The 114847-nt window shown below is 71.1% G+C and carries 98 protein-coding genes, 1 tRNA gene and 2 pseudogenes (2 of these 101 only partly in view); 63 read left to right on the forward strand and 38 right to left on the reverse strand.

The features are described from left to right. Nucleotides 1-4, forward strand: a pseudogene (locus ACZ6A9_RS10595) (acyl-CoA dehydrogenase); its annotated part reaches 134 nt to the left of the window's first position; the annotation flags it as partial. A gap of 74 nt (nt 5-78) precedes the next feature. Here the strand turns inward: ACZ6A9_RS10595 and ACZ6A9_RS10600 are convergent. Continuing rightward, nucleotides 79-1974 carry an NAD-binding protein gene (locus ACZ6A9_RS10600; RefSeq protein WP_468982932.1) on the reverse strand — a complete coding sequence of 632 codons (1896 nt, stop codon included), beginning with the start codon at nt 1972-1974 and terminating at the stop codon, nt 79-81. Nucleotides 1975-2285: 311 nt separating this feature from the next. Here ACZ6A9_RS10600 and ACZ6A9_RS10605 point away from each other — a divergent pair, with 311 nt between their 5' ends. Further along, the gene (locus ACZ6A9_RS10605; RefSeq protein ID WP_468982937.1) at nt 2286-3212 is read left to right on the forward strand and encodes a permease; all 927 of its coding nucleotides are present in this window, start codon (nt 2286-2288) and stop codon (nt 3210-3212) included. Continuing rightward, entirely contained in the window at nt 3209-3928 is a 720-nt protein-coding gene (locus ACZ6A9_RS10610; protein WP_468982188.1) for a TIGR03943 family putative permease subunit, read from the forward strand. Before ACZ6A9_RS10605 ends, ACZ6A9_RS10610 begins: the two co-directional genes overlap by 4 nt. A 61-nt stretch (nt 3929-3989) precedes the next feature. Here the strand turns inward: ACZ6A9_RS10610 and ACZ6A9_RS10615 are convergent, their stop codons facing one another. Beyond that, nucleotides 3990-4277, reverse strand: coding sequence for a zinc-ribbon domain-containing protein (locus ACZ6A9_RS10615; protein ID WP_468982191.1), 288 nt, complete (start codon nt 4275-4277; stop codon nt 3990-3992). A gap of 138 nt (nt 4278-4415) precedes the next feature. On the opposite strand from ACZ6A9_RS10615, the gene ACZ6A9_RS10620 reads away from it, so the two are divergent. From ACZ6A9_RS10620 to ACZ6A9_RS10645, 6 genes are all read left to right on the forward strand, one after another. Beyond that, nucleotides 4416-6041, forward strand: a complete 1626-nt coding sequence (locus ACZ6A9_RS10620) for a PH domain-containing protein (RefSeq protein WP_468982194.1) — start codon at nt 4416-4418, stop codon at nt 6039-6041. 322 nt (nt 6042-6363) lie between these two features. Beyond that, nucleotides 6364-6513, forward strand: coding sequence for a hypothetical protein (locus tag ACZ6A9_RS10625; RefSeq protein WP_468982197.1), 150 nt, complete (start codon nt 6364-6366; stop codon nt 6511-6513). Beyond that, a complete protein-coding gene (locus ACZ6A9_RS10630; protein WP_468982202.1) occupies nt 6510-6761 on the forward strand; it encodes a hypothetical protein in 252 nt (83 codons plus the stop codon). The genes ACZ6A9_RS10625 and ACZ6A9_RS10630 overlap by 4 nt, the downstream gene beginning before the upstream one ends. 105 nt (nt 6762-6866) lie before the next feature. Further along, on the forward strand, nt 6867-7154 hold the full coding sequence (locus tag ACZ6A9_RS10635) for a DUF3040 domain-containing protein (protein WP_468982204.1): 288 nt from the start codon (nt 6867-6869) through the stop codon (nt 7152-7154). An 87-nt stretch (nt 7155-7241) separates the two neighbouring features. Continuing rightward, nucleotides 7242-8753: a potassium/proton antiporter gene (locus ACZ6A9_RS10640; RefSeq protein ID WP_468982207.1), complete on the forward strand. Its 1512-nt coding sequence runs from the start codon at nt 7242-7244 to the stop codon at nt 8751-8753. A 476-nt stretch (nt 8754-9229) separates the two neighbouring features. Further along, entirely contained in the window at nt 9230-10471 is a 1242-nt protein-coding gene (locus ACZ6A9_RS10645; protein ID WP_468982212.1) for a cation:proton antiporter, read from the forward strand. Between the two features lie 23 nt (nt 10472-10494). Here the strand turns inward: ACZ6A9_RS10645 and ACZ6A9_RS10650 are convergent, their stop codons facing one another. Continuing rightward, nucleotides 10495-10965, reverse strand: coding sequence for a cation:proton antiporter regulatory subunit (locus ACZ6A9_RS10650; protein ID WP_468982942.1), 471 nt, complete (start codon nt 10963-10965; stop codon nt 10495-10497). A gap of 177 nt (nt 10966-11142) precedes the next feature. On the opposite strand from ACZ6A9_RS10650, the gene ACZ6A9_RS10655 reads away from it, so the two are divergent. Then, nucleotides 11143-11952, forward strand: coding sequence for a YwqG family protein (locus tag ACZ6A9_RS10655; protein WP_468982216.1), 810 nt, complete (start codon nt 11143-11145; stop codon nt 11950-11952). 24 nt (nt 11953-11976) lie between these two features. Here ACZ6A9_RS10655 and ACZ6A9_RS10660 read toward each other — a convergent pair whose 3' ends face one another. Continuing rightward, on the reverse strand, nt 11977-13080 hold the full coding sequence (locus ACZ6A9_RS10660; RefSeq protein ID WP_468982947.1) for a hypothetical protein: 1104 nt from the start codon (nt 13078-13080) through the stop codon (nt 11977-11979). Nucleotides 13081-13576: 496 nt separating this feature from the next. Here ACZ6A9_RS10660 and ACZ6A9_RS10665 point away from each other — a divergent pair, with 496 nt between their 5' ends. From ACZ6A9_RS10665 to pglW, 6 genes are all read left to right on the forward strand, one after another. After that, nucleotides 13577-14917 carry a DUF4241 domain-containing protein gene (locus ACZ6A9_RS10665; protein WP_468982218.1) on the forward strand — a complete coding sequence of 447 codons (1341 nt, stop codon included), beginning with the start codon at nt 13577-13579 and terminating at the stop codon, nt 14915-14917. 723 nt (nt 14918-15640) lie between these two features. Next, on the forward strand, nt 15641-16429 hold the full coding sequence (locus tag ACZ6A9_RS10670) for a hypothetical protein (RefSeq protein WP_468982221.1): 789 nt from the start codon (nt 15641-15643) through the stop codon (nt 16427-16429). Continuing rightward, nucleotides 16426-17748: a 7-cyano-7-deazaguanine synthase gene (locus tag ACZ6A9_RS10675; RefSeq protein ID WP_468982225.1), complete on the forward strand. Its 1323-nt coding sequence runs from the start codon at nt 16426-16428 to the stop codon at nt 17746-17748. Before ACZ6A9_RS10670 ends, ACZ6A9_RS10675 begins: the two co-directional genes overlap by 4 nt. Before the next feature lie 153 nt (nt 17749-17901). Next, nucleotides 17902-18315 carry an effector-associated constant component EACC1 gene (locus ACZ6A9_RS10680; protein ID WP_468982227.1) on the forward strand — a complete coding sequence of 138 codons (414 nt, stop codon included), beginning with the start codon at nt 17902-17904 and terminating at the stop codon, nt 18313-18315. Next, nucleotides 18315-20522, forward strand: coding sequence for a caspase family protein (locus ACZ6A9_RS10685; protein WP_468982229.1), 2208 nt, complete (start codon nt 18315-18317; stop codon nt 20520-20522). The genes ACZ6A9_RS10680 and ACZ6A9_RS10685 overlap by 1 nt, the downstream gene beginning before the upstream one ends. 203 nt (nt 20523-20725) lie before the next feature. Further along, complete coding sequence (gene pglW / locus ACZ6A9_RS10690; protein WP_468982231.1) at nt 20726-25168, forward strand: BREX system serine/threonine kinase PglW; 4443 nt, start codon at nt 20726-20728, stop codon at nt 25166-25168. Nucleotides 25169-25214: 46 nt separating this feature from the next. Here the strand turns inward: pglW and ACZ6A9_RS10695 are convergent, their stop codons facing one another. The 3 genes from ACZ6A9_RS10695 to ACZ6A9_RS10705 are packed head-to-tail and all read right to left on the reverse strand — an operon-like array spanning nt 25215 to nt 28572. After that, nucleotides 25215-26669 (reverse strand): hypothetical protein, encoded by a 1455-nt coding sequence (locus ACZ6A9_RS10695; protein ID WP_468982234.1) that lies wholly within the window; start codon nt 26667-26669, stop codon nt 25215-25217. Beyond that, the gene (locus ACZ6A9_RS10700) at nt 26666-28066 is read right to left on the reverse strand and encodes a KGGVGR-motif variant AAA ATPase (RefSeq protein WP_468982236.1); all 1401 of its coding nucleotides are present in this window, start codon (nt 28064-28066) and stop codon (nt 26666-26668) included. The genes ACZ6A9_RS10695 and ACZ6A9_RS10700 overlap by 4 nt, the downstream gene beginning before the upstream one ends. Continuing rightward, nucleotides 28063-28572 (reverse strand): hypothetical protein, encoded by a 510-nt coding sequence (locus tag ACZ6A9_RS10705; RefSeq protein WP_468982238.1) that lies wholly within the window; start codon nt 28570-28572, stop codon nt 28063-28065. Before ACZ6A9_RS10705 ends, ACZ6A9_RS10700 begins: the two co-directional genes overlap by 4 nt. 163 nt (nt 28573-28735) lie before the next feature. Here ACZ6A9_RS10705 and pglX point away from each other — a divergent pair, with 163 nt between their 5' ends. Then, nucleotides 28736-32488 (forward strand): BREX-2 system adenine-specific DNA-methyltransferase PglX, encoded by a 3753-nt coding sequence (gene pglX / locus ACZ6A9_RS10710; RefSeq protein WP_468982241.1) that lies wholly within the window; start codon nt 28736-28738, stop codon nt 32486-32488. Nucleotides 32489-32539: 51 nt separating this feature from the next. Here the strand turns inward: pglX and ACZ6A9_RS10715 are convergent, their stop codons facing one another. After that, nucleotides 32540-32731, reverse strand: coding sequence for a DUF397 domain-containing protein (locus tag ACZ6A9_RS10715; RefSeq protein WP_468982243.1), 192 nt, complete (start codon nt 32729-32731; stop codon nt 32540-32542). Then, nucleotides 32728-33615, reverse strand: coding sequence for a helix-turn-helix domain-containing protein (locus ACZ6A9_RS10720; RefSeq protein ID WP_468982246.1), 888 nt, complete (start codon nt 33613-33615; stop codon nt 32728-32730). The genes ACZ6A9_RS10715 and ACZ6A9_RS10720 overlap by 4 nt, the downstream gene beginning before the upstream one ends. Before the next feature lie 153 nt (nt 33616-33768). On the opposite strand from ACZ6A9_RS10720, the gene ACZ6A9_RS10725 reads away from it, so the two are divergent. From ACZ6A9_RS10725 to ACZ6A9_RS10745, 5 genes are all read left to right on the forward strand, one after another. Next, complete coding sequence (locus ACZ6A9_RS10725) at nt 33769-34224, forward strand: ATP-binding protein (protein ID WP_468982248.1); 456 nt, start codon at nt 33769-33771, stop codon at nt 34222-34224. 174 nt (nt 34225-34398) lie between these two features. After that, nucleotides 34399-38373: a BREX-2 system ATPase PglY family protein gene (locus ACZ6A9_RS10730; RefSeq protein WP_468982251.1), complete on the forward strand. Its 3975-nt coding sequence runs from the start codon at nt 34399-34401 to the stop codon at nt 38371-38373. Next, on the forward strand, nt 38373-41201 hold the full coding sequence (gene pglZ, locus ACZ6A9_RS10735) for a BREX-2 system phosphatase PglZ (RefSeq protein WP_468982254.1): 2829 nt from the start codon (nt 38373-38375) through the stop codon (nt 41199-41201). Before ACZ6A9_RS10730 ends, pglZ begins: the two co-directional genes overlap by 1 nt. Then, nucleotides 41198-42529 (forward strand): BREX system ATP-binding protein BrxD, encoded by a 1332-nt coding sequence (gene brxD / locus ACZ6A9_RS10740; protein WP_468982256.1) that lies wholly within the window; start codon nt 41198-41200, stop codon nt 42527-42529. The genes pglZ and brxD overlap by 4 nt, the downstream gene beginning before the upstream one ends. Continuing rightward, complete coding sequence (locus tag ACZ6A9_RS10745; RefSeq protein ID WP_468982258.1) at nt 42526-44649, forward strand: DEAD/DEAH box helicase; 2124 nt, start codon at nt 42526-42528, stop codon at nt 44647-44649. Before brxD ends, ACZ6A9_RS10745 begins: the two co-directional genes overlap by 4 nt. 50 nt (nt 44650-44699) lie before the next feature. Here the strand turns inward: ACZ6A9_RS10745 and ACZ6A9_RS10750 are convergent, their stop codons facing one another. After that, a complete protein-coding gene (locus tag ACZ6A9_RS10750; RefSeq protein WP_468982263.1) occupies nt 44700-45869 on the reverse strand; it encodes a serine hydrolase domain-containing protein in 1170 nt (389 codons plus the stop codon). A gap of 254 nt (nt 45870-46123) precedes the next feature. On the opposite strand from ACZ6A9_RS10750, the gene ACZ6A9_RS10755 reads away from it, so the two are divergent. Beyond that, the gene (locus ACZ6A9_RS10755; protein ID WP_468982266.1) at nt 46124-46687 is read left to right on the forward strand and encodes an HD domain-containing protein; all 564 of its coding nucleotides are present in this window, start codon (nt 46124-46126) and stop codon (nt 46685-46687) included. Here the strand turns inward: ACZ6A9_RS10755 and ACZ6A9_RS10760 are convergent. Together ACZ6A9_RS10760 and ACZ6A9_RS10765 are read right to left on the reverse strand one after the other, a co-directional pair. Further along, complete coding sequence (locus ACZ6A9_RS10760) at nt 46675-47142, reverse strand: NUDIX hydrolase (RefSeq protein ID WP_362099882.1); 468 nt, start codon at nt 47140-47142, stop codon at nt 46675-46677. The two genes, ACZ6A9_RS10755 and ACZ6A9_RS10760, sit on opposite strands and share 13 nt — an antisense overlap. Next, entirely contained in the window at nt 47129-47902 is a 774-nt protein-coding gene (locus ACZ6A9_RS10765; RefSeq protein ID WP_362099885.1) for an XRE family transcriptional regulator, read from the reverse strand. Before ACZ6A9_RS10765 ends, ACZ6A9_RS10760 begins: the two co-directional genes overlap by 14 nt. Before the next feature lie 98 nt (nt 47903-48000). Between ACZ6A9_RS10765 and ACZ6A9_RS10770 the strand changes: the two genes are divergently transcribed. The 6 genes from ACZ6A9_RS10770 (at nt 48001) to ACZ6A9_RS10795 (ending at nt 53049) form a co-directional block, all read left to right on the forward strand. Continuing rightward, complete coding sequence (locus ACZ6A9_RS10770; RefSeq protein WP_364905083.1) at nt 48001-48726, forward strand: HAD family hydrolase; 726 nt, start codon at nt 48001-48003, stop codon at nt 48724-48726. Nucleotides 48727-48798: 72 nt separating this feature from the next. Continuing rightward, a complete protein-coding gene (locus ACZ6A9_RS10775; RefSeq protein WP_364905080.1) occupies nt 48799-49701 on the forward strand; it encodes a radical SAM protein in 903 nt (300 codons plus the stop codon). Nucleotides 49702-49762: 61 nt separating this feature from the next. Next, nucleotides 49763-50335: a hypothetical protein gene (locus ACZ6A9_RS10780; RefSeq protein ID WP_468982270.1), complete on the forward strand. Its 573-nt coding sequence runs from the start codon at nt 49763-49765 to the stop codon at nt 50333-50335. Beyond that, a complete protein-coding gene (locus ACZ6A9_RS10785) occupies nt 50253-50915 on the forward strand; it encodes a class I SAM-dependent methyltransferase (protein ID WP_468982273.1) in 663 nt (220 codons plus the stop codon). Before ACZ6A9_RS10780 ends, ACZ6A9_RS10785 begins: the two co-directional genes overlap by 83 nt. Before the next feature lie 11 nt (nt 50916-50926). Beyond that, entirely contained in the window at nt 50927-51514 is a 588-nt protein-coding gene (locus ACZ6A9_RS10790) for a class IV adenylate cyclase (RefSeq protein ID WP_362099900.1), read from the forward strand. 581 nt (nt 51515-52095) lie between these two features. After that, the gene (locus ACZ6A9_RS10795) at nt 52096-53049 is read left to right on the forward strand and encodes an FAD-dependent oxidoreductase (protein ID WP_468982277.1); all 954 of its coding nucleotides are present in this window, start codon (nt 52096-52098) and stop codon (nt 53047-53049) included. 48 nt (nt 53050-53097) lie between these two features. Here the strand turns inward: ACZ6A9_RS10795 and ACZ6A9_RS10800 are convergent, their stop codons facing one another. Then, nucleotides 53098-53802 (reverse strand): nucleotidyltransferase domain-containing protein, encoded by a 705-nt coding sequence (locus ACZ6A9_RS10800; RefSeq protein ID WP_390675254.1) that lies wholly within the window; start codon nt 53800-53802, stop codon nt 53098-53100. 189 nt (nt 53803-53991) lie between these two features. On the opposite strand from ACZ6A9_RS10800, the gene ACZ6A9_RS10805 reads away from it, so the two are divergent. Together ACZ6A9_RS10805 and ACZ6A9_RS10810 are read left to right on the forward strand one after the other, a co-directional pair. Continuing rightward, a complete protein-coding gene (locus ACZ6A9_RS10805; RefSeq protein WP_362107902.1) occupies nt 53992-54345 on the forward strand; it encodes an SPDY domain-containing protein in 354 nt (117 codons plus the stop codon). 68 nt (nt 54346-54413) lie between these two features. Further along, a complete protein-coding gene (locus ACZ6A9_RS10810) occupies nt 54414-55235 on the forward strand; it encodes an SPDY domain-containing protein (RefSeq protein WP_053637949.1) in 822 nt (273 codons plus the stop codon). A gap of 255 nt (nt 55236-55490) precedes the next feature. Here the strand turns inward: ACZ6A9_RS10810 and ACZ6A9_RS10815 are convergent, their stop codons facing one another. The 6 genes from ACZ6A9_RS10815 to ACZ6A9_RS10840 form a co-directional block, all read right to left on the reverse strand. Continuing rightward, nucleotides 55491-55871: a hypothetical protein gene (locus ACZ6A9_RS10815; protein WP_053637911.1), complete on the reverse strand. Its 381-nt coding sequence runs from the start codon at nt 55869-55871 to the stop codon at nt 55491-55493. Between the two features lie 102 nt (nt 55872-55973). Continuing rightward, nucleotides 55974-57710: a relaxase/mobilization nuclease domain-containing protein gene (locus ACZ6A9_RS10820; RefSeq protein ID WP_468982284.1), complete on the reverse strand. Its 1737-nt coding sequence runs from the start codon at nt 57708-57710 to the stop codon at nt 55974-55976. Continuing rightward, on the reverse strand, nt 57707-58099 hold the full coding sequence (locus tag ACZ6A9_RS10825; protein ID WP_007492055.1) for a plasmid mobilization protein: 393 nt from the start codon (nt 58097-58099) through the stop codon (nt 57707-57709). Before ACZ6A9_RS10825 ends, ACZ6A9_RS10820 begins: the two co-directional genes overlap by 4 nt. A gap of 318 nt (nt 58100-58417) precedes the next feature. Next, the gene (locus ACZ6A9_RS10830; RefSeq protein ID WP_468982953.1) at nt 58418-59590 is read right to left on the reverse strand and encodes a hypothetical protein; all 1173 of its coding nucleotides are present in this window, start codon (nt 59588-59590) and stop codon (nt 58418-58420) included. A gap of 328 nt (nt 59591-59918) precedes the next feature. Next, complete coding sequence (locus ACZ6A9_RS10835) at nt 59919-60620, reverse strand: ATP-binding protein (protein WP_468982957.1); 702 nt, start codon at nt 60618-60620, stop codon at nt 59919-59921. Continuing rightward, nucleotides 60617-61549, reverse strand: a complete 933-nt coding sequence (locus ACZ6A9_RS10840; protein WP_468982288.1) for a hypothetical protein — start codon at nt 61547-61549, stop codon at nt 60617-60619. The genes ACZ6A9_RS10835 and ACZ6A9_RS10840 overlap by 4 nt, the downstream gene beginning before the upstream one ends. Nucleotides 61550-62059: 510 nt before the next feature. On the opposite strand from ACZ6A9_RS10840, the gene ACZ6A9_RS10845 reads away from it, so the two are divergent. Genes ACZ6A9_RS10845 through ACZ6A9_RS10855 form a run of 3 tightly spaced genes read left to right on the forward strand, consistent with a single transcriptional unit; the run spans nt 62060 to nt 64315 of the window. Next, nucleotides 62060-62317 carry a helix-turn-helix domain-containing protein gene (locus ACZ6A9_RS10845; RefSeq protein ID WP_468982291.1) on the forward strand — a complete coding sequence of 86 codons (258 nt, stop codon included), beginning with the start codon at nt 62060-62062 and terminating at the stop codon, nt 62315-62317. Nucleotides 62318-62362: 45 nt separating this feature from the next. Continuing rightward, on the forward strand, nt 62363-62743 hold the full coding sequence (locus ACZ6A9_RS10850) for a helix-turn-helix domain-containing protein (protein WP_053637906.1): 381 nt from the start codon (nt 62363-62365) through the stop codon (nt 62741-62743). A 54-nt stretch (nt 62744-62797) separates the two neighbouring features. Continuing rightward, a complete protein-coding gene (locus ACZ6A9_RS10855) occupies nt 62798-64315 on the forward strand; it encodes a LacI family DNA-binding transcriptional regulator (protein WP_468982297.1) in 1518 nt (505 codons plus the stop codon). Nucleotides 64316-64466: 151 nt separating this feature from the next. On the opposite strand, the gene ACZ6A9_RS10860 is transcribed toward ACZ6A9_RS10855, so the two are convergent. Then, the gene (locus ACZ6A9_RS10860) at nt 64467-65162 is read right to left on the reverse strand and encodes a hypothetical protein (protein WP_234341938.1); all 696 of its coding nucleotides are present in this window, start codon (nt 65160-65162) and stop codon (nt 64467-64469) included. Nucleotides 65163-65381: 219 nt separating this feature from the next. On the opposite strand from ACZ6A9_RS10860, the gene ACZ6A9_RS10865 reads away from it, so the two are divergent. Then, nucleotides 65382-65744 carry a hypothetical protein gene (locus ACZ6A9_RS10865; protein ID WP_468982301.1) on the forward strand — a complete coding sequence of 121 codons (363 nt, stop codon included), beginning with the start codon at nt 65382-65384 and terminating at the stop codon, nt 65742-65744. A gap of 163 nt (nt 65745-65907) precedes the next feature. On the opposite strand, the gene ACZ6A9_RS10870 is transcribed toward ACZ6A9_RS10865, so the two are convergent. Then, nucleotides 65908-66933: a helix-turn-helix domain-containing protein gene (locus ACZ6A9_RS10870; RefSeq protein WP_416754681.1), complete on the reverse strand. Its 1026-nt coding sequence runs from the start codon at nt 66931-66933 to the stop codon at nt 65908-65910. Nucleotides 66934-67090: 157 nt separating this feature from the next. On the opposite strand from ACZ6A9_RS10870, the gene ACZ6A9_RS10875 reads away from it, so the two are divergent. The 3 genes from ACZ6A9_RS10875 to ACZ6A9_RS10885 are packed head-to-tail and all read left to right on the forward strand — an operon-like array spanning nt 67091 to nt 69681. Then, nucleotides 67091-68098: a CBASS cGAMP-activated phospholipase gene (locus ACZ6A9_RS10875; protein WP_362105634.1), complete on the forward strand. Its 1008-nt coding sequence runs from the start codon at nt 67091-67093 to the stop codon at nt 68096-68098. Nucleotide 68099: 1 nt separating this feature from the next. Beyond that, nucleotides 68100-69236 carry a cyclic GMP-AMP synthase DncV-like nucleotidyltransferase gene (locus ACZ6A9_RS10880; protein ID WP_468982306.1) on the forward strand — a complete coding sequence of 379 codons (1137 nt, stop codon included), beginning with the start codon at nt 68100-68102 and terminating at the stop codon, nt 69234-69236. Continuing rightward, nucleotides 69208-69681, forward strand: coding sequence for a type II CBASS E2 protein (locus tag ACZ6A9_RS10885; protein ID WP_199826742.1), 474 nt, complete (start codon nt 69208-69210; stop codon nt 69679-69681). Before ACZ6A9_RS10880 ends, ACZ6A9_RS10885 begins: the two co-directional genes overlap by 29 nt. A 130-nt stretch (nt 69682-69811) precedes the next feature. Here ACZ6A9_RS10885 and ACZ6A9_RS10890 read toward each other — a convergent pair. From ACZ6A9_RS10890 to ACZ6A9_RS10900, 3 genes are all read right to left on the reverse strand, one after another. Further along, nucleotides 69812-69885 (reverse strand) — tRNA-Pro (locus ACZ6A9_RS10890). Nucleotides 69886-69933: 48 nt separating this feature from the next. Further along, the gene (locus ACZ6A9_RS10895) at nt 69934-70704 is read right to left on the reverse strand and encodes a Pr6Pr family membrane protein (RefSeq protein WP_468982310.1); all 771 of its coding nucleotides are present in this window, start codon (nt 70702-70704) and stop codon (nt 69934-69936) included. Between the two features lie 55 nt (nt 70705-70759). Next, nucleotides 70760-71707, reverse strand: coding sequence for a metallophosphoesterase (locus ACZ6A9_RS10900; RefSeq protein WP_468982312.1), 948 nt, complete (start codon nt 71705-71707; stop codon nt 70760-70762). A 105-nt stretch (nt 71708-71812) separates the two neighbouring features. Between ACZ6A9_RS10900 and ACZ6A9_RS10905 the strand changes: the two genes are divergently transcribed. After that, nucleotides 71813-72277, forward strand: a complete 465-nt coding sequence (locus ACZ6A9_RS10905) for a GatB/YqeY domain-containing protein (RefSeq protein ID WP_228968613.1) — start codon at nt 71813-71815, stop codon at nt 72275-72277. Between the two features lie 150 nt (nt 72278-72427). Here ACZ6A9_RS10905 and ACZ6A9_RS10910 read toward each other — a convergent pair whose 3' ends face one another. Beyond that, nucleotides 72428-74716 (reverse strand): transglycosylase domain-containing protein, encoded by a 2289-nt coding sequence (locus ACZ6A9_RS10910; protein WP_468982315.1) that lies wholly within the window; start codon nt 74714-74716, stop codon nt 72428-72430. A gap of 429 nt (nt 74717-75145) precedes the next feature. On the opposite strand from ACZ6A9_RS10910, the gene wblA reads away from it, so the two are divergent. Then, nucleotides 75146-75481, forward strand: coding sequence for a transcriptional regulator WblA (gene wblA, locus ACZ6A9_RS10915; RefSeq protein ID WP_468982962.1), 336 nt, complete (start codon nt 75146-75148; stop codon nt 75479-75481). A 96-nt stretch (nt 75482-75577) separates the two neighbouring features. Here the strand turns inward: wblA and bagB are convergent, their stop codons facing one another. Further along, entirely contained in the window at nt 75578-76981 is a 1404-nt protein-coding gene (gene bagB / locus ACZ6A9_RS10920) for an ATPase BagB (RefSeq protein ID WP_468982318.1), read from the reverse strand. 100 nt (nt 76982-77081) lie between these two features. Further along, nucleotides 77082-78059 (reverse strand): ATPase BagA, encoded by a 978-nt coding sequence (gene bagA, locus ACZ6A9_RS10925; protein ID WP_468982321.1) that lies wholly within the window; start codon nt 78057-78059, stop codon nt 77082-77084. Between the two features lie 172 nt (nt 78060-78231). Here bagA and ACZ6A9_RS10930 point away from each other — a divergent pair, with 172 nt between their 5' ends. The 4 genes from ACZ6A9_RS10930 (at nt 78232) to ACZ6A9_RS10945 (ending at nt 81325) form a co-directional block, all read left to right on the forward strand. Continuing rightward, nucleotides 78232-78393: a DUF4177 domain-containing protein gene (locus tag ACZ6A9_RS10930; RefSeq protein ID WP_003975360.1), complete on the forward strand. Its 162-nt coding sequence runs from the start codon at nt 78232-78234 to the stop codon at nt 78391-78393. After that, nucleotides 78390-78857, forward strand: a complete 468-nt coding sequence (locus ACZ6A9_RS10935; protein ID WP_468982325.1) for a RidA family protein — start codon at nt 78390-78392, stop codon at nt 78855-78857. The genes ACZ6A9_RS10930 and ACZ6A9_RS10935 overlap by 4 nt, the downstream gene beginning before the upstream one ends. A gap of 759 nt (nt 78858-79616) precedes the next feature. Continuing rightward, complete coding sequence (locus ACZ6A9_RS10940; RefSeq protein ID WP_468982327.1) at nt 79617-80498, forward strand: NUDIX hydrolase; 882 nt, start codon at nt 79617-79619, stop codon at nt 80496-80498. Continuing rightward, nucleotides 80495-81325 (forward strand): MBL fold metallo-hydrolase, encoded by an 831-nt coding sequence (locus tag ACZ6A9_RS10945; RefSeq protein ID WP_468982329.1) that lies wholly within the window; start codon nt 80495-80497, stop codon nt 81323-81325. The genes ACZ6A9_RS10940 and ACZ6A9_RS10945 overlap by 4 nt, the downstream gene beginning before the upstream one ends. A gap of 28 nt (nt 81326-81353) precedes the next feature. Here ACZ6A9_RS10945 and ACZ6A9_RS10950 read toward each other — a convergent pair whose 3' ends face one another. Further along, entirely contained in the window at nt 81354-82175 is an 822-nt protein-coding gene (locus ACZ6A9_RS10950) for a nucleotidyltransferase domain-containing protein (protein ID WP_468982331.1), read from the reverse strand. A 120-nt stretch (nt 82176-82295) separates the two neighbouring features. Beyond that, a complete protein-coding gene (locus ACZ6A9_RS10955) occupies nt 82296-82970 on the reverse strand; it encodes a Crp/Fnr family transcriptional regulator (RefSeq protein ID WP_004928297.1) in 675 nt (224 codons plus the stop codon). 334 nt (nt 82971-83304) lie between these two features. Here ACZ6A9_RS10955 and nth point away from each other — a divergent pair, with 334 nt between their 5' ends. The 3 genes from nth (at nt 83305) to ACZ6A9_RS10970 (ending at nt 86437) form a co-directional block, all read left to right on the forward strand. Next, on the forward strand, nt 83305-84405 hold the full coding sequence (gene nth / locus ACZ6A9_RS10960; RefSeq protein ID WP_468982333.1) for an endonuclease III: 1101 nt from the start codon (nt 83305-83307) through the stop codon (nt 84403-84405). A 91-nt stretch (nt 84406-84496) separates the two neighbouring features. Beyond that, on the forward strand, nt 84497-85192 hold the full coding sequence (locus ACZ6A9_RS10965; RefSeq protein ID WP_468982337.1) for an NUDIX hydrolase: 696 nt from the start codon (nt 84497-84499) through the stop codon (nt 85190-85192). Between the two features lie 45 nt (nt 85193-85237). After that, nucleotides 85238-86437 (forward strand): MarP family serine protease, encoded by a 1200-nt coding sequence (locus ACZ6A9_RS10970; protein ID WP_468982339.1) that lies wholly within the window; start codon nt 85238-85240, stop codon nt 86435-86437. Between the two features lie 12 nt (nt 86438-86449). On the opposite strand, the gene ACZ6A9_RS10975 is transcribed toward ACZ6A9_RS10970, so the two are convergent. From ACZ6A9_RS10975 to ACZ6A9_RS11000, 6 genes are all read right to left on the reverse strand, one after another. Then, entirely contained in the window at nt 86450-86632 is a 183-nt protein-coding gene (locus tag ACZ6A9_RS10975) for a hypothetical protein (protein ID WP_468982342.1), read from the reverse strand. 138 nt (nt 86633-86770) lie between these two features. Then, complete coding sequence (locus ACZ6A9_RS10980; protein WP_468982346.1) at nt 86771-87736, reverse strand: alpha/beta fold hydrolase; 966 nt, start codon at nt 87734-87736, stop codon at nt 86771-86773. Next, on the reverse strand, nt 87733-88221 hold the full coding sequence (locus ACZ6A9_RS10985) for a phage holin family protein (RefSeq protein WP_468982350.1): 489 nt from the start codon (nt 88219-88221) through the stop codon (nt 87733-87735). The genes ACZ6A9_RS10980 and ACZ6A9_RS10985 overlap by 4 nt, the downstream gene beginning before the upstream one ends. Nucleotides 88222-88305: 84 nt before the next feature. After that, nucleotides 88306-89742: a Na+/H+ antiporter NhaA gene (gene nhaA / locus ACZ6A9_RS10990; RefSeq protein WP_468982355.1), complete on the reverse strand. Its 1437-nt coding sequence runs from the start codon at nt 89740-89742 to the stop codon at nt 88306-88308. A gap of 184 nt (nt 89743-89926) precedes the next feature. After that, nucleotides 89927-91882 carry an acetate--CoA ligase gene (gene acs / locus ACZ6A9_RS10995; RefSeq protein ID WP_468982359.1) on the reverse strand — a complete coding sequence of 652 codons (1956 nt, stop codon included), beginning with the start codon at nt 91880-91882 and terminating at the stop codon, nt 89927-89929. 197 nt (nt 91883-92079) lie between these two features. Beyond that, nucleotides 92080-94572, reverse strand: coding sequence for a bifunctional SulP family inorganic anion transporter/carbonic anhydrase (locus ACZ6A9_RS11000; RefSeq protein WP_468982364.1), 2493 nt, complete (start codon nt 94570-94572; stop codon nt 92080-92082). A 361-nt stretch (nt 94573-94933) separates the two neighbouring features. Between ACZ6A9_RS11000 and ACZ6A9_RS11005 the strand changes: the two genes are divergently transcribed. Then, nucleotides 94934-96205 carry a polysaccharide deacetylase family protein gene (locus ACZ6A9_RS11005; RefSeq protein WP_468982368.1) on the forward strand — a complete coding sequence of 424 codons (1272 nt, stop codon included), beginning with the start codon at nt 94934-94936 and terminating at the stop codon, nt 96203-96205. 9 nt (nt 96206-96214) lie between these two features. Here the strand turns inward: ACZ6A9_RS11005 and ACZ6A9_RS11010 are convergent, their stop codons facing one another. After that, entirely contained in the window at nt 96215-97195 is a 981-nt protein-coding gene (locus ACZ6A9_RS11010) for an ATP-binding protein (RefSeq protein ID WP_468982375.1), read from the reverse strand. A 101-nt stretch (nt 97196-97296) separates the two neighbouring features. On the opposite strand from ACZ6A9_RS11010, the gene ACZ6A9_RS11015 reads away from it, so the two are divergent. Next, nucleotides 97297-98121, forward strand: a complete 825-nt coding sequence (locus ACZ6A9_RS11015) for a Fic family protein (RefSeq protein ID WP_468982381.1) — start codon at nt 97297-97299, stop codon at nt 98119-98121. A gap of 433 nt (nt 98122-98554) precedes the next feature. On the opposite strand, the gene ACZ6A9_RS11020 is transcribed toward ACZ6A9_RS11015, so the two are convergent. Continuing rightward, nucleotides 98555-99388: an HAD family hydrolase gene (locus ACZ6A9_RS11020; RefSeq protein ID WP_468982387.1), complete on the reverse strand. Its 834-nt coding sequence runs from the start codon at nt 99386-99388 to the stop codon at nt 98555-98557. Between the two features lie 577 nt (nt 99389-99965). On the opposite strand from ACZ6A9_RS11020, the gene ssd reads away from it, so the two are divergent. The 7 genes and pseudogenes from ssd to ACZ6A9_RS11055 all read left to right on the forward strand — a co-directional run. Continuing rightward, nucleotides 99966-101072: a septum site-determining protein Ssd gene (gene ssd, locus ACZ6A9_RS11025; RefSeq protein ID WP_468982394.1), complete on the forward strand. Its 1107-nt coding sequence runs from the start codon at nt 99966-99968 to the stop codon at nt 101070-101072. After that, complete coding sequence (locus tag ACZ6A9_RS11030) at nt 101069-102289, forward strand: TadA family conjugal transfer-associated ATPase (protein ID WP_468982400.1); 1221 nt, start codon at nt 101069-101071, stop codon at nt 102287-102289. Before ssd ends, ACZ6A9_RS11030 begins: the two co-directional genes overlap by 4 nt. Then, on the forward strand, nt 102286-103161 hold the full coding sequence (locus tag ACZ6A9_RS11035) for a type II secretion system F family protein (protein ID WP_468982406.1): 876 nt from the start codon (nt 102286-102288) through the stop codon (nt 103159-103161). The genes ACZ6A9_RS11030 and ACZ6A9_RS11035 overlap by 4 nt, the downstream gene beginning before the upstream one ends. Further along, entirely contained in the window at nt 103158-103961 is an 804-nt protein-coding gene (locus ACZ6A9_RS11040; protein ID WP_468982412.1) for a type II secretion system F family protein, read from the forward strand. Before ACZ6A9_RS11035 ends, ACZ6A9_RS11040 begins: the two co-directional genes overlap by 4 nt. Before the next feature lie 78 nt (nt 103962-104039). Continuing rightward, nucleotides 104040-104249 carry a DUF4244 domain-containing protein gene (locus tag ACZ6A9_RS11045; RefSeq protein WP_468982417.1) on the forward strand — a complete coding sequence of 70 codons (210 nt, stop codon included), beginning with the start codon at nt 104040-104042 and terminating at the stop codon, nt 104247-104249. Then, nucleotides 104236-104613 (forward strand): TadE family type IV pilus minor pilin, encoded by a 378-nt coding sequence (locus ACZ6A9_RS11050; protein ID WP_468982419.1) that lies wholly within the window; start codon nt 104236-104238, stop codon nt 104611-104613. Before ACZ6A9_RS11045 ends, ACZ6A9_RS11050 begins: the two co-directional genes overlap by 14 nt. After that, nucleotides 104610-105032, forward strand: a pseudogene (locus tag ACZ6A9_RS11055) (Rv3654c family TadE-like protein); the annotation flags it as partial. The gene ACZ6A9_RS11050 and the pseudogene ACZ6A9_RS11055, both read left to right, overlap by 4 nt. 185 nt (nt 105033-105217) lie before the next feature. Here the strand turns inward: ACZ6A9_RS11055 and ACZ6A9_RS11060 are convergent. After that, complete coding sequence (locus ACZ6A9_RS11060) at nt 105218-107752, reverse strand: DEAD/DEAH box helicase (protein ID WP_468982424.1); 2535 nt, start codon at nt 107750-107752, stop codon at nt 105218-105220. A gap of 79 nt (nt 107753-107831) precedes the next feature. Between ACZ6A9_RS11060 and bldG the strand changes: the two genes are divergently transcribed. The 7 genes from bldG to topA form a co-directional block, all read left to right on the forward strand. Beyond that, the gene (gene bldG, locus ACZ6A9_RS11065; RefSeq protein ID WP_003991900.1) at nt 107832-108173 is read left to right on the forward strand and encodes an anti-sigma factor antagonist BldG; all 342 of its coding nucleotides are present in this window, start codon (nt 107832-107834) and stop codon (nt 108171-108173) included. A gap of 108 nt (nt 108174-108281) precedes the next feature. Continuing rightward, complete coding sequence (locus ACZ6A9_RS11070) at nt 108282-108719, forward strand: ATP-binding protein (RefSeq protein WP_468982429.1); 438 nt, start codon at nt 108282-108284, stop codon at nt 108717-108719. Nucleotides 108720-109037: 318 nt separating this feature from the next. Further along, nucleotides 109038-111443 carry a sodium-translocating pyrophosphatase gene (locus ACZ6A9_RS11075; RefSeq protein ID WP_468982435.1) on the forward strand — a complete coding sequence of 802 codons (2406 nt, stop codon included), beginning with the start codon at nt 109038-109040 and terminating at the stop codon, nt 111441-111443. A 192-nt stretch (nt 111444-111635) separates the two neighbouring features. Further along, on the forward strand, nt 111636-112226 hold the full coding sequence (locus ACZ6A9_RS11080; RefSeq protein ID WP_468982439.1) for a small secreted protein: 591 nt from the start codon (nt 111636-111638) through the stop codon (nt 112224-112226). A 79-nt stretch (nt 112227-112305) separates the two neighbouring features. Next, nucleotides 112306-113835, forward strand: coding sequence for a DUF7059 domain-containing protein (locus tag ACZ6A9_RS11085; RefSeq protein WP_468982443.1), 1530 nt, complete (start codon nt 112306-112308; stop codon nt 113833-113835). A gap of 372 nt (nt 113836-114207) precedes the next feature. Beyond that, entirely contained in the window at nt 114208-114405 is a 198-nt protein-coding gene (locus ACZ6A9_RS11090) for a hypothetical protein (RefSeq protein WP_468982447.1), read from the forward strand. Between the two features lie 245 nt (nt 114406-114650). Next, nucleotides 114651-114847: the beginning of a type I DNA topoisomerase gene (gene topA, locus ACZ6A9_RS11095; RefSeq protein WP_468982451.1), read on the forward strand. Its footprint extends 2644 nt past the window's final position; the window shows 197 of its 2841 coding nt (coding positions 1-197); the start codon lies at nt 114651-114653; the stop codon falls past the right edge of the window.

Genomic DNA, 114847 nt, shown 5'->3' on the forward strand with positions numbered 1-114847 from the left:
GCGGTGGGGGAGGGCGGGCGCAGCGGCATCCCGCCGACGCGGGCAAGCGACACCCACCCCCGCCCGGCCACGGCCCGGTCAGCGTCCCGCCGTCCCCGCCTCCCGGCGCCGCCCCAGCAACTCCGCCAGCCCCCGCCGGGTCGCCGCCAGCACCACCCGGTCCCCGGCCTGCAGCACGTACGTGTCCGGCAGGTCCCACACCAGCCCCGCCCCCGGCACCTCCGGCCGGTAGCGCCGCTCACCGCCGGAGGCGGACGCCGTGTCGAGCGCCAGCACCCGCCACGCCCCCGGCCGGAACGCATCTCCGACCGTCCGCCCCTCCAGCTGCGGGTATCCGCCGACGATCACCGCCGCGAACAGCAGCACCCGCCGCTCCACCGGTATGGCGCCCAGGATCTGCCGCCCCATCATGGCCCCGGCGAACGCCGGTGCCGCCAGGTGCGACACGCTCCGGCTCCGCGTCAGCGCGCCCGGGTGAGCCGTCCGCAGCGTCCGGTACACCACCTTGGCGAAGTCGTCGTCGTACAGCCGCAGCACCGCCCGCAGGTCCGGCCGTACCGACCGCGCGTAGAGCACCGCCTCCAGGTTGGTCGTGTCCTCGCTGGTCAGTGCGAGCAGCGCGTCCGCGCGGTGGATCTTCGCGGACTCCAGTACGCCTTCCTGGGTGACGTCCCCGACCACCACCGGCACGCGCAGCCGCCGTGCGGCGGCCATGCCCCGCGCCTCCGGATCCGCCTCGACGCACACCACCGGGATGTGCAGCTCCCGCAGCCGGGTCAGCACCCGCGTGCCGATCTTGCCCAGCCCGAGCAGCACCACGTGCCCGCTCAGCCCGCGTGGCGGCTTCCGCAGGGCCGACGCCGTACGGAACGTCCCCAGCGCCTCCAGCACCGCCGCCAGCAGCACCGGAAGCAGCAGCAACCCGACGCCCATGGACAGCAGTTGCAGGACCTGCCGCCCCGTGGACTGGCTGTGCGCGGGCTCGTTGATGGCGAACAGGTCGAGCAGCGTGACGTACGTGGCGTGCAGCGGATTGTCCCGGGCCACCACCGTCAGCGCGACGGCGAGCGCGACCACCGCGGCGATCAGCCCGGCGAGCGACCACCGGAGCCGCCGGGAGAACAGTGAGGCCAGCGGCGGACCGCCCCGCCGGGCGGGCAGTGGCGGTCCGGAGTAGGACAGTTGCTCCAGGACCACCGTCCCGCGCCCGGTGGCCGCCGCCACCGCCGCCGCGTCGGGCAGCAGCCGCGGCCCCTGTTCGCCGCTGTCCTCCGAACCCTCGTCCCCGGCCGGGTCGTTGCTCGTGGCGGACAGCAGTGCCAGCGTGCACAGTCCGGGGTCGGCCACCTCGCCGGGCGCCGGGGGCCGGCGTTCCACGGCCCGCAGCAGCAGCCCTTCCGCGTCGACGACCTTGCTGGTGCCGACGAGCGCGGTGGCGACCAGCGCGGGCGCGGCCGTGTCGGAGTCGGACAGCACGGTCGTCGAGATGTCGGCCCCCGCGCTCCCCCGCCCCGGAGTTGCGTCGCCCGCCAACTCGGCTGCCTGGTCAAGAAGTTCCTCGATGTGCTGGCCGAGCCGCCGGTTGTAGAGCCGCAGCACGAGCCGCAGCCGGGGGTTGAGCCGGCGGGCGTTCAGCGCGGCGCGGATGTTGGTCTCGTCGTCGTCGTACACCAGCGCCAGGGCGGCGGCCCGCTCCACGCCCGCCCCGGCGAGCACGGTCTCGGTCGGCTCGGCGGCCTCCACGGTCCGCCCGCCGGGGGCGAGGGTGTCGTCGGAGCCGCCGTTGCCCCGGTTGTTGACCGCGGTCACGACCCGGTCGAGCAGGGCCGCGGAGGCCGCCCGGGCCCGTCCGGCCACCGGCCGGCGCGCGGCGCGTCCGGCGGGCGGGACGACGAGGACCACCTGTTCGCGGTAGACGCCGCGGAGTTCGGCGGCGAGCCGGTGTGCGAGCCCGTCGTCCCCGCACACCACCATGTGGGCCGAAGGGTCGCCGGGCAGGGCGGGGTTGGGAAGCAGACTCACCACGGGCCAAGAGACTGCCGCATCGCGGCGCGTGGTTCCAGGCGCCGGGTGAACGCCTGTGCCCCGTCCCGCGTACCAAGGGGGCGGGGACCCGAGCGGGCCCGCCGTCTCGCGCGCGTCCAGGGAGGTGCACCCGGCCCGTGGCCACCACGACCTCGTCGGGCTTGTCGACGTCACCGGTCTCGTCCCCGCCCGGCTCCGGCGGGCCGGAGCCGGAGCCGGGCCCGTCCGCCGAGGAGTCCCGGCACCTCGACCCCTCCCTCCTGCTCACCCTGTTGCTGCTCACGGCCGTGCTGTTCCAGGGCCCGGTCCGCGGCGCCCTGGCCGCCCCGGTGATGCAGAGCTGGATGACGGTGTTCGTGGCCGTCGTCGTACAGGCGCTGCCCTTCCTGGTGCTCGGTGTCCTGCTGTCGGCGGCCATCGCGGTGTTCGTCCCGGCGTCGTTCTTCGCCCGTGCCCTGCCGAAGCGTCCGGCGCTGGCGGTGCCGGTGGCGGGCGCGGCGGGCGCGGTGCTTCCGGGGTGTGAGTGCGCGTCCGTGCCGGTGGCGGGCGCGCTGGTGCGCAGGGGAGTGGCTCCGGCGGCGGCCCTGGCGTTCCTGCTGTCCGCGCCGGCGATCAACCCGATCGTGCTGACGGCGACGGCGGTCGCCTTCCCGGGCAACCCCGGGATGGTCGTGGCGCGTCTGGTGGCGAGCCTGCTGGTGGCGTGCGCGATGGGCTGGCTGTGGCAGCGCCTGGGCCGCGCCGACCTGCTGCGTGCGCCCTCCCGTTCGGCGTACGACGGCCGGAGCAGGGGTGCGGCGTTCTGGGCGGCGGTGCGGCACGACGTGATGCACGCGGGCGGCTTCCTGGTGGTCGGCGCGATGGCGGCGGCGACGCTGAAGGCGGTGGTGCCGGAGCGCTGGCTCAGCTCGGTGGCGGACCGGCCGGTGCTGTCGGTGCTGGCGCTGGCGGTGCTGGCCGTCCTGCTGTCGATCTGCTCGGAGGCGGACGCGTTCGTGGCGGCGTCGCTGACCCAGTTCTCGCTGACGGCGCGGCTGGCCTTCCTGGTCGTGGGACCGATGGTCGACCTCAAGCTCTTCGCGATGCAGGCGGGCACCTTCGGCCGCGCCTTCGCCCTGCGGTTCGCCCCCGCGACCTTCGCCCTGGGCGTGACGGTGTCGGCCCTGACGGGAGCGGTGCTGCTGTGAGGACACGGCTCGACGGCCAGGCCCAGGCGGCCCTGCTGTTCCTGCTCGGCGCGACGGTGCTGCACGCCGGTCTGACCGACCTCCACCTGCGGTACGTCAAGGCGGGCCTGCGGCCGCTGCTCCTGCTGGCCGGCGCGGTGCTGGTCGCGACGGCCGCGGCGACGGCCCGGTACGAGTGGCGGCGCCCGCCCGGCGCGCAGGAGCCGCACCGCGCGCCCCGTGTCTCCTGGCTCCTCACCCTCCCCCTCTTCGCCCTGATCCTGGTCACCCCGCCGCCCCTGGGTGCCTACAGCGCCGCCCACACCGGTACGGCCCTGACGAAACCCCTCGGCTTCCCCGAACTGCCCGCGCGGGGGCCGCTGCGCCTCGGGGTCGGGGAGTACGCGGCCCGCGCCGTCCACGACGACGGCCGGCACCTGCGCGACCGCCCGATCAGCATCACCGGCTTCGTGGTGGCGAACGGCACGGACGACCCGTACCTGGTCCGCATGAGCCTCAACTGCTGTGCCGCGGACGGCCGCCCGGTCAAGGTCGCCCTGACCGGCCACGTCCCGCCGGTGCTGCGCCCGGACACCTGGCTGAAGATCACCGGCACCTACACCCCGCGCCGCGCGAAGGACCCCGTCAACGGCGGCCCGATCCCCTACATCGACGTCACCCGGGCCGAACCGGTCCCGGCCCCGCGAAATCCGTACGACGAGGTGGGGAACGGCTAGGGCGGCGACCGCGGCCGTCACACGCGGTGACGCCCGGCCGGCTGCGCGGGAGACCTCGCCGTCAGGGCCGGTACGGCTGCTGCTGGTGCGGCCGGCCCTGCGCCTGGCCGCCGCCGAGGGACTGCGCCTGGAGCTGCTCGGCCTGTTCCTGGGTCACCTTCTGTTCCGCGCCGCAGAAGGTGCACTGCGTGGCGTACTTGGTGGAGACCGGGAAGAGCGGCACGAAGAACAGGGTGAACTTCGTGACCCGCTTCCTGAGCGTGTGCGCGGACGGGTTCCCGCACTGCGCGCACACCAGTGTCAGTATCGCGAGCTGATGCAGATACCCCTTGGTGCCAAAGATGATCATGTCGTCGATCCTTCCCGGGCGGCGGTCCCCCGAACCACCACCACATCAGACGATGAGAGCACCCGGCAACGTGACCGGCCGCGAGACTGCCGCACTCCGCACAAGCGCGTGCGGGCCGCCCGCTGACAGTCTTCCCGCATGGTCGACGTCCGCGAAGTGAGCTGCCGTCCCCGGTGGGCGCGCCTCCTGTGGTTCCTCACCGCTCTCGGCGCGGCCGGGGCGGTGTCGGCGGCGGCGCTCCGGGCGTCCACGGGTGTGGACGCGTGGCTGGTGCCGGCTCCGCTGTCCGCCCTGGTGGGCCTCACCGCGCTGCACAGGGCCACCGCCTCCGTCCACGGCGACGCGCACGGGCTGCGCTCCCGCACCCTGCTGCGCCGTCGGAGCGTGCCGTGGAGCGAGGTCGCTCAGGTACGCGTCCGGGTGAAGTACGCGCAGCTGACCCGCGGTGAGGAGAGCCGGCACGTCAGCGTGCTGCTGCGGGACGGACGCCGCTGGGAGCTGCCCCTGCCGCACGCCTGGACCCCGCGGACCGGGGAGTTCGAGGCGACGCTGGACGCGCTGCGCGCACTGCACCGCCGTCACGGTGACCCGGAGGCCGCGGGGCCGTCCCACCTCGCCGTCGTCTCCGCCCGCACCGCGGGACGCACCTGGCTCGGCTCCCTCGCGGCGTGCGCGCTGCTGCTGGCGGGGGCGGGCCTCCTGGTGTGGGAGGCGCCGGGCGCCGGGGCCCACCGGCGGGCCTGGGAGTCGGCCGCCCCCTGCACGCCCGGGACGCGGGCGGCCGACCGCGGCGACTGCCTCGGCACCGTCCCGGCCGTGATCGAACGGACCGAGGGGAGCGGGAAGAAGACCGGCCGGCTGTACTTCACCGACGGCCGTCCGCTGGAGCGGCTGACGGTGTCCTCGGAGGCGGCCGGGGAGTTCCGTGCGGGCGACCGCGTGCGGCTGACCGTGTGGCGCGGCGAGGTCAAGGAGGTCGCAAGCGACCGTCATGTGTGGCGGGACCACACACCCGGTGCCGGGGACTTCGTGATGATCGCGGCCGGCCTGATCCTCGGTGCGGGCTACCCCGCCGCCCGGATACTGCTCCGGATACGCGGCCGGCACCGCCCCGACGACGAGGCGCTGCCCACGGCCCTGCCCTTCGCGGTGGCCCTCGCCGTCACCGCGCTGTGGCTCCTTCCCCTGTGCTACCTGCACCCCATGGCACCGTTCGCCACGCCCACGACGACGGTCTGGACGCTGCTGGGCACCCTGACCACCCTCGCCCTGCTGGTCCTGGCATGGCGCGCCACCCGCATCCGTCCGCCGGGAGGAGACGGGCAGGGCGCCGAGGCAGGGGAGCCCGGGGGGTCCGCCAGGGCGCCGGGGTCCGAGGGGCGCGCCGGCCGGCCGGCGGACGGTGAGCGCTTCCTGCCGGCCCGCTTCCTGGAGGCCACCGACTACAACCCGCACCACTTCGGCACCCATGTCGTCGTGGGCGGCGGCGGACCGCCCGCGGTGGTCCCGCATCCCGGCCCGGGACGGTTCGCGGCCCGCCCGGTCCCGGTCTCCCGGCTGACCCTCGGGCAGGTGCGGGGCGCCCGCGGCACCGACCCGGTGCCGGGCACCTGGCACGTGGCGGAACTGGACGACGCCGGCACCCCGGTCCGCCTCGCCGCCGACCCGGCCGACCTGACCCGGATCCTGCGGGAACTGACCGCACCCGCTGCCCAGGCCCCGGACCCCACCCGCCCGGACGCCACCCTGCCCGACCGCCCCTGAGCACTCTCCCGCCGGGCGACCAGGGACGGCGGCCGAGGTCACCGGCGTACGCTCGTCGCCGGCCCGTGCGGAGCCCCTCGGCGCCGCGCGGACGCGGCCGGCCCCCGCCAGGCATCGGGGACGACACCCACGGCTCACGGAATCCGTGCGGGTCGGCCCCCCACACCATTTGGGTGTCGTCCCCGATGGTCCGCGATTCCGCCCCCGGGTGAGGGTGTGATCAACACACTCCCCGGCCTGCCCCCGTCCGTCCTGCACATCAGGTACCGCTCACGGAGCGGACCGCGCGGGCTGCCGGACCGCGAGAGGAGCCCGCGCCCTGATGCACGCAGTGACGCAGCGACCCGGCCTCAACGACGCGGTGACCGTCCCGGCCCCGTCGGTGCTGCTGCTGTGCCGTTCGGCGGCCGCGTGGGAACACCCGTCCCGGAGCGCCCGAAGGGTGGGATCCGCGCCGGGCGGTGCGCGGTGAGCATCACCGCGTGGCCGGCGGTGACGGCCTTCGCCGCCGTGCTGAAACGCACCGGCGTCTTCGCGTACGTCGCCGTCCGGGCGGCCCGCCGGGCGCGCGGAAGACCGTACCGGCTGATGGTGCTGCCGGTCGTGGCGACGGGCTCCCTCTCCGCCCGGCAGTTCAGCCGGTACGGACCGATCGTCACCGCGGTCACCGTCACCGTCGCGGCCGCGTATGTGTGGTCGCGCTACTTCGTCCTGGTGTGATCGGGAGGCACGGGATGCGAGAGGAGAGCAGATGGATCACACCGGACACCGCGCCGACGTCTTCCGGCCGCCCCCTGCCGCGAGGCGGCGGCCGAGAAGAGGGCCATGGACGGATCCGATGACGCACGGCTCCGCGAGATCTCGGCCCGTCTGCACCACGAGGATCCACGCTTCGCCCACGGCCTCGGACACGGCCGCCCCTGCCGGCCCCGCGAGTACCGCTCCGCCCGGGCCTGGCTGCTGCTCGCCGTCGCGCTGGCCGTGCTGGGTACCGGCATCGCCCTGGCCCACGGGCTGCTCATCGCCGCCGGGCTGGTCCTGGCCGGTACCGCCGGGGAGATGTTCGACCCGCACCGCGGGATGCGGTACCGCCGCGACCGGCGCCGGTTCTGACGCCGGGGAGCGGCCGCCCGCGCACGTCGCGACCGGCCGCCGCACCGTCGCCGACCGCGGGGCCGCGCACCGCACGGGGACCGTTCGATGACCCTGTCCGAGCTGTACGTGACGCTGCTGATCGGCGGCGCCGTCCTGCTGGCCAGCATCGCCGCCGCCCGCACCGCCCACCGCGTCGGCCTGCCGAGCCTGCTGCTCTTCCTGGCGGTCGGTGTGATCGCCGGCGAGGACGGGCTCGGCCTGGAGTTCGACGACGCACAGCTCGCGCAGGCGCTGGGGACCGCCGCGCTGGGGCTGATCCTCGTCGAGGGAGGCCTGAGCACCCGCTGGGACGACGTCCGGCGCCAGCTGGCCCCCGCCGGTGTGCTCGCCACCGTGGGAGTGGCCCTCTCGGTCGCGGTGACCGCGGCCGGTGCGCACTTCCTGCTGGGCATGGAATGGCAGCTTGCGCTGCTGCTCGCGGCGATCGTCTCGTCCACCGACGCCGCCGCCGTGTTCGCCGTCCTGCGCGCGCTGCCGTTGCCGGAGAAACTGCGCGGACTGGTGGAGGCGGAGTCCGGCTTCAACGACGCCCCGACCATCATCCTGGTCCTGGTCTTCTCCACCGCCACCTCGGACCTGCCGAGCCCCGGCCCCCTCGTGGGCAACCTGTTCTTCCAGCTCACGGTCGGCGGCACCCTGGGCGTGCTGATCGGACTCCTGGGCGTCACCGCGCTGCGCCACATCGCCCTGCCCGCCACCGGGCTCTACCCGCTGGCCACGGTCGGCTTCGGCGTCATCGCCTTCGCCGCCGCCGGAGCGGTCAACGCCAGCGGCATCATCGCCGCCTACCTGTCCGGCCTGGTGCTCGGCAACGCCCAGCTCCCGCACCGTGCCGCCACCCGGTCCTTCGCCGAGGGCGTCGGATGGCTGGCGCAGATCGGCCTGTTCGTCATGCTCGGCCTGCTGGTCGACCCCAGCGAACTGACCTCCGCGATCATCCCGGCCCTGGTCATCGGTTCGGTCCTGCTGCTCGTCGCCCGCCCGGTCTCCGTCGTGCTGTGCCTGCTGCCGTTCCGGATCCCCTGGCGCGAGCAGACGTTCATCTCCTGGGCGGGCCTGCGCGGCGCGGTGCCGATCGTGCTCACCACGTTCCCCATCGTCGCGGGGGTCGACGGGGCCCGCGACGTGCTCAACATCGTGTTCGTCCTCGTCATCATGTTCACCCTCATCCAGGGCCCGACGCTGCCCGCCGCGGCCCGGCGCCTGGGGCTGGTCCGAACGGGGGCGCTGCGCGAGATCCAGGTGGAGACCGCGCCCCTGGACGTCCTGGACGCCGACCTGCTCACCGTCACCATCCCGCCGGACTCCCGGCTGCACGGCGTCGCCGTCTTCGAACTGCGCCTGCCGCCGCCCACCGTCGTCACCCTGATCGTCCGGGACGGCACCACCCTGGTCCCCGACCGGGAGACCGTGCTGCGCGCCGGCGACGAACTCCTCCTCATCACCACCCCGCTGACCCGCGAGGCGGCGGAACGCCGGCTGCGCGCCGTCGGCCGTCAGGGGAAACTGGCCCGGTGGCTCGGCGAACACGGGGCCCCGAGCATGAACGACGGCTGAAGCGGGCGTTCCGCGACGGACGACCCTATGCTTTCGCCGGATAACCATGCGAATGCGATGTATAAGTATTTCGCCGTACGGTAAACTTCTTAACCGAGCCCAGGCGCTCCATTGAGCGGCCATGTGCTCAGTTCGCGAGAAGCGGATCTTGGATGCGACGAGGGGAACGTGACATGCACCGACGTGCCACGCACCGGCCCGTACGCATCGACAACACCGCCCGCGACAGCGTCCCCGAACCGGGTACCGCCCTCACCGGCGCCTGACACCCCGGCCCGCAGCAGCCACCGCGCACACCACCGGGTACCCCCTGCTCCGAACGCGGACCGCCGCTCCGCCGACGACGGGCCCTGCCCGCCCGGGCGCCGCCGCCTCGCCGCCGCCCAGCCCTCGACTGCCGCCGCTGCTTCCCGCAGCCACTTCCCGCCATCACCAGGCACTGACGCCGCCGTCACCGAACCGGAGGACCGACGCCCGTGCACAACACCGCCGCCATGCTCATCGAACTCGGCGCGATCATTCTCGCCCTGGGCCTGCTGGGCCGCCTCGCCGGACGCATGGGCTTCTCACCCATCCCCCTCTACCTCCTGGTCGGACTCGCCTTCGGCCAGGGCGGCATCCTCCCCCTGCGGGCCAGCGAGGAGTTCACCGCCACCGGCGCCGAGATCGGCGTCATCCTGCTGCTGCTCCTGCTCGGCCTGGAGTACAGCGCCTCCGAACTGGTCACCAACCTCAAGACCCAATACCCCTCCGGCGCCGTCGACTTCGTCCTCAACGCGGTGCCCGGCGCCGTGGCGGCACTGATCCTCGGCTGGGGCCCGGTGGCCGCCGTCGCGCTGGCCGGCGTCACCTGGATCTCGTCCTCCGGCGTCATCGCCAAGGTCCTCGGCGACCTGCGCCGGCTCGGCAACCGCGAAACGCCCGTGGTGCTCGGCGTCCTCGTCATCGAGGACCTCGCCATGGCCGTCTACCTGCCGATCCTCACCGCCCTGCTGGCCGGTGCCGGCCTGGCCGGCGGCTCCGTCACCCTGCTGATCTCGCTGGGCACCGTCGGCGCGGTCCTCTACCTCGCCCTGCGCCACGGCCGGCTGATCAGCCGAGCGGTCTCCTCCGACAACGCGGAGATGCTGCTGCTGGTCGTCCTCGGCCTGACCCTCCTGGTCGCCGGCCTCGCCCAGGAACTGCACGTCTCCGCCGCCGTCGGCGCGTTCCTCGTCGGCATCGCCCTGTCCGGCGAGGTCGCCGAGGGCGCGAGCAGCCTCCTCACCCCGCTGCGGGACCTGTTCGCCGCCGTCTTCTTCGTCTTCTTCGGCCTGTCCACCGACCCCGCCGACATCCCGCCCGTCCTGCTGCCGGCCCTGCTCCTCGCCGTCGTCACCGCACTCACGAAGATCGCCACCGGCTGGTACGCGGCACGCCGTGCGGGAATCCGCGGCGCGGGCCGCTGGCGCGCGGGCGGCACCCTGGTCGCGCGGGGCGAGTTCTCCATCGTCATCGCGGGCCTCGCCGTCGGCGTCGAGCCCCGTATCGGCCCCCTGGCCACGGCGTACGTGCTGCTCCTGGTAGTCGTCGGCCCGCTCACCGCCCGCTGGACCGAACCCCTGGCCCGCCGTCTCGTCCGCCGCCCGGCCGCCCGCCCGGCCGCCCGCCCGGCGGCGGACCCCGCCGACCCCGCCGACGAGGACCGCGCGGAACCCGCCACCCACGCCCACGCCTGACCGGCCCGGACCGGCCCGGAGCGTCACTCCCGGCCGAGAATCCCGGCGGCCACCCCGACACCCTCACGGGTGCCGATCACGATCAGGGTGTCACCGCCGGCCAGCCGGAAGTCCGGCCCGGGCGACGGGACGGCCTCGGACCGGCGCAGTACCGCGACCACGGACACACCGGTGTCCGTACGCATCCGGGTGTCCCCCAGCGGCCGCCCGCTCCAGTACGACCCCGCCGGCAGTTCGACCCGCTCGGCGACCAGGCCCAGTTCGGCCGTCGCCAGCAGGTTCGGGCTGTGGTGGGCGGGCATCACGGCGTCTATCACCGCCCCCGCCTCCTCGGCGGTCATCCGCAGCGACAGCGCGGTGGCGTCCGGGGCGTCCGTGCGGTAGGTGTTCAGCGTCCGGGACCCGTCGAGATGCGCGATCACCGACAGCCGCCGCCCCTCCCGCGTGGCCAGGTCGTACCGCACACCGATCCCCGGCAACGGCGTGTGCCCCATGCGCGCGGCGCCGCCCATGACCGTCCCCCTGCAAGAAGTGAGTGCCCCTACGGGCCATGACCGACGGCACCCTACGTCACTCCCCTCCCTCCCCGTAATCCACCCCGTCGGCTGTCGGTGCCCCGTACTAGCGTGCCCGCGACATCCCGTCGATCTTTGCGCGCTTGAGGAGCCACGATGCCCGCAGACGTACCCGAGCCGCCCGCGAGGAATCCGCGCACCCCGATACCGGAGTACGCGGACCTCGCCCGGCACACCACCCTCCTCGACCCGGAACCCGGCGATCCCGGTGTGCGGGAGAGCTCGCTGGGAGGCAAGCCGCTGTGGCCCGCGGACGAGCCGTGGCCGTACTGCGCGCAGGAGGGCCACTGGACGTACGGGTCCGACCCGCGCAACCACACCGAGATCGTCCCGGGCGCGGTGCCCATGGTGCCGGTCCTTCAGCTCTTCGCCCGTGACGTACCGGGGCTGGAGTTCCCGGAGGGGAAGGACCTGCTGCAACTGGTGTGGTGCGCGCTCATCCACGAGGAGGACCCCCAGGGGCTGGTGCTGCCCCGGCTCTACTGGCGCAACGAGGCGGAGGTCACCGCCGGCGGGCTGCTGTCCGATATCCCCGAGGCGGGCGAGGGGGAGTACGACGAGGACAACATGCCGGAACCCTCCACCCTGTCCCCGACCACCGCGGAGGACTTCCCGAGCCCGCACGACCTGCCCGAGGACATGCGGGAGACCGGGGGATGCCGTCTCCCGGTGCCCGCGGACGGCTCCCTGCGGCCCCCCGGCTCCCACATCATCGCGACGAAGGCCGGCGGCTGGCCCGCCTGGACGCAACCCGCCGACTGGCCGGACTGCGCGAGCGGACACCGCATGGAACACCTGCTGACCATCACCGGCGACATCCAGCTGGGCGACTGCGGCGGCGTCTACTTCTTCCACTGCCGGCAGTGCCCCGGCCACCCCTGGGACTGGCGCTTCGACTGCCACTGACAGCCGGCCACCCGGGCGGCCCCCTCAGGACCGGGTGGCGGTCCCGCACCCCGCGTCGCCGGCCTCCCGCATGCGTGTCTCCATCGACGTGCTCCGGTCGTACGGGTCGACCGCGGGACCGTCCCCCGGGCGCGAGGTCGCGCGCTCCGCGCCGAACTCGGGGGTGAGGTAGCCGGTGAAGGTGTCGCAGCCGCCGTTGGTGGAGTCCACCTTGTAGGAGACGAGGGAGAACGTACCCGGCTCGACGAAGACCTTCTCCGGGTCGTCCCAGCTCATCACGACCTCGCGGCGCACGATGGTGCGCACCACCTCGTCGCTGCCCGCGGCGGCACGCACCACGGGATACACGTAGGTGACATCCGTGGTCACCTCCACCGCCCCGAGCCTGCCCTCCCGGTACGTGATCCGCCCCCGCGTCTTCACCACGTCCCCGACCAGCCGGACCTCCGCCGCCTCGAACCGGCTGAACAGCAGCAGGGGATCGTTCTCCCGGCTGGGCGCGCGGAACGCTGCCGCCAGGTAGTCCCGCACATCCCGCTGATGGGGATTGATCGACGCGATCGCCTTCTCCGGCCGCTCCCCGCGCAGCACACCGGGATCCAGACTGGACGCGGCAAGGAAGTCGCGGGTCTTCTCGAGGGCCTGGGCGACCTGCCCCTTGCTCATCCAACCGGTCGCCCGCGCCTCGGGCATCCCGATCCCCGCCGTCCCGTCACCCCACTGCGCCGCGGGCGACCCCCGGAACGGCTGCTCCGGAGTGGGACCTTGAGCGGACGCCGCCGTCGGCGGCGGCTGATCCGGACGCGCCGACTCCACACCGAGCGGCGCACCCTCCCCGCCTCCGCTTCCTCCCCCGAACCACCCGGCCACCCGCCCCGGATCCAACGCCACCACCACCAGAGCGACCGCGACCAGCAGACCGACGACGTACCAGCCCTTGCCTCCTCGCCGCCGGGCCGGCTGGTGGCCCCGCCACGGCTCCGGCGGCCCGCTCTCCTCCCGCAACCGCCGCGCCACCATCCGGGCCCGCGCCGACGGCTCCTCGGGCGCACCCCCGGTCCCCGCCTCGGCGTCACGAAGGAAGCGCTCCCACTCCTCGTCCGGTATGGACTCCCCGCCCTTGCCCACGTCGGGCCCCGCCCTTCTCACCCGCCCCGGCCCCTCCCCAGGGCCGGTCACTGTCCGCGCATCATCACACAACGCGACCCGGCGCCATGATCACCACCGCACAGGGCGCCGAGGCGCACACCTCGGCGCCGCTCAGGACAACGGGCGCCGGCAACCGAACGAGCACGTGGTCGTTCGCTTCCTTCATGAGGGCGTTGTCCGACGGTGAGCTCCGCCGCAGGCACGACGAACCCAGCGGTCCGGCACAGTGCTCGTCACTGCCACTGTCCTGATCGACGGACGGCACTTACCCAGCGCAGCTGCCCCCGCAGACGTCACACGCCCGGATCACACGGGCGCACGCTGATCCACTGCGCTCTCCGGGTGGCGGGACGTGAACCCGTCTGCCCGCGCGGCACCGGGCGGACCATCGTCTCCGCCGGCCGGGACGAGGCCATGCCTCGCTGTCGGAGGTGCCGGTTATGGTGTGGCGGCCGCTGGAGCCAGAGGGAGACTCATGCGTTCGAGGATCGACATCGACGTCGTCTACTGCGCGGGATGGAATCCGCGGACGCGGCTGCCGGCGGGGGTGATGAGTGAGGACCGGGCGCGCGAACGCGACAGGGCAGGAGAGCCGTACGCGGTGCTGCTCGGCGGCGAGGGCCGGCAGCGGGCGCTGCTCCAGGTGAGCTGGAGCGACCACTACCTCGGAGTGTTCCTCTTCGATGCACAGCAACGACGCGTCCGCGGCTACGACTACCGGGAGTTGACGGCGGGACGGCTGCACCTGCGCCGCTACGAGGAGTGGCGCCACACGTCCGCTGACGAGCCCGAGTTCCCGGAGAACGGTTGGCACTTCACCCTCACCGCCAGGCCCGGCGGCGAGAGTGCGCATGTCGAACTGCACCACGGCGGCAGCCTGAGCACCGTCCGGGACCTCCCCGAACAGCACCGGACCCTGCGCCGTGCGCAATTCGGCGACTGGACGGCGTACGCCGACGGACGGATGCTCGGCTTCACAACGGACGTCACCCTGTCTCCCACGCCCGCTGCCCATGAGGAACAGCCCGCATCCCCGGCCGCAGCATGGTCCGCTCCGAGGGGACTTCGCCCCCGGCATCTGGAGGCCCTGTTCACCCCGGGCAGTCGCTTCGCCGCCGAAGAATCCGGCACGGCGACCGTCACCGCTCCGCAGACGGCTGGTGTCCTGCGGCTCTCCACCGGCTCGGTCATAGCAGCAGACCCCGGCACTCTCAGCGACGTTGACGAACCCTTCACCGTGCCGGTGCCGCCGGGCGAGTATCCCGTGTTGATCGCCACCATGGAGTGGGACGGCAAGGGGTGGGGCGAGAACACCGCCGCCATGCTGAGCGTCCTCGACAAGTCCACCGTGAGCTGGGAACTCGCCGTCCGGCCCGATCAGGACACGCGATTGCTGGGCGAGGGGGAGTTCTACGGCTTCGGAGTGGACAGCGGCATGGGGGCGTTCCTCGACGCGGCAGGGCGTGACGTCCTGGCCGCAGCGTGCGAGCACGGGTGTGAACCGGGGGAGACCAGCGCCCCCGACACGGAGACCAACCTGATCGCCTACCGCAGCGGCAGGGGCGACGGCTCGTACCCGGTCTGGATCGGACGAACGACGGAAGGAGAGGTGACCTGCCTGGTGGCCGACATGCTCATCCTCCACCACGCCCAGGCCCTGCCGCCGACCGTGCCCGACACCACCGCCTTCCTGACCCCGGCCGTGGCGGAAGGTGCCCTCCGGCCTCGGCCGGGCAACGCTCAGGACGCGTCGGAGTTCATCTCCGCGATGGTCGCCGAGGTCGCCGACTTCGCCGAGAGCCTGACGTGGGGATAGCGAGCACCACTGGCTCTCTCACCCGGGGCCCTCGGGCGCTGGACGCCGTCTCCGGTCGGCCTTGAAGGGCCCCGACGGGGAGCCTGTTGCCCGCGTCAGGTGACTGTGTCATCAGGGTGCGGGAAGACGAAACAGGTCCGCAGCCTACTCACGTGAGAAGGCTGCGGACCTGGTGTTTCTCTGTCGGGGTGGCGGGATTTGAACCCACGACCTCTTCGTCCCGAATGAGGTTCGGTTGGTGAGCCTGCCAGCTTCGATGGCGTTTCAGCAGGTCAGAGCGTTGGACTTAATTGGTGTCGCGTGGCCTGGAAGGGGTTCGGGGAGCGGGTTGGCTCCCAGATGGCTCCCAGCGGGACCTCAGCCAGCGACTGCCGAGTCCGCCCTCCGCGTCGTGTCCACGGAGGCCGATCGCCGCGAGCAGATTGACCCTCCGCTGCGTCATGCGTAACTGACCTAGCGTTCCATAGGAGGCGCAAAACGCGGCACAAGGATCAATTTTGTCAGCCCCTGACCTGCCCTGGAGCGGGCCTGCGCGATGTCCGTGACTCGGCGCTACGTCTGGTCGCACTCCCAGCGCGTGTGTCACAGAAGGTGAAATTTCTGGCCGACTGATCGCCGGGCCGGTCCGCGCCGCGCTGGCCGAGTTCAGCTCTACCTGCGAATCGTCCGGTCTGATGCCATGGCTGGAGGAGCGGGGCGGTACACCATCGGGTTGGGGGCGCTGTGGGGACATCCACGCCATGGAAGGGGCCGAGCGGCGACCAGTGGAGCTCTGCTGCGAGGCGGCTGGCGCGCTGGCGAGAGGACTCGCGCAACGCGAATCAGCGGCTGGAGGAGATCGCCGCCGACCATCTGCGTGCCCTGCACGAAACGCTCCGTGCCGATCGATCGGCTTTCGGGTTGTACGACACGGCCTGTGCGGCCGGTGAACGGCTCGCCGGGGCTTTGGGCTCGCTGGCCACCGAGGGCGCGGAGTCGACGGATGTACTCGTCGCACGACTCGTCTCGGAAATCGGCGGAGATGGCGGCACGCTCGCCGACGCCGCGGTGCGCAGAGGGGTGGCAGCGGCGGTTCGGGATGTCCGTGACAGACATCCCGAAATGGCCGACGCGATAGATGGAGGCGCATCGGGCAGCGGTTTCGCCTGGGACATCCTGTGCGACCTCTACCAGGTTTTCTTCGCCGACATGGTGGGGGAGTTCCTCAGGTCCGTTGTCGCTGAGCAGGTCAAGCTGGCGGTCCCGGTGCTCATTGCGACCGATCCGGAAGGCAGGATCGCCGACTGGGTCGCGGAGAAGGTGGTGGACCTGGTGCCGAATCCCTGCGAGGAGTCCGTCGAAGCGACGGGCTCTGCACAGGCTCTGGAAACCGCGCAGTTGGTGGTGGGCGCTGTGGAGGATCCGTCGGCCGCGCTGCCCAAGATCGCCGAGTTGCTGGTGCCGCGGGCGGTCGGAAAGGTGCTTGGCCTGATCACCGAGGAGATCACCGGCGAAGAGGGAGCTGCGGCGTGACCGATTCCGAAGCCTTCCTGTGGTGGCGCGGCCCCAGGGGCGATCGACCCCCTGGCGACCGCTGGACGGAGATCGGCGAGGACGCCTTCCAGGAACGGGAGGTTCGCATCACCGGCCGGCACCACCTGCCCGGTCCTGTCCCCGAGTGGGCTGAGGATCTGTTCCGCGTCGCTAGGGCCGCGTTCATCGCCGACAAGTACGTACGCCGGACCGGAGCGCAGGACCGGTGGACCCGCCGTATCAGCCTCGCCGTGCCCGTCACGGAATACGAGCGGTGGGGAAGCACGGCTGTCCGTACCCACCTCATTGCCCTCCTGCAAGTCCTCACCGGGGACCTCTGGAACGTGGATTTCCGGCCCCTCACCGGTCACTACGTCGAGGAGGCGATGGTCTCTCCCGACGACCCGCGTGCATCGGAAGTCGCCTTGTTCTCCGGTGGACTGGATTCCCTCAGCTGGGCTGCCACCCGTTCGCGCGCCAACGAATCCCGACCGCTCCTGCTCGTGATGTTCCGCGAGATCGGTCTGCTGCGTCTCCAGCAGCGGGTGTACAAGGCCGTCGAGCGACTGGACGGAGCGCGGCCGGTGCTGCTGTTACCGATGAGCCAGACCCCAGCGGGCGACGGCTCGGGAACACGGCTGGAGACCTCCTCCCGCACACGTGGTCTGCTGTACGCGGCGGGCGCGATCCGCGCCGCCGCCGCGCACGGAGTGGGTACCGTCCACATCCCCGAGAACGGCCAGCTCGCCCTCAATCCGCCTCTGACAGCAGCGCGTTCGGCAGCCTGCTCCACGCGTTCCGTGCACCCGCGGACACTGAGCAGTCTGAACGCCCTGGTAACTGCCGTGAGTGACACAAAGAGCACCGTGCAGGTGGTTAACCCCTTGGCACGGCTGACGAAAGGCGAGGTATGCAAGGTCGGGCGTGATGCGGGCCTCACTACGTCCGACCTGGAGTCCACCTTGAGTTGCGGCAAGCCGCCATCCCGCCGAAGCGGTGGCCCTCCTATCGCCAACTGCGGTGTCTGCTTCCCGTGCCTCGTGCGCCGCTGCGGGCTGCTCCACGCTAACGGCACCGACGACACCCGGTACGAGGCATTGCCATGGGCAGATGACCTACCTCTTGACCGTGGTGCCGACTGGCGCGCACTGCAGCGGTGGCTGCTTGGCCGGTACACCCTTACGGACGTCCTCACCGATACCCCACTGCCGCCGGACATGGATCCGGTGGTCGCCTTCGACTTGATCAGGCGCGGGCGGAAGGAGCTGGAGCGCCTGCTTCGGATGGCGGCTGTCGCTGAGGTCGTTGACGCAGCGTAGTCGGCAGCGTGGGGCATGCATCAACGGCATGCGTGTGACGACCAGTTGGGACGTATTCTGCTCTCTGGGCTGAGAGTTGCGGCAGGAGTGACGGCTCCGTATCCACTTCTTGCCGTGAGCGCCGGGCAGCAGAGGCAACAGGGGGGAGATGCCGTGGAGATTCAGATCACGGTCGATACGCAGGGCGACGACGCGGCGACACATGATCTGTACTACTGGCTGCGGCAGGATCGTGAACTCCGGCCTCACATGGAGTTCGAACTGGCACGAGCCTCCGAAGCCTCTGAGCGCATGAGCGCAGGCGAGATCATTAACATGATCGTCAGCAATGGAATTGCTGCGGCAAGCTTGCTGGTGAACGTCGTGGTCGCCTGGCGAACAGCCCGTCCTTCGCAGCGGGGGGCCGTGACCTTCGAGCGCGGCGGTATGACAGTGACCGTGCACGATACCTCGGGCGACACTTTGCGCCGCGTCGGAGAGCTGTTGGCTTCCGAGCCTCACGGCGGAGACCCGGAGGCCACTGGTACGGGACAGCAGTCGGCTCCGTCGAGCTTCGGGAATCGGTGATGGGCCTGCCCAACCCCGGCGGAACCCGTGTGGTGCTGATCGGCGCGGACAAGTACCAGAGCTTCCAGGACCTGCCGGCAGTGCACAACAACCTCGTCAGGCTGGCGGAGCTGTTCACGTCTCCGCAGGCTGGGGGCCTGCCTACTAATCATTGCGTGACGGTGCGTAACCCTGCTGACCGTAAGGACGTGCTCGATGCGGTATACCAGGCGGCGAGCGAGGCGACAGACACGCTGGTGGTGTACTTCGCTGGCCACGGCATGCCGTCACACGATGGATCTCTCTACCTTGCACTGGGACATTCCGAGCAGGGACGGAAGCTGTACGAGTCAGTGGCGTACAGCGATCTCCGCGCTGAAGTGCTGGAAAGCGTGGCGCCCAGAAAGGTCGTGATCCTCGACTGTTGCTACAGCGGCGCCGCGCTGGAGGGATACATGGGCGGCTCGGATGAGTTCGCGGACCAGACTGCCATCGAGGGCACCTGTGTCATGACCGCCTCAGCCGCGACGCGGGCGGCCATGGCTCCCGTAGGTGCGTCCTTCACCGCGTTCACCGGTGAACTGGTGCGAGCCGTTTCCGAGGGCATTCCAGAGGTGTCGGACCCACTCGACATGGACTCCCTCTACCGGCACGTCCGCCGCGAACTGGCCGCAAAAGGCATGCCGGTACCTCAGCAACGGGCCGGTAACCACGGACACGCCATCGCGCTGTTCCGGAACAAATGGAAACGGCCTCGGGAGAAGCCCACACTCGCGGCTCTGAGAGAGGAGTGGTTCCGCGCCATCCAGGAAGGGCTGCTCTGGCATGTGCGGGATGTTCCAACACTTGATAAGGGTCGAATGCGCTCCGACTTCGGTGATCACGGGCTCATCGGCTCCCTGCTGATTGCACGGATCGCCGCCCGGCTCGCCCGGGGGGAGGGCAGGGCGAGGATTCGTGACTGGCTCGCCACCAGTCCGTTTTTCACAGCGCCCGGCCCTGACGGCGATGAGCTCAACGAACTGATCGCCAAGGTGCATTTCGGGTTTGAGCATGACGGGCTGGCTACCACCGTCGTGGTTCTCGACGGCCTGGGGCTGCTCTCCTGGAGCCCGGAGAGCACGGATATGCTCCTCACCGAGTACTGGGCAGCCCAACGAGGCCGCACAATGCCTCGCACACGTGTGGAACACGAACTCAAGGAGCTGTGGCACAGCACGGACTCTCGTGTCCACGCGGCCCTCTCGGCGCTGCCGTCCTCTCCACTGGAGGCATACCCCGACGTGTGGAAGAGGCTGAAGGGCGAGCCGGACTTCCGTGTCGGCAACGTCGGAGCCATGGCGCTTGGCCGGCTTGGGGGCGACCGTGCCTGGGATCGGTGGATGTCCACCCGCCCCTGGAGCATTCTCAAGGCTCGCCACCTGGTGAGCCTCGGCGGAGATCTCGCTCGCTGCCAGGCCGCGCAGCGTGCTCTGGGTCGTCTCCTCGATCAAGCACCTCCCGGCGACGAGTTCCGCGGTGTACTTGAGCGTGCCGCAGAGATCATCCAAGAGCAGTTGGAGCAGATCGCCCTGGCTGTAGAGGGCATGAGCGCTGTCGAATACGAGCTGCTGCGCGAGCGCAGCCGGGACGAACACTTCCAGGACAGTTGCCTCGTCACCTTCCAACAACATCTGCTGGAGCGGCGGTACCAGTTGTTCACCCCTTTCCCTGAGCACGCGGCGACGCACGGCACCTGGGGCCCGCTTCCATGGTGGTCGATCGCCCTGCACGACGAACGCGAACAACGGGCAGCGCAGGAACTGCTCGCCCGCGGCGGTATGCAGCTGGGCGTCACCGCCAAGAGCCGAGACGCCGACGAGCTCGTCATCACCTGCCAGGAGCCCGGGCCCGGGCCCTCGCGCATCACAGCCCGCCTCCACTTTGATCTCCACGACGCCGTGCACGCCTGCGAGCTGCTCCTTCTTGCCCGTCGGCAGAAAGTGGCGGTGGACTTTCTCTCGGAACACATCGACGAGTGGGACGATCGCGAGGTCAACCTCATCGGCACGTTTCCCATCGACCTGGGCGGCGACCTCGGAGCCACCCTTGCCGACATCGCGACCCACGCGCTGCGCCGACTCATGCCGGGCGCATCGGGATCAGCCTTCCACAACGAAGGGGTTGCGTCGCTCGACATGCTCCTGAAGTCATCACGGCTCCCGCAGATCTGCCGTCATCCGAGATAGAGGCTGTTGCATGCGTCGTGGCCGGCTGCGGGTGTCGCGCCGGGTGTGAGATGTCGCCGGTGCCCGGCGAAGACGGCACGTATCCGAGCCGGACGGCCGCTCGGTCTCCGTCCACAAACCGGTTTCGGCCGCTCCCCCTCGCGATAGGCTCGACCAGGCACTTTTACACGTGGTCCGTGAGGAAAGCCTGGGGAGGCCGGACGGTGACAGCTCAGTCAGACACGTCGGCACCGAGGCCCGGTGCGCCCAAGCCGGGCCCGCCGCGTCCCGCCCGGCAGTGGTTCCAGGAGCGCCCCTCGCCGTACCCGTGGGAGCAGGACGCGCTGGACCATGTGCGGGGACTCATGCCGCAGGCCGAGCCGTTCCGCGCCTGGGCCACGTTCTCCTTCACTGCGATGTCCGGCCGTGTCAACGAGTGCGATCTGCTGGTCGCCGTTCCCGCCGGCCTCTTCCTCGTCGAGATCAAGGGGCATCCGGGGCAGCTCCGCAACACCGGGTCGACCTGGAACTTCCAGGGCCCCGACCGCATGCGGACCATCAACAACCCCCTGCACCTGACCGACCTGAAGTCCAAGGAGCTGAAGAGCCAGCTCCAGTGGGCGGCCCGCAGACTGGGCCTCTCCGAGCGAGTCGTCCCGCGGGTCGAACCCGCCGTGTTTCTCTCGTCACCCGACCTGGAAAGCCACCTGGACGAGGTCCAGCAGATCAAGGTCTACGGCCGTGACGACGGCGGCAGCGGCCTGAAGCGGATCTGGCAGGACTTCCTCGGTCTGCCCCCCGACCGTCCCGACCGGCGCATCACGCCGGAGTTCTCGCGGCACACCCTGCCACAGCTGCTCAAGGCGATCGGGATCCGCCAGTCCACGGCCCACCTCCGCTTCGGTGACGCCTGGAAGATGGAGTCGCACCCGCTGGATGCCGGACCGTCCTGGGAGGACCGCCTGGCCACCCGGGACGACGGCCTCGTCCAGGAGGAGGGCCGGGTCCGCATCTATCTGGTGAGCCAGATGGCGACGGAGGCGGCCCGCAGGGCCACCGAACGGGCCGCGCGCCGCGAGTACCAGGTGCTGCAGGGAATCACCCACCGCGGCATCGTCGACGCGCTCGACTACCGCGAGCACCAGGGCGGACCGGCGATCCTCTTCCGCCATCGCCACGGTGATCTCCGCCTGGATCAGTACCTGGACACCTACGGCGGCAGACTGACGCCCGAGATCCGTCTGGACCTGGTCCGGCAGCTCGCCGAGGCGGTCCGTTACGCGCACAACCGCTCGCTCTACCACCGGGCACTCGCGGCCCGCTCCGTGTACGTGTCGTTCCGGGCCGACGGGACGGCTCCGGAGCTGCGGATCACCGACTGGCAGACGGCGGCGCGGGACTTCGACAGCAACGCCACGTTCTTCCGCTCCATCGGCGGTTCCGCCCTCGACGCCGCCCTGATCGAGGACGCGGCCCGGGTCTATCTCGCCCCCGAGTCGGACCAGCCGTACGCGGACCCGGCCGACCTGGACATCTTCGGCCTCGGCGCGGTCGCCTACCTGATCCTCACCGGCCGTCCGCCGGCCACCCAGCGCAGCGACCTCGCCGAACGGCTCCGCGGCGACGGTGGCCTGCGCCTGTTCGCGGTGACCGACGGCCTGCCCGACACGCTCGACGACCTGGTCTTCCGGGCGACCCGCGCCGACGTCAACGAGCGGCTCGGCTCGGCCGAGGCGTTCCTGGACCTGCTGGACGAGGCGGAACGCGCCAGCATCCTCCCGGACACACCGGCGGCGGCCTGCGTCGACCCGCTCGAAGCGGCGCCCGGGCAGGCGCTCGACGCGGAATGGACGGTACGCCGTGTCCTGGGCACCGGCGCCACCGCACGCGCCCTGCTCGTGGAGCGGGCCACGGAGGACGAGGACGGCCGTACCCAGGTCGACGAGCACGTTTTCAAGGTCGCTCTCGACGAGGAGAAGGCGGGGCGGCTCCGCGCCGAGGAGAGGGCGCTGCGCAAGGTCGGCGGCGGCTCCGTCGTCCAGCTGCGCGGCGAGGGGCTGCGGGAGCTCGGCGGGCGCACCGTCCTGGAGCTGGAGTACGCCGGCGCGCAGTCGCTCGGCGAGCGACTGCGCGGCAAGGGGCGGCTCACCTACCACGAGCTGGAGCGCTTCGCGGACGACCTGTTCCATGCCCTGGACCAGCTCGCCGCGCAGGGCGTGCGCCACCGCGACATCAAGCCGGACAACTTCGGCATCCAGCGCCGCAAGGACCGCACCTGGCAGCTCAAGCTGTTCGACTTCTCCCTGACGGACGCCTCCGACCGGGACGTGAAGGCCGGCACGCGCGGCTATCTCGACCCGTTCCTCGGTTCGATGCGCCGCGCCCACTACGACGACCACGCGGAGCGGTACGCCGCCGCGGTCACCCTCCACGAGATGGCGAGTGGTGAGCGTCCGCTGTGGGGCGAGGGGCAGCTCGACCCGCTGACCAACGAGTCGGCCGAACTTCACGTCGCCACCGAGCTGTTCGAGCCCGCGCTGCGCGAGGGACTCACCGCTTTCTTCCAGCGGGCGCTGCACCGTGACACCGAACAGCGCTTCGACACGCTGCGGCAGATGTGGGACGTCTGGCGGGAGGTGTTCCGTGCTGCCGACGCGACCGCGCCCGCCACGACTCCCTCCACCGTGGGGGCTTCGTCCGACGATCCGGAGGAGGCCCGCGACCGGGCCGCTGCGGCGGCCGGCCCGACGACGCCGCTGGATGCCGCCGGCCTCTCGCCGCGTGCCGTGTCGGTGGCCGGCCAACTGGGCGCGACGACGGTCGGGGAGTTGCTGGACATCCAGCCGTACGCCATCTCCAAGGCGCGCGGCGCGGGCGCCCTGGTCCGCAAGGAACTCAACCGGCGCCGCAAGCAGTGGGCCACAGCGCTGCGCCCGGCGGCGCCTTACGCGCCCCCCCGCCGGCAGGCGTCCGACGCCGGGGCCTCGCCGCAGGCTGCCCCCGGCTCCGACGAGACCCGCATCCTGTCGATAGACGACATGGCGGCGCTCCTGGTCCCGGAGCCGGGCCGCAAGGGCTCCCACCGTGCCGACGTCGTACGCCTCACCCTGGGCCTGCCCCTGGATGACGGCGGGCTGTCCCCGCTCGGCGCCTGGCCCGTACAGGCCCGGATCGCCGACCATCTGGGCATCAAGCAGACCTCCGTCTCCCGCCACCACCGGAACGAGATCAGGAGGTGGACCGAGGCCGACTGGCTGGCCCCGGTCCGCACCGAGCTGACCGAGATCGTCGAGGCCGTCGGCCGGGTGATGACCGCCGACGAGGCCGCGGCCGAACTCCGGGCTCGCCACGGCGCCGGGGCGGACACCCCTGCGAGGACGCTCGCCAGGGCCTTGGCCGTCGTGCGGGCCGCCGCCGACGCGGAGACCGCCGAACGCCAGGACGAGGACCCCGCCGGGCAGCACGAGCCCCGTGTCGCCGTGCACCGGCGCGGCGACACCGTCCTGCTCGCCGCCGAGTCCCTGCCGGGCGCCGACGACCCCAGCCCGCGCGAGCTGGCGGACTACGCGGCGCTCCTCGGCCAGGCCGCCGAACGGCTGGCCCGGCAGGACCCCCTGCCCGGCCGGGGCGAGGTCCTGCGTGCCCTGCGGTCCGTGCCCGCGCCCGACGGACTGGCCCCGCTCGCCGACACCCGCCTGGTGTCCCTGGCCGCCGCGACGGCCCCCGCCGTCGCGGCCACGCCCCGGCTGGAGCTGTACCCGCGTGACCTGAGCCTGGAACGGGCGGTGCGCATCTCCCAGGCGGGCGCGGGCGTCCGCCGCGACCGGGGGATCACCGTGGCCGAGCTGGTGGCCCGCCTGCGTGCCCGTTTCCCGGGTCTGGACCTGGTGTCGGGCCCCCGGGAACCCACCCATGTGGAACTGCTGGACGCCCTCGAAGGCGCGCGGTTCGACCTCGTGTACGACGACGAGGCGGAGAAGTTCTTCCCCAGGGCACCGGAGTCGAGGGGGCCGTGGAGCTCCACCGGCGCCCTCACCAGCTACCAGCCGCCCACTCCCGTCACCCGGGCCGACCGGGAGGACCCGCACGGCCCGCTGCGGGAGCGGCTGACCGCCGTGGCGGAGCGGGGCGGCTTCCTCGCCCTCACGGTGAAGCCGAACGCGTTCGCGGGAGCGGCGGAGACCGTGGCAGCCGCCTTCCCGGTCGAGGCCGTCGACCTGTCGGACGTGTTCCTCACCGTCTTCCACGCCCTGGCCGCGGAGAAGGGCCAGGACTGGCAGAAGGTCCTGCGCGCCGACAGCCTCTCCACCCCTGGCAGCATCAAGCCGGGGCTGGCGTCCTTCGTCCGGGTGGTCTGGCAGCGCGTCGAACAGGCGGTGCTCGCCCGCGCCGACGCGCCGCGCACCGTGCTGTTCCTGCACGACGCCGGCCTGGTCGCCCGCTACTGGGACGAGGGCGGCCACGCCTTCCTCGTCCGGCTCCAGAACGCGGCACGCCGCCCCGCCGACGCCCCGCACGGCCTGTGGCTGCTGTGCACGGTCGAGACGCGCGCCCAGGAGCCGAAGCTGGACGACCGGACGGTGGAGGTGATCGGCGGCGACGGGGAACGGGCGCACCTGGACCAGGAGTTCCTGGACACGCTGCGGGTGCCGGCCGGCACGGGCTGAGCGTCGGCGGGACGGCGTCGGCCGACCATCTGTCAGCCTTGATGGTTCAGGTCTTCCGGGGCACCCCGCCCTTGCGGCCGATGTTGAACGCCAGCCGGTACACGTCGGGGAGGTCCAGGGCGCCACTGGTTCGTTCGGTCAGGACACCGAGGTCCACCAGTTCCTCGATCAGTGCGAAGGGGTCCCCGGCGTCACGGGGACCGCTGCTCTCGCCGTCGTCCTCCCGCATCCGGCGCAGGGCTTCGGCGAGTCCGCCCTGCTCCCAGCACTGGCGGACGTACGACGGCTCCATCGGTACCTGCCCGCCCTCGAGCCGCTCTATGGCGGCGGCGGCCCAGGCGATGTCCTCCGTCAGCTCCTCCACCCGGACCCGCGACGCCTCGTGGAGGCTCTCCCGGATCGCCTCGTAGTGCAGCGGGTGGGGGTGTCCGGCGTACCGTTCCGTCGTCAGGGCCGCGGCCGAGCGCAGGGCGAGCAGCCAGGTCCTCGGGCTCACCCGGCCCTTGCCGTCCTGGAGGTGGTTCGGAACCCAGGTGAAGGTGTGGCCCTTGCGCCGGTCGGTGCCCATGTACGGGCCGGCCAGCGAGACGAAGACCTTTTCCTGGCACTTCTCGTCGGCGATCACGTCGACCGGCGCGATGAACCGCCCCTCGCCCTCCGGCCGCCACTCGCCGTACTGGGCGCGGAACTTCTCCGCCTCGGCGCTCGGATCGTTGCCCAGCCGGTGGAAGAGCAGCCCGTAGAGGTTCTCCCGGCTCCACTCCAGGTCGGCCGCGTTCGCCCCGAGCTTGGAGGCGTCCGGGAACCTCTTGGGCGCGCTGTCGTACATGTCCGGACGGACGAAGATCTTGGCGCGTAGCGCCCCCGTGGTCAGCCGCAGTTCCAGCGCCACCTGGAACAGCGCCGACACCAGCCGGTCGGCGGTCGCCCGGTCCGCGTGGAGATGGTCCAGGGCGTCGAAGAGCAGCACGCGGGTCTCACCGCTGTCCCGGGCCTCCCGGTCGGCCTTGCGCAGGGCGTCCTCGTACGCGTCCTCGTTCTCCTCGGCCCAACGGATACGGTCGGCCCAGTCGGGGATGCTCGCGATCTCGGGTACACCGAGCGCCATCATCACGACCGCGTACCAAAAGGATTCGTAGACGTCGGAACCGGTCACCTCACGCAGCAGCCGGGCGATCTTGCGTTTGCTCGGGTATGGAGTGTCGCTGCCGCCGCCTGTGGTGAACCCTGTCGTGACCCTGACCCGCCGCAGCCGCGGCATCATGTACGACCGGGCGGCCACCTCCCGCAGCTCGGGGTCGGTCAGCGCCTTTGCCCAGTACGTCTTGCCGGTGCCGCGCGCACCGCGGACCACGGTCACGTCCGGGTCGAGCGCGAGGCGGTGGCTGGACGGCGTGAACAGCCGCCGCAGATCGGGGTTGTCCGTGTCCGCATCGAGCGCGACACCGAGGGCCCTGGTGATCAGGGTGCGGTACTCGTCGGTGGTCGGGGCGGCGGTCATGAGGACTCCGGGGCGGGGTGCGGGTTCGGCAGCAGACGCTCCACCGTAGTCGTGAACGTCCGGTACGCGGCCTCGACGAACGGCAGCTCGGGCCAGTCCCGGCTGCGCAGGGGGTCCAGCCCCACCAGGTCGTTGCCGAAGAGGATGGGGACGGGGGCGTGCGGCGCGTCGTCGTCCTCCAGCGGAGGGTGATACGGCTCGTCGCTCTCGTCGTCCGTGCCGTCCTCGTCCGTGTCGAGCTGGTCGTAGAGCGTCGAGGCGAAAAGCTCCTGGGCGCGGTCGCGCAGGGCGGGCAACCGCTTCGCGTCCCCGGCGGAGTGGAACATGGCCGCCACGATCCGCAGCCGCTCCCGCAGCTCCCGGGCCAGGGCGGGGCGCTGCTGCCACTGCGTGAACAGCATCTTGTAGCCCTCCCAGGTGGAGGGGTTGTCCACCGCGAACAGCAGGGCGAGCCCGCTGAGATGGGTCAGGGTGACCGCCGCGATGTCGTGCATGCCGGCCCTGCTGTCCAGCAGGACGATGTCCGGTGCCCGCGACAACCCGGTCACCTGGTCCTCGCAGGCGGCGATGGCCTGCTCCAGCCGCGCGGCGAACGGCCGTTCGCCGTCACCGGGGTTGAGCCCGGCGAGGTCGCTGTAGATGCGGTTCAGCTTGGCGAGGTAGTCGTACGGCTCGCCCTCCAGCGGCGAGCCGCCCGCGGGCGCGAGCCACACCTCGCCGTTTCCTTTGACCGGCAGCGCGGTGCTCCGCGCCACCAGCTCCAGCCCGTCGGCGTTGCCGACACCGGCCTCGACGAGGTGGTCGACGATGCCGTGCCGGGGGATGCCGGCGGGGTCCTCCAGCAGGTTGGAGATGCCCGGGGACTCAAGGTCGAGGTCCACTACGAGCACGCAGCGGCCCGTTCCCGCCAGGTACCTGGCGAGGACGGCGGTGGCGGTGGTGCGCCCTACTCCGCCCTTGAAGCCGTACAGCGCCACCCGCCGGTCCCGGCGCCCCGCAACCCCGTCGGACGGGGCGGGAACGCTGCGGGCCCAGTCGGTGCCGATGACGGTCCGCTCCAAGACGTGCACGCTGCCCGTTCCGGAACCCTGCCGGGGGCTGACCGGCACACGGTCATCGGCGTCGAAGTACAGCTCGGGTGCGAACAGTTTGTCGGCGAAGAGGACCGGTTCGAGCCCGGTGAAGGGCCGGGTGGCGGCGGTGAACGCGTCCCGGAGCGTCACCACGGCCGGGTTGTCGTGCGCGAGCGGGCTGTGCCGGTCGTCGAGGAGCAGACAGGCCCGGCCGAGCACGTCACGGGTGACGACGACGTCCGTGCCGAACTGTGCGGCGGCCTGCTGCGCGTGGTCGAGGGCGGCCTGCCAGGCGGTGTCGAACCGCACGCGGGAACTGCTCATGCGCGGGTCCTCGTCCCCAGGATGCTCGCCTGCTCATGAGCGGCGATGAGGTCGTACGCGGCCTTCAGGTGCCGGTCGATGACGGTGTCGGTGATCGCGGTGCCGTCGCAGTAGCGGTCTCCGACGTCCCAGCCGGCGAACGGGTTGTTCCAGATGAGCTGGGTGAATAACGCTCCCGACCCGCCCCCTCGGCGGCGGTGGGCGACAGCGGTGAGGTGTTCCCAGAGTTCCGGCAGGTGCCCGTGTTTGTTCGTCCACTGCGGCTTCTTGCGGGAGCGGTCCAGGTACTTCACCTCCGGATGCTCCGGCTTGTTCCACACGTCGAGCCGGGACCCGAGGAAGTCGATCAGAATGGCCTTGACGGCGCACTCCGCCGCCAGCCCGGCCAGATGGTCGGCGGATATCCGCAGGTCCCTCTCGGCGGCCAGCGTGGCCGCGCGATAGTGGTTCCTGCTCGCCGTCGCGAACGCGGGCGGCGGTGTCGCTGAGGGTGTCGAGGCCGTCACGACGATCACTTTAACGAGCCGACCAGGAGGGCCGCGGGGGCTTTTCCCAGATCGCGACGACCCTGGGCCGCCGTACGGGGGCGCGGGTGCGGCAGGATGGGAGATCCGGTCCGCGGCTGACGCGGTGGGGCGCTGACGCGGTGCAGGGAGAAGGAAGCGAAGAGTGACGGTGACGACTACGGGCACGGACAAGGCGGCCCTGCTCAAGGACCTGAAGAAGCTGGTCGTCGACCTGGAGGACGATCTGCGGTCGCGCAGCATGTCCGAGGAGGAGTTCCACACCCGCTTGGACCGTGAGTGGCGCGAGGCGAAGGAGGCCCGGCGCACTGCCCTGTCCTACCCGGCCTGGCGCGACGAGCGCGTCACGCAGGCCGCCGTGGCGTGGGTGCTGGGCTGTGTCTTCGTCCGCTTCTGTGAGGACAACGGCCTGATCGACGAACCGTTCCTCGCCGGCCCCGGCGAACGCCTCGCCGAAGCGGAGGCCCGGCACGAGGCCCACTTTCGCACCTACCCGCACCACAACAACCGCGACTGGCTCATCGAGGCGTTCCGCCACCTGGCGCGCACCAACGAGACGGCAGCCGGCCTCTTCGACGAGCGCCATAACCCGCTGTGGGGCCTGACCCCCGGCTACGAGACGGCGACGGAACTGCTGATGTTCTGGCGTCGCTGGGGCGCGGATGGAGAGATCCGCTACGACTTCACCGATCCCGAGTGGGACACCCGCTTCCTCGGCGACCTCTACCAGGACCTGAGCGAGCACGCCCGCAAGACGTACGCGCTGCTCCAGACCCCGGAGTTCGTAGAGGAGTTCATCCTCGACCTGACCCTGGAACCGGCGGTCGCCGACGACGGGCAGGGCTTCGGCCTCAACCCAGCCTGGACCGGCCCCGACGGCCGCGAACGCCGCGGCCTGCGCACCATCGACCCGGCGTGCGGCTCCGGACACTTCCTGCTGGGCATCTTCCACCGCCTGCTGGACAAGTGGCGCCAGGCGGAACCCGGTACGGACGCCTGGACGCTGGTGCGCCGGGTGCTGGAGTCCGTCCACGGCTGCGACAAGAACCCCTTCGCCGCGAGCATCGCCCGCTTCCGGCTCCTGGTCGCCGCGATGCGCGCGGCGGGCGCGCGGCGACTGGCGGACGCGCCGCCGTTCCCGATCAACGTGGCCGTGGGTGACTCGCTGCTGCACGGCCGGGACGCGGCCGGCATCCAGACCGACCTGGACACGCTGTTCGCGGAGGCGGTCGTGGGGCGCGAGGAGGGGGAGGCGTACGCGTACGCCACGGAGGACGTGTGGGAGTACGCGAAAAGGGTCGACCTGCTGGGGCGGGGGTCGTATCACGTGGTGGTGGGAAACCCGCCGTACATCACGGTGAAGGACAAGCAGGAGAACGAGAACTACCGGGCGGCGTACGACGCGTGTGCGGGGACGTACGCGTTGTCGGTGCCGTTCGCCCAGCGGATGTTCGAGCTTGCGGTGAAGGGGTCCGGCGGGCGGCTGGGTGGGGGCGGGTTCGTGGGGCAGATCACGGCGAACTCCTTCATGAAGCGGGAGTTCGGAAAGAAGCTGATCGAGGTTTTTTTCCGGAACAAGGCGGAGCTTTCGCATGTCATCGACACGTCGGGCGCCTACATCCCCGGGCACGGTACGCCGACGGTGATTCTGGTCGGGCGTAACCGGGTCCCGAGCCCGGACCGGACGGTCCGAGCGGTACTCGGTGTCCGAGGGGAGCCTTCACAGCCTGAAAAGGCGGAGTACGGCGTTGTGTGGCAGGAGATCGCGAAGAAGACCGGCTTGGCCGGTACTGAGTCCGAATGGATCAGCGTCGTTGATGCCACGCGTCACAGCATCAGTGTATTTCCGTGGAGCCTTTCCGGCGGCGGGGCCGGTGAGGTACAAGGGCATTTCGAAGCGGCAGCGGTGTCGCGGCTCGGAGATCGGTGCGCCAGCATCGGTCGCACCACCGCAAGCGGCGCGGACGATGCCTACTTCTTGCCTGACCGCAGGACGGCCGAGCGCTTGCGTGAAGGCGACAGGGTCCGAGAGCTGGTCACAGGGGATGCCGTCCGGGACTTTTCGTTCGGCAGGTTGACCCAGGTGCGAAACCCTTATGCGGACCAGGCGAACTCGTTGCCCGTGGGGGAGTCCGACCCATTGGTCGCGCGTTCCCTCTGGCCGTTCCGCGCGCTGCTGGAACGTCGTGTGATCTTTGGTAAGACATTGGCGGACAGTGACGCACCCTGGTATGTGCATTTGGAAAATTACTCCAGCAAGCTGAGTGTCGAGGAAGGTTTGGGATTCGCTTTCGTCGCCACACACAATCATTTCTCGTATGACCGGGCTGGCCGGCTGTTCAACCGAACTGCTCCCGTTATCAAGCTGCCCGAGGGGGCCAGCGAGGACGAGCACCTGGAGTTGCTGGGGGTGCTCAATTCTTCGGCGGCTTGCTTCTGGTTGAAGCAAGTGAGCCAGGGCAAGGGCGGCAGTGGACTCGGTCGAGGGCTTCAGGACGAGGAGTGGGAGGAGCGCTACGAGTTCACCGGCACCAAGTTGCAAGAGTTTCCCCTTTCGGCCAAGCTCCCGCTCCACCTTGGTCGCCTCCTCGATGCCCAGGCACAGAAGTTGGCCAAGTTGGAGCCGTCGGCGGTGTGCGCTGGAGGCGTCCCGCAACGACAGGTGCTTGATGACGCGCAGGCAGAACATGCCGAGCTCCGGCGGCGAGTCGTTGCCCTCCAGGAAGAGTTGGACTGGCAGGTCTACGGCCTCTATGGGTTGCTTAGTGACGCCGAAGTAGCCCGGATCACGACCCCGTCACCCGACCCCGACACCATCCCCGAGGTCAAGCTCGGTGAGCGTGCCTTCGAGATTGTGCTCGCACGGAAGGCCGAGGCCGGTGAGGTGGACACCGCCTGGTTCCGGCGCCACGGCTCAACGCCCGTCACCGAGATCCCCGCCCACTGGCCCGACTGGTACCGCAACATCGTCCAGGCCCGGATCGACCTCATCACCCGCCGCAAGGACATCGCCCTCATCGAGCGCCCCGAGTGCAAGCGCCGCTGGGCCGCCGACCCGTGGGAGAAGAAGGAACGAACCGCGCTCCGCAAATGGCTGCTGGACCGCTGCGAGGACGAGGATCTGTGGTTCAAGGTGCGTGACGGACTGCGGCGCCCCCGGACGCTGACCGTCAACAACCTCGCCGACCGGCTCGGTTCTGACCCCGACTTTACGGCCGTCGCCGCGCTCTACGCAGCCGACCACCTGAAGAAGCCGGACCTCCCCCTCGCGCAGATCCTCACCGAGATCATCGCCGACGAGCACGTGCCCTACCTCGCCGCCATGCGCTACAAGGACTCCGGACTGCGCACCCGCCGTGAGTGGGAGAAGGTCTGGGAGAAGCAGCGCGAGGAGGACCGTACGGGCGCGCGGCTCGATATCGACCCGCCCACGAAGTACAAGTCCTCAGATTTCCTCAGGCCGTCCTACTGGTCCCACCGCGGCAAGCTCGACGTGCCCAAGGAACGGTTCATCTCCTATCCGGAGGCGGGACCGGACAGCGACTCCACGCTGATGCTCGGCTGGGCCGGCTGGGACCACAGGGACCAGGCGCTGGCCCTCACCCAGCTCATCGACACGCGGGTCAGGAGCGACGCCTGGGGCGCGGAACGCCTCGTCCCGCTGCTCGCGGGGCTGCACGAGGTCATGCCGTGGGTGCGCCAGTGGTACAGCGCGTACGACGACGAGTGGGAGGGCTCACCGGCCGAGGATCTGGAGGCGGAGTTCCAGCGTTATTTGCGCACCCACGGGGTCAGCGAGGCGCAGATGAGGGACTGGCGCCCGGTACGCAAGACCCGTGGGCGGAAGCCTGCGCAGCGCAAGGAGACGCCCGAACAATCCGCGCTGGACGACGAGTAGAGCTGGAGGGGGAGAGCGGCCCTGCGCTCTCCCCGCCCATCGGCAGGGTGTTCAGCGATCGTGGTTGGAAGCGTGCGTGGTGAACGCCGACCAGGCAGCGGGGGAGACGAGCACGGGCTGGATCCGGGTGTCCTTGGAGTCCCGTACGTGGACAGCCTGCGGGGTCACGGCCACCTCGACGCAGTTGCCACCGCCGCCGCCGCTGTAGCTGCTCTTGAACCAGACCAGTTCGGTGGTGCTCATAACGCTCCTCGCATCTGCTCCAGCAGGCTCGCGGTGGCCGTCCGGCTGAGAGCCTGCGAGCGCATCTTTCCATAGCGTCGGAGCATCGCACTGACCAATTTCGAGTCGGTGACGAGGGCGCTGGTGTCGTGCGCTTCGACGTATCCGACCCACTTGTTGTCCTGGGTTTCCGCCAGATACTGCGGCCCCTCGAACCCCGAGTGGTCTTCCTGACGCAGCGGCATGACCAGGATCTCGACGTTGCGACGACTGCCCTGCTCCAGCAGGTTGTCAATGAGAGCGCGAGTAACCTCACGGCCTCCCATCCTGCGTTCTAGCAGTGCCTCCTCGATCACGAAGGAGAATTCCGTGTTGGGGCGCTCGGCGAGGAGATGTTGCCGCTCCAGACGGGCGGCAACCTGTCGCTCGAACTGCTCCTCGCAGAGGGGTGGCAACCTGCGGTCGAAGATGGCCCGGATGTACGGCTCCGGCTGCAACAAACCAGGGATCGCGCAGGCTTCGTAGGCATACAACGACACCGCCTCCTCCTCGATCCCCGCCCACTGCCGGAACCAGGAAGCAAGCCCCGCCCTACGCGTCAGACTCCGCGCCGCAGCGGCCAGCACCTTCGCCGCAGCCGCACCCAGCGTCGGCTCGGCACGCTCGGGCAGGTCTCCCGGAGGGAACCGCTTGCCCTGCTCGATCTTGGCCACGTAGTGCGCGGAGTACTGCACCCGCTGCGCGAACTCCTCCTGGGTGAGGCGGGCCTCCTCCCGCAGGGCCTTCAGTACGGCCCCGAAGGTCTTGAGGCTGTCGGACAGGTCGTGCTCGCCGTTGGAGCCGCCCGTACCGGCGCCTCCACCCGTACCCCCGCTGCCGACCCCGCCGCCGTTGCCCGTCGCCATGCAGCCCGCCTCCCGTGCCCCTTTGCACACACCGAACCCGCCCTATGGTCACGCACGGTGACCCGCCCAGTCCAGCGGGTGAACCAGTACAGGCGTATCTGTACCAGCGTCGGTCCTGTTCGGCGGGGTCGCGGCGGCGGGACGGTGAACCCCATGCCGACGCAACAGCCCCAAGACATCGTCACCGTACGTGCATTCGCCCAGCGCCTGTCCGCGACCCGGCGGGGCGCCCGCCTCGCCCGCAGACTCGCCGCGCACCAGCTCGACACCTGGGGCGTGCCGCACGGCACCTCCGCTTCCGACGCCGCCCTGCTGATCGTCGCGGAGCTGAGCGCCAACGCCGTACTCCACGGACGCGTCCCGGGGCGCGACTTCGCGCTGCGCCTGGTCCACACGCCCGCCGCCGGGCTCCTGCGCGTCGAGGTGTCCGACACCCACCCCGCCCTGCCCGTGCGGCTGCTCCCGCCCGCCGATGCCGACGGAGGCAGGGGACTGCTGCTGGTCGAGGCCCTGGCCTCCCGCTGGGGGGTGGCGGAGCGCACCGGTCCCGGCAAGACCGTGTGGGCGGAGCTGGACCTCCGTCCGGAGGCGGCCGGGCACCCCGGGTAGCCGCGCCGGGCGGTCAGCGCCGCACTCGTCACCCACTGTGAGGCTCCGTCCCGGAAGCGGTTGCGATCTCCCCTCCCGCTGTCGGACCTACCTGGCAAGATGGACGTCGCGCCGAACGCCAGTGGGGGGCGCTGTCCGGGCCGGCCGCCAGCACAGTGAGGGAATGATCGTCTGATGTCGACCACAGAGCTGTTCCTCCGGGATGTCATCGCCATCAAGGAGGACGTCCACGCGGGCGATTTCAAGGTCGACCTCTCCCAGGGCTTCCACGAGGCCGACGAGCGGGTGGCGGAGTACGTCGTCACCGAGCAGTTGCGGAAGGCGTTCCGCAAGGCGCTCGGCATCGTTGCCAAGGCCGTCCGTACGGGCGACTCGCACGCCGCCTACCTGCACGGCTCCTTCGGCGCCGGTAAGAGCCACTTCCTGACCGTGCTGCACGCCGTGCTGAACGGCCATGAGGGGGCGTTGGACAAGCCGGGGCTGAAGGAGGTCGTCGCCGAGCACCGGGACTGGCTGGGCGGCAGCCGGTTCCTGATGGTGCCGTACCACCTGGTCGGGTCGACCGACCTGGACTCGGCGCTGCTCGGCGGGTACGTCCACACCGTGCGGGAGCTGCACCCGGAGGCGCCGACCCCGGCCGTCTACCGGTCGGACGCCCTGCTTGCCGACGCGGCCCGGCAGCGGACGTTCCTCGGTGACGACGACAAGTTCCGCCAGTGGCTCGGCGCCGGGGCGACGGCCACCTCCGGCGGCGCGGGCGAGGACGACGAGGACGACCTGCCGGGCATCGACGGCGGAGCCGACCTGCCGGGTACGGGCAGCTGGAGCACCGCCGAGCTGGACCGTGCCTTCGCCGCGCCGCCCGGCAGCGAGGAGCGGGAGCGGCTGGTGTCGGCGCTGCTGACCGGGCCCATGGCCGCGTACACGCAGGCCGCCCGCGGTGACGCGCAGTCCTTCATCCCGCTGGAGAACGGCCTCAAGGTCGTCTCCCGCCACGCGCAGTCGCTCGGTTACGACGGCGTCGTCCTCTTCCTGGACGAGCTGATCCTGTGGCTCCAGGCACACATGGGCGACCAGGACTTCGTCCGCGACCAGGTGCAGCGGCTGGTCAAGCTGATCGAGTCCGCCGACAGCGGCCGGTCCGTGCCGATCGTCTCCTTCATCTCCCGCCAGCGCGACCTGTCCCAGTTGATCGGCTCCGACGTCGCGGGCGCCGACGTACAGAACCTGGAACAGCAGGTCGACTACCTCGCCGGCCGGATCGACGTCGTGGAGCTGGAGGACAGCAACCTCGTCGAGATCATCAAGCACCGTGTGCTCGCGCCCCGTCCGGGCATGGAGCAGGCGCGCGACGACGCGTTCAAGCTCGTGGAGTCCTCGCGGGACGAGGTGCGGCAGGTGCTGCTCGACGCGCAGGGACGCACCGAGGCGAGCTGGGACGACTTCCGCACCCTGTATCCGCTGTCCCCGGCGCTGCTCAACGTGCTGGTCGACCTGTCCGGTGCACTGCAGCGCGAGCGGACCGGTCTCAAGCTGGTGCAGGAGCTGCTGCGGCGCCACCGCGACGACCTGCGGCTCGGCCAGCTCATCCCGATAGGCGATCTGTGGGACGTGATCGCCGAGCGGACCGGTGAGGCGTTCACCGCGAAGCTCCGCAAGGAGTCGGAGATCGCGCACCGCTTCCACGCCCGCGTCCGCGAGCACCTGCTGACGAAGTACGGCTCGGCCGACGACAAGCGCTTCCAGACCGACGAGCGCCTGGTCAAGACGCTGCTGCTGGCCTCCCTCGCGCCCAACGTGCCTGCCCTGACCCGGCTCACCGGCGGCCGACTCGCCGCGCTGAACCACGGCACCATCAGGACCCGGGTGGGCGACGCGGGAGCTGTCGCCGTGAAGCGGTTGCAGGAGCTGCAGGCCGAGGGTTTCGACGGCGAGCTGCGCAGCGAGGGCGACCCCGCCGACCCGGTCTTCCACCTGCACCTGTCCGACCTGGACGTCGAGCCGCTGCTGGAAGAGGTGCAGGGCGTCGCCGACCAGGACGGCTACCGCCGCCAGTGGATCAAGGACCAGCTGTGGGCGGCGCTGGGCATTCCCGACGCCCAGGCGTTCGTGTGCGAGCGGACGGTCGTCTGGCGCGGCACCAAGCGCACCGTCGAGTTCGTCTTCGGCAACGTCCGCGACCCGCACCTGCCGGACGCCGAGTTCGCACCGCAGACCGAGGGCAACATCCGCTTCGTCTTCGACTATCCCTTCGACGACCACGGCCGCTCGCCGATGGACGACGTGCAGCGGGTGGAGCGGATGAAGCGCGCCGGGAAGACGGCGCCGACGATCGTCTGGCTGCCGCACTTCCTGTCCGAGCAGAAGGCCCGCAGCCTCGGCCGCCTCCTCAAGATCAACTATCTGCTGGAGCGCGACCGGCTCGACGACCACACCGCGACCCGCCCCGCCGAGGAGCGCGTCCAGATCCGCAACCAGCTCAAGGCGTCCCGCGACAGCCTGACCACTCAGCTCGCCGACGCGCTGCTCCAGCTCTACGGCATCAACCGGGCCGAGCCCGGCACGGCCGGCGCCGAGGTCCCCGAGGGCCACCACCTGATCTCCCTCCAGCCGGGCTTCACCCGCACCCGGCCCGAACCGGCGGTCGGTTTCGAGGAGAACCTCCTCCTGCTCGCCGACGGGCTGCTCGGCGCCCGCCACCCCAAGCACCCCGACTTCGACCCGCGGCTCACCCGCAAGGCCGTCACCACCCGCGAGCTGAAGACCACGCTCGAATGGATCACTAGGGCGATGGAGGACGGCTCCCGGCGCGTCGTGGTCGACAGCCAGCAGATCCCGGTGGTCCGCCGGATCGTGCATGCCCTCCAGCTCGGCGAGGTCCACGACGGGCCGCTCAACGTCACCACAGACTGGCGCCTGCGCATCAACAAGAAGGCCGCCGAGACCCCCGACGCCGGCCCGGAACTGTCCGTCGACGACATCCGCCGTTGGATCGAGGACCTCGGCTACACCGGCCTCGACCGCCACGTCAGCAACCTGATCATCGCCACGTACGCCCTGCTCGACGACCGCACCTGGGTCTACCAGACCTCCCCGCTGCCCAAGGCGCCGGAGCTGGAGCGGATCGGCCCCGGATACGGGCTGAGGGCCGTGGAACTGCCCACCGAGGACGAGTTCCACACCGCGCTCGGCCGTGCCGGGACGATCTTCGGCAGGACCGTCTCCCGGGTCTTGTTTGCCCGCAACGTCGCCCGGCTCGCCGAAGGCGTGCGCGCGGTCGCGGAGGAACACCGCGTGGCCCTCGGCGAAGTGCGCACCCTCCTGACACAGCACGCCGCCCCCCTCGGGCTGACCGGGCCCGGCGGCGCCGACGCGCCCCGTCTGAAGTCCACCAAGGCCGCCGCCGACCTCGTCGCCCGGCTGCTGCGCACCACCGAACCGGCCGCGTGCGTGCGGGAGCTGGCCGCCGCCGCGTACGACGTGACCGACGAGGAGATCGCGGGCGCCCTGCGGCACGCCCCGGAAGTGGCCGCCGCGCTGCGCGCCACCCAGTGGTCCCTGCTGGAGGACGTACGCCGCGACCTCGCCGTACGACAGGACAGCCTCGGCGAGCGAGCGGCCAGGTTCCTGGACGAGGTGCACCGCACCGCCCGCGAGCACGAGCAGACCGTTTCCCTCGTGCCCGTCCTGGACCGACTCCCGGACACGGTCATGGCCCTGATGCGCGAGGCCACCCGCCTCGCCCAGCCCGCACAGCCGTCCACTCCGCCCGCGGCACCGGTCGTCCCGGAGCCGACCGCCGAGGACGTCAGCCTCACCGACCACGGCAAGCCCTCCGTCCCCTCGACGCCCACGCCGGACCGGCCCTCCACGCCGGACGACGCCTCCCGCGGCCAGGGTGGCGCGCAGACCGCCGTCCCGGGCCAGACCGGTCGCAGGCAGACCGTCCACCTCGTCGAGCCCACCCAGTTGGAGGCGACGCTGGCCACCACGGTCGCCGGGATCGACGCCGAGATCCGCGCCTACCTCGCCGCCCACCCCGGCACCCGCATCCAGGTCTCCTGGCAGCCGGTCACCGACACCGGGCCCGGTTCCGGCGGTTCCGCCGGAACCGGGCCGGAACCGGGCGGCGAAGGGACCGCCGGCTGATGGCCCCGGCCCTGCCCCGGGTGGGCCGCCGTACCGTCGAGGCCCTGCTCGCCGCGAACGCCAAGGACTTGGGCGAGCGCAGCCTCGTGCTCGTCCACGGCCAGTACGCGCCCGGCGCTCCACCCCGGTTCACCGTCACCCTGGACGGCGAGGCGCGGCGCGTCCACGTAAGGAACGAAGCCTCCGTCCTCGGCGTCGTCGCCGCCCTGCGCGCGCACCGGAACGCAGCCGCCTCCTCCGACGTGCTCGTGGTGACGACGGGCGTCGACGACGAGCAACTCGGCTGGGACGTGCGCGGCAGGGCCGTACGGCGCAAGACCCTCACCGTCGAGAACGCCGAGGTCGTCCTCCAGCGCTTCGGGGCCACCGGCTTGGACCCGCGCATGTACCGCGAGCGGTGGTTGCTGGAAGCCCTGGTCGAAGCGGAGCCCGTCGAAGACGGCTGGCCGCGCGTCGGCGGAGTGCTGACCCGGGACGCGGCACTGCGCGCCCTGACCGCCGAACGGCTCGGTCTGCGCGCGGCGCACGGCTCCTCGGGCCAGGACGGGCAGGTCACCCTCGATGCCGACACCCTGCTCGCCTGGTCGCGCACGCCCGCCGGTCCCCGGCGGTTCGCCGAACTGAGCGCCACCGAACGCGCCGAACTGAAGAAGTGGCTCGCGGAGGTCGCGGGACCGGCCGTTCCCGTCCTGCTGTCCCTCGCCGAGGCCGGACTCGGCCACGACGCCCTGCCGCTCGGACTGCTCGGCGCCGCACTGCGGGACCCCGCCGCCCAGCCCGACACGGTGCTCGCCCTCGGCGGACTGTTCGGGCAGGTCATGCCCCGGCGTTCGGAACTCGCCGTGTTCACCGACGCCGTGGAGGGAACCCTCACCCGCTGGATCGCCGACGCCCGCACCAGCCAGGACGCCCGTCGGCGCGTCACCGCCGTACTGGACCGGGCCGACGAGCTGGCCGACAAGGCGGGCCTCACCCCCGGCCTCACTGCGAGCCGCTTCCTCCCCTCCAGCTTCACCGCGCAACTGCGCCGGACCGTCGCGGAAGCCCTCCGTTCCCCGGCCGCCGGTCAGGCCACGCTGGCCGACCTGCTCGGCCACGCCCTCGCCGGCCTCCGCCCGGACCACGTCCAGGCCGCCGAGACGGCCGTACGGGTGGCACGCTGGCTCAGCGGCCCCGAGTCCGCCGTCACCGGCGTGGCCGCCGCCGTACGGGCCCACGTATGCGACTGGGGCTGGATGGACCGGGCGCTCACCGTGCTGTGGGCGGGCGACCCCGACGGCGACCTGGAGACCGGCCGGGACCTGCGGACCCTCTACGAACAGGCACGTGAGCGCAGGCAGCGCCTCGATCAGGAGTTCGCCCCAAAGCTCGCCGCCTGGGCCGCGCACGCCACCGCCCAGCACCCCGACGGCTGCCTTGTCGTCGAGAACGTGCTGGACACCGTCGTACGCCCGCTCACCGCCCAAGCGTCACCGCTCCTCCTCGTCCTCGACGGCATGAGCAGCGCGGTCGCCGCCCAGCTCGGCGAGGAGGCGGAACGCGACGGCTGGCGCGAGATCGTGCCGCGCCCGGAGGCAGGAGAGATCCCGGCACGGCTCGCCGCCGTCTCGATGCTGCCCTCGATCACCCGCGTCAGCCGTGCCTCACTGCTGACGGGTGAGGTAGCCAATGGCGGCCAGTCGACCGAGACGAGCGGCTTCACCGCCTTCTGGAAGCGGCGGCGCAAGGCGGCGGCCCTCTTCCACAAGGCCGCCATCGGCGGCGAGGCAGGCCACGCGCTCTCGCACGAACTCATGACCGCCCTCGCCTCGGACGCCGTGGTGGGCGTGGTCCTCAACACCATCGACGAGGCCCTGGACAACGGCCGGCACGGCCGCGGCACCACCTGGTCCCTCGCCGACGTCACGCACCTGCGCGAACTGCTCGCCGCCGCCCGCAGCTACGGCCGCCCGATCGTCCTCGTCGCCGACCACGGACACGTCCTGGAGCGCGGCAGCAGCTCCGACACCCCGACGTCCGCCGCAGAGGGTGCTGCGTCCGCCCGTTGGCGCACCGGTGACGCCGCGGGCGAAGGAGAGATCGCTGTCCACGGCCCGCGGGTGCGCGAGGGCGGGGGAGCGGTGATTCTGCCGTGGCGCGAGGACATCCGCTACACCGGACGGCGCGCCGGGTACCACGGCGGAGCCTCCCTGGCCGAAGTCACCGTCCCGGTGCTCGTCCTGCTGCCGGCCGGGGAGGAGGCCCCGAAGGACTGGGTGCCGCTGCCGCGCGAGCTGTCCACGCCGGGCTGGTGGCGGACGCACGTCACTCGTGACGTTCCTGAGTCCGCCGCCATTACCGCTGATCAACCGGAGGTCTCCTCGCCTGCGCGGCCCCCGGCGCCCTCCAAGCGCGCGCCGGCCGCCGAGGCACGGCCGTCCGCCCGGACGGAAACCGGACCGCCGGTGGCCGAGTCGCTGGGCAGCACGGTGGTGAGCAGCGAGGTGTACGCGGCCCAGAAGGAGTACGTCCGCAAAGCGCCCGAGGCGAAGGTGGTGGCCGCGGTCGTCAACGCGCTCGTCACAGCGGGCGGGACGATGTCCCCGGCCGCGCTCGCCGCGGCGATCTCCGCGACCGGACGGGTCCGCCGCAACATCGAGGGGTTCGTCGCCACGGTGCAGCGGCTGCTGAACGTCGAGGGGTATCCCGTCCTCGGGTTCATCGACGGCGGGCACGCGGTCAAACTCGATGTACCGCTCCTGCGCGAGCAGTTCCTGCCGAAGCCGAAGGACGACGAAGCGGACGGGCAGACGGACGAGCCGGCGAGCCGGGGGGAGGAGATGGCGTGACCGACCCCGCCTCCGTGAGCGCGGTCCGGCGCCGCGAGGTCATCGACGCCCTGCGGCGTGGCACCGTCCCGCAGTCCGGTCTCGACCTGTTCGCGGTCGGACTGGACCCGTTCGAAGCCGCCCTGGACGACGACCTGGCCACCGTCACCCGCGGCGGTGCCGCCTTCCACGCCGTCCGTGGTGACTATGGCTCCGGCAAGACCTTCTTCGCACGCTGGCTGGCCGAACGCGCCAAACGCGCGGGACTCGCCACCGCCGAGGTGCAGATCTCCGAGACCGAGACACCGCTGCACCGGCTGGAGACCGTCTACCGCCGGCTCACCGAGCGCCTGGCCACCGCCACCCACCAGCCCAGCGCACTGCGCGCGGTCGTCGACTCGTGGTTTTACACCCTGGAGGAGGAGGTCCTCGACGGCTCGGAGATCGACGAGGACGACGAGGAAGCCCTCGCCGAGGCCGTGGACACGCTGATGGAACGCCGGCTCGCCGACGTCGCCCGCACCACGCCCGCGTTCGCCGCCGCCCTGCGCGGCTACCGCCGTGCCGTCACCGCCGGGGACGGCGCCACGGCGGAAGCCCTGATCGCCTGGCTCGGCGGCCAGAAGTCCGTGGCCGCCTCCGCCCGCCGTGCCGCCGGAGTGCGCGGAGACCTCGACCACTTCGCCGCGCTCGGCTTCCTCCAGGGCCTGCTGACCGTGCTGCGCGACTGCGGCCACCCGGGCCTGCTCCTCGTACTCGACGAGACGGAGACCCTGCAACGCGTCCGCGGCGACGTCCGGGAGAAGGGCCTCAACGCACTGCGCCAGCTCCTCGACGAGATCGACGCCGGCCGCTTCCCCGGCCTCTTCCTCGTCATCACCGGAACCCCCGCGTTCTACGACGGCCAGCAGGGCGTCCAGCGGCTCCCGCCCTTGGCCCAGCGGCTCGCCACCGACTTCACCACGGATGCCCGCTTCGACTCGCCCCGCGCCGTCCAGCTCCGCCTGCCCGGCTTCGACCTGCCGAGCCTTGGGGAACTCGGCCGGAAGGTGCGGGACCTCTACCGGGGCGCGGCCCGCCACCCCGAGCGGGTCACCGCGCGGGTCGACGACGCCTACATCGGCGAACTCGCCACCGCCGTCACCGGAGGTCTGGGCGGCAACGTCGGCATCGCTCCCCGCGTATTCCTGCGCAAGCTCGTCGCCGACGTCCTCGACCGCGCCGACGAGTTCGAGGACTTCGACCCGCGCAAGCACTACCAGCTCACCCTGTCGGCGGGCGAGTTGACGGACACCGAGCGCAATGCCGCCGTCGACCGGGCGGACGACATCGAGCTGGACCTGCCGTGACCACCCCCGACGGCCTCGAACCGGCGTTGGTCCACCACATCGTCAACACCCTGGGCTGGAAGGACCTGCGCCCGCTCCAAAAGGCCGCCGTCGCCTCGCTCAGCGCGGGAGACGACGCCCTGTTGCTGGCCCCGACGGCCGGCGGAAAGACCGAAGCCGCCTGCTTCCCGCTGCTGTCCCGGATGCACGCCCAGGGCTGGTCCGGCACATCGGTGCTGTACGTGTGTCCGCTCAAGGCGCTGCTCAACAACCTGCTGCCGCGCGTGGAGACCTATACCGCCTGGCTCGGCCGGACCGCGGCCCTGTGGCACGGCGACACACCGACCGGCGCGCGGCGGCGCATCCTCACCTCCCGGCCCGACGTGCTGCTCACCACCCCCGAGTCGCTGGAAGCCATGCTGGTCAGCGTCAACGTCGACCACGCGTCCTTCTTCTCCGGCCTGCGGGCCGTCGTCGTCGACGAGGTCCACGCCTTCGCCGGCGACGACCGCGGTTGGCACCTCCTCGCCGTACTGGAGCGCCTGCAGCGCGTCGTGGGCCGCTCCGTGCAGCGCGTCGGCCTCTCCGCGACGGTCGGCAACCCGGAAGCCTTGCTCACCTGGCTCCAGGGATCCGGAGCAGGCCGGCGCCCCGGACGCGTGGTCGCGCCCCACCTGGCCGAGGCACAGCCGACGCCGGCCTCCGTACCGCCGGGTGACATCCAGCTCGACTACGTCGGCTCGCTCGACAATGCGGCCACCGTCATCAGCGCCCTCCACCGGGGCGAGAAGCGACTCGTCTTCTGCGAGTCACGGCGCCTGGTCGAGGAACTGGGCGCCAAGCTGCGGGCCAAGGGCGTGACCACGTTCCTCTCGCACGCCTCCCTCTCCCTCGACGAACGCAGACGCGCGGAAACCGCGTTCGCCGAGGCCCGCGACTGCGTCATCATCGCCACGAGCACCCTGGAACTGGGCATCGACGTCGGTGACCTGGATCGGGTCATCCAGATCGACGCTCCCGCCTCGGTCGCCTCCTTCCTGCAGCGCCTGGGCCGCACCGGACGCCGCCCCGGCACGACCCGGAACTGCCTCTTCCTCACCCTCGACCAAGGCGGGCTCCTGGCTGCCGCGGGACTGTTGCTCCAGTGGTCGCGAGGCTGGGTCGAACCGGTCACAGCGCCGCCCGAACCCCGGCACATCGTCGCCCAGCAGCTGCTCGCCCTTTGCCTACAGGAACACCGCGTCGGAGACCGACTCTGGCAGGAATGGTGGAACGGCCTGGGACCGTTCGGAGGGTCGGCCGAGCCGATCGTCCGCCATTTGGTCGACGTGGGATACCTGGACCAGGACGGTGGCATGCTGTTCATCGGCCCTGAAGCCGAACGGCGTTTCGGCCACCGCCACTTCATGAACCTCACTGCCGTCTTCACGGCACCGCCGCAGTTCACCGTCCTGCAGGGCCGTACCGAGATCGGCCGCACCGCCCCCGCCCTGCTCACCGAGCGGGTCGTCGGCCCCCGCAGGCTCCTCCTCGCCGGCCGCAGCTGGCAGGTCACCTACATCGACTGGCACCGCAAGCGCTGCTTCGTCGAGCCGGTCGATGGCGGCGGAAAGGCCAAGTGGACCGGCACCGGTTTCGGCCAGGGCACCTCGTTCGAGGTCACCCGTGCCGTATGCGAGGTGCTGCTCGGCACGGACCCGCCCGTCACCCTGACTCAACGTGCCACCACGACGCTCAAGGAGGCGCGTGAGGTATTCCTGGAGAAGGTTCACCCGGGCGGCACATTGATCGTGCGCGACGAATCAGGACAACTTCGCTGGTGGACCTGGGCAGGCCACCGGGCGAACGCGACGCTGGCCGCCACGTTGGAGGGGATCGCGGTGCCAGCCCAGCGCATTAACGATCACTGGATCCGTCTGCGGGAAGACCTCACGCCACCGGTGTGGAAGGAAGCCCTGAGCGAGGCTCCGGACCGGCTCTGCCTTCCTTCTGTCGACGAACGGGCGGTGCGGGGGCTGAAGTTCGGGGATACGCTGCCGCCACGCCTGGCGGAGGCGACGCTGTCGGCCCGACTGGCGGACCTGACAGCCGCTACAGCAGTACTTGCCGAGCCCGTACGTTTTGTCGCTGCTTATAAGTGAAGCGCTACATGGCTTGCCGAATGATCACAACGCGTGCGACCACCAGGTCATTACGCCAGAGGTCGGCGCACTGCCTCGGCCAGCGAGGCCGCTCGCACATCGTCGCCGCCTCCGATGATGCGGTTCATCACGTAGGCGAAAGCGACACCGTGCTCCGGGTCGGCGAAGGCGAGCGACCCGCCTCGGCCGGTGTGGCCGAATGACCTCGGCCCGAACATCGGGTTGCTCTCGGTGGGCAGGATGTACCCGGTGCTGAAGCGACTGGGGATCAGCATGACCCGGTCCTTCCCGCTGGCCTGCTCCTCGGTCGCCGATGCCAGGGCGCCTGGGGAGAGCAGACGCACGCCGTCCACCTCGCCGATCAGCGCGGCGTACATGCGGGCAAGCGCGCATGCGGTACCGATGCCGTTGGAGGCCGGGAGCTCCGCGGCCTGTACCTCCGGTGAGTCGAAGTCGATCGCGGCTGGGTCGGTGACCGCGTAGGCCCGGTTGCTGAACGAGTTCGGGTCCCGCCAGGCGGCGACCTGTTCGCGGAGTTCTTCGGGGACCGATTCTGTGGGCAGGGTGCTGAGGTCGACGTCCGGCCGCTGGTACACCATGCGGCTGACTCGGTCGCGTTGACCGGCGGGCAGGCCGATGAAGAAGTCCAAGCCCAGCGGGGCCGCGATCTCGTCGGCGAAGAGGCGGCCCGGTGAACGGCCGGATACCCTCCGGATCACCTCGCCGACCAGCCAGCCCCAGGTCCGGCCGTGGTAGCCGTGCGCCGTACCCGGAGTCCAAAGGGGGCATTGAGCGGCCAGTGCCTCCGCCATCGGGTGCCAGGCCAGCGCCTCCTTCAACGGCACCGGGTGATCGAGCGCGACGAGGCCGGCCCGGTGGGACAGGAGCCAGCGCACGGGGATGTCCGCCTTGCCGTTCGTGGCGAACTCCAGCCAGTACTTCGCGACGGGTGCGTCCAGGTCGAGCGCGCCACGCTCGACCAGCATGTGCACGGCGGCGGTCGCCCCCTTGGTCGCCGAATAGACCAGTTGAAGCGTGTCCCGCGTCCAGGGACGCCCGGTTTCGGCGTCGGCCACGCCTCCCCACAAGTCCACCACCGGGTGGCCGTTCCTGTACACGCACACCGCCGCGCCGAGGTCGCCGTGCCGGGTGAAGTTCTCCGCGAACGCCGCCCGTACCGACTCGAGTCCGGGTGCCACCTCGCCGCTGATCGTGGTCATGCTGGCCATCTTGGCGGTGTTGTGCTGCCCTTCTCCGGCCTCGGAGATGAGCGCACGCCCCCTTGCGTCAAGTCGCGAAGCGCGGCGGGCGTCGTCGGCGGCGCGGGTGCTCCGCAGCGCACCGATGCAGTAACCCTGTCCTGCGGAGAGCGAGTCGGCGTAGACCAGCATCACGTCCGTGTGAACCCGTTCGTCGCTGGGCGTTGCGGCCCAGAAGGGAATGGGAGACGAGCCTGACGGGCATGAAGTCGCCAATGGACGAGGTAACGCTGGATTGGGCAGGGCGCATCGCGGAGGTGGAGCTCCGTGAGTTGCTGCCTCGACGATGGCTGCACAGCCAGGGAGTAGCTGGCAGAGCGGAGGAACTAGGGTGCCTCCTACGTACGGACGCTGAACTGCTGACCGCGGCTGCCATTCTGCACGATGTGGGATACGCGCCTCGCTTGGCCCTCTCAGAGTTCCATCCGCTCGACGGAGCACGCTTCCTTCGGGACGAACACGGAGCCGATGAGCGGCTGGCCCGCCTGGTGGCGAACCATTCGTTCGCGCTTCTGGAAGCTGAGGAACGCGGGTTGAGAGAAGTGCTGGCTACGGAGTTTCCTCTGCCGGACGATCCGCTGCTTGTTGACGCCCTCGTGTACTGCGACATGACGACAACGCCCGACGGCGGCCGGACGACCGCGCGAGAGCGGGTTGCGGAGATCATAGGCCGCTACGGCGCGGACAGCGTGGTCGGTCGGTTCATCCGGCGGGCGGCGCCGGAGATCTTCTCCTCTGTCGAGAGGATCGAGGCCGCTCTGGCGGCTCAGCCGAGGTAGGGATAGGCGCCGGCGAGGTAGTCGCCGATCTGCTGGCGCATGCTCGGGTGGATGTCGTACTGGTCCAGGTCTGCGGGCTGGACGAAGCGGACGCCGTCGGCCTCGTCGTTGATGGTCGGCTCACCGCCGATGGGGCGGCCGATGTAGGTGTTCTCGTACTGCTGGCGAATCTCGCCGTCGGTGTAGGCGACGATGTGGTTCGGGTTGGTGTAGACGCCGAGGAAGCCTGTGATCTCCGCGATGATGCCGGTCTCCTCCAGGCACTCGCGGACGGCGCACTGGGCCGCGGTCTCGCCGATGTCCTGGGCTCCGCCGGGGAGTGCCCACTGTCCGGTGTCGCGGCGGCGCTGGAGGAGGATGGCACCCGTCTCGTCGGCGACGAGCAGGTTGCTGGCCGGGATGAGGGTGTTCGCTTTCGGCGCGGCCGGGTCGTTGTAGTACTCAGTCCTGCCCATGGTCGGCGGTCCTCTCCTGATCGGGTGCCCACGGCCGTGCGGCGGCCCAGACGGCGTCGAAGCTCTGAGCGTAGTTGTCGAACCACCCCATGCCGTCGGCTCTCCTGAGGTGGAGGAGAGGGTTGGCGCTGGCCGGCTGCCCCCAGATGTGAGGGTTGACGAGGAGGTCGTCGTCGTAGCGGAACATGGACGTGTAGAGCGTGGTGTCATGCAGACGCACCGCGCACCCGGCCTCGCCCTGCAGGGGGCGGTAGTACGTCAGCGAGGCGCGGATCTTGGCGGCGAGTGTGTCGCCGATTCCCTCTTCGCGGCCCCGGACGGCGACCGCCTGTCCGTTGGGGTCACCGAAGCACAGACGAACCCGGACGCCCTCGGCAGCGCGTTCGGAGAGCATCTTGGCGACGTGCGGGTTGGACTGTGCGAAGAACGTGCCGGAGAAGACGAGGACGCTGATCTCCTGCCGTGCCTCCCGCAGCAGTGAGAGCCATACGTCCCGCGGCACGCTGGCTCGGTTCTGGTAGGTGCCGACCAGTTCGGTGCCTAATCCGTCGCGGGGTGGGCCGGGCCGCTTGGAGGGCGCCGGCCAGAGGAAGGTCTCCTCCACGCGCAGATGACCGGCCACGCGAAAGCGGTGCCGCGCGTGAGGGACCCGTCCTCCCAGCCACCGGCTCACCGTCTTGGGGTCGACTTCGCAGATCTCGGCGAGCGCGTCGGGTGAGACCCCTCGTTGGGCGAGCACGGTATGCAGTCGGTCGTTCACAGAAACCATGCAAGCGGTGCAACGCGTGATCGCGCAAGGACGTTGCGGGACGTTGTCGCGGAATCACAGGGTCACCGGCTGCTGCTTACGCTGGCGTCATGGAGCTCATCGTCCTGTGGGACATCGACCACACCCTCATCGAGAACGCGGGGGTGAGCAAGGAGATCTACGCCGCCGCCTTCTCGGCGCTGGCGGGGCGCGAGCCGACGGGGCCGGCACGCACCGAGGGGCGTACGGACCGACTGATCATGCGCGACATGTTCGTTCGGGACGGGCTGCCCGTACCCGACTGGCCCGGCATCGAGGCGGCCCTCGAACGGGCAGGGAGTGAGCGCCGGGACGCTCTGCGTTCGCGCGGATGGGCCTTGCCAGGAGCCCATGAAGCGTTGAAGGCCGCCTCGGCACGGAGCGGCTGGGTCTCCTCTGTCCTGACCGGCAACATCGCAGCCAACGCCCGTGTGAAGCTCTCAGCGTTCGGCCTCGACTCCCTGCTGGACCTGCCGGTGGGCGCATACGGAGCGGACGCCGATCTCCGTTCCGATCTGGTCGCGGTCGCCCGCGAGCGAGTGCAGCGGCTTCGTGGCGTCCGGGTCGACACGCCCATCGTCCTGGTCGGGGACACCCCTCGTGATGTGGAGGCTGCCCTGGCCGCGGAGTGTGGGATCGTCGCCGTCGCCTCCGGTCTGCACGATCGCGCGGAACTTGCAGCGGCCGGCGCCCCCGAGGTCCTGCCGGACCTGGCAGACGCCAAGCGCCTTCTAAGCGTCCTGGAGTCGTTCGCAGGTGACGGAAAACGTCCCAGGACGTCCTCGGGCCGTCCCTGAACGCGGTGACGAGGTCCCCGGGCAGACAGCCACGATCGGGTTCCCGAAAGGCAGCCAGCCGAAGGAGCTCAAGTGATCAGGGAAGTCACCGGGATCAGGAAGATCCGGATGCTGTACCTGCAGCTGCTTTACCGCTGCAACTTCACGTGCCTGCACTGCTTCCACGGCAAGCGGCTTCAGTACGCGGACGCCTTCACCGTCGACGAAGCCAGTCGCCTCCTCACTCTGATGCGAGACGAGTACGGCACGGAGGAAGTCACCCTGCTCGGCGGGGAGCCGTTCGTTCATCGGGGCCTCCCGCAGGTCGTCCGCCACGCCAAGGAGGAACTGGGCCAGCGCGTCGAGATCTGCACCAACGGGTACCGGATCGAGCGACGCTTGACAGAGATCGCGCCGCACCTGGATCTCCTCAGGGTGTCCCTGGAGGGCGTCGGATCGACCAACGACGGCATCCGCAGGCATGGCAGCTACCAGAGCGCCCTCGACGCACTGAGCCTGGCACGGGACCTCGGAGTTCCGACCGGTGCGACCATGACCGTGACCTCACGGAACATCGGTGAGGTACTCCCCCTCGTCGGCATCCTGGCCCGGCTCGGGGTCCAGCAACTCAAGCTCCACCACCTGCGGCCCGTAGGCAATGCAGCCGACCACCCCGAGCTACTGGTCACCGATCCTGCCGCCTACGGCCGGCTCCGCGAAGAGCTCGCGGCGGCCGACCTGCCCCTGGAGGTGATCGTCGACGAGGACCTCTCCGAGCACAGCGCCCCACAGCTCTGCGCCCCGACCGGCGGGCCCCGCGAGATCGACCGCATCGAGGCCGACCCGCGTGGTGCCCTGACCATGTCCTGCAAGGCCGTGGGCAAGGACTCTCACGCCTTCTGGTACGAGAAGAGCGCTGGCCGCATCGTTCACCAGCCCTCGGCCACGGACGAGCTCACGCTCGCGGTGCCGGACGTGGTGTACGCCCGTGCCTGACCACCCGCGATTCGAGAGCCTGGAGGGCTTACGGGGCACCGGCAAGTCGACCATCGCACCGATGCTCGCCGCTGCCCGGCAAGCCGTCCTGATCCCCACCGTGCCCGCCCTGTACCAGCCCCTCAGAGCGGCCGTGGACCAGCGGACCAACGCCGACGCGCGGATGTGCCTCTACCTCTCCGCGCTGTTCACGGCGGCCGAGGAAATCCAGAGCCACCTCGACGCCGGCGTCCCCGTGGTCGTCGAGAGCTACTTCGCCCGGTGCCTCGCCACCCACCAGGCCATGGGGGCTCGGCTCGGCGTCACGCTGCCGCGCCGGCTCCCGACACCCGTCACGTACTACCTCGTCTGCGGCGACGACGAACGCCGCCGTCGTCTGGCCGCCCGGGACAAGCCCGCGACGCAGTGGGACGCACTGATCGAAACCGTCCCGGACCAGGTGACCGACGCCTACGCCTCGTTCCCGATGCGCCGCGTCGACACCACGGGGCGCAGCCCCGAAGAGGTCCTCCGTGTAATCACAGAAACCGACAGGCAAGGAGCGAACTCCCATGCAGACCCAGAGCCTGTGGGAGCACACCCTTACCTTCTTCCCCCAGTTCCTCGGCACACTGCGCGAGCGAGTCGCCCCTGACGCCACCGTCGCGGTCGTCGGCGCGAGCGACGGCAAGTTCGTCCTGCCGCTGGCCGCCGCCGGCTACCACGTGGTCGCCATCGAACGCGACGCACTCGCCCTGCACGGAGGCGAGGTACGCCTTCCGGGTGACAGCGAAGCCCACGCGATGGGCCTGATCGACCGGCTGAAGCTCGAAGAACTCCATTCCCGCGTCCACGTGGTTGAGGACGACTTCCTCGAGGGCAAGCCCCTGGGCGTGCAGTGCGAGGCAGTCTGGACGAGCTGCTCGTGGCACTACAGTGCCAACCACCACCGCCCGCTCGCCGAGTTCGTCGACCGCATGCAACGCCTGGTCCGCCCGGGCGGTGTGTTCGGTGCGGAGTTCATGATGCCCGTCGAAAGACGCCACCACATGACCGAGCACTACACCTCCCCCGAGCGCCTGCTCCCTCACTTCATCAGTGACTGGGAAATCCTGCTCACCCTGCGCACGAACGAGTTCACGGAACGGGCCCACGTCGACCAGCCGAACGACCACACCCATCGCATGGGCCTGCTCATGGCAGCACGAACGTCCCCCTTCACCGACCACTTCTGAGAGAAGGACACATGAAGCACGAGTACGAGGCGAAGTTCCTGGCCGTCGATGCCGCGGGCCTCCAGGCCAAGCTGACTGCCCTCGGAGCCGTCCAGGCGTTCCCCCGCACCCTCCTCACCCGCAAGATCTTCGAGAACGACTCCCTCGACGGAGGGGCCTGGATCCGCCTCCGGGACGAAGGCACCCGGTCGACCCTCACCCTCAAGCAGGTCACCGACGCCACCACGATCGACGGCACCAAGGAGATCGAGACCGAGGTATCTGACCTGCACGCCATGGCCGACATCCTGCGGCGGGTCGGCCTCACCGAAGTCCGCTACCAGGAGAACTACCGCGAGGAGTGGCGCCTGGGCGAGGTCGCCTTCGACTTCGACACCTGGCCCGACCTCCCCACCTTCCTGGAGATCGAGGGGCCCGACGAGGCATCGGTCCGGCAGGCCGCCGCGCTGCTGGACCTCGACTACTCCGAAGCCCGATTCGGCAGCGTCGACGAGATCTACAAGAGCGAGGCTGGCCGCGACATCCTCGCCGAGCCCACCCTCCTGTTCTCCGACGCCGAGAAGCAGGGGGACGCTTCCTCGGCGGTCCGAAGCCACTGATCAGGGGAGCGGACAAGCCATGCTCACGGAAGCCGCATTACGGCACAGGGTGATCCCCGGGATAGCCGAGTTCGCACGCGGTGGACTGCCTGCCCCCGCGGCCACGGACGACGGCAACGAGTGGGTCGACGGGCCCTGCTGGCTCTACTGCGGACAGCGGTGGACTCGTGTTCTGTGGATCGGCCCCGCCCGCGTCGCGGGCGCCCAGGCACCGATGTACGCATGCGGACCCTGCATCCGGGCACTCCAGGAGCGGGTCTGGCAGTCCCTCCTCGGCCGGGACGAGCCAACCCGTGGCGATGGTCCGAGCGATGCCACCTCCCCTGCGTCCGCCTCAGCACGGCGGGCCGGCAGACATCGGGGCCGACGAGGATTCCTCCGCCGCGGTTAAGCCCCCGCCCTGGTCATGGAAGTGCCTACCGTCCTCCGCGGTATGAGCCCCGTGACCAGGGCGGGCCTGCGGGGGTGCATCCCGCTTGGAAGTTCCTCAGGATGCCTCGTGGTCAATCGCGGGACTCGTGGGTCGGAGACAACCTCGCCCGCGCATCGTCGTTACGCGCAGAGGCCGTTACGGTCGGCTCATGACCGCAGGGGAGCGCGTTGTCGTCGTCGGGGCTGGGGTGGCTGGGCTCACCACGGCCGTCGTTCTCGCCGAGGCCGGGGCTTCGGTGCACGTGATCGCCGAGCAGGTGCCGGGGGGCACGTCGCTGGCGGCCGGGGCGATGTGGGGGCCTTACCTGGTCGAGCCGAAGGACAAGGTCGACCAGTGGGGACAACGGTCCCTGGAGATCTTCCGCGAGCTGGCCCAGGACCCGGCGACGGGCGTCCGGCTCACCAGTGGCATCGAAGCGTCCCGCACGGCCGAGGCCGCGCCGGACTGGGCCACCACTTTGCCGGGTTTCCGACCGTGCGAGCGGGCCGAACTTCCGGCCGGGTTCACGGCGGGTTACCGGTTCACCGTGCCACTGATCGACATGCCCACCTACCTCGACTACCTCCTGCGTCGGCTCCGCGATGTCGGGGGTGTGGTCGAGCGGCGACGGCTGACCTCGCTCTCGGACGCCGGTCCAGCCTCAGCGATCGTCAACTGCGCGGGCCTTGGTGCACGCGACCTGGTTCCGGACCCTGACCTCCGGCCCATCCGCGGCCAGCACGTCGTCGTCACCAACCCCGGGCTGACCGAGTTCTTCTCCGAGGACACCGGTCTCTCGCCCGATCTGCTGTGCTTCTATCCTCACGGCGACACCGTCGTCCTGGGCGGCACAGCGATCGACGGTGAGGGCGATCTGGCCCCCGATGACAAGGCGGCGGCCGGTATCCTCGCCCGCTGTGCCGAGGTCGAGCCCCGACTCGCCCAGGCCCGTGTCCTGGAGCACCGGGTCGGCGCTCGACCGACCCGCGCCACGGTCCGTGTGGAGGAAGAGGTGGGGGAGGACGGCACCGTGGTCGTGCACAACTACGGGCACGGAGGTGCTGGCGTCACGCTGTCGTGGGGGTGCGCCGAGGAGACTCGGGATTTGCTGTCGATCGCGTGATCTGCACGTGGAGGAACAGACGTTGCGACGTCCGCAGCGTGGGATCGCTCAGGGCGCCCCGACACGCTTGTAGCCGAACCACAACCGGCCGCCGGTCTGCCCGAGCACCTCGTCCACGACGGCCACGAGGGTCTCGACTCTCCCGTCCAGTACCTCCTGTAGGCCGTGGTGGAGGCGTGTGCTGAGCCCTGGCGCGGTTGTCTCAAGGCGGCGTGCCAGCCACTTCCCACCGCCACCCCACGAACCGCCAACGGCCAGTGCCAGCTCACCGGTGCGTCGCACCAGTTCGGTCGCGATGAACAGGCGCTCGCTCTGGTCGTCGCTTCCCGCGAGGTCGTCGAGGAGGTCGGTGATCGCGTAGCGGCGGTCGTCGATCTCTTCCGACGACACCGGGGGTGGTCCGGCGGCGGTCAGCTTCCGGGCCTGTGCGGCGAGGCGGGTTCCGAGTCCATCGGTGTCGAAGAGCAGCAGCCCGTCGGCACACATCCACAGCAGCGGTGACCGGCGCTTGCGCAGCTCCCTTTCGACGTAGGCGTGCCATGTCGCCTCGGTGTGCACAAACATCTCCACTGGCCAGTCGGCGTACTGGAGGCTTGCCCGGTAGGGGGCTGGGGCGCCGTGGAGCAGGACCACGACGTCGAGGTCCGAAGTGGCCGTTCGGCGGCCGGTCACGACGCTGCCGCCCAGGAACGCGGCTCGTGCTTCGGGGTGATGTTCCTCTACGACGGCGCGTGCGGCCTCGATCGCATCCATGCGGCAACTATCAGCACTGTCCCCGCCGCGCGCACGCTCTTTCTCTGTGTGACTGCGATGTCTCGCCCCCTGCTTCTCAGTTCGCCGGGGGCAGACAGCGAAGATCCACGAATGACTGGCCAACGCGGCAGCGGCATGTGAACCTGGACGACCTTCTCGCGAAGCACCAGGTCAGAGAGGTGATTGTCTGTGACTGCGGCGCCCCAGGGGCCCGGATTCTCCACCACTGTCGAGGCCCTGCGGCTGCGCGAGTGGCTGCTCGGCCCGGGCCAGGCCACGCTCGTGATGGGTCAGTTCTCCGCCGACGACTTCCACCTGGTCGTGGACGACCGCGCGGACGTACACGTCAATTCGAAGGACGGTCGCTTCTACCTTGGATGGTTCCCGCTCGGGCGCCCTGGCACCGACGGCGAGGGATGGAAGATCGCCGTCACCGGTACGGCCAAGGTGCGCGGCTACCAGATGTCCTTCGACACCGAGACGCCGGCCGATGTCGTCGCCGCCGCTGTTGCTCGCGTGCTGGAGACGTCCCAGCAGCTGTGACTGCCAGAGGCTCCAGCCCCTCGGGCACCCTCGACGTCCGCGCTAGCGGCATCAAAATCACCAAGCTCTTGGAGGGGTACCTGCATCCCGACTTCCCGATCGGCCCACCTAGCCCGGTGAACGTCCCGTCCGCGTACTGGGTCGGTCCACGGCACCTGGCCGGTGACGACGGACGCCTGTACGACGCTGTCGCCGATACGCTCGCTGGCCTGGGCTGGACGAGCCTGACGATCGTCCGCGGGCGCCAGCAGCCGGACGAGGCGCTGGAGGACCGACAGGTCTTGCGCAGCACCGTCCTGCACATCAGTCCCGACTCCCTGCGGTGGGCGCAGTGGGTCTTGCCGGACGAGCCGTTCCACCTGGGGAACCTGCCGATCGCCTGGCAGGTGTCCGCTCGTTCGGACCCGAGCAGCCCGCTCGCCCAGTGGTCGGCCTACTTCACCCCCGAGGTCCCCGGAGAGGTCCTCGGCACCTTCCTCGCCGCGCTCGACGCCCGCGATCAGCCGGCCATGCCGCTCGGTGGCCCCGAGCTGGTCCTCGACGCGGTTACGGCGCACGGGTGGCTGCGTGACGTAGACCAGCCCGGCACGGGAGCGGTGGACCCGACGTTCGCCTCCCACGTCCGCCTCGGCGAGGTGCCGCCCCTCATCCAGGATGGCGACACACTCGCGCTGGTGGCTGAGGCGGACGAGGCGGCCCTGGCCGGGTGGCAGGCGTGGGCGGAGCCGGTGCTCGGAGCGGGCTACCTGTGGGCGGCGTCCTTCGGCCCCAGCGTGCCGCACGACCTCGTCGCCGCCTTCGCCGATTCCCTCAGTTCCAGCGCACCGGTGCTGCGTCGGGTGGTGCCGGAGAGCACCCATGACCGGCTCCTGCGCGCTCCAGCCGGCTGAGGGCCATCCAACGCATAGAAGCCGGGCCTCCCCTCGGGGAGGCCCGGCTTCATGCTGCTGTGCCCTGGGCGGCGTCCTCGTGCGTCACGGTCTGAGGTTGTTGAGAGCGGTCCGCCTCCACGCCTGGTGCTTCGTTCGGCGTGACGAGTCCTACCGGCTATCGCATGGGACGCACACGCCTCTGTGTCAGATGCCGGATCGGTCTTTGGAGCCGGTCACCAGCGCGTTGGGTACGTATCGGCGCGGGGGCCAGGGTCAGAAGGCGTAGGGGGTGAAGGGGCGGATTGGGTCGACGATGAGCCCGAGGAGGCGATCGAGCTCGGCTCGCTCGTCCTCATTCATGAGCTCGACGGCGTTGCCGAGCCTCTTCACGTCGAGTCGCTCCCAGAACGGGGCCAGGAACTGGTCGAGGGCATCCGGAGCTTGGTCCATCGTGCGCCGGTAGTCCTCGTATCGCTTGTGCTGCTTCCTGATCTCGTCGAACTCGGCGCGAGTGGCCCTGCGGAGGAGGCTCAGCTCGTCCTTGCTGAACGGGCGTCCGTCGAGGTGGTACCACTTGCTGGTCTCACGCTGGCGCTCGACGTCCGTGTCGCAGAGCAGGACGACGATCTCCGGTCGTGCTTGGGTGTTGGGCATACGGGAGTTCCTCCTGGGAGTGGGCGGGTGAGACATAAATGGTCCGGAGAACCGCCGGTTTGCCCAACCGGCGATCGTCGGCTATGTTGCGTCGCTTTCCGGTCAGCGGCGGCGGCCGGAATAGTTCGCGGTGTCCTGCCTCAGCGGCGTGTTGGGCACTGAGGGCTTCTGGCGGTGACTGCCTTGGGCGAGTGCCTCGTGGGAGCTTTCGGGTAGGGCGGGCAGGTGGGCGCTGCGGCGCAGGCGCCAGACGAGGACGTCGCTGATGGAGGTGGCGGTGCCGAGCTCGCGCCGCCGGGCAGCGTCAGCCAGCAGAGCTGCCGGGTCGTGGCCAGCCCTCCGGGCTTCGTCGAGGGTGGTGGCCAGTGCGGACCAACCGTCCTCGGCCCGGATCCGTTCTGCCAGCTCCGGTAGCACGTGGCGAACAAGGTCGGCCTGCCGCTGCCGGACGCGCGGGGCCAGGCGCTGGCCTCGCTGGCCCAGTGCGGCCATGGGCTCCCCCGCGGCGGCCTGGTAGGCGGCGCGCAGATGCTCGGCGGTTTGTCGGGCGGCTGCGGCCTGCTGGCTGTGGTGCTTCTTCGCGTGCCAGTTCGCGGTGGCGATGGCGAGGAAGAAGGCCATGTCGATGAGCATCGCGGTGGTGGCGCCGTCTTCGCCGCGACCGAGGGCTGGGCCGCTGTGGACGAGGTCGCGGGCGGCCTGGCGCAGGGCGCGGTCATGCCCGCGTACGGCCCTCACGTGGGAGCGGCTGGCCCGCTCGAATGCGAAGGCCACTTCGTGGAGTTCAGCGCGGGTGTGGGCGGCGGAGGTCTTGGCGAGCGCGTCCAGGACTTCACCCGCTGCGGCGATCTGGGCAGCTGCCGCGCCGTCGTCGCCGTGGTCGATGATCATGAGGGCCTGCCAGGTGGCGGCGGAGGCTCGGCGCCGCGCGAACGCGGGGCCGGTCACGTCCGGCAGGTCAGGCTGCTCCGGCCCTGAGCCGTCCGCCGAAGCGGCCTCCGCGGGCAGCGCCCAGCGTTCACGGATGCGGGGCAGGGACAGATCGGGTGCGAGCGTGGAGCCCGCGTAGAACACCGGCTCCTTCTCACCGTTGCGGTCGTCGGGCAGGGCGACCTTGTAGCCGAGCAGGTCGCCGGAGGGCGCGATGCGCTTGCGGATCAGCAGGCCGGCGGCGGCCAGGCGGACGAAGAACTCCTCCGTGGAGGTGGTGCCGGCGACGGCGCGGCGTACGGTCTCGCGCAGTTCCTCACGCGCGGTGCGCTTGCGGTCTTCCCGTTGGGCTTTGTGGCGTTCGGCGCTGGTGGGCCGCTGGGCGGCGGTGCCGTCGCCGGCGTGGAGGCGGCGCAGCCCGTAGTCGTTCTCGATCTTGCGGGCTTCGGCCTGGGAGCGTTTGCCGTCCTGGCGAAGGCGGGCCTGGCGGCCGTCCTCGCGGATGATGGTGGCGATGATGTGGATGTGGTCGTCGGCGTGCCGGACGGCCGCCCAGCGGCAGGCGGCGTCGTCGCCGTCGGGGGCAATACCGGTGGCGGCGACCATCCTGCGGGCTATCTCGCCCCACTGCTCGTCCGACAGGATCGGGTCCTCGGGGGCGGCGCGTACCGACAGGTGCCACACGTGCTCGGCGGGCCGCCGGCTCTCGGGCATGGCCATAACCGGCTGGTCGAGCAGCCGCTGGAGATCGCCGTACGTGGCGTCGGGGTCTCGGCCGGGATCAGGGGCAAGGCCGTCCCAGGCGGCCACCAGGTGCGGGTCGATGTGCTCCTCGTGCGTGCCGGGCCCGTACAGGTAGTGGAGCAGGCCGATGGTGCGCCTGCCCCTGGTGTGGACGCGCGGGATCACGCAGCCGCCTGGTTTTCCAGGTGCTGCTGGGTGAAGGCGTCGACTCGCTTGGCGGCACGCTGGACGGCGGCGAGGACGGCCGCGGCCTGCGGGGCGTCGGCTCCGGAGTTCAGCGCTTTGGCTACCTGGTTGAGGTTGTTGCCGATCTGCCCGAGGTGCCGCCGCAGCGCGAACAGCTCCTGCAGCATCTCTTTCTCACCCGCGATGTCCGCCGCGGTGCGGTTGAGGTCGCGGGCAGCGTTGAGAGCCGCGCGGGCAAGGAACCCGGCGACGCTCATATGGCACTCGGCGGCTGCGCGGACGAGGAGTTGGTACTCGTCGTCGTTCATGCGGCAGCTGGGCTGGCGCACGCGTTTCTTCTCGTCGCGCAGACGCTCACGCTGCTGCACACGGGGCTTCGACGGAGCAGCGTGAGCGCAGTCGGTGCTGTGGCACGTGCGCGGTTCCTCCCTCTCAGGATGCGAGCCGCCCTCGGTCGCATCCTCAACGATCGGCGCCCCCCGGTGCCGATCCGCTCCTGCCACTCCCGGGGCGGGAGAGGCAGGAGCATTGCTCCCGACGGGAGCAATGCTCCTGCACCAACTTGCTCCCGATGGGGCAGGGGTGATCAGCAGGGATTCCTCGTGGGGCATGGGGTCTTCGTGGTGCGGGGCGTGCATGGGGCCCTTCGGGTAGGGGTCTGGTTGGGAGTGCTGGTGCTGCGGGGATCAGCGGAGTGGATCGCCGACTGCTGCCTTGAGCTGGGCCTTGAACTCGCGGACGACTCGTCCGACGCCGTCGCTGGAGACGGTGTAGCCGGCGGCGCGCAGGGCGTCCTCGACCCGGTCGCGGCCGACGCTGCCGGTCTCCTCGTAGATGCGGCGAGCGTGCTTGAGGATGACCTCGTCGGAGGCACGGGCTTTGCCGGCGTCGCGCTTCTTCCGGGTAGCCCCCTTCCGTTCGCGCTTGCCCGACACGCTGCCCGGGCTGTTGCCCGTCGGCGCCGGGCTGTCTTCGGCTTCTGCCCGTGCGGACAGCCCGGGCACCGGGCGGGCAGTCTCCGGGCGGGCAGCCGGAGGCACCTCGTCGTCACCCGCGTCCGATGGGTGTGGGCGGGCAGCTTCCTCTGCCCGCGGCAGTGGTGCCGGGCGGCTGTAGCGCGGGCGGCTGTGCCCGGATTCACGGAGAGGGTTGGAGGCCGGAATCTGCCAGCGCGGCGGCAGCGTGATGGAGGCGAGGTCGAGGGCCTGCTTGCGGGTTGCGAGCTTGCGCAGCAGCAGCTCGTCCTGGAGCGGGTCGCCGTCGACGCCGGCCCGCTCCAGCGCTTCGTGCAGACGTTCCGTCAGGCGTCGTTGCCGCCGCCTGCCGCGCTTGCGGCCGGTCATCGACTCGGCGCGCAGGATCAGGGCGACGGCTTCACTCAGCGCGCGCTCACGGATGAGGCGGGTGGCATCGGCGTCTTGGTCGGCGATCCCGAGCCGCGCTAGGAGGCGTTCGCGTGCCTGGCGGACGAGGACGGCGGCCAGGCCGCGTGAGGCGGCGTCGGGGGTGCGGTGGCGCAGCTCGATGCCCATGGCCAGGTGCCACAGCATCGCGGCCATGACCGGGCCGACGAAGGCTCGCACGGTGCCGCCGACCAGCCCGGACTCGGCGTAGGCGGGCAGGATCTGGACGGTGGTGATGACCCAGGTGAGGGTGCCGGGCAGGCCGGGTGTTTGCTTCGGGCCGTTGAGGTTCTGCCGGGCCATCAGGGCGGTGGCGAACAGGGCCAGCTCTGCGGCGGCGAACATCGCGACGCGTTCGGTGGTGCTGCCCATGTCGAGGTAGTCGGCGGCGAACCGCCAGCTGGTGTCCGCGCTGTAGGCGGTGCAGCCGAGCGCGGCCATGGCCGCGACGGGCACCGCGACGGTCCCGCGCCAGCGTTTGCTGCCGGGCGGCCGGCGGCGCTGCTGGCGGATCAGCCATCCGGCGAGCAGGCCCAGCAGCACGAGAGAGATGAAGAGCGCCAGGGTTGTCACCGGGGAGGTGACCCAGTCCGGGTGGAGCGGCGTGCCGCTGTTCCGGGTGGCCAGGGAAACGAGGGTCAGAGAAGGCAGGAGGGTCTCCAAGGTGTAGGGGAACCGGGGAGGGCCGGACGATCACGGCGGAGCGTTGAGCGGTCCTGCCGCGCGCGCCGGCGCAGGCCAGGCGTGAGCGCGCGCGGCGCGGCGAGGCAGGTGGGGAGGCCGGTCAGGCGGAGGGCGCGGTGCGGCGTCGTCGGTCGGGGCCTTTGAGGATGACGCGCTCGGTCATCTCGGCGAGGCGGGAGGCGACGCGGTCACCGAGGGCGACGCGTAGCTGCTCCGTCGGGAGGTTGGTGGTGATGAGGGTGGGGAGCATGTGCTCGTACCGGTGATTGATGAGCCGGTAGGTGAGCTCCTCGGTCCACTCGCTGGTCTTGGCCGCACCGAGGTCGTCCAGGCACAGCAGCGGGCAGCGTGCCAGGGTCTGCAGTTCACGTTCGGCGTCATGGCCGGCGCGTGGACGCAGGCGAGCGTGGAAGTCGGCGGTGGTGGTCGCCTCCCAGCGCAGGCGGACGCCACGGGCGAGCAGGGTGCGGATGGCGCCGTACGCCTGGTACGTCTTGCCCGTGCCCGTGGGGCCGGCGATCAGCAGCGACGGGCCTTCGGCGATGCCCGGCCCCCCGGGGCCGGGGCGTCCGGCGCGGGCGATCTCGTCGGCCCAGGCGGTGACCTTCGGGTGGTCGGCCAGGGCTCGGCGGTATCGGGCGGGGATCTTGGCGTCGGCGAGTTCCAGCGCGGTGACGGGCTCGGCGTGCCCTTCTTCGACGGCGGCGGTGGCGAGGTCGATGCCGCGACTGGCAAGGATGCCGTTGAGCCGGTCGGCGAGCGGGCCGACCCGGTGGGGCTCGCGGGTGAGGGTGGCGGTCAGAGGTCACCTCCGTAGGCGGCTTCGACATCGACGGGGTTTGTCCACGCCCTGTGGACAACCGGCGCGGCGGGGGCCGCGTTCATGGCTTCGTGCACGAGGCTCGGCAACGTGCTGGGGTGCAGGCCCTTGGCGCGGTGCAGTACGAGTCCGGCCCGGATGTGATCGGGGGCTATGCCCTCGTCGAGCAGCTTGCGCACCTGCTGGCCGAGATGGCCCAGGACGTCCTTGGGTGGCCGGTGTGTGCAAGCGGCGGCGTACTCGGCGATGAGCTGGTTGGCCGAGACGGTGCGAGGTGCGGGGGCGCTCGCGCCCCCCGAAGGGGTATCTCCTAGATCCATGATCCTAGGTCCTAGATCCGGACCGTGAGGCGTCACCGCTCCCGCACCGAGCCCTCCCTGCTTCCTCACGGAGGACTCCGTGAAATCGTCCTGACCTGCAGGTTCGCCATTCGGAGCGGGATTCACCGCAGGGTTGCGTACTTGCCCGGACCCCTCACGGAGGGCTCCGGGAGACAGCGGCGCGGGCTCCGTGACGCCAGCCCCCGCAGCCGGCGTGCCGACGCCGGACGCGGTGCGAGTCGGCGTGTCGTGGCGCGGGCAGGCTGGCAGGCGGCTCGCGCTGGGGCGGTTGATCTTCTGATGCTGCCGCCAGGTGACGATGTGCAGGTAGCGCTTGTCATCCGTGCCCTTGTAGCGGCATATCAGCCCGGCGTCGGCGAGCTGGGCGAGGTCCTGCTCGACGGCGGAGGGCGTGTGTTCCGGGCGCAGGACCCACAGTTGCCCGGCGATGATCGCGGCATGGTCACGGTGGCGGCCCTGGTCGTCAGCCTGGGTGAGCAGGCCGAAGAAGGTGCGCTCGGCGGTCAGGAAAACGGCGGCCAGGGACTCGGAGACGAAGGCTTCAGGCTTGATGGTGCGGATTCGTGCCAAGAGGGGCGGTCCTCACTCGGTGGCCGGTGGGCTGGGGGCCCACGGTTCACCGTCGGTCGGGGGCGGAGACGGATGTGAAGGGCGGGAATGTCTGGCCGTTGACGCGGGAGCGTTGATGGCCGCTCGCGCTTTCCGGGGTGTCGTCAACATAGCCACACCCACGGCGCGCAAGTCCAGCCCTATCCGGCGCAATCTCTCACGGCAGAAATGCCGCTGGAAATCGAATCGGCGAGGGCGGTGCGAAAACGGTAGGGCACGATCGGCGGTTGACCAAATAGTTGCCCCGCACCCCGAGCCAGAAGGATCACATCGGGAAGCCGTTGACGTCCTGCGAGCGACGAAGCTACAACACAACACCCCACGTCAGAGAGGGACTCTGGTGTTGGGGCCCATTAGGGGATCCGGCCTTGCGCAGCACCCCGACCGCCTCGCTCACCGATTGAGCGCGGCGCAACATAGCCGACGATCGCCGGTTAACCAAACCGGCGAATGCACGCTACAACTGGAGCCATGGCAGCACGATCTCTGGAAAAAGGACCCGCAGGAATGCTGGCGGCTCGCACCATCGAAATCCTCCGCACGGAACGCGGCCTTGGGCAGCGCCAACTCGCCGCGCGGTGTACCGCTTTGGGCCGTCCTATGTCCAACACGATGCTGTCCCGCATCGAACTCGCCAAGCGGCGATGCGATATCGACGACCTCGTCGCCATCGCCGAAGCCCTGCAGGTATCGCCCGTCGCCCTCCTCCAGGGCCCGGGCGCCACCTGAGCCGCCCACGCATCCCCCCCGCCCTCGCGACCAGGAGCCGCCCCCTTGCACCGACCCACGCCCGCGCCCGTCCCCCACAGGCCGTCCGACGCCCCTCCACCCCGCCTCTACCGCCCCGAGGAGATCGCCGACACCCTCGGCTGCTCGTCCTGGTGGGTCAAGGACCGAGCGCGACGGCGTCTGATCCCGCACACCCGGGTCGGCCGCGCCTACCGCTTTACCGCCGAGCACCTCGCCGAGATCATCCGCCTCTACGAGGAGCGGCCGGCACAGCCCGCGCAGACAGCCGCCCGGGCGACCGAGCCGCTCTCCGAGCCCGGTACGCAGACCGACTCCGCGCAACGTCGTCGCCCCGCCGTGGCGCCGGCGACTCGCCTGCGGGCCCGCCCGCCGCGTCGACAGCAGCAGTACAGCACTGTCGCGTGACCCGATCGCATCTGCAGTAGCCGAGGACAAGGAAGAGGGGGGGGGCAGCGGGACTTGGGTTTCGCGGAGAAGCGAGGAAACTACTGGCGCGGCCGGTACAAGGTCGCGCCCGGCAAGCACAACACGGTCGTCGACAACAACGGCAAGGCGATCCGGTTCGCCACCAAGGGCGAGGCCAAACGGGCAGCGGCCGAGGCCGAGAACAAGTACCGTCGCGGCGACTGGCGCGACCCGGCCCTCGGCCAGGAGACCTTCGGCGAGTACGCGAACCGCTGGTACGAGGCCCAGGACCTGGCTGCCTCCACCATGCAGAACTACAAGCGACACATCGAGGAGCACCTCCTCCCCGAGTTCGAGGACAAGGCACTCGCCGGCATCCTGCGCACGGACGTCGACCTGTGGGAGAAGAAGGAGAAGGCCCTCTACGCGGCATCCAGCGTCAAGACCTGGCGCTCGACGCTTCACCTGATCTTCGAGGACGCGATCGACGAGGGCCTGATCACGTCCAACCCGGCCGCTCGGCGGCGCGGACGGGGTAAGCGCGCCGGCCGCTCCCGAGACCGTGGTCCGGAGAAGGTGGTCACCGACGCGCTCGGCATCCTGCTGACCGCCGAGCGCGCCGCCCTCCTCTCGGGCCGTGACGACGAGTTCGTCGCCGTGGTCCTCAAGAGCTACACCGGCATGCGCTGGGGCGAGATCGTCGGCCTGGAGACCGCGTTCGTCCGCCCTGGAGCCGTCCGGGTCGAGTGGCAGCTGTACGAACTCGACACAGGGGAGTTGGTGCGCTGCCCGCCGAAGGACGACAGCTACCGCACCATCGACTCGATGGACTGGCTGTCCGCGCTGGTCGCCAACCACATCGCCCGCACGAAGCCCAAGCCGTGCCCCTGCCACGGCAAGACCTACGTCTTCCGAGGGCAAGGTGCGGCGCGCACGGGCGGTCACCAGGGCGCGAAGCTTGTCGACGTCGCCCGTCGTGCCGGCGTTTCGACCGGCACGGTGTCCAACGTCCTCAACCACCCGGAACGGGTCACCGAGGCCACGCGAGAGAAGGTCGAGCAGGCCATCGCGGACCTCCGGTTCGTCCGGGGCGGCGTCGTACCGGAGCATGCCGCCCACTGGCGCAGGAACGGTTTCGCAACCTGGCTGTTCACGCCGGCGGTCTCCGGCTGGTACCCGAAAAAGGCGCCGCAGGAGCCACGGCCGGTGCCCTTGCTCGGCGAGCCGTGGCCTGGTGTCCCGGCTCGGGGGCGAGGTGCCACCGACCGGGCCGACACCTGCTGGCTCCCGATAGCCAAGGGACTCACGCCCCACGGCCTTCGCCACACCCACCGGACGATGATGGAGGACCTGGGAACCGAGAAGGTGCTCATGGACGAACGCATGGGCCACATCGACGGCTCGGTCTCGGCACGCTACGCCCACGTCACCCCGGGCATGCGGCAGCGCCTCAAGCTCGGGCTGACCGAGCAATGGGAGTCGGCGCTCGACGCCCGACTGGCGCTGTCTCCGGCGTCGCCGGTGCGCGTGCTCAACGATCTCCTACGCGCTCGCGCGGTCGCCGTTCGGTAGGTCTACGTTTGCCCCGTAGCGTGCCTGCGGTGCAGTGTCATTGCCGCTGGGAGCGGCTTCGGGTCCGGTACCTGCGTCTTACCTCTTGACCTTCCGGGCTCGCTGCCGGGATACATGGCATCGGCGCGGTGATCCCCGTCAAGGCTCGCCCTTATGAGCCGCTTCCTTGTAGTGCTAGCTGTGCGGCTGGACGGCAAGGGCGGCCTGCTAGGGCACAGCGCTGCTCGAAGTCCGGCGGCACCCAGCCACGGCTGAGCAGGCGTGGATGTGCGGGAAACGCGGTGATCGCGGCGAGCGCGAAGGCGAGCGATGCCCACGGTGTCTGCACACGAACGGTGGTATGAGCGCCGTGTGTGTTCACGAAACTCGTCTGGAAAACATCAGCAGCTACGAGTTCGATCGACCCCAACGCGCGCCATTCAAGGTCCAGTTCACAGGCGTGGTTGGCGAAGTGCAGCCTTTGAAGGGTAAGGGTCACTTCGCCGGCCCCGTCCAGTACCCACCGGGGCTGGGCATCGTGGGCTGCTTGGCGACGGCGAGCGGCATTGCCGATCGCATTCGCTGCGAGGGTTCCGAGCACCACTCCAGGGTTGCCGAAGGCGAAGACATCGTTGCGCCTGTAGCGTCCATTGCCGAGAGCCCGCCAGGTCAGACGCTGTCCAGGTCCAACAGCGACGGCCCGGTCGCCGTGATGCAGTCGCGCCGTCGTGGCTACAACCGGCCGTCGGGCCACTTGCCCTTCGAGAATGTCGGCGAGGATGTCGCAGGTGTGCCAGAGGTACTCGTCCAGCGGAGACCATAAAGGCTGACCGGAGATCTCTGGCGGCGGCGCAAAGGGGTTGACCACTGCTGCTCCAACCTCCCATCGAGGGCCAGGGGCATGATTCGCGATCAAGCCTACTCAGGCCGCTCTGGGGCGACCGCAGAATCGATAGACGGGGGAGGCGGTTCTGAGTCGATCGCGGTTGCTGCTCCTCGCTCCTGTACCGCCTCTAGCCGTACTGGGCCGGTGTCCGGCCGGTACGATGCGCAGGCTGGGCAGTGGCCACGCGATGGGGGAGGGACAATGAGGATCAAGGACCCGGAGTACCCGGCAGCGGTCGAAGCGGCCGTGGAGATCCTGCGCAAGCGAGCCAGGCAGGGACAGACCATCACGTACGGGGAGCTGAGCGCCAAATTGGCGGCACAGGGCTTCGACTCCATCCCGCCTCACCGCGGAGTCATGACCTACCTGCTCAAGGATGTCTGCCTTCATCGCAACGAAGACGGACGAGCACCGATGCTCTCGGCGATCGTGGTCAACAAGGCCAGCCGGGAGCCATCCGACCAGTTTTCCGACCTTGCCAGAAGCCTACCCTTCTCTCGGTCGGCGAACTGGAGCTGGCGGGACGAGCAACAGCAGGTATTCGCTCAGCATCGCGAGGAATGACGTCGGCCCTGGTCACTGGCTGAACCTCCCGCCGACCTCCAGCACCGTTGCCAGTGTCGTCGCCCAGAGCGAGCTCCAACGGTCGGCCGAGTTCGGGGCACGGGAGCACTCGAATTGGCCGAGAACCGGCGTACCCATGACCCCGGTCCACAACAACGGACCGCTATGCCGCTGACGAGACCTCGATACTCTCTACGATCCGCGGCGGCAGGACGGCACGTGCAGCGCCGCTTTCAGGGGAGGCGAGGTACTGCAAAAGCCCTACTGGCTGTTCCGGCCGGCCTAGGGGAACAGGTTCGACACGGCGCCACCCCCTGGCGGACGCCGCCTTGATCGCCGTCAAGTATGTGCTCTCGCTCATGCGGCCCAGCGTCCGTGCACGCATCAGCAGGGCAGCCAAAGACACCTGCCAACGTCGCTTCAGTTCGAAGAGGGTTGGCCACTCAACCGTAGTCGGCAGCTGGTCGTAAATGTCCTCGGCGGGCATGAGGAAGGCTGCCGCGAACTGGTGGGCCTGCGTCTCGACCTCTTTGACGCCCCAGATCTGCTCACCATGCAGTACGAGATGGGCCAGTTCGTGTGCGGCATCGAACCGGGATCGGGCGCGGTCGTCCTTGTCGGTGCCCAGAACGACGACAGGGTGGTCGGCGAAGGGTAGAGAGAAGGCATCGACGTCTGCGCTGTCGAGGGGAAGTCGGATCACGGCGACCCCATGTGCTTCCAGTAGCTCAACGACATTCCCGACCGGGCCCGAGGGAAGCTCCCATAGAGACCTGACGCGGGCGGCGGTCTGCTCGATCTCGGCTGCAGGGACGTCCAACCCGCTCACGGGAATCACGGGCACGTCGCTTGCGCAGAACCGCTGCGCGGCTGAGGCCCGGACGGCCAAGTCGTGTGCGACATGAGCGATCGCTCGGGCGCGGCGGCGGTCAACCACCGATGTTCGGCGCAGCGACCGGAAGAAGCCCTCGTGGCTCTCGGTCATCGCCTCGTGGAAAAACGCGGGGGGTACCGCGAGGATCTCGGCCAGAGTGCCGACGGACTCTGGGCTCGGGCGCGCCGCCCCGCTCTCGAACTGACTGATCGCGGCAGGTGTGAGGCCAGCCTCTCTGGCCAGCTGTGCCTGGGTCAGCCCGGCCAGCTCGCGGGCTGTTCGAAGTCGAGTGCGCTCGAACGCCTGCGTGCTCATCTCTCCCCTTGTCTGTCCTTGCTTGATCTCGGCCCCCACATCTTGGCGGATCGCGGAAGCCACGCACGCCCCAGGGGGCGCCACCGGCATAAGCACTACGATCTGAGTGTAGAAGGACGCGCGGAAAGTCGTGCTGTGATATTAAGTACTCTCGAAAGTGAAGATCCGGCTCGGTGGGCCGGATCTTCTGGGAGCCGTGGCGCCGGGGGCGGTTGAACTGACAGAGCGTTTCCAGATCTTGGCCTTGGACGGCGGCGGATTTCGCGGCATGTTCTCCGCAGCGGTCCTGGCCCGCTTGGAGGAAGATCTCGGCACCCGGATCGTCGATCACTTCGACCTGATCGCGGGCACCTCTACGGGTGGCATCATCGCGCTGGGTCTCGGCCTCGGGCTGTCGCCCCGGGAGATCCTCACCTTCTACACCGAGCACGGCCCGCGGATCTTCCGGGATCGCAGCCGGATGCGCGGTATCCGGCACCTGTTGCGGGCGAAGTACGGCTCCGAGCCCTTGAAGGCAGCGCTCACGGAGGTGTTCGGTGACCGAACCTTCGGGGAGAGCACGAAACGACTCGTGATCACCTCGTACAACGTCGCCGCCGATGATGTTTACCTGTTCCGGACCCCGCATCTGCCCACCCTGAAGCGGGACTGGCGCGAGAAGGCTGTGAACGTCGCACTATCCACCTCTGCCGCGCCGACCTACCTGCCCGGGATGCCGTTGGACGGAGCGCGCCTCATCGATGGCGGCGTGTGGGCGAACAACCCGACCATGGTCGCGCTCACCGAGGCGGTGGGGCCGCTTTCGGTTCCGCTCAATGCAATCCGGGTGTTCAGCCTGGGGACCACGATCGATGTCCGCAGCCGCCATCGCCGTTTGGACCGTGGCGGCATGCTCCCATGGGCTCGCGACGCCGTGGAGGTGCTTATGCGGGCACAGAGCGAGAGCGCCGCCAAACAGGTGAAGCACTTCGTCGGGAAGGCCAACGTGCTCCGCCTCAATCCGACGGTACCGACCGGCGCCGTCGCGCTGGACAAGGTCGACACCGAGACCCTCTATGGGCTCGCCGGCCATGTCAGCCGCGACGCTTCGCCCACCGTCCATCGCATGTTCTGCGATCACCGCGCTCCGGTGTTCGCGCCCTTCTACCCCGCACGTGAGGAATGACGTGGACTCGCTCGATGAGATGCTGTCGATGCTGCTCGATGGCGCGGTGGAGGTGCTCGACATCTCCCCCGAACTGCATGACAACGCTGTTGAACGCTACGAGGAGGTCGGCACCTGGCTTGCCGAGAACGGCAGCCCGGGGTGGCAGATTTATCCCCAGGGTTCCTTCCGCCTGGGCACCGTGGTGCGCCCAGGCACACCCGGTGGCGAGTACGACATCGACTTGGTCTGCCGCCTGCCCTTGCGCCCGGAGAGCACTACGCAAGAGCGGCTCAAGCAGCGGGTCGGCGATCAGCTGACTGCCTACCTTAAGTGGAAGCAGGACCGAGGCCACACCGACGGCCCGGAATCTATCGAGTCTCGCCGCCGCTGCTGGACCCTGGGATATCCGGGGTTCCACCTCGATGTCCTGCCCGCCATCCCGGACGAGGACCGCCCGCCCACCGGCATCCGCCTGACGGACAAGGATCTCTGGCAGTGGCAGCGCAGTAACCCCATCGGATACGCGGACTGGTTCCGGCGACGATCGGAGCTGTCCCGCCAGATTCTGGAGAAGCGACACGCCAACGTCGCGGACGTTCCCACCTGGCCAGTTCGCAGTCCGCTGCAGCGCGTCGTGCAGATCCTCAAGTGGCACTGCATGATCATGTTCGCGGAGGACATCGACAACCGGCCGCCGTCGATCCTCATCACCACGCTCGCCGGACACGCGTACAGCGGCGAGGATGATCTGTTCACTGCCGTGCGCAGCGTGCTTGACAACATGCTGACCTTCATCGAGAGCCGCGACGGCCAGTGGTGGGTGCCCAACCCGGCGCACAAGGCAGAGAACTTCACCGACAAGTGGAACGAGTACCCCGAGCGCCGGAAGGCTTTTCACGCCTGGTACGACGAGATCGCCACGACCGTGAGCGAACTCGCCGGCATGGAGACCAAGGGCCTGGACGCAGTCTTCGAGCGACTCGCAAAGTCCTTCGACCCCGCCCCCGTCCGCCGGTCCTACGAGCGCTACGCCGCCCGCGTGAGTGCATCCACCAACAACCGAATGGGCCCCACCGGACTGCTCTCCCCGACCACGGCTGGCCCCCGCAAGCTGAAGAACACCTTCTATGGCCAGCATTCCTCACCGCGCAATTAACCTCGGTCGGCAACTGGCCGCGATCAAGGCCGTCCTTCCCGAGGCTAAGGGAACGGTGCGGAGCGGTGAGCTCGTCTGCACGGTCTTCCTCCAACCCACCCCCGCCAGCAGGCGCTACACGGTACGGATCACCTACCGGCACCGACACCGACCGCGCGTGATGGTCATCGACCCGCCCCTGGCCCTGCACCCGCGTGCCACCGCCTTGCCGCATGTCTATGCAGGCGGCGACCTGTGCCTGCATCTGCCTGGGGAGTGGAAGGAGGACATGCTCCTTTCACGCACGATCCTGCCGTGGGCCTCGGAGTGGCTCCTGCACTACGAGGTGTGGCGGGTCGTGGGGCGCTGGACTGGCAGCGGCCACGACTATGCCGTGCCGCCGCCCGCTGAGCCCGACGATGGGGAGCAGCCGACCGTCGGGCGGCGTGAGCCGACCAGCTCCTGATCTCGAAGAGTGGCCGCCAGGGGAGCCGCATTCCGAAGTCGGCTCCCAAACGGCTCCCAAAACGGCCCCCGGAACCACTCAGGGGCCCGACCCGCTAAGCGGATCAGGCCCCTGACCTGGTACTTCACTGTCGGGGTGGCGGGATTTGAACCCACGACCTCTTCGTCCCGAACGAAGCGCGCTGCCAAGCTGCGCTACACCCCGATTGTCGCTGCTGTCGCGGCGACGACGTTTACTTTAGCCCACTGCTGGCTAGACACGAAATCCGGTTTTCGAGGGGCGGCGGACCGGGTTCGGGCGGGTGTGGTCCAGGGCTACGAGGAGGACGGCCAGGGCGTAGAAGGAGAGGCCGGTGAGGAGGGCGTTCGCGAGGACGCCCCGGTAGCCGTGCCGGGTGATGTCGAGGAAGGGGTAGAGGTAGCTGGTGGGGGAGCCGGGGAGGAGTTCGCCCCGGGCGAGGGTGAAGGCCAGGTAGGCCAGGGGGAAGGCGAGCCAGGTGGTGGCCTGGCGGAGGTGCATGCGGGCCGGCGGGGAGAGCAGGAGCCAGTCGAGCAGCGCGGCGATCGGGAGCACCGTGTGCAGGGTGTGGGCGGCCAGCGGGGCCGGCCAGGCCGGGTCGGTGTGCGCGGGCGTCATCGAGAAGGGCGGGGTGGCGTCCGCGAGGAGCAGGTGGTGGACCAGGGCCGCCATGACGACGTAGAGCAGGGCCGCTCCCGTGACGGCGCCCGGGAGGGGGTGGCGGGCGAGCCACGCGCGGCGGGCGGAGGCCAGCATGACCACGGCCAGCACGAGCGCGCTCTGGACGGCGAAGTAGCTCAGGACGCGGGCCGGGCTGCCGAGGAGGAGCAGGACCAGCACAGCGGCCGTCGCCAGCAGGGCCAGGAGGGTGCGGTACGCCGCCGCCACCGGGCGGCGTACCAGGGGTATGACGGCCCTGGCGGGGGCGGCGGACGACAGCAGCCGGGATGACCTGCGCGGCAGGGCGGGCAGGTCCGGTATGTCCCTGGGTATCGGGGCGGTCATGCACCCCAGCGTGAGCGGACGGGGGAGGTGCGGCGATGTGGGTGGGCCGGACGGGTTACCGCCGGCCGGTGCCGCCCTGGTCGCGGTCGACGAGGGTGAGCAGGGTCGCCTCCGGGGGGCACGCGAAGCGGACCGGGGTGTAGCGGCTGGTGCCGCAGCCGGCCGAGACGTAGAGGTAGGACGTGCGGCCGTCCGCCGTGTGGGTGGACAGGTCCTTCACGCGGTCCGTGTCCAGGTCGCAGTTGGTGACCAGGGCGCCGTAGAAGGGGATGCAGAGCTGGCCGCCGTGGGTGTGGCCGGCGAGGATCAGGGGGTAGCCGTCGGCGGTGAAGGAGTCCAGGACGCGCAGGTAGGGGGCGTGGACGACGCCCATGGAGAAGTCCGCCGCGTCCGAAGGGCCGCCCGCCACCTCGAGGTAGCGGTCGCGTTTGATGTGCGGGTCGTCCAGGCCGGTCAGCTCGATCGACGTGCCCTCGATCTTCAGGGTGCCCCTGGTGTTCGTCAGGTTCAGCCAGCCCGCGGAGTCGAACCCGTCCCGCAGGTCTTCCCAGGGGTTGTGGACCGCGCCGACCACCGGGGGGTTGCCGTTGAGGCCGTGCCGGCCCTGGAGCTTCTCGATCAGGTAGCGGCCGGGGTTGCGCAGGGTGGGGCCGTAGTAGTCGTTGGAGCCGAAGACGTACGCGCCCGGGAACTCCATGAGGGGGCCGAGCGCGTCGAGGACCTCGGGGACGCCCTCAGGGTCGGACAGGTTGTCGCCCGTGTTGATCACGAAGTCGGGGCGCAGGCCCGCCAGGGAGCGCAGCCAGCGCTGTTTCTTGCGCTGGCCGCCGACCATGTGGATGTCGGAGACGTGCAGCACGCGCAGGGGGCGCATCCCGGACGGCAGGACGGGGACGGTCACCCGTCGGAGGCGGAAGGAGCGGGCCTCGAAGCCCGCCGCGTACAGCAGCCCGGCAGCGCCGGCCGCCGTGATTCCGAGGGGGATTCCGTATCGCGCGCGCATGGGTCCATCGTGTCAGACCCCGAAGGGTTCCTCCGAACGCCCCTGATGCGCGGCGGGCGTTAAAAGAGCAGGCGTCCTCGCTCGCGCACCTGCGACAATCGAGTCATGACCACGCTCAAGTCGAAGCTGCACGCCGACCTCAACGCCGCGATCAAGGAGCGTGACGAGCTCCGCTCCTCGACGCTCCGGCTGACGCTCGCCGCGATCACCAAGGAGGAGGTCGCGGGCAAGGAGAAGCGCGAGCTCTCCGACGACGAGGTGCAGAAGGTGATCACCCGCGAGGCGAAGAAGCGCCGCGAGGCGGCGGAGGCCTTCGCGCAGGGCGGGCGCCCCGAGCAGTCGGAGCGGGAGAAGGCGGAGGGCGAGGTGCTGGCCGCGTACCTGCCCAAGCAGCTGTCCGACGAGGAGCTGGACGCGATCGTCTCCCAGGCGGTGGAGGAGGCGAAGGCCGCCGGCGCGGAGGGTCCGCGGGCCATGGGTGCCGTGATGAAGATCGTGAACCCGAAGGTCGCCGGGCAGGCGGAGGGCGGCCGGGTGGCGGCCGCGGTGAAGAAGCTGCTGGCCGGCTGAACCGACGGACCGGTCCCGCCGCGGGTACCGGGAGTGAAGCCCGGTACCGCGAGGACAGCGAGTAACGCGAGTACGACGTCGGACGGCCCCTGACCCCGTGTGTACGGGGCAGGGGCCGTCCGCGTGTGGGCGTGCGGGTCGCCGGGCCGGTCAGTCGCGTCCTCCGGGCCCGTTGCCCGGGCCCCGGACGAAGCCCTCGGGGATGGAGAAGGTCGGGTCCGGCTCGGTGCCCCCGTTGCCGCCCCCGCCGTTTCCGTTGCCGCCCCCGTCGCCGCCGCCGATCAGGCCGCCGATGAGGCCGCCGTCGCCGTTGTTGCCGTCGTCGCCGCGGTCGCCGTCCTCGTCGCCGCGGTCACGGTCGGGTTCCTTGGCGTCCGGGATGTTCACCAGGTTGAAGGACGGGGCCTCCTTGCCGGACAGGGCGCCGGTCATGGCGTCCTTCCAGATGGGGCCCGGGACCGCGCCACCGAAGACGAGGGGGTGGTACTGGCCGCCGATCCTGATGTCCTTCATCTGGACCTTCTGGCTGGCGCTGCCCACCCAGACGGCGCCCGACATGTTCGGCGTGTAGCCGACGAACCAGGCGTTCCTGCGCTCGTCCGTCGTACCCGTCTTGCCGGCGTTGGCGCGGTCGCTGAGCCCGGCCGCCTGACCCGTACCGGAGTCGACCACGCCCTGGAGCAGGGTGTTGATCGTGTCCGCGGTGTTCTCGCTCATCGCGCGGGAGCACGTCGACTTCGGCACCTCGAGCGACTCCCGCTGGTCGCCGATCTTCTGGGTGATCGACTCGATGGCGACCGGCGTGCAGTACATGCCCCGGGAGGCGAAGGCGGCGTAGGAGCTCGCCATCGTCAGGGGGGAGAGGCCGGTGGAGCCGAGGGTCATCGAGGAGGGGACCTCGGGGATCTTCTTGCCGTTGCCCTGGACCACGCCGAGCTTGTCGGTCATGGTGACCACCGGGCACATGCCGATGTCCTCGATCATCTGCACGAAGTAGGTGTTGACCGACAGGGCCATCGCTTCCTTGAGCGGGTACGGCCCCACCTCGGTCTCGTTCTCGTTCTCCAGCTTGTAGTTGGCGTCGTTCACCCACGGCTTCTCGCACCCGCGCACCGTCTTCGGGTACGGCATCTCGTACGGGGCGGAGTAGGTCTGGGTCGGGGGCCTGCCCTCCTCGATGGCCGCGGCGGCCACGAACGGCTTGAACGTCGAACCCGTCGGGAAGCCGAAGTTGGAGCCGCCCCAGGCGTTGTCGACCGAGAAGTTGATCTCCGTCTCGTTCTTGCCGTAGCCGTACGGCTTGGACTGGCCCATCGCGACGATCTTGCCGGTGCCGGGCTCGACCAGGGTGCTCGCCGCGGCGACGGAGTCGGACTGGTAGACGTGGTCCTTGAGGGACTTCTGCACCGACTCCTGCGCCTGCGGGTCGAGCGTGGTGCGGATGGTCAGGCCGCCCTGGTTCCAGATCTTCGCCCGGTCCTCCCGGGTCTTGCCGAAGACCGGGTCGTTGAGGAAGACCTTCTCCACGTACTTGCAGAAGAAGCCCGCGCCCTTGGTGGCCGTGATGCAGCCGTTCTTGGGCTTGCTGACGTCCAGGCCCAGCGGGCTCTCCGCGGCCTCGGCGGCCTGCTCCCGGGAGATGTCGCCGACCTCGGCCATCCGCTGGAGGACGGTGTTGCGGCGCTTCGTCGCCTCCGCCTCGTCGTTGACCGGGTCGTAGCGGCTCGGTGACTGGACCAGGCCGGCGAGGAGGGCGGACTCCTGGAGGTTGAGGTCCTTGGCGGGCTTGGAGAAGTAGCGCCGGGCGGCCGCCTCGACGCCGTAGGCCTGCTGGCCGAAGAAGGTGATGTTCAGGTAGTTCTCGAGGATCTTCTTCTTGCCCAGCTCCTCCTCGACCTGGATCGCGTACTTCAGTTCGGCGATCTTGCGGCCGATGGTCTGCTGGGTCGCCTGGGCGACCTTCGTCGGGTCGTCGCCCGCCTCCTCGACGAAGACGTTCTTCACGTACTGCTGGGTGAGCGTGGACGCGCCCTCGGAGACCTCACCGCTGCGCGCGTTCTTGTTGAGGGCGCGCAGGACGCCCTTCAGGTCCACCGCGCCGTGCTCGTAGAAGCGCGAGTCCTCGATGGCGACGATCGCCTTCTGCAGGTACGGCGAGATGTCCTTGAGCTCGACCACCGTGCGGTCGCGCGAGTAGACGGTGGCGATCGTGCCGCCGTCGGCGTCGAGGATGGTGGTGCGCTGGCTCAGCGGCGGGGTCTTGAGGTTGGCCGGGAGCTCGTCGAAGCTCTCGACCGATCCCTTGGCCGCGAGGCCCAGCGCGCCCACCGCGGGCAGCGCGATGCCGGCCATGACGGCTCCCGCGAGGACACTGACACCGAGGAACTTGGCGGCCTGCTGCGTGGGAGACAGACCACCGCCCGAGCGCTTCTTTGGCATGGGAGCAGCCTACGTTCTCATTCGCCGGACAAGCGTAAATGCCTTGGCCTAAGCTGCACTCGACTGTCACAGCAGTGAGGCCACGTATCAATACGTCCGGCGACCCCGAATCGTTCCGGATCTTCTCGGCTTTCTTCATATGAAGTGTGTCGAGGGGTGTTGAGCTCGTGTCCGTATCCGCCTCGTGTGTCATGAGGTGCCCGTTGTGGCGCAACTGAACTGACCCGGAACGCCCCCTATGTCGCGCATGTCGCCCCCTCACTCCCCCGGGTGATCTGCCGCTTACCCATAGTCCGTTCGGACCATTCAAGATTGGGCCCGCTGGGGGTGTTGCGCTGTGCCCACCTTCCGTAACGTCCTCAACTGGCGGCGGTGAATATGCCGCTGCCGCCGTGGGGGAGCCTCGATTCGGGAGAGGACGGCGCCGGTATGGGCTGGGTTACCGACTGGAGTGCGCAGGCTGCCTGCCGCACTACCGATCCGGATGAACTGTTCGTTCAAGGAGCAGCGCAGAACAGGGCCAAGGCGGTGTGCACCGGATGTCCGGTACGCACCGAATGCCTGGCCGACGCGCTGGACAACCGCGTCGAGTTCGGCGTGTGGGGAGGCATGACGGAGCGTGAGCGTCGCGCGCTGCTGCGCCGGCGGCCGACCGTGACGTCGTGGCGCAGGCTGCTGGAGACCGCGCGCTCGGAGTACGAGCGGGGGACGGGTGTCCTGCCCCTCGACGACGAGGTGTACGAGAGCTACGCGGCGGTGAGCTGAGGGCCTCGGGGCGCTCGGGCCCGGCCGTCCCGTCCAGGGCCCCGCCGGGTAGCCGCGGTTCCCCGCCAGGGACGCGGCAGGGCGCTCCAGGGTGCCTCAAGGCGTTTCGGGCAGCTCCTGCCGGTCGGTCGCGAGCCGGTCGCCGATGTCCCGCAGCCCCGTGAGGTCGTGCACATCGCCGGGCAGCGCGGCCACCTCGGTCACCGCCACCTCGGGGTGGAGCGCGGTGAAGCGGTCACGCGTGCGTTGCTCTCGCGAGAGGAGCTGCATGCGCTCGGCGTGCAGCCTCAGCAGGCCTGCGGTGAGCTGGTCGACGGACCCCTCCGGGTCCGCGGTGTCCGGGTCCACGGCTGCTTCCGTGCCGTCCGCGGTGGCGGGGGAGCCTTCCCCGGGGACGTCGTGGGCCGGTGCCCCGGCAGCCGCGGACGTCCCGGATGACGCGGACGGTTCTGAACTGCCGTACGTTTCAGGAGAGTTACGAAGTCCAGCTTTCCCGTCCTCCTGATCCACAATGCGGGAGTCCTCAAGATTTTCCGCGGCGGCGAGGGCCCGCTCCGCCGACAGCCGGTCCGCGCCGCTGCCATGGACCCGGTTGAGCACCAGACCGGCCAGCGGCATGTCCTCCGCGGCCAGCCGCTCCACGAAGTACGCGGCCTCGCGCAGCGCGTCCCGCTCCGGGGCCGCCACCACCAGGAACGCCGTGCCGGGCGCCTGGAGCAGCTTGTACGTGGCGTCCGCGCGCGTACGGAACCCGCCGAACATCGAGTCCATCGCGGCCACGAACGTCTGGACGTCCTTCAGCAGCTGGCCGCCCAGCACCTTGCCCAGGGCACCGGTCATCATCGACATCCCGACGTTCAGGAACTTCATCCCGGCGCGGCCGCCGACCTTCGCCGGGGCCAGCAGCACGCGGATGAGCTTGCCGTCGAGGAACGAACCGAGCCGCTTGGGCGCGTCCAGGAAGTCCAGCGCGGAACGGGAGGGCGGGGTGTCGACCACGATCAGGTCCCACTCGTCCCGCGACCGGAGCTGGCCCAGCTTCTCCATCGCCATGTACTCCTGCGTGCCCGCGAAGCCCGCCGAGAGCGACTGGTAGAAGGGGTTGCCCAGGATCGCGGCGGCCCGCTCCGGGTCCGCGTGCGCCTCGACGATCTCGTCGAAGGTGCGCTTCATGTCGAGCATCATCGCGTGCAGCTCGCCGCCCGCGGTGTCGTCGATGCCCTTCACCCGGCGCGGGGTGTTGTCGAGCGAGTCGATGCCCATGGACTGGGCGAGCCGGCGTGCCGGGTCGATGGTGAGGACCACCACCTTGCGTCCCCGCTCCGCCGCGCGCAGGCCCAGCGCTGCCGCGGTGGTCGTCTTGCCGACGCCGCCCGCACCGCAGCACACCACGATCCGGGTCGCCGGGTCGTCGATCAGCGGGTCGAGGTCGAGCGTGCGGGTGGGGGAGAGGTGGTGACGGGCCGGGTCGTGGGTCGCCGGTTCCGGACGACGGCTCATGACATCCCCTGCTTCCGGTGCTTGCGACGGGTGACGGGGCTGGTGCTCGGACGGGTGGGGCGGTGACGGCCGCGGCGGCGGGGCGGGCGGGCGCCGTGGGTCATGTGACGTCCTGTTCGCGCAGCTTCCTGGCCAGCGCGTACAGGCCGGCCAGGTCCATGCCCTCCGCGAGCAGCGGAAGTTCGTGCAACGGCACGCCGAGGTCCGCCAGCACGGCACGCTGCTCCGTCTCCAGCGCGTACCGCTCGGCGTACTCCTCCGCCTGCGCGAGCAACGGCTCCACCAGCCGCTCGGCGTGCCCGCCGCGCCGCGCGCCGCCGAGGCCGGCGGACGACAGGGACCGCGCGACAGAGGAACGAGGCACCGACGCCACGAGTTCCAGCGCGGAGTCGTCCAGGACCTGCGGCCGCACCATGTTCACGATCACCCTGCCCACCGGCAGCCGCGCGGCGCGCAGCTCCGCGATGCCGTCCGCGGTCTCCTGGACGGGCATCTCCTCCAGCAGGGCCACCAGGTGCACGGCCGTCTCCGGCGACTTCAGCACCCGCATGACGGCCTGCGCCTGATTGTGTATCGGCCCGATCTTGGCGAGCCCGGCGACCTCGTCGTTGACGTTGAGGAAGCGGGTGATGCGGCCCGTCGGCGGTGCGTCCATCACGACGTAGTCGTAGACGAACCGGCCGTTCTTGTCCTTGCGCCGGACCGCCTCGCACGCCTTGCCGGTCAGCAGGACGTCACGGACGCCGGGGGCGATGGTGGTCGCGAAGTCGATCGCGCCGAGCTTCTTCAGGGCCCGGCCCGCGCTGCCCAGTTTGTAGAACATCTGGAGGTAGTCCAGGAGGGCCTGCTCGGCGTCGATGGCGAGGGCGAACACCTCCCCGCCGCCCGGAGCGACCGCGATCTTCCGCTCCTCGTATGGCAACGCCTCCGTCTCGAAGAGTTGTGCGATGCCCTGCCGGCCCTCGACCTCGACGAGGAGCGTCCGCTTCCCCTCCGTGGCCAGGGCCAGCGCGAGGGCGGCGGCCACCGTGGTCTTGCCGGTTCCGCCCTTGCCACTGACGACCTGGAGCCTGCTCACGCCTTCGAGCCTAAAGGCTTCCCGCGCGCCCCGTCGGCTCCGGGTGGCAGTTGCCGGGAGTCGCGCCCCGCGGGCAGGGCGGCCGCGCGGTCGTCGGCGGGGCGTGCGCGGGGGGCACGCGGTGGTGGTGCGGCCACCGGGAGCCGGGACGGCAGCGGCTAGAGTCGGCCGCATGACCAAGTGGGAATACGCGACTGTGCCGCTGCTCGTCCACGCAACGAAGCAGATTCTGGACACCTGGGGCGAGGACGGATGGGAGCTCGTCCAGGTCGTCCCCGGGCCGAACAACCCCGAGCAGCTGGTGGCCTACCTGAAGCGCGAGAAGCAGGCATGAGCGCCGTCGAGGCGAAACTGGCCGAGCTCGGCCTGACCCTGCCGGAGGTCGTGCCTCCTCTCGCCGCGTACCAGCCGGCCGTGCGGTCGGGGCAGTACGTCTTCACCGCCGGCCAGCTCCCCATGGTGGACGGCAAGCTCCCGATGACCGGCAAGGTCGGCGCGGAGGTCACCCCGGAGGAGGCCAAGGAGCTGGCGCGCACCTGCGCGCTGAACGCCCTCGCCGCGGTCAAGTCCGTCGCCGGGGACCTGGACCGGGTGGCGCGTGTGGTGAAGGTCGTGGGTTTCGTGGCCTCCGCGGCGGACTTCACCGGCCAGCCCGGCGTCCTCAACGGCGCGAGCGAACTGCTGGGCGAGGTCCTCGGCGACAAGGGCGTCCACGCCCGCAGCGCGGTGGGTGTCGCGGTGCTGCCGCTGGACGCGCCGGTGGAGGTCGAGATCCAGGTGGAACTGACGCAGGCGTAGCCCCGGCGAGCGAGGGTGGTGGCGGTCGCGGGCACGCGGGCGCCACCCCGCCCTGCCGCGGGTGCGGCTCCCCCCGACGGGCGGCGGGTGGGCGCTTCGGCCCGGATCCGCCTTCCCCGCACTGACGCGTCCGGGCGGACAGACCCCGGGGTGCGCTCCCCGCGGCGCGAGGGGACGGTGCCCGCCGGTGTGTGACGTACCGCACGGACCCGGCTCGGCCTCTCTCCGCGCCGCCGTGCTGTGTCGCCGCCCGCGCGCCGGCGAGCCCGGCGGCCGTGACGGCGGCGGAGCCGTCGTCGGCGGACACTCCCCGGACGTACTGGCCCGGGCGGCCCGGTGCCCGCCGGATCGGGAGGCTGCGGGCCTGCCCGGCAGCAGGCGGTGGGCGAGCCGTGCACCCGGCGACGCGGCCGGAGACGGCCGCGTGCGGCACGGTGGTGCCGGACTCACCACCCACCCGCGACGCGGCCGGCCGGGGGCCGACCGTCGTCCCGGACACGGATCGTGAGGCTGCTCCCGTAGTACGGGGACGTCGGGTGCCCTGTCCCGCCCGCTGTTCGAACGGGCGGTCCGGTCCGCGGGCCTACGCGACGGCACGCGCGGTGGCCTCCGGAGACTCGCGAGCGCGGGCCGCCGAGCCTCCCGCCCGTGGCCCGGGCGCGCACGACCCTCCCCGCCCGTGGCCCGGGCGCGCACGACCCTCCCCGCCCGTCCCCACGGGCACTCGAACATCCGGGCGTCACCAGATAGCCTCCGGCCATGGCGAATGCGCAGGCTGATGGGCAGTGGTACCCGCCGGAATGGCCGGAGCGGATCCGGGCGCTCACGGACGGCACCCTCACGCCGGTCACGCCGAAGCGGGCGGCCACCGTCATGCTCCTCAAGGACACCGGCGACGGTCCCGTCGTGCACATGCTGCGACGGCGTACGTCCATGGCCTTCGCGGGCGGCGCGTACGCCTACCCCGGCGGAGGTGTCGACCCGCGCGACGACGACCGGCACGTCCGCTGGGCGGGCCCGGCGCGGGCGTGGTGGGCCGACCGGCTCGGCGTCGACGAGGCGGGCGCCCAGGCGGTCGTCTGCGCGGCCGTACGGGAGACGTACGAGGAGGCCGGAGTGCTGCTCGCCGGGCCCACCCCCGATTCCGTGGTCGGCGACACGACCGGCGAGGACTGGGAGGCGGACCGGGCCGCGCTCGTCGCGCGGGAGACGTCCTTCGCGGAGTTCCTCGACCGCCGCGGGCTGGTCCTGCGCTCCGACCTGCTGGGCGCCTGGACCCGCTGGATCACCCCCGAGTTCGAGGCCCGCCGCTACGACACCTGGTTCTTCGCCGCCAAGCTCCCCGAGGGCCAGCGCACCCGCAACGCCTCCACGGAGGCCGACCGCACGGTGTGGATCACCCCGCGCGCCGCGGCCGCCGGGTACGACCGGGGCGAACTGCTGATGATGCCCCCGACCATCGCCACCCTGCGCCAGCTCGCGGTGCACGGCACGGCAGCGGAGGCGCTCGACGCGGCGCCCGCACGGGACCTCACGCCGATACGCGCCACCGCGCGCCTGGTCGACGGCGAGATCGTCCTCACCTGGCCGGGGCACGACGAGTTCACCAAGCACATCCCGACCGGGGGAGCCCCCGCATGACGGACGCGAACACGCTGCCGGGACAACCGCGGGGAGGTGTCCTCTCCGGCCCCGCCACCGCGCGTGCCGTCAACGTGCTCGCGCCCAACCCGTCGGCGATGACCCTGGACGGCACCAACACCTGGATCCTGTCGGAACCGGACTCCGACCTGGCGGTCGTGGTCGACCCGGGGCCCCTCGACGACGGGCACCTGCGGCACGTCATCGGCACGGCCGAGCAGGCCGGCAAGCGGGTCGCCCTCACCCTGCTGACCCACGGTCACCCCGACCACGCCGAGGGCGCCGGCCGTTTCGCCGAACTGACCGGCACGAAGGTGCGGGCCCTGGACCCGGCGCTGCGGCTCGGTGACGAAGGGCTGGCCGCCGGGAACGTCATCACCGTCGGCGGCCTCGAGCTGAGGGTCGTCCCGACCCCCGGCCACACCGCCGACTCCCTGTGCTTCCACCTTCCGGCGGACCGGGCGGTGCTCACCGGCGACACCATCCTGGGCCGCGGAACCACCGTCGTGGCCCACCCCGACGGGCGGCTCGGGGACTACCTGGACACGCTGCGCCGGCTCAGGTCGCTCACGGTCGACGACGGCGTCCACACCGTCCTGCCCGGCCACGGGCCCGTCCTGGAGGACGCCCAGGGAGCCGTGGAGTACTACCTCGCCCACCGCGCGCACCGCCTCGCCCAGGTCGAGACGGCCGTCGAGGACGGACACCGCACCCCGTCCGAGGTCGTCGCCCACGTCTACGCCGACGTCGACCGCCTGCTGTGGCCCGCCGCGGAACTGTCGGTACGCGCGCAGCTGGAGTACCTGCGGGAGCACGGCATCATCTGAACGCCGGGTGAGGGCCGGGGCGTGCCGGTCAGTCCGGCCGGGGGGCCTTCACGCCGTGCACGCGCGCGTACTCGCCGGCGAGCCACGGGCCCAGATCGTCGACGTAGGAGGCGAGGACGGCGGGGTCGCCGGCCGGCTCGCGCCCGAGGGCCGCCGCCGCCCGCATCCGGGCCGCCCGCTGCGGGTAGTACGCGCCGAACGCCTCGGCCATCTCGGTCAGATCGCTGGTCCAGCCGTTCCAGCGGGGCATCACCAGGGTGAAACCGGTGCGGACGAGGTGATGGGACATGAAGCGTACGAGGGGCCGCCGCGCCTCCTCACCGCCGCCGGCCGCGGCGATCCGCTCACGCCAGCGGGGGAGGATCAGCGCCAGGTCGCCGTTGGTCTCGCGGGCGAGCAGGGAGTCCGGCCGGTAGCGGGGGAGGAACCCGGCGAGGTCCTCACCGGCCAGCGGCGTGCACAGGCAGGCGACGAACCACCCCAGGTCGTGTCGCTCCGGCTCGCTCAGCAGCCGCTCCCGTGAGTACAGCAGGGTGCCGACGCCGTCGACCTGCGGGTACGCGCCGTCCAGCCGCTCCTCCACCGCCCGCACGGCGTCCCGGTCGCGGGCGGTCGGCTCGCCGTGCAGGGAGACCAGGAGGTCGAGGTCGCTGCGGCCCGTCCGCGCGGTGCCGCGCGGGACGGAACCGTAGAGGTACGCGCCGTTCAGCCGTGCCCCGAAGGCGGCGGTGAGCCGCTCCCGCGCGGCGGCCACGACCGGCCGGAAGGCGTGCGGCACCCGTGCGAGGGAGCCCTCACGCCTGATGTGTCCCCGCGCGTCCAGTCCCGGTCGGTGCACCGTCTCGGCCATGGGGATCACTGTGCCGCGCGGGGGACGTCCGGGGCAGGTGGTTTTCCGAGGGGCACCGAGACACGGCGGAGCCCCGCTCCCGGCAGGGAACGGGGCTCCGCCGTACGGCCGTGCGGGCGGTCAGCGGGAGCGCTTCGCGAGGCGCTCGACGTCCAGCAGGATCACCGCGCGGGCCTCCAGGCGGAGCCAGCCGCGCTGGGCGAAGTCCGCCAGTGCCTTGTTGACCGTCTCGCGGGACGCGCCGACCAGCTGGGCCAGCTCCTCCTGCGTGAGGTCGTGCACCACGTGGATGCCCTCCTCGGACTGCACGCCGAAGCGGCGCGACAGGTCCAGCAGGGCACGCGCGACACGGCCCGGGACGTCCGAGAAGACCAGGTCCGACATGGCGTCGTTGGTCTTGCGCAGCCGGCGTGCGACCGCGCGCAGCAGCGCGGTGGCGACCTCGGGGCGGGCACTCAGCCAGGGCGTGAGGTCGCCGTGGCCCAGCGCGAGCAGCTTGACCTCGGTCAGCGCCGTGGCGGTCGCGGTGCGCGGGCCCGGGTCGAACAGGGACAGCTCACCGATCAGCTCGCCCGGGCCGACCACGGCGAGCATGTTCTCGCGGCCGTCGGGGGACGTGCGGTGCAGCTTGACCTTGCCCTCGGTCACCACGTACAGGCGGTCTCCGGGGTCGCCCTCGTGGAACAGGGAATCGCCCCGTGCCAGGGTCACCTCGCTCATGGAGGCGCGAAGCTCCGCGGCCTGCTCGTCATCGAGCGCCGCGAAAAGCGGGTTCCGCCGCAGAACGTCGTCCACGAGTTCTCTCCTTGTCGACCTGCTCAGGGGATCTTCTTCCCCACGTACCAGGGGACCGTGGTGCCCATTTTGCCGGACGGTCCAAACAGTGTGATCTGTCACAAGGATGCCGTACAGGCCGGTCGGGGTATGCGGCAGGGGTCCAATTGGGCGCCGGACCGCAGGGACCGGGGCGGATGTCCGTGCCGGGTCGTAGGCTGGCCGGGTGTCCAAATCGCCGGTGAGAGCACAGGCCGAGGAGGCTGCGCGAGTGGGTGTACGTCGCGATTCCGCTGTGGGCGAACAGGTCTCCGATGGCGGTAGGAAATCGGCGAAAGCGGCGAAGGGGTCGCCGTTGGAGGAGACGTCCGCGGACGCGAAGCGCACGCCCGCGAAGCGCACGCCCGCGAAGACGGCCGCCCCGTCGGCGAAGGCCGCCGCGCCCGCGAAGAGGACGGCCTCGTCGGCGAAGAAGGCCGCCACCCCTGCGAAGAGGTCGGCCCCCGCGAAGAAGTCCGCCCCCGCCAAGAGGACCGCCGCCGCCAGGAAGACCACCGCCCCCGCCAAGAAGGTCGCCGCCATCAAGAAGGCCCCGTCCCCCAGGAGGCAGGTCGTCGCGCCCATGAAGGCGACCGCTGCCGTGAAGGCCGCCCCGGCCAAGGCCGTGGTGAAACCGGCCGGGGACGAGTCGCGCACCGCGCTGGTCCGCCGGGCACGCCGGATCAACCGTGCGCTCGCCGAGGTGTACCCGTACGCCCATCCGGAGCTGGACTTCGAGAACCCCTTCCAACTCGTCGTCGCCACGGTGCTTTCGGCCCAGACCACCGACCTGCGGGTCAACCAGACGACGCCCGCCCTCTTCGCGAAGTACCCCACCCCCGAGGACCTGGCCGCGGCCAACCCCGAGGAGGTGGAGGAGATCCTGCGCCCCACCGGTTTCTTCCGGGCCAAGACCAAGTCGGTGATCGGGCTCTCGAAGGCGCTCGCGGAGGACTTCGGCGGCGAGGTGCCCGGCCGGCTGGAGGACCTCGTGAAGCTGCCCGGCGTGGGCCGCAAGACCGCCTTCGTCGTGCTGGGCAACGCCTTCGGGCGCCCCGGCATCACCGTGGACACCCACTTCCAGCGCCTGGTGCGCCGCTGGCGGTGGACCGCCGAGACCGACCCCGACAAGATCGAGGCGGCCGTCGGCGCGCTCTTCCCCAAGAGCGACTGGACGGACCTGTCCCACCACGTGATCTGGCACGGCCGCCGCATCTGCCACGCCCGCAAGCCCGCCTGCGGCGCCTGCCCCATCGCGGCCCTCTGCCCGGCGTACGGGGAGGGCGAGACGGACCCGGAGAAGGCGGAGAAACTGCTGAAGTACGAGAAGGGCGGCCTCCCCGGCCAGCGTCTGAAGCCCCCGCAGGCCTACCTCGACGCCGGCGGCAGGCCCGCCCCGCCGCTGGGGGCCGGATGACGGAGCGGCACACGGGGAGGCGGCCCGCGGAACGATCTCAGGGCCGCCGGGCGTTGAATCCGTGGGACGCGGCCGGACGAGGGGGGTGGCGATGAGGCGGACGAGCGGTACCCAGGGCGATTCGGTGACGCTCAGCCAGGAGGGGCTGCCCGGCTGGCTGGAGCCGGTGGCCCGCGCGGCGGAGACGGTCGCGCCCCGGCAGCTGAGCCGCTTCCTGCCCCCCGAGGACGGCGCGGGACGGCAGTCGGCCGTCCTCGTCCTCTTCGGTGACGGAGCGCGCGGCCCTGAGCTGCTCCTCATGGAGCGGGCGACCTCGCTGCGCTCCCACGCGGGGCAGCCGTCGTTCCCCGGTGGCGCCCTCGACCCGGAGGACGGGGACCCCCAGGGCGACGGACCCCTGCGGGCCGCCCTGCGCGAGGCCGAGGAGGAGACCGGACTCGATCCCACCGGCGTGCAGCTCTTCAGTGTGCTGCCGAAGCTCTACATCCCGGTCAGCGGCTTCGTCGTCACCCCCGTGCTGGGCTGGTGGCGGGTCCCCAGCCCGGTGGACGTGGTCGATCCGAACGAGACCGCGCGGGTGTTCACCGTGCCCGTGGCGGATCTCACCCACCCGGACAACCGTGCGACCACGGTCCACCCCAGCGGCTTCCAGGGCCCGGCATTCCTGGTCGAATCGGCCCTCGTGTGGGGGTTCACCGCGGGCGTCATCGACCGGCTGCTGCACTTCTCCGGGTGGGAGCGGCCCTGGGATCGGAACAAGCGGGTCCCCCTGGACTGGGGGTCATGACAGGCTGGGCCCCGTACCGGGGACGACGAGGCGAGGCTTGAAGCGGTGAACGTGCTGGACATCCTGTTGCTGCTCGCCGCCGTGTGGTTCGCGGTCGTCGGCTACCGGCAGGGCTTCGTCGTCGGCATCCTGTCGGTGATCGGTTTCCTCGGCGGCGGCCTCGCCGCCGTGTACGTCCTGCCCGTGATCTGGGACGCCCTGACCGACGACGCGGAGGTCGGCACCACCGCCGCCGTCATAGCCGTCGTCGTCGTCATAGTCTGCGCCTCCGTCGGCCAGGCCCTGACCACCCATCTGGGCAACAAGCTGCGCCGCTACATCTCCTGGTCCCCGGCCCGCGCGCTCGACGCCACCGGCGGGGCGCTGGTCAACGTCGTCGCGATGCTGCTGGTCGCCTGGCTCGTCGGCTCCGCCCTCGCCGGTACGACACTGTCCACCCTGGGCAAGGAGGTCCGCGGTTCCAAGGTGCTGCTGGGCGTCTCCCGCGTGCTGCCCGACCGGGCCGACACCTGGTTCGCCGACTTCTCCTCCATCCTCGCGCAGAACGGTTTCCCGCAGGTCTTCAGCCCGTTCGCGAACGAGCCGATCAACGACGTACGGCCGCCGGACCCGGCCCTGGTGAACAGTCCCGTGGCGACGCGCGCGCAGCGCTCCATCGTCAAGGTCATGGGGACCGCGGAGAGTTGCGCCAAGGTCCTGGAGGGGACCGGGTTCGTCTTCGCCGACCGCCGGGTGATGACCAACGCCCATGTCGTGGGCGGCGTCGACGACCCGACCGTGCAGCTGGGCGGCGAGGGCAGGAAGTACGACGCGAAGGTCGTCCTCTACGACTGGGAGCGCGACATCGCCGTCCTCGACGTCCCCGACATGAAGGCACCGGCACTGAAGTTCGCGTCCGGGGACGCGAGCAGCGGTGACGGCGCCATCGTCGCCGGCTTCCCCGAGAACGGCGCGTACGACGTCCGGGCCGCGCGCGTACGCGGCCGCATCACCGCCAACGGCGCGGACATCTACCACCGCGGCACGGTCCGGCGGGACGTGTACTCCCTGTACGCGAACGTCCGTCAGGGCAACTCCGGCGGCCCGCTGTTGAGCACCGACGGCACGGTCTACGGCGTGGTCTTCGCCAAGTCGCGGGACAACGCCGAGACGGGGTACGCCCTCACCGTGGACGAGATCCAGGAGGACATCGCCAAGGGGCGTACCGCGAACCGTGAGGTGGACAGCGACAGCTGCGCGCTGTGAGGTGAGGAGGCGTCAGCCGCGCGGGTGACGCAGACGTACGGACACCCAGCGGGCCCGGCGGCGGAGGATACGCGGGATTCCCACCCTGAGGTCCGTTGCCGCCATCTGTGGTGCACCGCCTTGCTGGTGGGAGCTCACACCGCCCGCCGAGCGGCGATTGCGGGTTGCGTCACTGTAATCGTGCGTCCAGCCCATACCCCGACGTTTGCCCCCGACCCATGGTCGGTAACCGCTTTGCGGGCGGCCAATTGGCCTATGCGTGAGGCAAGTGGCGTTCGTCGGACAAGCGTTCAGGGTGGGCGGCCGGAAGCGCTACCGCGTGCGTCCCTTCGGTCACCGGTCGGGTTCGGGATCCTTCAGCCAGTTGATCAGTTCCGAGCTGAAGGCGACCGGGTCCTCCTCGTGCGGGAAGTGTCCCAGCCCGTCGAACAGCCGCCAGCGGTAGGGCGCCTCGACGTACTGACCGGAGCCCGCCGCGACGCGGGTGCGGACGACCGGATCCAGCGAGCCGTGCAGGTGCAGCGTCGGCACCCGCACCGGGCGCTTCATCCTCCGGTTGAACTGGAAGCCGTCAGGGCGTGCCAGGGAGCGCACCATCCAGCGGTACGGCTCGATCGAGCAGTGCGCCGTGGAAGGGATGCACATGGCCCGCCGGTAGTTCTCCAGCGCCTTCTCGTCCGGCAGCCGGGGCCCGGACCACTCCTGGATCAGCTTCGCCACCAGCGCCCCGTCGTCCGCGGTGAGCTGCCGCTCCGGGATCCAGGGCCGCTGGAACCCCCAGATGTGCGACAAGGCGGCCGACTGCCTGGCGTCGGAGAGCATCGCCGACCGCCACTGCCGCGGATGCGGCATGGAGGCGACCGCCAGCCGCCGCACGAGCTTGGGGCGCATCGCCGCCGCCGTCCACGCCAGGTACCCGCCCAGGTCGTGGCCGACCAGCGCGGCGTCCGGCTCGCCGAGGGAGCGGATCACCCCGGTGACGTCCAGCGCGAGGTTGGCCGGGTCGTAGCCGCGCGGTGTGCGGTCGCTGCCGCCCACCCCCCGCAGGTCCATGGCGACGGCCCGGAACCCGGCGTCGGCGAGCGCCGTGAGCTGGTGCCGCCAGGTCCACCAGAACTGGGGGAAACCGTGCAGCAGCAGCACCAGCGGGCCGTCGCCCAGCTCCGCGATGTGGAAGCGGGCGCCGTTGGCCGCGACGTCCCGGTGGATGAGCCCCGGGCCGTCGGGGATGTCGAGGCGTACGGCCGAAGCGGGTTGCGCCGAAGGGGATTGCCCCGAAGGGACGAAGGAGCCCGTCATGAGGACGAGCGTGCCACAGCCTCGATCGCGTGGGGGACCCGGTCCTGCGGCAGGGCGGGACGCGGGTGCGGCTTGGCGTTCTGCAGCACGCCCGCCGTCTCCTTCACCGAGGCGGCGACCTTCTGCGGCCCGCGGCCCTTCTTGGCCTTCTTGGCGAAGGTGACGCCGATCAGCGCGAGGACGCCGGCGATCAGCACGTTCGCCGCGAAGGACAGCAGGAAGCAGAGCGCCAGGTTCCAGTCGCTCCAGGTGTGGATGCCGTAGGCGAGGGCGAAGTTCAGCATCGGCAGGGAGAACAGCAGCACCACGCCGGCCGCCGTGAACGCCCCGCCGCTGGTCGCGCCCCGCTTGACGTCCTGCCTGAGCTGCGCCTTGGCCAGCGCGATCTCGTCGTGCACCAGCGCCGACATGTCAGCCGTCGCCGAGGCGAACAACTGGCCGATGCTGCGTTCGGCGCCGACCGGGCTGCCGTCGGGTGCGCTCATCGCGGTCTCCCTCTCCTGCGTACGTCCTGCGTACGTTCCTCGTGCCTGCGCGTACGGTCCAGTCTTTTGTACCGTCTCGTCAGATCATGCCGGACCGTGCTGCGGATCGCCTGCCCCGTCCGCCACTTCGGCACGCGCGTCCCGCTCGGCGGCCTTCTCCCGGGCGAGACGCCGGTGCTCGGCTGCCTTGCGCTCGTGGATCTCCGCCATGCGCAGGTGGTACGCCGGGTCGTCCTGTTCGTAGATGTCCGGGACGCCGTCGAGGTCCTCGTCGCGCTCCTCCTCCTCGGTCAGCCTGCGGTACTTGGCGTTGCGGATCTTCAGCAGCACGGTCGCGATGACGGCCGCGATGAGCGAGCCGGTCAGCACCGCGGCCTTGACGCTGTCCGTCATCGAGGCGTCGCCCTCGAAGGCGAGTTCACCGATGAGCAGCGAGACCGTGAAACCGATGCCGGCGAGGGACGCCACCGCGAACACGTCGGGCCAGGCGAGCTCGTCACTGAGCGAGGCCTTGGTGAAACGTGCCGTCAGCCAGGTGCCGCCGAAGATGCCGAAGGTCTTGCCGACGACGAGTCCGAGGACCACGCCGAGCGTCTCGGGCTGGGTGAACACCTCGCCCAGCGCACCGCCGGACACCGCCACGCCCGCGCTGAACAGAGCGAACAGCGGGACCGCGAGACCCGCGGAGAGCGGCCGGACGAGGTGCTCGATGTGCTCACCGGGGGAGTGCTTCTCGCCCTCCTCGCGGTGGCAGCGGAGCATCAGGCCCATGGCGACGCCGGCGACCGTGGCGTGGATGCCGCTGTTGTACGTCAGCGCCCACACGACCAGCGCGAGCGGCACGTACACGTACCAGCCGCGCACGCCCTTGCGCAGCAGCAGCCAGAAGACGACCAGGCCCACGACCGCGCCGCCGAGCGCGGCGAAGTTCAGGTCGGCGGTGAAGAACACCGCGATGATCAGGATGGCGAACAGGTCGTCGACGACGGCGAGGGTGAGCAGGAAGGCGCGCAGGGCGCTGGGCAGGGAGGTGCCGATGACGGCGAGCACGGCGAGCGCGAAGGCGATGTCGGTGGCGGTGGGGACGGCCCAGCCGGCGAGGGAGCCGCCGCCGGTGCCGCTGACGAACACGTAGACCAGCGCCGGTGCCGCCATGCCGCACAGGGCCGCGACGACGGGGAGCGCGGCCGCTTTGGGATCACGCAGGTCGCCGGCGACGAGTTCGCGTTTGAGCTCGATGCCGGCGACGAAGAAGAAGATCGCCAGCAGTCCGTCGGCGGCCCAGTGGGCCACGGACAGGTCCAGCCCGAGCGCGCCGGGGCCGAAGTGGAAGTCACTGACGTCCTCGTAGCTGTCGCCCAGCGCGGGTATGTTCGCCCAGGCCAGCGCCACGACGGCGGCGAGGAGGAGCAGGACGCCGCCGACCGTCTCGGTGCGCAGCGCGTCCGCGACGTACGACCGCTCGGGCAGGGAGAGACGCCCGAAGGCCTTGCGGGGGGTGGGGGTGCGGGGGGCGCTCACGGGTCGTCCTCACGTGTTCGGGCAGCAGTGATCGTGTGCCGACCAGACTTCCCGGCGCCCCATGAGACAACAACTTTTTGCCCACCCTAACCAACCCGCCCCTGAGCTGCACCAGGGGCCGGGTCCGGCGGGGTGTCCGACGCGTCCGCGCGCCGGACACCCCGCCGTGGCCGGGGCCGCCCGCTCAGTCCTCGCCGGACGTCTGGGGCAGCTTGGCCTGGATGAGGTCCATGACCGTCGAGTCCGTCAGGGTGGTGACGTCTCCGAGCTGACGGTTCTCCGCCACGTCCCGCAGCAGACGGCGCATGATCTTGCCGGAGCGGGTCTTCGGCAGCTCGGCCACCGGCAGGATCCGCTTGGGCTTGGCGATCGGGCCGAGCGTGGTGCCCACGTGATTGCGGAGCTCGCCGACGAGGTCCTCGGTCTCCGCCGCCGTGCCGCGCAGGATCACGAAGGCGACGATCGCCTGGCCGGTCGTCTCGTCCGCCGCGCCGACCACGGCCGCCTCGGCGACCGACGGGTGGCTGACCAGCGCGGACTCGACCTCCGTGGTGGAGATGTTGTGCCCGGACACCAGCATCACGTCGTCGACCCGGCCCAGCAGCCAGATGTCGCCGTCGTCGTCCTTCTTGGCGCCGTCCCCGGCGAAGTACCTGCCCTCGAAGCGGGACCAGTACGTGTCGATGAACCGCTGGTCGTCGCCCCAGATGGTGCGCAGCATCGACGGCCACGGCTCGGTGAGGACGAGGTAACCGCCGCCGCCGCTGGGTACCTCGTTCGCCTCGTCGTCGACGACCGTCGCGGCGATGCCGGGGAGCGGGGTCTGGGCGGAGCCCGGCTTGGCGGCCGTCACGCCCGGCAGCGGGGAGATCATGATGCCGCCGGTCTCGGTCTGCCACCAGGTGTCCACCACCGGGGTGCGGTCCCCGCCGATGTTCTTGCGGTACCAGATCCAGGCCTCGGGGTTGATCGGCTCACCGACGGAGCCCAGCACCCGCAGGCTGGTGAGGTCGAACTTCGCGGGGATGTCGTCGCCCCACTTCATGAACGTCCGGATCGCGGTGGGCGCCGTGTAGAGGATCGTCACGCCGTACTTCTGCACGATCTCCCAGAAACGGCCCTGGTGCGGGGTGTCCGGGGTGCCCTCGTACATGACCTGGGTGGCGCCGTTGGCGAGCGGGCCGTAGACGATGTAGGAGTGGCCGGTGACCCAGCCGACGTCGGCCGTGCACCAGTACACGTCGGTCTCGGGCTTCAGGTCGAACACCGACCAGTGCGTGTACGCCGTCTGGGTCAGGTAGCCGCCGGAGGTGTGCAGGATGCCCTTGGGCTTACCCGTGGTCCCCGAGGTGTAGAGGATGAACAGCGGGTGCTCGGCCCCGAACGCCTCCGGGGTGTGGTCGGCGCTCTGCCGGTCCACCGTCTCGTGCCACCACAGGTCGCGGCCCTCGGTCCAGGCGACGTCCTGGCCGGTGCGGCGGACGACGAGGACGTGCTCGACGGTGTCCACGCGTCCGACCGCCTCGTCGACGGCCGGCTTGAGCGCGGAGGGCTTGCCGCGCCGGTAGCCGCCGTCGGCCGTGATGACCACGCGCGCGTCGGCGTCCTCGATGCGGGTGGCGAGCGCGTCCGCCGAGAAGCCGCCGAAGACGACCGAGTGGGCCGCGCCGATCCGGGCGCAGGCCAGCATGGCCACGGCGGTCTCGGGGATCATCGGCATGTAGACGGCGACCCGGTCGCCCTTGCGGACACCCAGCTCCAGCAGGGCGTTGGCGGCCCTGGACACCTCGTCCTTGAGCTGGGCGTAGGTGATGGCGCGGCTGTCGCCCGGCTCGCCCTCGAAGTGGATGGCGACGCGGTCGCCGTGCCCGGCCTCCACATGCCGGTCCACGCAGTTGTAGGCGACGTTGAGCTCGCCGTCCTGGAACCACTTGGCGAACGGCGGGTTCGACCAGTCCAGGGTCTCGGTGGGCTCCGTGGCCCAGGTCAGCCGGCGGGCCTGCTCGGCCCAGAAGCCGAGCCTGTCAGCCTTGGCCTGTTCGTACGCCTCCGCCGTGACGTTGGCGTTCGCGGCCAGGTCGGCGGGGGGCGAGAAGCGACGCTCCTCCTTCAGAAGGTTGGCCAGGCTTTCATTGCTCACGGCATCTGCCTTTCCCAGGGGTGTCCGTTGTGTCCCAGGCCACAGCTCATCAGACCCGGGGGGCGCTGACAAGGGCCGACGGAGAATTGGTTTAGACCTGTCGGGGTTGGTGGTGCGATGTTCGTCACCCCTTCCCACGAGCGCGGGAGCAAGCCGGTTCACGAGGTGTAACGCCGCTCACACCCGGCCGCGCGCCCTCACACCGCCAGGTCCACGGCTCGTACCCGGTCGAACACCGTTTCCTCGTCCCGCTCCGTGAGGAGGTACGCCTGTGCCTCCCCCACGTGGAAGTACAGCCCGTGCAGCTCCAGTGCCCCGTCCCTCAGGGCCCGTGCCACGGAGTCGTGGGCGCGCAGGTGCTCCAGCTGCTGCACCACGTTCGTCAGGCAGAGCCGCTCGACCGCGTCGGCCGGCGTCCGCCCGGTCAGCCGCGGCGCGCCCCCGCTCCCGGCGCCCATGCGCTCCAGGCTCGGCTGCCCGTGCCGCAGCCAGCGTCTCAGCGGCGTGCGCGCGCTGCCGCCCGGGTCGGAGTCGAGCAGTGCCTGCATGGCGCCGCACCCCGAGTGCCCGCACACCGTGATCGACCGGACGGCCAGCACGTCCACGGCGTACTCGATGGCGGCCGCCACCGAGTCGTCGCCGCTCTCCGCGCCGGGCGGGGGCACGAGATTGCCGACGTTGCGCACCACGAACAGGTCTCCCGGACCACTGGACGTGATCATGGAGGTGACCACCCGGGAGTCGGCGCAGGTCAGGAACAGCTGGGCGGGCCGCTGTCCCTCGCGCGCCAGCCGTGCCAGCTCACCGCGCACCAGGGGGGCGGTGTAGCGCTGGAACGTGCCGATGCCGCGCACCAGCTGGCTGCCGCCGGCGCTCTTCCGATCCGGCTCCGCGGTCTTCACCGCGTCCGTCCCGCCCGCTCCGTCCGCCGAGTCCCTCCCGCCCGCTCCCGCTCTGTCCGCCGCGTCCGCGCTGCCCGTCCCGTCGGCCGGGTCCGGTCGCCGGTCGCTGTCCGGGAGGGAGCGGGGAAGCTCGCACTGGTGGTTGCGCCAGGGCGTCCAGGGCCGGCAACGGCAGTCGGCCTCGGATGCTCCGGCCGTCTCGGCACCGCCGGTGAGGTGTGCGGTGGCGAGGGTGGAGGGTTCGGCGATCCGGACCCCGGCACGGCGGCCGGTGATCTCGACGGTGCCGCCCTGCGCGGTGTGTGTGCCCTGCCAGTCCTGCAGCGTCTCGTACGCCGCGTGGTCCATGAAGGAACCGTCCAACGCGACGACGACGTGAGCCCCTTGGGGCACGAGGTGCAGGGCCCGGCTGAGTCGGGGCACCGCCAGGAACGTCAACTGACCTCTGACGTGTACGTGATGGACTCCTTCCTCTCGCTCGTGGGTGATGCGGGTGCGGGTGAGCCGGTGCAGGGCCACGCCGACGGCCACGGCGATGCCGAGGGCGACGCCCTCGAGGACGCCGAGGGACACGACACCGAGGGTGGTCACGGCGTAGACCAGCACTTCACGGTGGCGGGTCACCGTGCGGATGTGGTGCAGGGACACCATCTGGATGCCGACGGCCATCACCAGGGCGGCGAGCGAGGCGAGCGGGATGAACTCCAGGAGCGGGACCATCAGCAGCGCGGCGGCCACTACGAGAACGCCGTGCAGCATGGTGGAGTTCCGGCTCACGGCACCCGCGTGCACATTCGCGGAAGTGCGCACCGCGACCCCGGCCACGGGCAGCCCGCCGAGCGACCCGGAGACGATGTTGGCCGCGCCCTGACCGAGCAGTTCGCGGTCCAGGTCGGACCGCTCGACGCGGGCCGGGCCGGGGCGCCCCGACACCAGCTTGTCCACGGCGACCGCGCCGAGCAGCGACTGCACGCTGCAGACCAGCGTCGTGGTGAGCACGGCGGCGGCGAGCCCGAGCACCGGGCCTTCGGGCAGACCGGCCAGGGCGTGGTTGCGCCAGGAGGGCAGATCGACCTTGGGCAGGGCGAGGCCGGTCGCCGCGGCGATCGCGGTGGCCCCGGCGACGGCGACGAGCGCGGCCGGGATCTTGTGCAGCCGGAGTCCGGTCCGGACGGGGAGCCTCGGCCAGAGCAGCAGCAGTGTCAGGGTCAGCAGGCTCGCGAAGAGGGCGGCGGGGTGCACGTTGGCCAACTGGGTGGGAAGCGCCCGCAGGTTGTCGGGGACGGAGCTCTGCGGGGTGCCGCCGAGGACGATGTGCAGTTGGGCGACGGCGATGGTGACGCCGATCCCGGCGAGCATGCCGTGCACGATCGCGGGAGAGACGGCGAGCGCGCCGCGTGCCACCCGCAGGCAGCCGAGTCCGAGCTGGGCGAGGCCGGCGAGGACGGTGATGGCGCAGGTCGTCCGCCACCCGTAGTGCTGGATGAGGTCGGCGGTGACGACGGTGAGTCCGGCGGCGGGGCCGCTGACCTGGAGCGGGGAGCCGCCGATCCGCCCGGCGACGAGTCCGCCGACGGCGGCGGCGACGAGTCCGGCCTGGAGCGGGGCGCCCGTGGCCAGGGCGATGCCGAGGGACAGCGGCAGGGCGATGAGGAAGACCGCGACCGCGGCCGACACATCGGCGCCCGCGATGCGCGGACGCCGGGGGCCGGGCGGCGGGCTGTGGGGTGGATGGGTGCGCTCGGGGTGGTCCGCGTCGGTGGTGGGGGCGGGAACGCAGGCTGACATGGTGCCCCGTCTCCTTCGTGTCGGGCGGTCGCATGACAGGTGGGGCCCCCTCGGCGGCGGGGCGCGGTCGCCGCCGGGGCATGGCCCCAGAACCGGCGGGAGGGCCACCCCGAGGGCGCCGAGTGGCGGCCTGGTAACTATTAGTAAACGAGTGGTAATTCAGAGTAAAGGGCTGGCATAGACTTTACGGTCAAATGGAGCAGTGAATCACCCCGGCGTATGAAGTGGCCATTTCATCGGCTTGTCGTATTAATTCCTTCTTCGATCCGTGCGACGTTGGCGGCGCTGTCGGTAAGGACCGGCACAGCACCAGACAACGCCCTCATCGAGCTCGGCCCGAGAGAAGGAAGAAGGTGGGCGGATGGCCGCCACCCACAGGATCGCCGCGGGCACCGTGATCGCCGCGGTCTGCGCCGCCTCACTCGCCGGCTGCGGGACCGGCGCCGACGACGCCGGCGAGCAGACGCGGGAGCAGGAGAAGGTCAAGCCGGCGCCCGCCCCGAAGACCGTCGTCCGGCTGATCGGCGACGGCTCCACCGCGTACACCGGGGCGCAGCCCCACCTGCCCCGGCCCGAGCGGATGAAGCCCGGGGAGAAGCCCCCGCAGTTCGTCGTCTTCTCCTGGGACGGCGCGGGTGAGGACGGCCAGAAGCTCTTCTCCCATTTCCGGAAGGTCGCCAAGGAGAACGACGCGACCATGACGTACTTCCTGAGCGGCGTGTACCTGCTCCCGGAGGAGAAGCGCGATCTGTACCGGCCGCCGCAGCACTCCCCGGGCCGCTCCGACATCGGCTTCAACGATCAGCAGGGCATCGCCGACACCGTGAAGCAGCTGCGGCTGGCCTGGCTCGAGGGCAACGAGATCGGCACCCACTTCAACGGGCACTTCTGCGGCAGCGGCGGCGGCGTCGGCGAATGGTCGGTGGCGGAGTGGAAGGACGAGATCGCGCAGGCCAAGAGCTTCGTGAAGACCTGGAAGACCAACACCGGGATGAAGAACGCGGCGCCGCTGCCCTTCGACTACGACAAGGAGCTCATCGGCGCCCGCACCCCCTGCCTGGAAGGGCAGGAGAACTTCATGAAGGCCGCCCGCGCGCTGGGCTTCCGCTACGACACCAGCGGGGTCAACAACCAGGTGTGGCCGAAGAAGAAGGGCGGGCTGTGGGACCTGTCCATGCAGCTGGTGCCCTTCCCCGGGCACTCCTTCGAGCAGCTCACCATGGACTACAACTTCATGGTCAACCAGTCCGGGACCACCACCCAGGGAGACCCCGCCAAGCACGAGATGTGGGGCGATCAGATGCGTGACGGTCTGCTCCAGGGCTTCGACCGGGCCTACCGGGGCAACAGGGCGCCTCTGATCATCGGCAACCACTTCCAGTCCTGGAACGGTGGCACGTACATGCGTGCCGTCGAGGAGGTCGTCGAGTCGGTGTGCACCAAGACCGACGTGCGCTGTGTCTCCTTCCGGCAGCTGGCGGACTGGCTGGACGCCCAGGACCCGGCGGCCCTGGCGAAGCTGCGCACGCTCGGCGTGGGCGAGGCCCCCAAGGAGGGCTGGAAGGCCTTCCTGGCCGACGGCCCCGCCCCGGCCCCCAAGGGAGCGCCGGGGTCGCCGGCGGCCAAGGAGTGACGGAGGGCGTCAGGCGGAAGCCGTGACGTCCTCGCCGAGCACGAAGGAGGGGTCGACCTGGGCCGCCAGGTCGGCCCCCGTGCGCTCGTTCCCCCACGACGCGGCGTTCCTCAGGTGGAAGTGCACCATCTGGCGGGTGTAGCGCTCCCGGTCGCGCAGCTCGTACGTCGCGTCGGCGGCCGACCGCAGCAGGCGCAGCGCGCCGCGGTTGGGCTCCTCCAGGTACTCGAACCGGGGCGGCCGGCCCTTCTCCATGGCCCGGACCCAGCCCGAGTGCCCCACCGTCACCAGCAGGTCCTCCCCGGCCTCCGCGCGGAGGAAGTCGAGGTCGTCCGGGCCCTGGACCTTGTTGCCGACGACCTTGAGGGTGACGCCGAAGTCGCGGGCGTACTCCTTGTACTGGCGGTAGACGGAGACCCCCTTCCGGGTCGGCTCGGCGACGAGGAACGTGATGTCGAAGCGGGTGAACATGCCGGAGGCGAAGGAGTCCGAGCCGGCGGTCATGTCGACCACGACGTACTCGTCGGGGCCGTCCGCCAGGTGGTTCAGGCACAGCTCCACCGCTCCGGTCTTGGAGTGGTAGCAGGCGACGCCCAGGTCGGCGTCGGAGAAGGGGCCGGTGACCATCAAACGGACGGCGCCGCCCTCGAGTTCCACCGGGTGCGCGCAGGCGTCGTAGACCGGGTTGTCCTCCCGCACCCGCAGCAGGCGGGAACCCTCGCCGGGCGGCGTCGTCTTGATCATCGTCTCGGCGGACGCGATGCGGGGGTTGGTGCCACGCAGGTAGTCCTTGATCAACGGCAGGTGCTCGCCCATCGAGGGCAGGGCCGCCGCCTCCGCCTCGTCCAGGCCCAGCGCTGCGCCGAGGTGCTGGTTGATGTCGGCGTCGACCGCGACCACCGGAGCCCCACAGGCCGCGAGGTGACGGATGAACAGGGAGGACAGGGTCGTCTTTCCGCTGCCGCCCTTCCCCGCGAAAGCAATTTTCATGTTCACCAAGAGTAGTGCCTATATCGCTCGGTGTGACATGGAGGCGTGAAGAAGACCACTCCTTCGTGGGGCGGGCGCCGGGGGTGCGTAGGGTCGTACTCATGAGTACGACAGGCGCGAACGCCGACCCGCTCGCGGCCCTGGCCGCCCTGCCCGGTGTCGCCGACTCCGTGGAGTCCGTGCGCAAGGCCGTGGACCGGGTCTACGGGCACCGGGTCATGCGACGGCGCAGCAACGAGATCACGTCCGAGGCGGCGCTCCGCGGCGCCCGGGGCTCGGCGGCGCTGTCGGGCGCGGACTGGGCGCTGGAGGAGGTGCGCCGGCGCAGCGACTTCAGCGGTGACGAGGAGGCGCGCACGATGGGCGCCGCGCTGCGGCTGACCGCTGAGGCGGGCCAGTTGCTGTCCATCTGGCGGCAGTCGCCCCTGCGGGTGCTGGCCCGGCTGCACCTGGTCGCGGCGGCCGACAAGGACGAGCGGGTCGGGCGACCCCGGCAGGAGGGCGAGCCGGTCGACGAGCCGTTGATCGCACTTCCGCTGCCGGGTGCGGCGGAGGCGCACGGCCGCCTCGAGGGGCTGTCCGGGCTGATCATCGCGGGTGGTTCCGCGCCGGCGCTGGTCACCGCCGCCGTGGTGCACGGCGAGCTGCTCGCGCTGCGCCCGTTCACCTCCCACAACGGGCTGATCGCCCGAACGGCCGAACGTATCGTCCTGATCGGCAGCGGGCTCGACCCCAAGTCGGTCTGCCCCGCCGAGGTCGGCCACGCGGAACTGGGGCGGGAGGCGTATCTACGGGCGCTCGAGGGCTACGTCTCCGGTACACCCGAAGGGGTGGCCGCCTGGATCGCCCACTGCGGACGGGCGGTCGGACTCGGTGCGCGCGAATCCACGGCGGTGTGCGAGGCGCTGCAGCGCGGGGCGGCATAAGCAGCAGGCGCGAAGGGCGCGAAGGGCGCTCACGGAGATGCGGCGGTACGAATACTCGTACCGCCGCTGGCATCTCCACCGCGTTACCAGGCGTCCTCGATATGTGCCCATCAGGTCGGGGACTTTGCCCGTCACCTGGTGGGGCTGGCCCGTAATCGACGGGTCGACGTCGCGTGGGTACGCGGTGTTCATGCGCGGTCCGTGGGGCCTCATGCGCTGTGAAGGTGATCCTCTCGGACGACCTCGGTCTCGCGGGCCGTTAAGTCCTTTGTACTCCGGGTGCGGAGTAAGGGAAAGTCCTCGCCGCGCTTCTTTACTTTTGGGTTCACATAATCATCAAACGGGCGCCGATATGAGTACGAGGCCGGCGGCCGTCCGCGTGGTCCGGGAGACGGACGGTCTGGCAGGCGTGCGCTCCTGGAGGTGATGGCGGTCAGGCCGCCGTCGTACGGCGTCGGCTGGCGTACCAGACGAGGCCGGCGGTGGCCGCCGCGGCTCCTATGGCGGCCGCCGCGACCAGGGCGGGACGGGGCGGCACGGAGAAGGCGGGGAAGCGCTGCTTCAGCCGGACCGGCCGGTGGAAGTCGAGGATGGGCCACTCGCGTGTGAGGGCCTCGCGGCGCAGCGCGCGGTCCGGGTTCACCGCGTGCGGACGGCCCACCGACTCCAGCATCGGCACATCGGTCACCGAATCGCTGTAGGCGTAGCAACGGGCCAGGTCATAGCCCTCGGAGGCGGCCAGTTCCCGGATCGCTTCGGCCTTGGTCGGGCCGTACGCGTAGTACTCCACCTCTCCGGTGAAGCACCCGTCCTCGCCGACGACCATGCGGGTGGCCACGACCCGGTCGGCGCCGAGGAGTTCGCCGATCGGTTCGACGACCTCGGCTCCTGACGTGGAGACGATCACCACGTCGCGGCCCGCGGTGTGGTGCTGCTCGATGAGGGTGGCGGCCTCGTCGTAGATGATCGGGTCGATCAGGTCGTGCAGCGTCTCGGCCACGATCTCCTTGACCTGCTGGACGTTCCAGCCGCGGCACAGGGCGGACAGGTACTTGCGCATGCGCTCCATCTGTTCGTGGTCCGCGCCGCCGGCGAGGAACACGAACTGGGCGTACGCGGTACGCAGGACCGCCCTGCGGTTGATCAGACCGCCTTGGTAGAACGACTTGCTGAACGTGAGTGTGCTCGACTTCGCAATGACCGTCTTGTCCAGGTCGAAGAAGGCGGCTGCGCGGGGCAAGGAGTGGTTTTCCACATCCCTGAGCATAGGCGCAGCCCATTCGGCGTAAGGTGGGGCGCGTGGGTTTGCCTGAGAGGGCTCTCGGGTACACCATGGAAGTCACGGATCGTTCGCGACCGTGCTAACCCGGCCCGACTCCTCCCCCCCCGAGTCGGCCGTGGGGACGACCCCCGCTCTCCCCCCCGGCGGGGGTCGTCGCATGTCCGGACGCGTTTTCTTCCCTCTTTCGGCCCTCCGGTGTCACCGTCCTGGTGTCCGCGGCAGGCGATTGTCATGAGCGCGACTAGTTACCACGGGTAGTCGTGAGGGTGCCCTGTGGGGCTCGTGCGGAAGGTTCGCGGGGCTCACCCGGTATGGGTGACCGCGATATTCACAGCTCCCCTCTTGTCCACAGATATCGACCAAGATCCACAAGTTTTTCCGTATCGCTGCACCGTGATTCCTGCGCGACCCGCTCGCCGCGAGTTCACGCCCGCTTCCGTTTGCCGGGTCGCGCACGGCCGGTTTCCGCCGGCCGCTCATCGGAAGACCGCACGCCGGTTCTTCACACGCCTGGGAATCGCGCGGCCGGAGGGCCGCGCACACGCAGCGAACGGGGACGAACATGAACGGATCCATCACGCACGACCCGCCGCCCGCCTCCGGAGGCGGGCGCCAGGGCGCACCGCTGATCGTCACCGAGGACGCCGGACTCCTCGACGACCTGCTGCGCCTGTGCGCGGCGGCCGGCGCCACACCCGAGGTCCACCACGGTGCTCCGGAGCCGAGGGGCAGCTGGGAGGCGGCGCCGCTCGTCCTGGTCGGCGACGATGCCGCGCGGCGGGTGCGCGGAGCGGTACGCAGGACCGGAGTGGTGCTGGTCGGACGCGACCAGGACGACCCGGGCGTCTGGCGACGTGCCGTCGAGATCGGCGCCGACCACGTGCTGATGCTTCCCGACGGGGAGCAGTGGCTGGTCGACCGCATCGCCGACGTGGCCGAAGGTGTCGGCCGGCCCGCCCTGACCGTCGGAGTCATCGGCGGCCGCGGCGGTGCCGGAGCGTCCACCCTCGCGTGTGCGCTCGCCGTCACCTCCGCGCGGGAGGGACTGCGCACGCTGCTCGTGGACGCGGATCCCCTCGGCGGCGGACTCGACGTGGCCCTCGGCGGGGAGACGGCCAAGGGACTGCGCTGGCCCGCGTTCGCCGCGTCACGCGGGCGGGTCGGCGGCGGCGCCCTGGAGGAATCACTGCCGGAGCTCCACTCGCTGCGGGTGCTCAGCTGGGACCGCGGCGACTGCCTCGCCGTACCGCCCCCGGCCGTACGCGCGGTGCTCGCCGCGGCCCGGCGCAGGGGCGGCACCGTGGTGGTCGACCTGCCGCGCCGCGTCGACGACGGGGTCGCCGAGGTCCTCGCCCAGCTCGATCTCGGACTCCTCGTCGTCCCCGCGGAACTGCGCGCCGTCGCGGCGGCGGGCCGCGTCGCCTCCGCCGTCGGCATGGTCCTGCGCGATCTGAGGGTGGTGGTGCGCGGGCCCTGCGCGCCGGGCCTGGACGACCGCGAGGTGCCCCGGCTGCTGGGACTTCCCCTCGCGGGAGACCTGCCCGCCGAACCCGCCCTGCAACGCCCCTACGACACCGGACGGCCTCCGGGGGCCTCCGGCAGGGGCCCGCTCGCCCGTTTCTGCAAGGAGTTCTGGGAGCGCGCGCTGGTGGAGGCGAGGACGGCATGAGGGGGCCGGCGGTGAGCGGGGCGGGGATGCCTCCCGGTCTGCTCGACGGGGTGCGGCGGTGGCTGGCCGAGAGCGGGGCCGAGCCGACGCCCGCGCGGGTGGCACAGGCCCTGCGGGACCAGGGCCGGGTGCTCGGGGACGCCGAAGTGCTGGGAGCGGCCGAGCAGCTGCGGTCCGAGCTGGTCGGCAGTGGTCCGCTCGAGCGGCTGCTGGCCGATCCGTCGGTGACCGATGTCCTGGTGTCGGCGCCGGACCGGGTGTGGGTGGACCGGGGCGGCGGGCTGGAGCTCAGCGAGATCTCCTTCCCCGACGAGACCGCCGTCCGGCGCCTGGCCCAGCGGCTCGCCGCAGTGGCCGGCCGGCGCCTCGACGACGCCCGCCCCTGGGTCGACGCCCGGCTGCCCGACGGGACGCGCCTGCACGCGGTGCTGCCCCCGGTGGCGGTGGCCGGCACCTGTCTCTCGCTGCGCGTCGTACGGCCACGCGCCTTCACGCTCGGCGAGCTGGTGGCGGCCGGGACGGTGCCGCCGGGCGGTGACCGACTGCTGCGGGCACTGCTGGACGCGCGGTTGTCGTTCCTGGTCAGCGGTGGAACCGGCAGCGGCAAGACGACCCTGCTGAGCGCGCTGCTGGGACTGGCCGGGCCGGAGGAACGGATCGTCCTGGCCGAGGACTCGGCGGAGCTGCGCCCGGATCATCCGCACGTCGTGCGCCTGGAGACCAGACCCGCAAACCAGGAGGGTGCCGGCCTGGTCTCCCTGGAGGACCTGGTGCGGCAGGCGCTGCGGATGCGGCCGGACCGGCTGGTCGTGGGTGAGGTCCGCGGCCCGGAGGTGACCCATCTGCTGGCCGCCCTGAACACCGGCCACGAAGGCGGCTCGTGCACCGTTCACGCCAATGCCGCCGCCGACGTACCGGCCCGGCTGGAGGCGCTCGGCACAGCCGCGGGACTCGACCGGTTCGCCCTGCACAGCCAGCTGGCGGCCGCCGTCTCGGTGGTGCTGCACCTCGTACGCGACCGGAGCGGCCGGCGGCGGATCGCCGAGGTGCACGTACTGGAGCGGGACCCGTCAGGGCTGGTGCGCACCGTGCCGGCGCTGCGGTGGGGCCCGGAGGCGTTCGTCCGCGAGCGGGGCTGGGAGCGGCTGCGGGAGCTGCTCCGGCCCAGGAGCGGGGACGGGGCGCGGGACGGCGTGCGGGAAGGGGCCGCGGGATGAACGGGACGACGGGGATGTCGACGGGTGCGGCCGTGGCCTGTCTGGGAGTCGCCGCAGTGCTGCTGCGCGGCGGGTGCGCCGGGCCCCGGCGGGCGCGGCTGCTGCTGGCAGGCGCCGGCGCGGTGGACACCGGGCCGGCGGGATGGCCCCGGGTGGCCGGCGAGTGGGCGCGGATCCGCGGGCGGCTGAGGGCCGAATGGTGGTCACTGGCCGCGGGGACGGTGCTGGCGTTGCTGGGCGCGTCCGTGCTGCCGGTCCTCGCGGGTGTGGCGGGAGTCCCCCTGCTCCGGCGGGTGCGGCGGGCCGCCGCGGCACGCCGGGCCCGGGACCGGCGAGGGGACGCGGTGATCGCGCTGTGCGGGGCGCTCGCCGGCGAGGTGCGCGCCGGGCGGCAGCCGGGAGAGGCGCTGCTGTCCGCCGGAAGGGACTCCGGCGGGCTGGGCGACACGCAGGCGGCCGTGCTGGCGGCGGCCCGGTTCGGCGGGGACGTCCCGGACGCGCTCGCGGCGGCGGCACGGCAGCCGGGTGCCGAAGGACTGCGGGGACTCGCAGCGTGCTGGCGGGTGGCGGTGGACCAGGGTGCCGGTCTCGCGGACGGGCTCGACCGGCTGGAAGCGGCGCTGCGTGCCGAACGGGACCAGCGGGCCGATCTGCGCGCCCAACTGGCCGGCGCCCGTGCCACGGCGGTGATGCTCGCCGGGCTCCCCGCCGTGGGCCTGGCTCTCGGCGCGGCTCTCGGCGCCGACCCGCTGCGCGTCCTCCTGCACACACCGTCCGGCCTGTCCTGTCTGGTCGCCGGCGGGGTCCTGGAGGGCCTGGGCCTGTGGTGGGCGCTGCGCATCATGCGGGGCGCCGAGGAGGTGACGGGATGAGCGGGGACGTTGTCCACAGGCTGGGGACGGTCGTGGGGGTCGTGTCGGCACTCGCCTGGTCGGCGGGTTGGTGCCGGCGCACACGGTCCGCGCGGCTCGTACGACGGCGACTGGCCGGGGTGCTGCCGCCGGAACGGGCGGCGCCGAACGCGGCCCCGGGCCTGGCGCGGCTGCGTGTCGCCCGGAGCCGGCTCCCGCTGGTGGGCGTCGTGGGCGTCGTGGGCGCCGGATGGGGGCTGGTGGGTGGTCCCGCCGGAGTGCTGGTGGGACTGGCGGCCGCGGTCGGGCTGTGGCGGTGGCAGCTGCGGCGGAAGGCAGCCGCGGTGGACGCCCGGGAGGCCGACACCGCCGTGGCGGCCCGCCAACTGCCCCTGGCAGCGGACCTGCTGTCCGCCTGCATCGCGGCGGGTGCCGGGCCGGTACTGGCCGCGCAGGCCGTCGGAGAGGCCCTGGGCGGTCCGGTCGGGGACGCGCTGGCGCGCGGTGCGGCGGAGGTGCGGCTCGGCGGTGAACCGGGCGCGGCCTGGCGCCGGCTGGCCGGGCTGAAGGGCGCCGCGCCGCTGGCCCGGCTGCTGGAACGGGCGGATGTGTCCGGGCTCCCCCTCGCCGCCCCCGTGGTCCGGCTCGCCGCCGAGGCCCGCGCCGAGTGGAGCCGCGCGGCGACGGCACGGGCCCGGAGGGCGGCCGTCATGGTCAGCGCCCCCGTGGGGCTGTGCTTCCTGCCCGCGTTCATCGCGGTCGGCGTGCTTCCCGTGGTGATCGGGCTCGCGGACGGAGTGCTGGGAGGAGGTGGTGGCTGACGGCGGACGACCTGCGGCCGAACGGCGGAACGAGCAATGACCACAAGAGCAGTACGACTTCTCCTTACGGGGGTTGAGATGTATCAGGCGGTACGGGCACGACTGCGTGCCCTGGTGTGCGGGGCGCGTGCGGCACGGAGGGACGCCGGAATGGTGACCTCGGAGTACGCGATGGGCATCGTGGCGGCGGTGGCGTTCGCCGTGGTGCTCTACCGGGTCGTCAACAGCGGACCGGTGAGCGCGGCACTGCGGAACATCGTGCAGCAGGCACTCGATGGCCAGATGTGAGCGGCGTGCGGACCGGGGGTTCGTGACGGCGGAGGCTGCCATGGTGCTGCCCGTGCTGGTGATGTTCGCGACGGCGCTCGTCTGGGGCCTGATGGTGGTGGCGGCGCAGATCCAGTGCGTGGACGCCGCCCGCACGGGCGCCCGCGCGGCGGCCCGGCAGGACCCTCCCGACGCGGTCGTCGACGTGGCCCGCGGAGCGGCACCGCCCGGTGCGCGGGTCACGGTGAACCGCGAGGCCGGACAGGTCCGTGTGGTCGTCGTGGCCAGGCCCCCGGTGCTGCGCGGGCTGCTGTTCGAGCTGCGGGAGGAAGCTGTGGCGGCGGTGGAGCGGACGGAGGGGGAGACGGTGGGGGCGGGGACATGAGGGCGCGGCCCCGCGCACGAGGGCTCCTGCGGCCCGGAGGCACCGCGCGTGGCACCGGACGGAGGTCCGGTCGCCCGGCCCACCGGGCGACCGGCGGTGCGTCGGACCGGGGCGACCGGCCGCCCGGTGACGCGGAGCGCGCCGGCCGGAGACGCGCGCCATGCCCCGACCGGGGATCGGCGACGGTCTGGAGCATCGGCGCGATCGCCGTGCTGTGCGTCGTGTCCGGCATCGTGCTCGCCCTCGGGCATGCCGTCGTGGTCCGGCACCGGGCGGCCGGGGGCGCGGACCTGGCGGCGCTTGCCGCGGCCGACCACTGGGCCGAGGGACGCGCGGCCGGGTGCGCCTGGGCGCAGCGGGTGGCCCGGGCCCAGGACACCCGGCTCGTGCGGTGCGCGATCACCGGCGAGGTGGCGGACGTGTCGGTGGCGTCCGGGAGGGGGCCGTTCGCGGTGGAGGTCAGGGCGAGGGCGGGGCCGGCCGGCCCGCCCGAGCCCCCGGAGCCGGGCCCGGCCGGGGCTCCGGCGCGGGCCTGGCACCAGGCTCAGGCCCGTTGCGGGGCGCACCCCCCGAGCCCGGGCCACCACCGCCTCCGCACCGGAGTTCACCCCGACGTCGACGCCCGCCCGGGCAGCTCCGCCCCCGTGGTCCCGTCCGTGCCGCCCGCACCCCCCGACCCCCCGGGCTTCTCCACCGGTGCGCCCTCCAGCAGCACCGTGAGCAGCCGCACCGCGCCCCGCTTGTGCAGAGGGTCGTTGCCGTTGCCGCACTTGGGGGACTGGATGCAGGAGGGGCACCCCGCGTCACACTCGCAGGACGCGATGGCCTGGCGGGTGGCGGTGAGCCAGGAGCGGGCGGTATGGAAGGCCCGTTCCGCGAAGCCCGCGCCGCCCGGATGGCCGTCGTAGACGAAGACCGTGGGGAGCAGGGTGTCGGGGTGCAGCGGGACCGACACACCGCCGATGTCCCAGCGGTCGCAGGTCGCGAAGAGCGGCAGCATGCCGATCGACGCGTGCTCGGCGGCGTGCAGGGCACCGCCGAGGATCTCCGGGTCGATCCTGGCCCTGTCCAGCTGGTCCTCGGTGACCGTCCACCACACCGCGCGGGTGCGCAGCGTACGAGGAGGGAGGTCGAGTTTCGTCTCGCCCAGCACCTCGCCGGTGATCTGGCGCCGGCGCAGGAAGGAGACCACCTGGTTGGTGACCTCGACGGAGCCGAAGCACAGGCGGCCGTCGCCCCAGGGGATCTCGGTGTCCGTCTCCAGCACGGAGATCGACGTCGTGTCCCGGGCCACCGTCGTGTAGGTCGGGCTCGCCCGCTCGACCAGCGCGACGGAGTCCTGCAGGTCGAGGGAGCGCACCAGATAGGTGAGGCCCTGGTGCAGGTGGACGGCGCCCTCGTGGACGCTCGTGTGGGCGGCGCCCGCGTCGACCGTGCCGAGCAGCCGTCCCGTTCCGGTCTCGACGACCTGCACGGGGCGGCCGCCCCCGCCGCGGATGTCGGTGAGGTCGGCGGCCCGTTCCCGGCGGGTCCAGTGCCAGGCCCTCGTCCGCCGGCGCAGCAGCTTCGCGGCCTCCAGCTGCGGGAGGAGATCCCCGGTGGCCGGGCCGAACAGGTCCAGGTCCTGCTCCGTCAGCGGCAGCTCCTCGGCCGCCGCGCACAGGTGCGGGGCGAGCACGTAGGGGTTGTCGGGGTCGAGGACGGTGGACTCCACGGGCCGCTCGAAGAGCGCCTCGGGGTGGTGGACGAGGAACGTGTCCAGGGGATCGTCGCGGGCGACCAGGACGGCGAGGGCGCCCTGCCCGGAGCGTCCCGCACGGCCCGCCTGCTGCCACAGGGAAGCCCGGGTGCCCGGGTAGCCGGCGATCACCACGGCGTCCAGGCCGGAGACGTCCACACCGAGTTCGAGGGCGTTCGTCGCCGCGAGGCCGAGGAGTTCACCGGAGTGCAGGGCGCGTTCGAGGGCGCGGCGCTCCTCGGGGAGATAGCCGCCCCGGTACGCCGCGACACGCCCGGCCAGCGAGCGGTCGACCTCCGCCAGGCGTTCCTGGGCGATCACCGAGATCAGCTCGGCGCCACGCCGGGAGCGCACGAAGGTCACCGAACGGATCCCCTGCACGGTGAGGTCGGTCAGCAGGTCGGCGGCCTCGGCGGTGGCCGTGCGGCGGACGGGCGCGCCCTTCTCGCCGTGCAGTTCGGTGAGCGGCGGCTCCCACAGGGCGAACACCAGTTCACCGCGCGGTGAGGCGTCGTCGGCCACCTCCACCACCGGCAGGCCCGTGAGACGGCCGGCGGCGACCGCGGGCTGGGCGGCGGTCGCGGAGGCCAGCAGGAACACGGGGGAGGCGCCGTAGCGGGCGCACAGCCGCCGCAGCCGGCGCAGCACCTGCGCGACGTGCGAGCCGAACACCCCCCGGTAGGTGTGGCACTCGTCGACGACGACGTACTTCAGCGACTTCAGGAAGGAGGACCAGCGGGGATGGGACGGCAGGATGCCCCGGTGCAGCATGTCGGGATTGGTCAGGACGTAGTTGGCGTACTGGCGGATCCACTCGCGCTCCTCGAACGGAGTGTCGCCGTCGTAGACCGCCGCGCGCACCGAATGGCCCAACGGTTGTGAAAGTTCCTTCACGGACCGGCACTGGTCCGCCGCGAGGGCCTTCGTGGGGGCGAGGTACAGGGCGGTCGCCCCGCGGCCGTTCGGGGCCTCGGCGCCGTCCAGGAGCGTGGACAGCACCGGCGTGAGGTACGCCAGGGACTTGCCGGACGCGGTGCCGGTGGCGACCACGACCGACTCACCGTCCAGGGCGTGCCCGGCGGCACGTGCCTGGTGGGCCCAGGGGTGCTCGATGCCCGCGGCGCGCACGGCGGCGACGACCTCCGCGCGGATCCGGTCCGGCCAGACGGCATGGCGACCCGCCCGCGGGGGCAAGTGCTCCGTATGAGTGATGCGCGCAGCCCTGCTCGGTCCGGACGCGAGCCGGCCCAGGACGGCGTCCGGCGCGGTCCTGGGCGGCGTGTCCGTCGGGGGTCGATCGGATCGGTGATTCTTGGCCATCGGCACCGAGTGTGTCACTGGCGTGACGGACAATGGGGCCAAGGCGTCGTGCACGCCTGCCGGTAAGTGATTGAATGCCATCGCGGCTGGCGAACCGTCCCGGGGGCTGAGCCGAGATGCCCCAAGGGCGACCGCTCGATAGCTAGGTGCTGGAGGATCCGTGGACCTGTCCCTGTCGACCGAGACCATGGGCGATCGCACGATCGTCAGGGTCGGTGGCGAAATCGACGTATATACCGCGCCAAAGCTGCGCGAGCAGCTGGTCGAGCTGGTGAACGACGGCAGTTTCCACCTTGTCGTCGACATGGAAGGTGTGGACTTCCTCGACTCCACCGGACTCGGCGTGCTGGTCGGCGGCCTGAAGCGGGTGCGAGCCCACGAGGGCTCGCTGCGCCTGGTCTGCAACCAGGAGCGCATTCTCAAGATTTTCCGTATCACCGGCCTCACCAAGGTGTTCCCGATCCACACCTCGGTCGAGGAAGCGGTGGCGGCGACCGACTGATCACCCCGCTCCCGGGCCCGTGCCCGGGCGGGAGGAGAACCATGAGGAGGGCCGGGCCTTCGGTGGCCCGGCCCCTCCACAGCACGCCCGTAGTCGCGAGGGGGATGCATGGCCACCGTCGAACTCCGCTTCAGCGCGCTGCCCGAGCATGTCAGGACCGCCCGTCTCGTGGCGGCGGCTGTGGCGCGCAGGGCCGGGGTCGACGAGGCCGTCCTCGACGAGGTCCGGCTCGCCGTCGGTGAAGCCTGCTCCCGGGCCGTGGGGCTGCATCAGCACGGGGACATCTCGGCACCCGTGAAGGTGCTGCTGATCGAGGAGGAGAAGCAGTTCTCCATCGAGGTCGGCGACGAGGCGCCCCACGCGGTCCCCGGCGGACGCACGCCCGGCGGCGGACCGGGCGACGCGGACGTGGAGACCGAGGAGGACGAGATGGGCCTCGCGGTCATCAGCGGCCTCGTCGACGACGTCGAGGTCAGCGCCGGGGAGCACGGCGGCTCGATCCGCATGCGGTGGCCCACCGCGCCGCCGGGCGCCCTCCTCGCCTGACCCGTCACCCGGACGGCGACTGCTTTTCCCGAAGGGCCCCCTCGTGGGGCCCTTCGGCATGTGCGGGTGCCGCCGACCGCGCTTACAGTGGTCACGAGCATTGATCGCGTGAATTCCTTCACGATCGACCCGTGCTCCGGAAATGCGATCACATGAATGCTTCAAAGGCATTACGGATTTCGGACCACTGGCCGCCCGTCGATCAATGGAAGAGTGCGTGCAGGCCATTTTACATTCCGCGCACTCTGTTTTGATCAGGTTCCGGTACCTACAATCCCGTCCACATCTTGAGCTCAGCCCAAGCGTCAAGGAGGACGAATGGCGGGGCTTTCCATCTCAATCGAGTCGGGCCGACCCACATCCCTCGCGGCCGCCGTACTGACCGACGACAACCGCCTGCTCGTGGTGGCCATCGGGGTCGTCGCGCTGGCGGCGCTCGTGGTCGCGGCAGTCCTGGTGCGCCAGGTTCTCGCGGCCGGTGAGGGCACCGACAGCATGAAGAAGATCGCCGCGGCGGTCCAGGAGGGCGCGAACGCCTATCTGGCCCGGCAGCTGCGCACGCTCGGCGTATTCGCCGTGATCGTGTTCTTCCTCCTCATGCTGCTGCCCGCGGACGACTGGAATCAGCGTGCCGGTCGGTCGGTGTTCTTCTTGATCGGAGCGGCGTTCTCGGCGGCCACCGGCTATATCGGTATGTGGCTCGCCGTACGTACCAATGTCAGGGTCGCGGCGGCGGCCCGGGAGGCGACTCCGGCCGAGGGCGAGCCGGAAAAGGATCTCACCGCCGTCTCGCACAAAGCGATGAAGATCGCCTTTCGTACGGGCGGTGTCGTCGGCATGTTCACCGTGGGCCTCGGCCTGCTCGGTGCCACCTGCGTGGTCCTCGTGTACGCGGCCGACGCGCCGAAGGTGCTCGAGGGGTTCGGTCTGGGCGCCGCACTGATCGCGATGTTCATGCGGGTCGGCGGCGGCATCTTCACCAAGGCCGCCGACGTCGGCGCCGACCTGGTCGGCAAGGTCGAACAGGGCATCCCGGAGGACGATCCGCGCAATGCCGCGACCATCGCCGACAACGTGGGCGACAACGTCGGTGACTGCGCGGGCATGGCCGCCGACCTCTTCGAGTCGTACGCCGTCACCCTGGTGGCCGCGCTCATCCTGGGCTCGGCGGCGTTCGGCGACGCGGGGCTCGCCTTCCCGCTCCTCGTCCCCGCCATCGGCGTCCTCACCGCCATGATCGGGATCTTCGCCGTGGCACCCAGGCGCGCCGACCGCAGCGGCATGAGCGCGATCAACCGCGGGTTCTTCATCTCCGCGGTGATCTCGCTGGTCCTGGTCGCGATCGCCGTGTTCACCTATCTGCCGTCCTCGTACGCCGGCCTCGACGGCGTCACCGACGAGGCGATCCTGAGCAAGGGCGGCGACCCGCGGATCCTCGCCCTCGTCGCGGTGGGCATCGGCATCGTGCTCGCGGCCCTGATCCAGCAGCTCACCGGGTACTTCACCGAGACCACCCGGCGTCCCGTGCGGGACATCGGCAAGACCTCGCTCACCGGCCCGGCCACCGTCATCCTGTCCGGCATCTCCATCGGACTGGAATCCGCCGTCTACACCGCCCTGCTGATCGGACTCGGTGTGTACGGGGCGTTCCTGCTCGGCGGTACGTCGATCATGCTGGCGCTGTTCGCGGTGGCGCTGGCCGGCACCGGACTGCTCACCACGGTCGGTGTGATCGTCGCCATGGACACCTTCGGCCCGGTCTCCGACAACGCGCAGGGCATCGCCGAGATGTCCGGCGACGTCGTGGGCGCCGGCGCCCAGGTGCTCACCGACCTGGACGCGGTCGGCAACACCACCAAGGCCATCACCAAGGGCATCGCCATCGCCACGGCCGTACTGGCGGCGGCGGCGCTGTTCGGCTCGTACCGGGACGCCATCACGACCGGCGCGAGGGACGTGGGCGAACGGCTCAGCGGTGAGGGCGCGCCCATGAGCCTGATGATGGACATCTCCCAGCCCAACAACCTCGTGGGTCTGATCGCGGGCGCGGCGGTGGTGTTCCTCTTCTCGGGACTGGCGATCAACGCGGTGTCGCGGTCGGCGGGTTCGGTGGTCTACGAGGTGCGGCGGCAGTTCCGGGAGAGGCCCGGGATCATGGACTACAGCGAGAAACCGGAGTACGGCAAGGTCGTCGACATCTGCACCAGGGACGCCCTGCGCGAACTCGCCACGCCCGGTCTGCTGGCCGTGATGGCGCCCGTCTTCATCGGGTTCACGCTCGGCGTCGGCCCTCTGGGCGCCTTCCTCGCGGGCGCGATCGGCGCGGGCACGCTGATGGCGGTGTTCCTCGCCAACTCCGGTGGCGCCTGGGACAACGCCAAGAAACTGGTCGAGGACGGCCATCACGGAGGCAAGGGCAGCGAGGCCCACGCCGCCACCGTCATCGGCGACACCGTCGGCGACCCCTTCAAGGACACCGCGGGGCCCGCGATCAACCCCCTGCTGAAGGTGATGAACCTGGTCGCGCTGCTCATCGCGCCCGCGGTCATCAAGTTCTCCTACGGCGCCGACGAAAGCGTCGGGACGAGGGTGCTCGTCGCGGTCCTCTCGCTGCTCGTGATCGTCGGCGCGGTGTACATGTCGAAGCGGCGCGGCATCGTCGTGGACGACGACAGCGACCCCGAACCGGAACCCAAGTCACCGGATCCGGCGGTGGTTTCCTAGCCGCGGACAGCGCACACCGGGTCAAGGTGAGGGCGGACGGCGCGTTCTGACGTGCCGTCCGCCCTCACCTCGGTTTTCACCCGGTGCCGTGAGCCTTCTCTCTCTTGGTGCAAATGGCTTCAAAAGTGTCTTAACGGATGTCCGGCGGGTGGGTGTAGTCCATCTGGCGTGTATGTTCCGGGGCCGAGAGCCATGGAAGGGACCAATCCGGTGAACAAGAAGCTCGCGGCCGCACTGTCCGGCGGTGCGGTACTGGTACTGGCGCTGACGGGATGCGGCGGCGACGACGGCAACGAGGAGCTCGACGCCTGGGCGAAGGAGGTCTGCGACTCGGTGCAGCCGCAGGCCGCGAAGATCCGGTCGGCCAACGCCGCGATCCAGAAGGAGACCTCCGACAACAGCACGCCGGAAGAGGTCCAGAAGGCCGACTCCAAGGCCTTCCAGGACATGTCCGACGCCTACAAGGCGATCGGCGCCGCCGTGAACAAGGCCGGCCCGCCGGACGTCGAGAACGGCGAGAAGAAGCAGACCGACGCGGTCAAGGAACTCAACGGCATCTCCACCTCCTACGCCTCGCTGAAGAAGCAGGTCGACGGCCTCGACACCGAGGACCAGGCGGAGTTCGCGGACGGTCTGAAGGACATCGCCGCCGAGCTGGACAAGCTGAGCAAGAGCGGCAACGAGGCCCTCAGCGCGCTGGAGGAGGGCGAGGTCGGCGAGGCGATGTCCCGCCAGCCCAGCTGCCGGACGGCCACCGAGCCGGCCGGGGCCACCGAGAGCTGACGCGACGACAGCGCGCGGGGGCGGCCGGGCGGCCCGGCGGCGGGGAGGCGGGGCGCGCCGGGCGGGCGCGGCGTCCACAATGGTGGACGTGAGTGACGCCAGCCTGCCGCCCCTGCCCTCGTCCGACCGTCCCGACGCCGCCGCCCGGCTGAGGGACGCGCTGCTCGGAGCCTCCTTCACCGCCGACGGACTGCTCGAACTGCTCGGCGCTCCCGCTTACGCGGCGCTGGCGCGCGGCGAGACCGTGCCCGCCCTCCGGGCCACCCGCGGGGACACCCCGCTGGAGACGCTCGTACGCCTGTTCCTGTTGCAGCAGCCGGTGCCGCGTGCCCGCGTGGCCGACGTCCTGCCCGTCGACGTCTGCCTGGACGGCGGATGGCTGGCGCGGGCCGGTGCGGACGAGCTCGCCGCGACCGTGGACGTACGGCCGTACGGAGGGCCGGACGGCGAGGACTGGTTCATCGTGTCCGACCTCGGGTGCGCGGTCGGCGGCGCCGGAGGGATCGGCAGCCGGGACGAGGGCGTGGTGCTCGGTGTCGGCGGCGCGTCCATGACCCTGGCCGGCCTCACCGTCCGTACGCCGGTGACCTCCGCGCTCGACCTCGGCACCGGGTCCGGCATCCAGGCACTGCACGCCGCCCGGCACGCCACGCGCGTCACGGCCACCGACGTGAACCCGCGTGCCCTGCACATCACCGCGCTCACCCTGGCCCTCTCCGGGGCCCCGGCCGCCGACCTGCGCGAGGGGTCGCTGTTCACTCCGGTCCGTGACGACGAGACGTACGACCTGATCGTGTCCAACCCGCCCTTCGTGATCTCGCCCGGGGCGCGGCTCACCTACCGCGACGGCGGGATGGGCGGGGACGATCTGTGCCGCACGATCGTTCAGGAGGCGGGGGGACGGCTGAACGAGGGCGGGTTCGCGCAGTTCCTCGCCAACTGGCAGCACGTCGAAGGGGAGGACTGGCAGGACAGACTCAGGTCGTGGGTGCCGCGCGGGTGCGACGCGTGGATCGTGCAGCGCGAGGTGCAGGACATCACCCAGTACGCCGAGCTGTGGCTCAGGGACGCGGGCGACCACCGTGGTGACGAGACGGAGTACCGGGCACGGTACGACGCGTGGCTGGACGAGTTCGAGGCGCGCAAGGCGAAGGCGGTCGGCTTCGGCTGGATCACGCTGCGCAAGTCGGGCGCCGCCGCGGAGTCGGTCACGGTGGAGGAGTGGCCGCACCCGGTGGAGCAGCCGCTCGGCGAGACGGTCCGGGCGCACTTCGACCGGCTGGACTACCTGCGGGCGCACGACGACGCGGCGCTGCTCGAGGCGCGCTTCGCGCTGGCCGCCGAGGTGGTTCAGGAGCAGGTCGGACTGCCCGGCGCGGAGGACCCGGAGCACGTCGTGCTGCGGCAGAACCGCGGGATGCGCCGGGCCACCAGGGTGGACACCATCGGCGCGGGCTTCGCGGGCGTGTGCGACGGCACCATGACCGCGGGCCGGATCCTGGACGCCATCGCCCAGCTCCTGGGCGAGGACCCGGTGCTGCTGCGCGACCGTACGCCGGCCCGGATCCGGCTGCTGGTGGAGCAGGGATTCCTGGAGCCCGCAGGCTGAGACGGTCTGAGACGGCTGAGACGGCTGAGACGGCGGGGACGGCGGGGACGGCGGGGACGGCCGGAGGGAGGACCGGCGGCCCGTGGGGCGCGTCGCGTCCGTCTCCCGGGTGCCATCCGTCGTCGGTCCGCATGAGGTGCCGGACCGCTTCGGCGGCCTCCCCCACCGATTCCGGCGCTTCCCCGCACCGATTCCAGCGCGTCTCCGCACTGATTCCAGCGCTCCCCCGCGCTGATTCCGGCCGACTCGCGGGCCCCTGTGGCCCCCGCGTTCACCTCCGGTTCGCCCGCGCGCCGTCCGGGCGTGGCAGCGTCACGCCCGGGCCGCTGCCGACGGACGGCACAGCGGACGGACGGAAGGGCTCGGGCGTCGATGGAGAGCGGACCGGCGATCTTCGCGGGGATGGTGTTCTGCCTGTTCGGGGCCGCGTTGGGGGCCTGGACCGTGACCCGCGCCCGGCAGCACCGCCCGGTCGCCCAGGGTGTGAGCCCGGTCGCATCGGTCGCCGTCGCCGGGCTCGCCGCGGTGATCGCACTGGGTCTCGGCGCATGGTGCTTCACCCGTCTGTGAGGGGCGCGGCTGCTGGCCGCGCCCCGATAAGCGGCGGCTTGCGCTCCGCATAAGGGCGGGCGCAGTCTGGACACTCCGGGCGGCAGGAACGGTGGTAGTCGGGTTACCGTTCGAGTGGCCGTTGCGGGCTTTTCCCGTTTGACACGGGGGCGGGATGTACCGTCACACTCCGCAGCGTCACCATGACCCGACCCCGGGAGGACCGCCTGGGGAGGCCCCAGCGTCGACCGGAGAGAAGAGCGAAGTTGTCCCCGACCAGCGAGACCGCGAACGGCGGGCGCCGACTCGTCATTGTCGAGTCGCCTGCCAAGGCGAAGACGATCAAGGGCTATCTCGGCCCTGGCTACGTCGTCGAGGCGAGCGTCGGGCACATCCGCGACCTTCCCAACGGCGCCGCGGAGGTGCCGGAGAAGTACACCGGCGAAGTCCGTCGCCTCGGTGT

This window comes from Streptomyces sp. NPDC041124 (genome assembly GCF_055592385.1).

Coding starts and splice junctions, on each gene's coding strand:
- ACZ6A9_RS11010 (WP_468982375.1), bottom strand. CDS start 97,195: ATGAAAATTGCTTTCGCGGGGAAGGGCGGCAGCGGAAAGACGACCCTG.
- ACZ6A9_RS10770 (WP_364905083.1), top strand. CDS start 48,001: ATGGAGCTCATCGTCCTGTGGGACATCGACCACACCCTCATCGAGAAC.
- ACZ6A9_RS10730 (WP_468982251.1), top strand. CDS start 34,399: ATGTCGACCACAGAGCTGTTCCTCCGGGATGTCATCGCCATCAAGGAG.
- ACZ6A9_RS11020 (WP_468982387.1), bottom strand. CDS start 99,388: ATGCTCAGGGATGTGGAAAACCACTCCTTGCCCCGCGCAGCCGCCTTC.
- ACZ6A9_RS10790 (WP_362099900.1), top strand. CDS start 50,927: ATGAAGCACGAGTACGAGGCGAAGTTCCTGGCCGTCGATGCCGCGGGC.
- ACZ6A9_RS10650 (WP_468982942.1), bottom strand. CDS start 10,965: ATGGGGCACACGCCGTTGCCGGGGATCGGTGTGCGGTACGACCTGGCC.
- ACZ6A9_RS11040 (WP_468982412.1), top strand. CDS start 103,158: ATGAGCGGGGACGTTGTCCACAGGCTGGGGACGGTCGTGGGGGTCGTG.
- ACZ6A9_RS10870 (WP_416754681.1), bottom strand. CDS start 66,933: ATGAGCACGCAGGCGTTCGAGCGCACTCGACTTCGAACAGCCCGCGAG.
- ACZ6A9_RS11080 (WP_468982439.1), top strand. CDS start 111,636: ATGGAAGGGACCAATCCGGTGAACAAGAAGCTCGCGGCCGCACTGTCC.
- ACZ6A9_RS10785 (WP_468982273.1), top strand. CDS start 50,253: ATGCAGACCCAGAGCCTGTGGGAGCACACCCTTACCTTCTTCCCCCAG.
- ACZ6A9_RS10600 (WP_468982932.1), bottom strand. CDS start 1,974: ATGGTGGTGTGCGGGGACGACGGGCTCGCACACCGGCTCGCCGCCGAA.
- ACZ6A9_RS10620 (WP_468982194.1), top strand. CDS start 4,416: ATGGTCGACGTCCGCGAAGTGAGCTGCCGTCCCCGGTGGGCGCGCCTC.
- ACZ6A9_RS11015 (WP_468982381.1), top strand. CDS start 97,297: ATGAGTACGACAGGCGCGAACGCCGACCCGCTCGCGGCCCTGGCCGCC.
- ACZ6A9_RS10945 (WP_468982329.1), top strand. CDS start 80,495: ATGACGGACGCGAACACGCTGCCGGGACAACCGCGGGGAGGTGTCCTC.
- ACZ6A9_RS11045 (WP_468982417.1), top strand. CDS start 104,040: ATGTATCAGGCGGTACGGGCACGACTGCGTGCCCTGGTGTGCGGGGCG.
- ACZ6A9_RS10725 (WP_468982248.1), top strand. CDS start 33,769: ATGCCGACGCAACAGCCCCAAGACATCGTCACCGTACGTGCATTCGCC.
- ACZ6A9_RS11050 (WP_468982419.1), top strand. CDS start 104,236: ATGGCCAGATGTGAGCGGCGTGCGGACCGGGGGTTCGTGACGGCGGAG.
- ACZ6A9_RS10950 (WP_468982331.1), bottom strand. CDS start 82,175: ATGGCCGAGACGGTGCACCGACCGGGACTGGACGCGCGGGGACACATC.
- ACZ6A9_RS11075 (WP_468982435.1), top strand. CDS start 109,038: ATGGCGGGGCTTTCCATCTCAATCGAGTCGGGCCGACCCACATCCCTC.
- ACZ6A9_RS10975 (WP_468982342.1), bottom strand. CDS start 86,632: ATGGGCTGGACGCACGATTACAGTGACGCAACCCGCAATCGCCGCTCG.
- ACZ6A9_RS10760 (WP_362099882.1), bottom strand. CDS start 47,142: ATGGGCAGGACTGAGTACTACAACGACCCGGCCGCGCCGAAAGCGAAC.
- ACZ6A9_RS11000 (WP_468982364.1), bottom strand. CDS start 94,572: ATGTCAGCCTGCGTTCCCGCCCCCACCACCGACGCGGACCACCCCGAG.
- ACZ6A9_RS10635 (WP_468982204.1), top strand. CDS start 6,867: ATGGACGGATCCGATGACGCACGGCTCCGCGAGATCTCGGCCCGTCTG.
- ACZ6A9_RS11030 (WP_468982400.1), top strand. CDS start 101,069: ATGAGGGGGCCGGCGGTGAGCGGGGCGGGGATGCCTCCCGGTCTGCTC.
- ACZ6A9_RS10985 (WP_468982350.1), bottom strand. CDS start 88,221: ATGAGCGCACCCGACGGCAGCCCGGTCGGCGCCGAACGCAGCATCGGC.
- ACZ6A9_RS10780 (WP_468982270.1), top strand. CDS start 49,763: ATGCTCGCCGCTGCCCGGCAAGCCGTCCTGATCCCCACCGTGCCCGCC.
- ACZ6A9_RS10865 (WP_468982301.1), top strand. CDS start 65,382: ATGAGGATCAAGGACCCGGAGTACCCGGCAGCGGTCGAAGCGGCCGTG.
- ACZ6A9_RS10795 (WP_468982277.1), top strand. CDS start 52,096: ATGACCGCAGGGGAGCGCGTTGTCGTCGTCGGGGCTGGGGTGGCTGGG.
- ACZ6A9_RS10885 (WP_199826742.1), top strand. CDS start 69,208: ATGGCCAGCATTCCTCACCGCGCAATTAACCTCGGTCGGCAACTGGCC.
- ACZ6A9_RS10895 (WP_468982310.1), bottom strand. CDS start 70,704: ATGACCGCCCCGATACCCAGGGACATACCGGACCTGCCCGCCCTGCCG.
- ACZ6A9_RS10700 (WP_468982236.1), bottom strand. CDS start 28,066: ATGAGCAGTTCCCGCGTGCGGTTCGACACCGCCTGGCAGGCCGCCCTC.
- ACZ6A9_RS10755 (WP_468982266.1), top strand. CDS start 46,124: ATGGACGAGGTAACGCTGGATTGGGCAGGGCGCATCGCGGAGGTGGAG.
- ACZ6A9_RS11090 (WP_468982447.1), top strand. CDS start 114,208: ATGGAGAGCGGACCGGCGATCTTCGCGGGGATGGTGTTCTGCCTGTTC.
- ACZ6A9_RS10615 (WP_468982191.1), bottom strand. CDS start 4,277: ATGATCATCTTTGGCACCAAGGGGTATCTGCATCAGCTCGCGATACTG.
- ACZ6A9_RS11060 (WP_468982424.1), bottom strand. CDS start 107,752: ATGGCATTCAATCACTTACCGGCAGGCGTGCACGACGCCTTGGCCCCA.
- pglZ (WP_468982254.1), top strand. CDS start 38,373: ATGGCCCCGGCCCTGCCCCGGGTGGGCCGCCGTACCGTCGAGGCCCTG.
- ACZ6A9_RS10685 (WP_468982229.1), top strand. CDS start 18,315: ATGGGCCTGCCCAACCCCGGCGGAACCCGTGTGGTGCTGATCGGCGCG.
- ACZ6A9_RS10940 (WP_468982327.1), top strand. CDS start 79,617: ATGGCGAATGCGCAGGCTGATGGGCAGTGGTACCCGCCGGAATGGCCG.
- ACZ6A9_RS10815 (WP_053637911.1), bottom strand. CDS start 55,871: ATGCCCAACACCCAAGCACGACCGGAGATCGTCGTCCTGCTCTGCGAC.
- ACZ6A9_RS10695 (WP_468982234.1), bottom strand. CDS start 26,669: ATGACCGCCGCCCCGACCACCGACGAGTACCGCACCCTGATCACCAGG.
- ACZ6A9_RS10910 (WP_468982315.1), bottom strand. CDS start 74,716: ATGCCAAAGAAGCGCTCGGGCGGTGGTCTGTCTCCCACGCAGCAGGCC.
- ACZ6A9_RS11070 (WP_468982429.1), top strand. CDS start 108,282: ATGGCCACCGTCGAACTCCGCTTCAGCGCGCTGCCCGAGCATGTCAGG.
- bagB (WP_468982318.1), bottom strand. CDS start 76,981: ATGAGCCGTCGTCCGGAACCGGCGACCCACGACCCGGCCCGTCACCAC.
- ACZ6A9_RS10750 (WP_468982263.1), bottom strand. CDS start 45,869: ATGACCACGATCAGCGGCGAGGTGGCACCCGGACTCGAGTCGGTACGG.
- ACZ6A9_RS10935 (WP_468982325.1), top strand. CDS start 78,390: ATGAGCGCCGTCGAGGCGAAACTGGCCGAGCTCGGCCTGACCCTGCCG.
- ssd (WP_468982394.1), top strand. CDS start 99,966: ATGAACGGATCCATCACGCACGACCCGCCGCCCGCCTCCGGAGGCGGG.
- ACZ6A9_RS11085 (WP_468982443.1), top strand. CDS start 112,306: ATGGTGGACGTGAGTGACGCCAGCCTGCCGCCCCTGCCCTCGTCCGAC.
- ACZ6A9_RS10900 (WP_468982312.1), bottom strand. CDS start 71,707: ATGCGCGCGCGATACGGAATCCCCCTCGGAATCACGGCGGCCGGCGCT.
- ACZ6A9_RS10665 (WP_468982218.1), top strand. CDS start 13,577: ATGCGTTCGAGGATCGACATCGACGTCGTCTACTGCGCGGGATGGAAT.
- wblA (WP_468982962.1), top strand. CDS start 75,146: ATGGGCTGGGTTACCGACTGGAGTGCGCAGGCTGCCTGCCGCACTACC.
- ACZ6A9_RS10715 (WP_468982243.1), bottom strand. CDS start 32,731: ATGAGCACCACCGAACTGGTCTGGTTCAAGAGCAGCTACAGCGGCGGC.
- ACZ6A9_RS10655 (WP_468982216.1), top strand. CDS start 11,143: ATGCCCGCAGACGTACCCGAGCCGCCCGCGAGGAATCCGCGCACCCCG.
- ACZ6A9_RS10800 (WP_390675254.1), bottom strand. CDS start 53,802: ATGGATGCGATCGAGGCCGCACGCGCCGTCGTAGAGGAACATCACCCC.
- ACZ6A9_RS11035 (WP_468982406.1), top strand. CDS start 102,286: ATGAACGGGACGACGGGGATGTCGACGGGTGCGGCCGTGGCCTGTCTG.
- ACZ6A9_RS10980 (WP_468982346.1), bottom strand. CDS start 87,736: ATGACGGGCTCCTTCGTCCCTTCGGGGCAATCCCCTTCGGCGCAACCC.
- ACZ6A9_RS10845 (WP_468982291.1), top strand. CDS start 62,060: ATGGCAGCACGATCTCTGGAAAAAGGACCCGCAGGAATGCTGGCGGCT.
- ACZ6A9_RS10930 (WP_003975360.1), top strand. CDS start 78,232: ATGACCAAGTGGGAATACGCGACTGTGCCGCTGCTCGTCCACGCAACG.
- ACZ6A9_RS10720 (WP_468982246.1), bottom strand. CDS start 33,615: ATGGCGACGGGCAACGGCGGCGGGGTCGGCAGCGGGGGTACGGGTGGA.
- ACZ6A9_RS10640 (WP_468982207.1), top strand. CDS start 7,242: ATGACCCTGTCCGAGCTGTACGTGACGCTGCTGATCGGCGGCGCCGTC.
- ACZ6A9_RS10905 (WP_228968613.1), top strand. CDS start 71,813: ATGACCACGCTCAAGTCGAAGCTGCACGCCGACCTCAACGCCGCGATC.
- ACZ6A9_RS10625 (WP_468982197.1), top strand. CDS start 6,364: ATGCACGCAGTGACGCAGCGACCCGGCCTCAACGACGCGGTGACCGTC.
- ACZ6A9_RS10965 (WP_468982337.1), top strand. CDS start 84,497: ATGAGGCGGACGAGCGGTACCCAGGGCGATTCGGTGACGCTCAGCCAG.
- ACZ6A9_RS11005 (WP_468982368.1), top strand. CDS start 94,934: ATGGCCGCCACCCACAGGATCGCCGCGGGCACCGTGATCGCCGCGGTC.